93 protein-coding genes and 1 tRNA gene (2 of these 94 cut by a window edge) are annotated in these 115343 nt (G+C 65.5%); 53 read left to right on the top strand and 41 right to left on the bottom strand.

Annotated features, from left to right (window positions below):
• The 9 genes from BLU29_RS15920 to BLU29_RS15880 form a co-directional block, all read left to right on the top strand.
• On the top strand, nucleotides 1-479 hold the 3' portion of the coding sequence (locus BLU29_RS15920) for a ketose-bisphosphate aldolase (protein WP_091059984.1). It extends 472 nt beyond the left edge of the window; 479 of the gene's 951 nt are visible here — the last part of the coding sequence; its start codon lies beyond the left edge, outside the window; the stop codon is at nucleotides 477-479.
• Between the two features lie 63 nt (nucleotides 480-542).
• Nucleotides 543-1061: a hypothetical protein gene (locus tag BLU29_RS15915; protein ID WP_157693938.1), complete on the top strand. Its 519-nt coding sequence runs from the start codon at nucleotides 543-545 to the stop codon at nucleotides 1059-1061.
• A 96-nt stretch (nucleotides 1062-1157) separates the two neighbouring features.
• On the top strand, nucleotides 1158-2279 hold the full coding sequence (locus BLU29_RS15910; protein WP_157693937.1) for a C1 family peptidase: 1122 nt from the start codon (nucleotides 1158-1160) through the stop codon (nucleotides 2277-2279).
• Nucleotides 2276-2821, top strand: coding sequence for a hypothetical protein (locus BLU29_RS15905; protein ID WP_091059980.1), 546 nt, complete (start codon nucleotides 2276-2278; stop codon nucleotides 2819-2821). Before BLU29_RS15910 ends, BLU29_RS15905 begins: the two co-directional genes overlap by 4 nt.
• Nucleotides 2822-2863: 42 nt before the next feature.
• A complete protein-coding gene (locus BLU29_RS15900; RefSeq protein WP_091059978.1) occupies nucleotides 2864-4039 on the top strand; it encodes an aminopeptidase in 1176 nt (391 codons plus the stop codon).
• A gap of 24 nt (nucleotides 4040-4063) precedes the next feature.
• Nucleotides 4064-4651, top strand: a complete 588-nt coding sequence (locus BLU29_RS15895) for a sigma-70 family RNA polymerase sigma factor (protein ID WP_157693936.1) — start codon at nucleotides 4064-4066, stop codon at nucleotides 4649-4651.
• On the top strand, nucleotides 4648-5076 hold the full coding sequence (locus tag BLU29_RS15890) for a hypothetical protein (protein ID WP_091059973.1): 429 nt from the start codon (nucleotides 4648-4650) through the stop codon (nucleotides 5074-5076). The genes BLU29_RS15895 and BLU29_RS15890 overlap by 4 nt, the downstream gene beginning before the upstream one ends.
• 95 nt (nucleotides 5077-5171) lie before the next feature.
• The gene (locus BLU29_RS15885; RefSeq protein ID WP_091059971.1) at nucleotides 5172-5633 is read left to right on the top strand and encodes a hypothetical protein; all 462 of its coding nucleotides are present in this window, start codon (nucleotides 5172-5174) and stop codon (nucleotides 5631-5633) included.
• Between the two features lie 20 nt (nucleotides 5634-5653).
• Entirely contained in the window at nucleotides 5654-6130 is a 477-nt protein-coding gene (locus BLU29_RS15880) for a zf-HC2 domain-containing protein (RefSeq protein WP_091059968.1), read from the top strand.
• A 14-nt stretch (nucleotides 6131-6144) separates the two neighbouring features.
• On the opposite strand, the gene menB is transcribed toward BLU29_RS15880, so the two are convergent.
• On the bottom strand, nucleotides 6145-6978 hold the full coding sequence (gene menB / locus BLU29_RS15875; protein WP_091061213.1) for a 1,4-dihydroxy-2-naphthoyl-CoA synthase: 834 nt from the start codon (nucleotides 6976-6978) through the stop codon (nucleotides 6145-6147).
• Between the two features lie 142 nt (nucleotides 6979-7120).
• On the opposite strand from menB, the gene BLU29_RS15870 reads away from it, so the two are divergent.
• Both BLU29_RS15870 and BLU29_RS15865 read left to right on the top strand, forming a co-directional pair.
• Entirely contained in the window at nucleotides 7121-9016 is a 1896-nt protein-coding gene (locus BLU29_RS15870; RefSeq protein WP_091059965.1) for a KUP/HAK/KT family potassium transporter, read from the top strand.
• Nucleotides 9017-9062: 46 nt separating this feature from the next.
• A complete protein-coding gene (locus BLU29_RS15865) occupies nucleotides 9063-10151 on the top strand; it encodes an ATP-binding protein (protein WP_172830285.1) in 1089 nt (362 codons plus the stop codon).
• Here the strand turns inward: BLU29_RS15865 and menD are convergent.
• The 3 genes from menD to metG all read right to left on the bottom strand — a co-directional run bounded on the left by menD (nucleotide 10148) and on the right by metG (nucleotide 15031).
• Complete coding sequence (gene menD / locus BLU29_RS15860) at nucleotides 10148-11866, bottom strand: 2-succinyl-5-enolpyruvyl-6-hydroxy-3-cyclohexene-1-carboxylic-acid synthase (protein ID WP_091059961.1); 1719 nt, start codon at nucleotides 11864-11866, stop codon at nucleotides 10148-10150. The genes BLU29_RS15865 and menD overlap by 4 nt on opposite strands.
• A gap of 127 nt (nucleotides 11867-11993) precedes the next feature.
• Nucleotides 11994-13418 (bottom strand): isochorismate synthase, encoded by a 1425-nt coding sequence (locus BLU29_RS15855; protein ID WP_091059958.1) that lies wholly within the window; start codon nucleotides 13416-13418, stop codon nucleotides 11994-11996.
• A 77-nt stretch (nucleotides 13419-13495) separates the two neighbouring features.
• Complete coding sequence (gene metG, locus BLU29_RS15850) at nucleotides 13496-15031, bottom strand: methionine--tRNA ligase (protein WP_091059956.1); 1536 nt, start codon at nucleotides 15029-15031, stop codon at nucleotides 13496-13498.
• A gap of 95 nt (nucleotides 15032-15126) precedes the next feature.
• Here metG and BLU29_RS15845 point away from each other — a divergent pair, with 95 nt between their 5' ends.
• The 5 genes from BLU29_RS15845 (at nucleotide 15127) to BLU29_RS15825 (ending at nucleotide 21640) form a co-directional block, all read left to right on the top strand.
• Nucleotides 15127-16380 carry an ATP-binding protein gene (locus BLU29_RS15845; RefSeq protein ID WP_091059954.1) on the top strand — a complete coding sequence of 418 codons (1254 nt, stop codon included), beginning with the start codon at nucleotides 15127-15129 and terminating at the stop codon, nucleotides 16378-16380.
• The gene (locus BLU29_RS15840) at nucleotides 16377-17048 is read left to right on the top strand and encodes a response regulator transcription factor (protein ID WP_091059951.1); all 672 of its coding nucleotides are present in this window, start codon (nucleotides 16377-16379) and stop codon (nucleotides 17046-17048) included. The genes BLU29_RS15845 and BLU29_RS15840 overlap by 4 nt, the downstream gene beginning before the upstream one ends.
• A gap of 225 nt (nucleotides 17049-17273) precedes the next feature.
• Nucleotides 17274-17879 (top strand): hypothetical protein, encoded by a 606-nt coding sequence (locus tag BLU29_RS15835; protein WP_091059950.1) that lies wholly within the window; start codon nucleotides 17274-17276, stop codon nucleotides 17877-17879.
• Nucleotides 17880-17890: 11 nt separating this feature from the next.
• Nucleotides 17891-18703 (top strand): prepilin-type N-terminal cleavage/methylation domain-containing protein, encoded by an 813-nt coding sequence (locus BLU29_RS15830; protein ID WP_091059946.1) that lies wholly within the window; start codon nucleotides 17891-17893, stop codon nucleotides 18701-18703.
• Nucleotides 18704-18715: 12 nt separating this feature from the next.
• Complete coding sequence (locus BLU29_RS15825; RefSeq protein ID WP_091059943.1) at nucleotides 18716-21640, top strand: hypothetical protein; 2925 nt, start codon at nucleotides 18716-18718, stop codon at nucleotides 21638-21640.
• Here BLU29_RS15825 and rdgB read toward each other — a convergent pair.
• The 8 genes from rdgB to BLU29_RS15785 all read right to left on the bottom strand — a co-directional run bounded on the left by rdgB (nucleotide 21622) and on the right by BLU29_RS15785 (nucleotide 34199).
• Complete coding sequence (gene rdgB, locus BLU29_RS15820) at nucleotides 21622-22239, bottom strand: RdgB/HAM1 family non-canonical purine NTP pyrophosphatase (protein ID WP_091059941.1); 618 nt, start codon at nucleotides 22237-22239, stop codon at nucleotides 21622-21624. The genes BLU29_RS15825 and rdgB overlap by 19 nt on opposite strands.
• Nucleotides 22236-23399, bottom strand: a complete 1164-nt coding sequence (gene ribD, locus BLU29_RS15815) for a bifunctional diaminohydroxyphosphoribosylaminopyrimidine deaminase/5-amino-6-(5-phosphoribosylamino)uracil reductase RibD (protein WP_091059938.1) — start codon at nucleotides 23397-23399, stop codon at nucleotides 22236-22238. The genes rdgB and ribD overlap by 4 nt, the downstream gene beginning before the upstream one ends.
• A gap of 88 nt (nucleotides 23400-23487) precedes the next feature.
• The gene (locus tag BLU29_RS15810; RefSeq protein WP_091059937.1) at nucleotides 23488-24135 is read right to left on the bottom strand and encodes an MBL fold metallo-hydrolase; all 648 of its coding nucleotides are present in this window, start codon (nucleotides 24133-24135) and stop codon (nucleotides 23488-23490) included.
• A 47-nt stretch (nucleotides 24136-24182) separates the two neighbouring features.
• Complete coding sequence (locus BLU29_RS15805) at nucleotides 24183-27233, bottom strand: PAS domain S-box protein (RefSeq protein ID WP_091059934.1); 3051 nt, start codon at nucleotides 27231-27233, stop codon at nucleotides 24183-24185.
• A 1-nt stretch (nucleotide 27234) separates the two neighbouring features.
• Nucleotides 27235-27687, bottom strand: a complete 453-nt coding sequence (locus tag BLU29_RS15800) for a response regulator (RefSeq protein ID WP_091059933.1) — start codon at nucleotides 27685-27687, stop codon at nucleotides 27235-27237.
• The gene (locus BLU29_RS15795) at nucleotides 27680-30352 is read right to left on the bottom strand and encodes a PAS domain S-box protein (RefSeq protein ID WP_091059931.1); all 2673 of its coding nucleotides are present in this window, start codon (nucleotides 30350-30352) and stop codon (nucleotides 27680-27682) included. The genes BLU29_RS15800 and BLU29_RS15795 overlap by 8 nt, the downstream gene beginning before the upstream one ends.
• A gap of 243 nt (nucleotides 30353-30595) precedes the next feature.
• On the bottom strand, nucleotides 30596-31324 hold the full coding sequence (locus tag BLU29_RS15790) for a response regulator (protein WP_091059929.1): 729 nt from the start codon (nucleotides 31322-31324) through the stop codon (nucleotides 30596-30598).
• 460 nt (nucleotides 31325-31784) lie between these two features.
• Complete coding sequence (locus BLU29_RS15785) at nucleotides 31785-34199, bottom strand: transporter substrate-binding domain-containing protein (protein WP_091059926.1); 2415 nt, start codon at nucleotides 34197-34199, stop codon at nucleotides 31785-31787.
• Nucleotides 34200-34638: 439 nt separating this feature from the next.
• Here BLU29_RS15785 and alaS point away from each other — a divergent pair, with 439 nt between their 5' ends.
• Together alaS and BLU29_RS15775 are read left to right on the top strand one after the other, a co-directional pair.
• Entirely contained in the window at nucleotides 34639-37323 is a 2685-nt protein-coding gene (gene alaS / locus BLU29_RS15780; protein WP_091059922.1) for an alanine--tRNA ligase, read from the top strand.
• Nucleotides 37324-37452: 129 nt separating this feature from the next.
• Nucleotides 37453-37668 (top strand): hypothetical protein, encoded by a 216-nt coding sequence (locus BLU29_RS15775; RefSeq protein WP_091059920.1) that lies wholly within the window; start codon nucleotides 37453-37455, stop codon nucleotides 37666-37668.
• A 14-nt stretch (nucleotides 37669-37682) separates the two neighbouring features.
• On the opposite strand, the gene BLU29_RS15770 is transcribed toward BLU29_RS15775, so the two are convergent.
• A complete protein-coding gene (locus tag BLU29_RS15770; RefSeq protein WP_091059917.1) occupies nucleotides 37683-40241 on the bottom strand; it encodes a PAS domain S-box protein in 2559 nt (852 codons plus the stop codon).
• A 143-nt stretch (nucleotides 40242-40384) separates the two neighbouring features.
• Between BLU29_RS15770 and ispH the strand changes: the two genes are divergently transcribed.
• Nucleotides 40385-42133 carry a 4-hydroxy-3-methylbut-2-enyl diphosphate reductase gene (gene ispH, locus BLU29_RS15765; protein WP_091059915.1) on the top strand — a complete coding sequence of 583 codons (1749 nt, stop codon included), beginning with the start codon at nucleotides 40385-40387 and terminating at the stop codon, nucleotides 42131-42133.
• Here the strand turns inward: ispH and BLU29_RS15760 are convergent.
• The 4 genes from BLU29_RS15760 to BLU29_RS15745 all read right to left on the bottom strand — a co-directional run bounded on the left by BLU29_RS15760 (nucleotide 42123) and on the right by BLU29_RS15745 (nucleotide 46191).
• On the bottom strand, nucleotides 42123-43436 hold the full coding sequence (locus tag BLU29_RS15760; RefSeq protein WP_157693935.1) for a hypothetical protein: 1314 nt from the start codon (nucleotides 43434-43436) through the stop codon (nucleotides 42123-42125). The genes ispH and BLU29_RS15760 overlap by 11 nt on opposite strands.
• A 69-nt stretch (nucleotides 43437-43505) precedes the next feature.
• The gene (locus tag BLU29_RS15755; protein ID WP_091059910.1) at nucleotides 43506-44216 is read right to left on the bottom strand and encodes a hypothetical protein; all 711 of its coding nucleotides are present in this window, start codon (nucleotides 44214-44216) and stop codon (nucleotides 43506-43508) included.
• Between the two features lie 87 nt (nucleotides 44217-44303).
• Nucleotides 44304-45272, bottom strand: coding sequence for a hypothetical protein (locus BLU29_RS15750; protein WP_091059907.1), 969 nt, complete (start codon nucleotides 45270-45272; stop codon nucleotides 44304-44306).
• A 25-nt stretch (nucleotides 45273-45297) separates the two neighbouring features.
• Nucleotides 45298-46191 (bottom strand): AAA family ATPase, encoded by an 894-nt coding sequence (locus tag BLU29_RS15745; RefSeq protein WP_091059906.1) that lies wholly within the window; start codon nucleotides 46189-46191, stop codon nucleotides 45298-45300.
• A gap of 113 nt (nucleotides 46192-46304) precedes the next feature.
• Between BLU29_RS15745 and BLU29_RS15740 the strand changes: the two genes are divergently transcribed.
• Both BLU29_RS15740 and BLU29_RS15735 read left to right on the top strand, forming a co-directional pair.
• Complete coding sequence (locus BLU29_RS15740; protein WP_091059903.1) at nucleotides 46305-46769, top strand: PaaI family thioesterase; 465 nt, start codon at nucleotides 46305-46307, stop codon at nucleotides 46767-46769.
• 71 nt (nucleotides 46770-46840) lie between these two features.
• Nucleotides 46841-47224 (top strand): response regulator, encoded by a 384-nt coding sequence (locus tag BLU29_RS15735; RefSeq protein ID WP_091059901.1) that lies wholly within the window; start codon nucleotides 46841-46843, stop codon nucleotides 47222-47224.
• A 4-nt stretch (nucleotides 47225-47228) separates the two neighbouring features.
• Here BLU29_RS15735 and BLU29_RS15730 read toward each other — a convergent pair whose 3' ends face one another.
• Complete coding sequence (locus BLU29_RS15730; RefSeq protein WP_091059899.1) at nucleotides 47229-47903, bottom strand: energy transducer TonB; 675 nt, start codon at nucleotides 47901-47903, stop codon at nucleotides 47229-47231.
• Nucleotides 47904-48175: 272 nt separating this feature from the next.
• Between BLU29_RS15730 and BLU29_RS15725 the strand changes: the two genes are divergently transcribed.
• From BLU29_RS15725 to BLU29_RS15710, 4 genes are all read left to right on the top strand, one after another.
• Nucleotides 48176-48871: a hypothetical protein gene (locus tag BLU29_RS15725; protein ID WP_091059896.1), complete on the top strand. Its 696-nt coding sequence runs from the start codon at nucleotides 48176-48178 to the stop codon at nucleotides 48869-48871.
• Between the two features lie 81 nt (nucleotides 48872-48952).
• The gene (locus tag BLU29_RS15720) at nucleotides 48953-51313 is read left to right on the top strand and encodes a response regulator (protein ID WP_091059894.1); all 2361 of its coding nucleotides are present in this window, start codon (nucleotides 48953-48955) and stop codon (nucleotides 51311-51313) included.
• Nucleotides 51314-51338: 25 nt separating this feature from the next.
• Entirely contained in the window at nucleotides 51339-51719 is a 381-nt protein-coding gene (locus tag BLU29_RS15715; RefSeq protein ID WP_091059891.1) for a response regulator, read from the top strand.
• Entirely contained in the window at nucleotides 51716-53353 is a 1638-nt protein-coding gene (locus BLU29_RS15710) for an adenylate/guanylate cyclase domain-containing protein (protein ID WP_091059890.1), read from the top strand. Before BLU29_RS15715 ends, BLU29_RS15710 begins: the two co-directional genes overlap by 4 nt.
• 299 nt (nucleotides 53354-53652) lie before the next feature.
• Here BLU29_RS15710 and glgB read toward each other — a convergent pair whose 3' ends face one another.
• Complete coding sequence (gene glgB / locus BLU29_RS15705; RefSeq protein ID WP_197677733.1) at nucleotides 53653-55869, bottom strand: 1,4-alpha-glucan branching protein GlgB; 2217 nt, start codon at nucleotides 55867-55869, stop codon at nucleotides 53653-53655.
• A gap of 213 nt (nucleotides 55870-56082) precedes the next feature.
• Between glgB and lptD the strand changes: the two genes are divergently transcribed.
• The 8 genes from lptD (at nucleotide 56083) to BLU29_RS15665 (ending at nucleotide 68427) form a co-directional block, all read left to right on the top strand.
• Nucleotides 56083-58173 carry an LPS assembly protein LptD gene (lptD, locus tag BLU29_RS15700; protein ID WP_091059887.1) on the top strand — a complete coding sequence of 697 codons (2091 nt, stop codon included), beginning with the start codon at nucleotides 56083-56085 and terminating at the stop codon, nucleotides 58171-58173.
• A 71-nt stretch (nucleotides 58174-58244) separates the two neighbouring features.
• Nucleotides 58245-59537, top strand: coding sequence for an RsmB/NOP family class I SAM-dependent RNA methyltransferase (locus tag BLU29_RS15695; RefSeq protein WP_091059885.1), 1293 nt, complete (start codon nucleotides 58245-58247; stop codon nucleotides 59535-59537).
• A 305-nt stretch (nucleotides 59538-59842) separates the two neighbouring features.
• A complete protein-coding gene (locus BLU29_RS15690) occupies nucleotides 59843-61129 on the top strand; it encodes a TolC family protein (RefSeq protein ID WP_091059883.1) in 1287 nt (428 codons plus the stop codon).
• A gap of 13 nt (nucleotides 61130-61142) precedes the next feature.
• Complete coding sequence (locus tag BLU29_RS15685; RefSeq protein ID WP_091059881.1) at nucleotides 61143-62303, top strand: efflux RND transporter periplasmic adaptor subunit; 1161 nt, start codon at nucleotides 61143-61145, stop codon at nucleotides 62301-62303.
• The gene (locus tag BLU29_RS15680; protein ID WP_091059878.1) at nucleotides 62300-65386 is read left to right on the top strand and encodes a CusA/CzcA family heavy metal efflux RND transporter; all 3087 of its coding nucleotides are present in this window, start codon (nucleotides 62300-62302) and stop codon (nucleotides 65384-65386) included. The genes BLU29_RS15685 and BLU29_RS15680 overlap by 4 nt, the downstream gene beginning before the upstream one ends.
• A 55-nt stretch (nucleotides 65387-65441) precedes the next feature.
• Nucleotides 65442-66614 carry a DUF535 family protein gene (locus tag BLU29_RS15675; RefSeq protein ID WP_091059876.1) on the top strand — a complete coding sequence of 391 codons (1173 nt, stop codon included), beginning with the start codon at nucleotides 65442-65444 and terminating at the stop codon, nucleotides 66612-66614.
• A gap of 107 nt (nucleotides 66615-66721) precedes the next feature.
• Nucleotides 66722-67732, top strand: a complete 1011-nt coding sequence (locus BLU29_RS15670; RefSeq protein WP_172830284.1) for a sensor histidine kinase — start codon at nucleotides 66722-66724, stop codon at nucleotides 67730-67732.
• Complete coding sequence (locus BLU29_RS15665; protein WP_091059872.1) at nucleotides 67729-68427, top strand: response regulator transcription factor; 699 nt, start codon at nucleotides 67729-67731, stop codon at nucleotides 68425-68427. Before BLU29_RS15670 ends, BLU29_RS15665 begins: the two co-directional genes overlap by 4 nt.
• Nucleotides 68428-68641: 214 nt before the next feature.
• Here BLU29_RS15665 and BLU29_RS15660 read toward each other — a convergent pair whose 3' ends face one another.
• Nucleotides 68642-70813 carry a TonB-dependent receptor gene (locus BLU29_RS15660; protein WP_157693934.1) on the bottom strand — a complete coding sequence of 724 codons (2172 nt, stop codon included), beginning with the start codon at nucleotides 70811-70813 and terminating at the stop codon, nucleotides 68642-68644.
• Between the two features lie 108 nt (nucleotides 70814-70921).
• Here BLU29_RS15660 and BLU29_RS15655 point away from each other — a divergent pair, with 108 nt between their 5' ends.
• The gene (locus BLU29_RS15655) at nucleotides 70922-71581 is read left to right on the top strand and encodes a metal-dependent transcriptional regulator (RefSeq protein ID WP_091059868.1); all 660 of its coding nucleotides are present in this window, start codon (nucleotides 70922-70924) and stop codon (nucleotides 71579-71581) included.
• 309 nt (nucleotides 71582-71890) lie between these two features.
• Here BLU29_RS15655 and BLU29_RS15650 read toward each other — a convergent pair whose 3' ends face one another.
• The 8 genes from BLU29_RS15650 to trpD form a co-directional block, all read right to left on the bottom strand.
• The gene (locus tag BLU29_RS15650; protein WP_157693933.1) at nucleotides 71891-73207 is read right to left on the bottom strand and encodes a carbohydrate porin; all 1317 of its coding nucleotides are present in this window, start codon (nucleotides 73205-73207) and stop codon (nucleotides 71891-71893) included.
• Nucleotides 73204-75900: a magnesium-translocating P-type ATPase gene (gene mgtA, locus BLU29_RS15645; protein WP_231962250.1), complete on the bottom strand. Its 2697-nt coding sequence runs from the start codon at nucleotides 75898-75900 to the stop codon at nucleotides 73204-73206. The genes BLU29_RS15650 and mgtA overlap by 4 nt, the downstream gene beginning before the upstream one ends.
• Before the next feature lie 73 nt (nucleotides 75901-75973).
• Entirely contained in the window at nucleotides 75974-76996 is a 1023-nt protein-coding gene (locus BLU29_RS15640) for an ATP-binding protein (protein WP_091059862.1), read from the bottom strand.
• The gene (locus BLU29_RS15635) at nucleotides 76993-77685 is read right to left on the bottom strand and encodes a response regulator transcription factor (protein ID WP_091059860.1); all 693 of its coding nucleotides are present in this window, start codon (nucleotides 77683-77685) and stop codon (nucleotides 76993-76995) included. The genes BLU29_RS15640 and BLU29_RS15635 overlap by 4 nt, the downstream gene beginning before the upstream one ends.
• 117 nt (nucleotides 77686-77802) lie before the next feature.
• Nucleotides 77803-77958, bottom strand: coding sequence for a hypothetical protein (locus BLU29_RS18210; RefSeq protein ID WP_157693932.1), 156 nt, complete (start codon nucleotides 77956-77958; stop codon nucleotides 77803-77805).
• A gap of 644 nt (nucleotides 77959-78602) precedes the next feature.
• Complete coding sequence (locus tag BLU29_RS15630; protein WP_091059858.1) at nucleotides 78603-79247, bottom strand: tetratricopeptide repeat protein; 645 nt, start codon at nucleotides 79245-79247, stop codon at nucleotides 78603-78605.
• A gap of 168 nt (nucleotides 79248-79415) precedes the next feature.
• Nucleotides 79416-80753, bottom strand: a complete 1338-nt coding sequence (gene glmM, locus BLU29_RS15625; protein ID WP_091059855.1) for a phosphoglucosamine mutase — start codon at nucleotides 80751-80753, stop codon at nucleotides 79416-79418.
• Between the two features lie 88 nt (nucleotides 80754-80841).
• Nucleotides 80842-81888, bottom strand: a complete 1047-nt coding sequence (gene trpD / locus BLU29_RS15620) for an anthranilate phosphoribosyltransferase (RefSeq protein WP_091061206.1) — start codon at nucleotides 81886-81888, stop codon at nucleotides 80842-80844.
• Nucleotides 81889-82044: 156 nt separating this feature from the next.
• Between trpD and BLU29_RS15615 the strand changes: the two genes are divergently transcribed.
• From BLU29_RS15615 to BLU29_RS15580, 8 genes are all read left to right on the top strand, one after another.
• On the top strand, nucleotides 82045-83043 hold the full coding sequence (locus BLU29_RS15615) for an undecaprenyl-diphosphate phosphatase (RefSeq protein ID WP_157693931.1): 999 nt from the start codon (nucleotides 82045-82047) through the stop codon (nucleotides 83041-83043).
• Between the two features lie 123 nt (nucleotides 83044-83166).
• Nucleotides 83167-83343, top strand: coding sequence for a 50S ribosomal protein L32 (gene rpmF, locus BLU29_RS15610; RefSeq protein WP_091059850.1), 177 nt, complete (start codon nucleotides 83167-83169; stop codon nucleotides 83341-83343).
• Nucleotides 83344-83419: 76 nt separating this feature from the next.
• The gene (gene plsX / locus BLU29_RS15605; protein WP_255401096.1) at nucleotides 83420-84454 is read left to right on the top strand and encodes a phosphate acyltransferase PlsX; all 1035 of its coding nucleotides are present in this window, start codon (nucleotides 83420-83422) and stop codon (nucleotides 84452-84454) included.
• A 12-nt stretch (nucleotides 84455-84466) separates the two neighbouring features.
• Entirely contained in the window at nucleotides 84467-85453 is a 987-nt protein-coding gene (locus BLU29_RS15600; RefSeq protein WP_091059845.1) for a beta-ketoacyl-ACP synthase III, read from the top strand.
• A gap of 11 nt (nucleotides 85454-85464) precedes the next feature.
• Complete coding sequence (locus BLU29_RS15595) at nucleotides 85465-86526, top strand: tetratricopeptide repeat protein (RefSeq protein WP_091059843.1); 1062 nt, start codon at nucleotides 85465-85467, stop codon at nucleotides 86524-86526.
• A gap of 129 nt (nucleotides 86527-86655) precedes the next feature.
• Entirely contained in the window at nucleotides 86656-87177 is a 522-nt protein-coding gene (gene lptE / locus BLU29_RS15590) for an LPS assembly lipoprotein LptE (protein ID WP_091059840.1), read from the top strand.
• 122 nt (nucleotides 87178-87299) lie between these two features.
• Nucleotides 87300-87959, top strand: a complete 660-nt coding sequence (gene rpe / locus BLU29_RS15585; protein WP_091061205.1) for a ribulose-phosphate 3-epimerase — start codon at nucleotides 87300-87302, stop codon at nucleotides 87957-87959.
• 70 nt (nucleotides 87960-88029) lie between these two features.
• Entirely contained in the window at nucleotides 88030-88494 is a 465-nt protein-coding gene (locus BLU29_RS15580; RefSeq protein WP_091059837.1) for a GNAT family N-acetyltransferase, read from the top strand.
• A 101-nt stretch (nucleotides 88495-88595) separates the two neighbouring features.
• On the opposite strand, the gene BLU29_RS15575 is transcribed toward BLU29_RS15580, so the two are convergent.
• Together BLU29_RS15575 and BLU29_RS15570 are read right to left on the bottom strand one after the other, a co-directional pair.
• Nucleotides 88596-90224: an extracellular solute-binding protein gene (locus BLU29_RS15575; protein ID WP_091059834.1), complete on the bottom strand. Its 1629-nt coding sequence runs from the start codon at nucleotides 90222-90224 to the stop codon at nucleotides 88596-88598.
• A gap of 119 nt (nucleotides 90225-90343) precedes the next feature.
• The gene (locus tag BLU29_RS15570; RefSeq protein ID WP_091059831.1) at nucleotides 90344-91417 is read right to left on the bottom strand and encodes an ABC transporter ATP-binding protein; all 1074 of its coding nucleotides are present in this window, start codon (nucleotides 91415-91417) and stop codon (nucleotides 90344-90346) included.
• A 151-nt stretch (nucleotides 91418-91568) separates the two neighbouring features.
• Here BLU29_RS15570 and hpt point away from each other — a divergent pair, with 151 nt between their 5' ends.
• The 3 genes from hpt (at nucleotide 91569) to BLU29_RS15555 (ending at nucleotide 93166) form a co-directional block, all read left to right on the top strand.
• The gene (gene hpt, locus BLU29_RS15565; protein ID WP_091061202.1) at nucleotides 91569-92132 is read left to right on the top strand and encodes a hypoxanthine phosphoribosyltransferase; all 564 of its coding nucleotides are present in this window, start codon (nucleotides 91569-91571) and stop codon (nucleotides 92130-92132) included.
• A gap of 49 nt (nucleotides 92133-92181) precedes the next feature.
• Nucleotides 92182-92271, top strand: a tRNA-Ser gene (locus BLU29_RS15560).
• Between the two features lie 82 nt (nucleotides 92272-92353).
• On the top strand, nucleotides 92354-93166 hold the full coding sequence (locus BLU29_RS15555) for an ATP-binding cassette domain-containing protein (protein WP_091059829.1): 813 nt from the start codon (nucleotides 92354-92356) through the stop codon (nucleotides 93164-93166).
• A 9-nt stretch (nucleotides 93167-93175) separates the two neighbouring features.
• Here the strand turns inward: BLU29_RS15555 and BLU29_RS15550 are convergent, their stop codons facing one another.
• From BLU29_RS15550 to metK, 4 genes are all read right to left on the bottom strand, one after another.
• Complete coding sequence (locus BLU29_RS15550) at nucleotides 93176-94387, bottom strand: amidohydrolase family protein (RefSeq protein WP_091059826.1); 1212 nt, start codon at nucleotides 94385-94387, stop codon at nucleotides 93176-93178.
• Nucleotides 94388-94438: 51 nt separating this feature from the next.
• Nucleotides 94439-94801 carry a cupin gene (locus BLU29_RS15545; RefSeq protein WP_091059823.1) on the bottom strand — a complete coding sequence of 121 codons (363 nt, stop codon included), beginning with the start codon at nucleotides 94799-94801 and terminating at the stop codon, nucleotides 94439-94441.
• 129 nt (nucleotides 94802-94930) lie between these two features.
• Complete coding sequence (gene ahcY, locus BLU29_RS15540; RefSeq protein ID WP_091059821.1) at nucleotides 94931-96355, bottom strand: adenosylhomocysteinase; 1425 nt, start codon at nucleotides 96353-96355, stop codon at nucleotides 94931-94933.
• Nucleotides 96356-96374: 19 nt separating this feature from the next.
• A complete protein-coding gene (gene metK / locus BLU29_RS15535; protein ID WP_091059818.1) occupies nucleotides 96375-97541 on the bottom strand; it encodes a methionine adenosyltransferase in 1167 nt (388 codons plus the stop codon).
• 147 nt (nucleotides 97542-97688) lie between these two features.
• On the opposite strand from metK, the gene BLU29_RS15530 reads away from it, so the two are divergent.
• Both BLU29_RS15530 and BLU29_RS15525 read left to right on the top strand, forming a co-directional pair.
• Nucleotides 97689-98048, top strand: a complete 360-nt coding sequence (locus BLU29_RS15530) for an Hpt domain-containing protein (protein WP_091059815.1) — start codon at nucleotides 97689-97691, stop codon at nucleotides 98046-98048.
• Nucleotides 98049-98072: 24 nt separating this feature from the next.
• Nucleotides 98073-98723 carry a DUF1573 domain-containing protein gene (locus tag BLU29_RS15525; protein ID WP_091059813.1) on the top strand — a complete coding sequence of 217 codons (651 nt, stop codon included), beginning with the start codon at nucleotides 98073-98075 and terminating at the stop codon, nucleotides 98721-98723.
• 45 nt (nucleotides 98724-98768) lie between these two features.
• On the opposite strand, the gene mdoH is transcribed toward BLU29_RS15525, so the two are convergent.
• The 7 genes from mdoH to BLU29_RS15490 form a co-directional block, all read right to left on the bottom strand.
• Nucleotides 98769-100919, bottom strand: a complete 2151-nt coding sequence (gene mdoH / locus BLU29_RS15520; protein WP_091059810.1) for a glucans biosynthesis glucosyltransferase MdoH — start codon at nucleotides 100917-100919, stop codon at nucleotides 98769-98771.
• Nucleotides 100920-100921: 2 nt separating this feature from the next.
• On the bottom strand, nucleotides 100922-101509 hold the full coding sequence (locus BLU29_RS15515; protein ID WP_091059807.1) for a hypothetical protein: 588 nt from the start codon (nucleotides 101507-101509) through the stop codon (nucleotides 100922-100924).
• Nucleotides 101485-102987, bottom strand: coding sequence for a glucan biosynthesis protein (locus BLU29_RS15510; RefSeq protein ID WP_197677732.1), 1503 nt, complete (start codon nucleotides 102985-102987; stop codon nucleotides 101485-101487). The genes BLU29_RS15515 and BLU29_RS15510 overlap by 25 nt, the downstream gene beginning before the upstream one ends.
• 8 nt (nucleotides 102988-102995) lie before the next feature.
• Complete coding sequence (locus tag BLU29_RS15505; RefSeq protein WP_091059803.1) at nucleotides 102996-103922, bottom strand: uracil-DNA glycosylase; 927 nt, start codon at nucleotides 103920-103922, stop codon at nucleotides 102996-102998.
• Between the two features lies 1 nt (nucleotide 103923).
• Nucleotides 103924-104520, bottom strand: coding sequence for a riboflavin synthase (locus BLU29_RS15500; RefSeq protein ID WP_091059800.1), 597 nt, complete (start codon nucleotides 104518-104520; stop codon nucleotides 103924-103926).
• Between the two features lie 120 nt (nucleotides 104521-104640).
• The gene (locus tag BLU29_RS15495) at nucleotides 104641-106023 is read right to left on the bottom strand and encodes a PDZ domain-containing protein (RefSeq protein ID WP_091059797.1); all 1383 of its coding nucleotides are present in this window, start codon (nucleotides 106021-106023) and stop codon (nucleotides 104641-104643) included.
• Nucleotides 106020-107375, bottom strand: a complete 1356-nt coding sequence (locus tag BLU29_RS15490; RefSeq protein ID WP_231962249.1) for a trypsin-like peptidase domain-containing protein — start codon at nucleotides 107373-107375, stop codon at nucleotides 106020-106022. The genes BLU29_RS15495 and BLU29_RS15490 overlap by 4 nt, the downstream gene beginning before the upstream one ends.
• A 21-nt stretch (nucleotides 107376-107396) precedes the next feature.
• Here BLU29_RS15490 and leuS point away from each other — a divergent pair, with 21 nt between their 5' ends.
• The 6 genes from leuS to lpxI form a co-directional block, all read left to right on the top strand.
• Nucleotides 107397-109961, top strand: a complete 2565-nt coding sequence (gene leuS, locus BLU29_RS15485; protein ID WP_091059795.1) for a leucine--tRNA ligase — start codon at nucleotides 107397-107399, stop codon at nucleotides 109959-109961.
• 134 nt (nucleotides 109962-110095) lie between these two features.
• Entirely contained in the window at nucleotides 110096-111031 is a 936-nt protein-coding gene (locus BLU29_RS15480) for a FecR domain-containing protein (protein WP_091059792.1), read from the top strand.
• 17 nt (nucleotides 111032-111048) lie between these two features.
• Entirely contained in the window at nucleotides 111049-112191 is a 1143-nt protein-coding gene (locus BLU29_RS15475; protein WP_091059789.1) for an outer membrane beta-barrel protein, read from the top strand.
• Nucleotides 112192-112200: 9 nt separating this feature from the next.
• Nucleotides 112201-112827 (top strand): polysaccharide biosynthesis/export family protein, encoded by a 627-nt coding sequence (locus tag BLU29_RS15470; protein WP_091059787.1) that lies wholly within the window; start codon nucleotides 112201-112203, stop codon nucleotides 112825-112827.
• A gap of 6 nt (nucleotides 112828-112833) precedes the next feature.
• Nucleotides 112834-115017 carry a polysaccharide biosynthesis tyrosine autokinase gene (locus tag BLU29_RS15465; protein WP_091059785.1) on the top strand — a complete coding sequence of 728 codons (2184 nt, stop codon included), beginning with the start codon at nucleotides 112834-112836 and terminating at the stop codon, nucleotides 115015-115017.
• Between the two features lie 132 nt (nucleotides 115018-115149).
• Nucleotides 115150-115343: the beginning of a UDP-2,3-diacylglucosamine diphosphatase LpxI gene (gene lpxI / locus BLU29_RS15460; RefSeq protein ID WP_091059783.1), read on the top strand. The gene runs 640 nt beyond the window's last position; 194 of the gene's 834 nt are visible here — the first part of the coding sequence; it begins with the start codon at nucleotides 115150-115152; the stop codon falls past the right edge of the window.

Here is a 115343-nt window from a genome sequence, read left to right as displayed (position 1 = left end):
AGGCCAAGGACTTCGTCACCCAGACCGGTTGCGACTCTCTCGCCTGCGCCATCGGCACCTCGCACGGCGCCTTCAAGTTCAAGGGCAAGCAGTCGCTCCACTTCGACGTGCTCACCAAGATCAAGGCCCTCCTGCCCGGCTTCCCGCTGGTCATGCACGGCTCGTCCTCCGTCCCGCAGGACGAGGTCGCCCGCATCAACGCCGCCGGCGGTCAGATCGCCGGCTCGATGGGCGTCGACGTGAACGAATACCTTCCCGCCGCCAAGCTCGGCGTCACCAAAATCAACATCGACACCGACGGCCGCCTCGTCTGGACCCGCGTCCACCGCGAGTTCTTCCGCGACAATCCCAAGGAATTCGACTTCCGCCCGCCGGGCAAGATCTTCATCGAGGAATACGCGAAGTTCATCGCCAGCCGCAACGTCCTGCTCGGTTCCGCCAACCAGCTGGATGCCCTGCGCCAGAGCCTGGGCAAGTAGGCCGCCGGCTCCGCCCGGTCTCCGGGCTTGGCAAGCATCCCCCCGTGTGATTGCTTTCCGCCCATGAAACGCAACCGGCATTGGGTCGGATTGATTTGCACGCTCGGGCTGCTGTGGGCCGGACCCATCCGCGCCGAGATTATTGTCGACAACCCCGGGCGGTTTACCGTGGACCTTCCGTCCCCGGTCAAACGCTCCGACTCGACCACCGAGTCCAAGCTCGGGAAAACCGTCCTGCACATGCTGACGCATGAGTCGGCGGATGGCGCCCAGGCCTGCATCCTGAGTTACAACGATTACGACCCCGCCCAGAAGCTGGATCTGGCGAAAAGTTATGAGGGCATCATCCAGAACGTGGTGAGCAGCATGAACGGCGTCATCCGCTCCAAGGTGGAACACAAGCTGGGCGATGTATCGGGCTGGGAATACATCCTGGACAACTCGAAGGACAAACTCAGCGCCCGGGTGCGCTGCTACCTGGTCGACCACCGGCTTTACCAGATCATGTATCTATCCTCGTCGGGCACCGAGAGCAGCCCGGAAGCCCTCCACTTCCTCGATTCGTTCCACCTCCTGCGCTAGCGTGGTTCTGCTCTTCCGTTCCGGGCCGCATATTTCCCGCACGGTCGTCCCACTCTTGCGCGCCCGGGCCGGTTGCCCAACGTGAATCTGTCCCGCATGCCCTGCTTAAACCGATTTGTCCCGCTGTATCTGGCCGGTGCCTTCCTGCTGACCATCTTGGACAGTCTTGCGGCCGACGAGATCCTCGCCCCAGGCACGCGGCTCGGCGACCTGCCAGTCGGCAACACGACCTACCATCAGGTCGTCATCCGTTCAGTCAACGCCCGCACGCTCGTCATCACCCACACCGGCGGCATGGTGTCCATCGGGCTGCGCGATCTCGCGCCCGAGTGGCAGGCGCGGTTTCACTACAATCCCTCCGCCGCGGCGCCGGAGGAGACCGCGGCACCCTCCAAGCCGGCGGTCGTGGCCCATGCCACGGCGAAAAAGTCTTCTTCCCGTTTCGAATGGCTCCTGCAGCAATTCGGGCATCCGACGGAACCGCAGACCGAGGTCGATTTGCGGCCAAAATTCCTGCAGCTCGACCTGGGGGTGAAAGACCAGGGTCATCGCCCGAGCTGCGCGATTTTCGCCGTGGTCAGCGCGCTGGAGTTCCAAAACGCCGAGCTTACCGGCCGCGTGGACCGGTTCTCGGAGGAATACCTTATCTGGGCCGCGCGGCAGACCGTGCAGCACATCCCGCCGCCCAGCGGCACGACCGGAGGCGAGGCGGCCGAGGACGCCGATGAAGGTTTCGCCCTGAGCGAAGTCGTCGAGGCGCTGCGCGCCTACGGCATACCCCTGCAAACCACCATGCCGAACAAGTTCGGCTCGAAGATCAACGCCATCGAGAACCCGCCGCCCGCCGTGATCGAGGAAGCGAAACGTCACCAGCGCGTCTTCGTGCACCGCCTGCCAGGCCGCGATTCCGCGACACTCATCAACAACCTCGTCCAGGCCTTGAACGCCGGCGTGCCGATCCCGGTCGGCATGGCCTGGCCCAATTACCGGTCCATCCGCACCGGTTACCTGAGCGGCCAGAAGCCCCAGTCGGGCGGCGGCCATGCCGTCACCATCGTCGGCTACAAATGCCCGACGGGACGGATCGAGGACGCGGTGTTTCTCTTCAAGAATTCCTGGGGGCCGCAGTGGGGCCAGGGCGGTTACGGCACGGTGACCTACGGCTATCTGCGAAATTACCTGAACGACGCCATCCTGCTGGAAGTGCAATCCGGATGAGCCTGCACCTCGTCTTCCTGCACGGCCCGGTGGCCGCCGGCAAATATACGGTGGCCGGGGAGCTCGCTGCGCTCACCGGCTTCGAGCTCTACCACAACCACCTGGTGGTGGACGAGGTGCTCCGGCAGCACCCGTTCGGCACACCGGAATTCGTGGCGCGGCGCGACCGGCTCTGGCGGGACTTCTTCGCGCAGTTCCCCCGGCCGGACCGGGCGCGCCTCATCTTCACCTTCAATCCCGAGAACACCGTCCCGCAGGCGTTCATCGACTGGCTGTTCACCGAACTGCCGTGCCGCGGGGTGCAGCTGCTGTCCATCGGCCTGACGGCGAGTGAAACCGCCATTGAGGAGCGGATCGGCTCGAAGCAACGCCGGCGGTTCAAGAAGCTCACCGACGTCGCCCTCTACCGGCGGCTGCGCGACCGCGGCACCTTTGCCTCGCCGCTCATCCCGCGCACCGACCTGCTCATCGACACCGGAACCGCCCCTCCCGGTGCAGCCGCCCGGCAGATCGCCGCACATTTCCAACTCACCGGGCCGTGATTCGCCCTTCCGTGATTTCGCGATTTCTGTCTCAGTCTCGGCATGCTGCCTGATTTTGAGCCGCGCCTGCATGCCTTCGCCGAGGTCATTGTGCGGGTGGGCCTAAACCTCCAGCGCGGCCAGCGCCTGCTCATTGCCGAGCCCTACGAACTGCAGGGCGTGGCGCGCAGCACGGAGGTGATTGTCGAAACCGTGATCAAGACGGCCGCCGCCGATGCCGAGGTGATCTGGGGCGATGGCCCGCGGCTGCGCGAATTTGCCGAGAAGGCCGACTGGCGCGGCTTCGCGCAGCTGGCCGGCAACAATGCGCGGCGCCTGGCGGACGGTGTGCGGCGGGGCGACGCCCTGCTCTTCCTCCAAAGCAGCCAACCGCGGCTGCTCGACGGCCTGCCGGCCGGGCGCGTCGCCGAGTTGCGCCGCATCGGCTGGGAACACTTCGGGCCGGTCGCCCAGCAGCTGGTGCAGGGTGCGACCAACTGGACTGTCGCCCCTGCCCCAAGCCCGGCCTGGGCCCAGGCGGTTTATGCGGACTTGCCGTCGGAGCAGCGGCTCGCGGCGCTCTGGCAGGAGGTCTTCACCGCAACCCGGGTGAACGAACCGGCTCCGTTCGCCGCCTGGCAGGTTCATTTGCGCCTGCTCCGCCAGCGCCGCGACGCGCTGAACGCACGGCAATTGACGTCATTGCGCTACAAGGGCGAAGGCACCGACCTCACGGTCACGCTGCCCCCCGGACACATCTGGCGAACCGCCCAGCTCACCACCCAATCCGGCACATCATTCGTCGCGAACCTGCCCACCGAAGAGGTCTTCACGGCCCCGCACCGGGACTCCGCCGAAGGCACGGTGCGCATTTCGCGCCCGATCAGTTACGGTGGAGCCGTGATCAGCGGCATCGAACTTGAGTTCAAACGCGGCCGGGTCACGGCCGCGCAGGCCCGCACCGGGGCGGACCTGTTGAAGCAGCTGCTTGATACTGACGAAGGCGCCCGCCGGCTGGGCGAAGTCGCCATTGTCGCCGAGGATACCTCGCTCGCCCGGGCGGGCCGGCTTTTCTACCACCCGCTGTTGGACGAAAACGCCCAGAGCCACGTCGCGCTCGGCGACGGTTATGGATTCTGCCTGCGCCGGCCCGATCCCACCGTGCTCAACCGCAGCCTCATCCATGTGGACCTGCCGTTCGACGCCAGCCTCATCCTGCCCGGGACGGAACCGTCCTGACCATTCACCTGTCTGTCCGCCCCCGTGCCCAACACGCAGCCGCCCCAGCCCGATCCCGATCCCGAGTTGCTGCGGCGCGCGCAAACGGGCGACGAGCCGGCCTTCGGCGTCATCATGCGCAGCCACTATGAACGGACCTTTCGCCTCGTCTACGCCATCGTCCGCCACGATGCGGACGCGCGGGACGTCTGTCAGGAAATCTGGCTTACCGTCTGGCGCGAACTGCCGAAATTCCGCGGCGAAGCCCGCTTCAGCACCTGGCTGCATCCCATCGCCACCCGGCGGGCACTCGACCATCTGCGCAAGCGGCGCCGCTGGTTTGACCGTTTCCTGCCGTTCGATCTCGGCGACGAAACTGCGGAGGCCGCCCCCGAGCCCGCGACAACCGATGACGCCGGCAAACAGGCGGAAAGCCGCGAGCGCCAGGCCGTGCTCCAAGCCGCCATCGAGGCCCTGCCGCCGAAGCTGCGCGCCGTGCTTGCCTTGCGCGAGGTCGAGGGCCTTTCTTACGAGGAGATCGCCCAAGCCACCTCCATCCCGACCGGCACGGTCATGTCCCGACTTTATCACGCGCGCCGCTTGCTGGCGCAAAAACCAGGAGCCAAACCATGAAGACCATCCGCCTCATTCTCATGCTCGCCAGTCTTGCCGGACTGTTCTCCGTCGCTCGCTCGGCCGAATCGGTCGCCGTGCGCGGCATCCTCATTTCCGCGTCCAATGAAAGCGGCGAATCCGATCGCCGCCTCGCCGCCTATGAGCCAAACCTCCGGCGCATCCTGCGTTTTGAAAGTTTCCGGTTTCTCGGCGAGGATTCCGTCTCCTTGGCTGTGCCGGCAAAGGGCGCCCTGTCTTTGGGCGAAGGCCAGCAGGTGGAACTCGCGACTGCGAGTTCTGATGGGAAAACCGTGTTGCTCAAGGTGCGTTGGGGTTCAGTCCGGCACGAGTATGTGCTGCAGCGCGGCGGCATCACCGTGCTCGGCGGCTCCTCCACCGGCAAAAAGGGAGAAGTTTACGCCGTGATATTAGTCGGCAAATAAAGCTGACGACCAATAACTTACGATTTCTCTCACAACGATTGAATAAACGCCCGGTGAGTTTCGTCCCAAGGAATGAACCCAACCTTGGAGGACTTATGAAAACCAAAATCACCGCTCTCGCTCTCATCGCCGTTACCGCTCTCTCCCTCGCGCCCAAGCCGGCCCAAGCCAGTGACAAGGGTCTCGCCGTTTTCGGCGGGCTCATCGGTGGACTCATCATCGGCGCCGCCCTCAACGAAAACAACCACTACGACGGCTATCCGGCCCGCTCCACGACCGTGATCGTCAACGACCGCGACGATCGTTGCGCCGATGGCTATTGGAAGGAAGTCAGCGTGAAAGTCTGGGTACCCGGCTGCTGGATCATCGAACGCAGCTACTCTGGCTGCGAGTTCCGCCGCTATGTTGACGGCCACTACGCCTACCGCACCGACCGAGTCTGGGTCGCCTACGAACGCGATGTCCGCTACGAACGCCACGACCGCTATGATCGTGATGACCGCCGCGACCGTTATGACCGCGACGACCGGCGCATGGGCTACGGCCGGGGCCGCTGAACTTTGCCGGGACCTGTGTCATGAACTGCCGCGACATCGAATCCCTGATTCTCGCCGAACGGGACGGCGTGCTGCCCCCGGCGCAGCACGCCACCCTCTCGGTGCATGTCGCCGCCTGTCCTGCTTGCCAGCAATTGCGCGCCAACCTTGGGGAAGCCGCGGCTTTTCTGAAAACTGACGCCGCCAATGTCGCCGTGCCCGATGTCGACACAGAATGGCGTACCCTGCGGGCCCAGCTGTCCGGTGCAGCCGCCAAACCCACCCGGAAACGGCCGTTGGCCCCGATCATCTGGTTCAGCGCACCGTTCGCCGCCGCGGCCGCCCTGGCCATTGCCTTCTTTGTGAATCGGCCGGCTGCGCCGCAGTCCGGGCCCGCCCAAGTCGCTGAACATGCCGACGCCTCCGGCGCCACCGCTTCCACCATCGCCTACGTCGACAAGGACAGCGGTTGGCTGGTCGTGTGGTCGACGGATGCTGCTACGAAGGGCAGCGGCTGATCAGCCAGCCGCACTTACGGTAGCCACGGGAATTGCCCGGCCTTCGGCTTCCGTTTTTCCTGCTGGGCCGTCATGAACTCCTTCGCCTCCTCGGTCATGTAGTAAAGCATGGTGGCGTTGCCCGCGAGTTCCTGGATGCCGCTCTGGCCGTCGAGTTCGGCGTTGAACGCGGCCTTGAGACACCGGATGGCCAGCGGGCTGCGCTGCAGGATTTCCTGCGCCCACGCCACACCCTCGGCCTCGAGGTCCTGCACTGGCACAACCTTGTTCACGAGACCCATCTCGAGCGCCTCGGTCGCGTTGTATTGGCGGCAGAGGAACCAGATTTCCCGGGCTTTCTTCTGGCCGACCATGCGCGCCAGGTAACTGGAACCAAAGCCGCCGTCGAAGCTGCCCATCTTGGGACCGACCTGGCCGAAAATGGCGTTCTCGGCCGCGATGGTGAGGTCGCACATGACATGCAACACGTGGCCGCCGCCGATCGCGTAGCCGGCGACAAGCGCAATCACGACCTTGGGCATCGAGCGGATGAGCTTCTGCACCTCGAGCACATTGAGGCGTGGCACGCCTTTGCCGTCGATGTAACCGCCGTGGCCGCGCACGGATTGGTCGCCGCCGGCGCAAAACGCATACTTGCCGTCCTTGGCCGGACCGGCGCCGGTCAGGAAAACCACGCCGATCGTCTGGTCCTCGCGAGCGTCGAGCAGCGCCTCGTGCATCTCGGCCACGGTTTGCGGGCGGAAGGCGTTGCGTTTGTCGGGCCGGTTGATCGTGATCCGGGCCATGCCGGCTGCCTTGTGGTAAAGAATATCGTCGTATTTCTTGGCGGTTTTCCACGCGATGGACATGCCGACAGGCTGCGCCAAAAGCCTTGGGCGGCAACCGTTTTTGCGGGCCGCGTCCTTTTTACCAAAAGAGGTCAAGCAATATGCCTGCCCCGCCTGAAACTGCTGGCTCAGCCGGCCCCCCGGCCCAACATTCTCCCACTTTATGCAAGTCACGGGCACAGCAGGAAAAGCCACCGCGACCGCCGGCCTGACGCTCGGCGCCCTCGGCGTCGTTTTCGGCGACATCGGCACCAGCCCCCTTTACGCATTGCGCGAATGCCTGAATTATTTGCCCTCGGTCGAGCGTTCGGCCGGCGTGCTGGGCGCGTTGTCCTTGGTTTTCTGGGCCATGCTCCTGGTCGTGGTGGGGAAATACCTGGTCTTTGTCACCCGGGCCGACAATCGCGGCGAAGGCGGAATCTTTGCCCTGCTGGCCTTGAGCCACGGCGACCGGACCCGGACCGCCCAAGGCATCGGCACGATGACGCTGCTCATCCTGTTTGGCGCCGCCCTGCTCTATGGTGACGGCATCATCACACCGGCCATCTCGGTGCTGGGCGCCGTGGAAGGCCTGAACACCTTCGACCCCAGCTTCGCCCACAAGGTGCCTTTCATCTCGGCGGTGGTCTTGGCCGGGCTTTTCGCGTTCCAGTTCAAGGGCACCAAGGCCATCGGCGGCATCTTCGGGCCCACGATGCTCGTCTGGTTTCTCGTCATCGGCGGATTGGGTGCATGGCACATCAAGGATGCGCCTCAAGTCGTCGAAGCCCTCAATCCTCTGTTCGGTCTGCGCTTGCTGGCCGATCACCCGGGCCAGGCAACGGCACTGCTCGGCTCGGTCGTGCTCGCCATCACCGGCGCCGAGGCGCTCTACGCCGACATGGGCCACTTCGGCCGGAAGCACATTGCCCGGGCCTGGTATTTCTGTGCGTGGCCCGCGCTCATCCTGAACTACTTTGGCCAGGGCGCCCGGGTGCTCGCCCATCCGGGTGACACCACCTCGCACACTTTCTTTGCGCTCGTGCCCGAAGGGGCGCCCCGGCTGGCGTTGACCCTGCTCTCGATCGTGGCCGCCATCATCGCCAGCCAGGCGATGATCACCGGCACCTATTCGCTCACCCGCCAGGCGATCCAACTCGGCTATTTCCCGCGCCTGAAGATCACCTACACCAACCCCGACCAGTCCGGCCAGATTTACCTGCCCCTGGTCAACGGCCTGCTGGCCTTCGGTTCGATCTATGTCGTGCTGACCTTCGGCTCCAGCGACCGGCTCGCCGCCGCCTACGGTATCGCCGTCACCGGCACCATGGTGGTCACGACCCTCGCGTTCTACACGGTGCTGCGCAAGCACTGGCGCTGGCCGGCGTGGACCGCCGCGCTGCTCTGCGGGTCGTTCCTGCTCGTGGACGTGCCCCTCTTCGCCTCGAACATCCACAAGTTCACCGACGGCGGCTGGTTCCCCATCTTCGTCGCCCTCGGCATCATCGCGATCATGCACACGTGGAAGAGAGGCAAGGACGAGATCTTCCGTCGCATTTACGCCAACGAGATCACGGAGGACGAGCTCTCCAGCGTGGCCAGTTCGGACCGCATCGCCCGCGTGCGCGGCACCGCGGTGTTCATGGCGGGCAACCCGACCGGCACGCCTCTGGTGTTGCTCCACCACGTCAAGGCCAACAAGGTGCTGCACGAGACCGTCGTCCTGCTCAGCGTCGTGACCGACGAGGTGCCGGCTGTGCCCGCGGACGAGCGGCTGGAGGTGCGTGAGATCGGCTCCGGCAACGGGGTCTGGCGCGCCATCGCCCGCTACGGCTACATGGAATCGCCGGACGTCGAACACCTCATGGAACAGGTGCGCGCGGCCGGCGTGCCAGTGAAGCTCAACGAGGCCACCTACTATTTCAACCGCGAGATGATCATCACCGACGGCGATACGAAGATGTGGCAGTGGCAGAAACGCCTCTATGCGCTGCTCAGCCGCAACGCCCGCCCCGTGCGCGACTACTACCGCCTGCCGCCAATGCAGATCATCGAGGTCGGCCTGCCCATCCAGCTCTAGCAGCTTGCCCATCGCGCCGCGGCCTGCCTTGCTGTGTCCCATTGCCATGGATGTCCGCTCGCATCGCTTCATCAGCCATTTCCCGGCCGCGCAGGGAGCCCTGCTCGCCAAGGAAGTGCGCCACGTCCGTTTTCCGCACCAGGCCGTCATCTTCCAGGAGGACAGTCCCTCCAACTGTATTTATCTCGTGCTCAGCGGCCGCGTCGCGCTGACCAAGCTCGCTCCCGGCGGCGCCAGCCAGGTCATCGCTTACAAGGGCCCGGATGACTACTTCGGCGAGCTCGGCGTCCTGGATGGCTCCGCCCGCAGCACCGCCGCCGTCGCCGATGGCCCCGTCCAGCTCGGACGGATCGCGCAGAAGCCATTCCTGCGCCTGCTTTCCCAAACTTCCTGGCACACCGTCCTGCGCCTCTTCAGCCATGTCAGTGAAAACCTGCGCGCGACCAACGAACGCTATGTCACCGAGGTGGTGCGCAAGGAAAAGATCACCCTGATTGGCGAGATGGCCAACAGCATGGTCCATGATTTCCGCGGGCCGTTCTCCACCATCAAGCTCGCCACCGAGCTGCTGGCCAAGCGCGATCGCAAGCCGGAGACCCAGGAACTCTGCGCCATGATCCTCCGCCAGGTCGCCCGCCTGGGCGGCATGGTCGAGGAGGTGCTCGACTTCGCCCGCGGCGAGACCCGCCTGCGCCTCCGCGTCACGCGACTCGCGGACGTTTTCTCCCACCTGCAGGAAATCAATGTCGCCCCGCTCGGCCGGGCCGGGTTGAAGCTCCAGGTCAAGCCCACCGCGCTCGAGCTGCCGCTCGACGCCGACCGGGTCCTGCGCGTCCTCCAGAACCTCGTCAACAATGCCCGCGAGGCGATTGGCCCGCGCCCGGGCGGCCGCATCACCGTGGCCGCGCGCAGACTCAGGCACCAGTGCCACATCACCGTCACCGACAACGGGCCGGGCGTGCCGCGGGAGATCCGCTCCACCCTTTTCGAGCCCTTTGTCAGTCATGGCAAGACCGGCGGGACCGGCCTTGGCCTCGCGATCGCCAAGGCGGTCATCGAGGCCCACCACGGCGCGATCGATTTCACCAGCACAAGGGCCGGCACGACCTTCAACATCCACCTGCCCCTGCCCTAGCCGGCCAGCTGCGCGAAGATCCGCCGCCGCGTGGCCGCATCACGCTTCCGATCAGTCCGGACCTCGAGCACGCGCACCCCGCGGGCCGGCCGCCTCGCCAGCAGTTGCGCGAAATGCTTCCAGTCCCGCACGGCGCTGTGGCTGCAGCCATAGGCCGCGCAAAGCTTCCGGAAATCAGCCTGCTGGGGCGTGGCGAAGAACTCCTCGAACGGCGGGTTGAACTGGGCGACGGGCAGGTGCCCGAAAATTCCGCCCCCGTCGTTGTTGATGAGCACGACCGTCAGGCTGCCCTTGAACTTGGGCCCGGTGAGAAACCCGTTCGTGTCATGCAGCAGCGCCAGGTCGCCGGTCAGCAGCACCGCCGGCCTGTTGCCGTGCGCGAGCCCGAGCGCGGTGGAGAGCGTGCCGTCGATGCCGTTGGCCCCGCGGTTGCAATGCACGGTCAAACCGCGGTTGTTGGCCGGGCAGAAATACTCGAGATCGCGCACCGGCATGCTGTTCGCCACGAACAGCGGCGTGCCCTTGGGCAGCAGGCCGGGGAGCAACCCACTCGCCCGCCCTTCGAAGAGTCCCTCCGTCGCGGCCAGCTCGCGGGCCAAACCGCGGGCCAGACGCCGGTCGGTTTTCAGCCAGGCGTCCAGCCAGCCGCGCGGCTTGCGCCCGGGCCGGATGGCGGCCGCCAGTGACTCGACCGAGGCCCGGACCAGCGTTGTGCGGCTGTGGAGCGCATCGGGATTCTGGCCGTCCCTCCGCACAAGGGTGACTTCCGCGTCGCCCGCCTGCAGCCATTGCCGCAGCGCCTTGCTGGTCGGCCAGTCGTGCAGGCAAAGCACACGGTCCGGGCGCAGTTGCCCCGCCAGCGCTTCCGAGCGCGCGATGCAATCGTAGGTCGTCACCAAACCCGGCACGAGGCGCGCGTGGTGCCGGAGCGGCGACAGGGCGTCGGCCAGCACTGGCCAGCCGAGCTTGCGCGCCAGTTTCCCGACCGTGCGGGCATACGCGGCCGGATTGCCCGTGCGCACTTGCCCGGCGACGATGACACCGCGGCCGCCCAAACGGATCGACTCAGTCAGGCGCGATTCCTGCTTCCGCCGGGGCTTGAGTGCGACGAAGAATTTCTGCTCATCGAGTTCGTCGCGCAGTCCGCCGGTCTGGCCGTCCTCGATCGGCGGCAACGGGTCGCGAAACGGGGCATTCAAGTGCACCGGACCGGAAGACGGCCACTGGGTCCGCTCCCAGGCGTGCGCCGTGGTCTGCCGCAGATAGCGCAGCATGGGTAGGGACGCCTGCGGCACGGCGAATTCGTGGTAGAAGTTCACGTGGCTGCCGTAGAGCTTCTGCTGGTCGATCGTCTGACCCGAGCGGCACTCGCGCATCTCGGGCGGACGGTCGGCGGTGAGGACGAGCAGCGGCACGCCGCTCTCCTGCGCCTCGATGACCGCCGGAAAATAATTGGCCCCCGCCGTGCCGCTGGTGCACAGCAGCGCCACCGGACGCTGATGCTGCCGGGCGAGTCCCAGCGCGAAGAACGCCGCGGAACGCTCATCGAGCACCGGGATCGCCTCGATGCCCGGATGCCGGGCAAACGCCATGGTCAGCGGCGTCGAGCGCGAGCCGGGCGAGATCACCACCTCGCGCAAGCCCAGCCGGTGCAGCGTCTCGACCAGCACGCTGCCCCAGAGGCTGTTCGGGTTGCGGTAATCGAGAGCGTGCATGACCAAGACAGGGAAACCACTAATGGACACTAATGAACACTAATTTCTGGAAGGAATCCCATCCGAGCACCCTCTTCTCATTCTCCACTTCGCGTCCATTCATGTTCATTCGTGGTTTTTGAATCGGTCAGCTGTTGGTCAGGGCTTCGATGAGAGCTTTGAACTTCAACTCGGTTTCGGCAAATTCCTTCTCCGGGGACGATCCGGCCACAATGCCGGCCCCGGCGTAGACCGTCGCCGACCGGCCGTCCACCAGCGCCGACCTGATGCCGACAAAGAACTCGCCGCCGCCGCGGTGGTCCACCCAACCCTGCGGTCCGGCGTAAAGCCCGCGCGCAAACGGCTCGAGCCGTGCAATGGCCGCAACCGCCGGTTCCCGCGGCGTGCCGCCCACGGCCGGGGTCGGATGCAACCGGGCCACCAGATCGAGGATGTGCACACCCGCCGGCAGCGTGGCGCTGATCGGCAGGTGCAGGTGCTGCACGTTGGCGAGACCGAGCACGCGCGGCTGGCCGGCATGCTCCAGCTTCAGGTCCAAGTCGGCCACGCGCCGCGCGATCGACTCGAGGACCAGCCGGTGCTCCCGCTGGTCCTTTTCACTCAGCAGCAGCGCCCGGGCAAAGGCGGCGTCCTCGCTGGCCGAGTCGCCGCGCGGGGCCGAGCCCGCGAGCGCCTCGGTGTGCATCCGCCCTCCGGCCACGCGCACCAGCCGCTCGGGACTGGCGCCGATGAAGCTCTGGCCGCGGCCGTTCGCGATCGAGAAGGCGTAGCAGGCGGGATAGTGCTGCCGCAGGTGGTTGAGCACACCCAGCGGATGAAATTCCTCGGTGGTCGTGAGCCGCCGGGCCCGGGCCAACACGACCTTCTGGTAGGCTCCGCGCGCGATCTCCTGCAGGGCCTGCGCCACCCCTTGCTGATAGCTGCCCTCCCCGCCGATCTCCTCGGCATGCTTGGGCGCGGACGGCCGGTCATTGCGTTGGGCACCACGGTAATCGAAGGCCCGGAACTTGGCATGCGCCTTCCAGACCTTCGCCGCGATCAGGTCGACCGGGGCGTCGGCCGTGATGAGCAGGTTGGCGACAGCCACGGTGCTGTCGCCCATGCGAGCCACCTGCCAGCGGGGCACGAACAGCCGCAGGGCCGGAAAGGAGGCGCCCGCCGGCGACTCGTGGGCGAAGCTGTTGGCAAAGAAGAAATGCGGGCCGGCGAACGGCTCGTCGAGGGGGCCGACGGCGATAGTGTCAGCCAGCACCCGGGCGATGTGGTCGCGCGCAGTCGTGAAGCGGTCCGGTCCCGTCGCCGTGAACTCCAGCACCGCCTCCGCCCCGGCCACCGCAAAACCCTGCGCGGGACGCTCGGCGTAGAAGTGCAGCTCCGACGGCTCGAAGATGGATTCCAGCACCGCCAGCGGGTCGAGGTGGTCGACGGCGAGGCTGATGCTGACGAGTTGCGGCCGGCCGGCCTCCCGGGCGAGCGCGCCACACTGCGTCAGGAACGCCCGCAAAGATTCGGGCGACTGGTTTTCGGTCGGGTTGAGCGGGAGGGTTTTCATCTCAATCGTTCTCGCTCTCCTGATCCTTCTCGTTCTCTCGGAAAAGCGAACGATCAAGATTACGAGAAAGAGAATGATTACGCCGGCTTCGCCGGAGGCTGCGGACGGGGAAACAGCACGAGGGCCGGCGCGACCTTGGCGCCGCTGAGCTTCGTGCCCCAGTTCAGCTCGTCGCGCCACGCGGCCCCGGGCTGGTAGCCGAGCACCGCATTGATCTTCTCGGTGGTAGCGGGCGTGATGTGCTGGATGATCGCCACGGCCAGCCGCAGCGCCTCGGCCATCGTGGCGAGGGAGGTGCGGAGCAGCGCCTGGTCCTTTGGCTCGGCGGACTTGCCGAGCTTCCACGGGGCGCGCTTCTCAATGTAGGCGTTGGTCTCGGTGAGGAAGACCATGGCCCGCTCCAGCGCGGTGTGAAACTGGTAGCCTTCGCAAAGCGGGATGAACTCGTCGCGGGTCTTGGCCCAAAGATCGTGCAGGTGTTTCTCCAGGTCCTCCGCGACCTCGGCCGCGGGCAGGACGCCGCCGGCGAAGCGCGTCGTCATGTTGAGCGTGCGGTTGACCAGGTTGCCAAGGTTGTTCGCGAGCTCGCTGTTGTAGCGGACCATGAACTGCTCAAGAGTGAAGTCGCTGTCCTGGCCGACGTTCATCTCGCGGATGAGGAAGTAGCGGAACGCGTCCACGCCGAACTCGGTGACGAGGTCGAGCGGGTTGAGGGCGTTGCCGGTGCTCTTCGACATCTTGGCGCCGCGCTGCAGCCACCAACCGTGGGCGATGATGCCCTTCGGCTGCGGGATGCCCGCCGCGTGCAGCATGATCGGCCAGTAGACCGCGTGCGGCGGCACGAGGATGTCCTTGCCGATAACGTGGTGCGCCTCGCGCCAGATCTCCGGCCGGTCCACGACCGCGGAGTAGTAGTTGAGGAGCGCGTCGAACCACACGTAGGTGACGTAGCCCTCGTCGAACGGCAGCGGAATGCCCCACTCCAGGCGCTCCTTCGGCCGCGAGATGCAGAGGTCGTTGAGCGGCTCCTTGAGGAACTCGACGACCTGCTTCTGGCGATACGCCGGGAAGATGAAGTTGGGATTGTCGGTGAGAAACTTCACCAACCACTCCTGATACTGCGCGAGCTTGAAGAAGTAGTTCGCCTCCACGATCTCGGTTACTTCGCCGAAAATCTCCGGCCAGGTGCCGTCTTCATTGCGGTCCTTGTTCTGCAGGAACTGCTCCTGACGCGTCGAGTAGAAGCCCTGGTATTCCGCCTTATAGATCTCGCCTTTGTCGAAGAGCTGTTGGAGGACGGCGCGCACAACCTGCTGGTGGCGCGGCTCGGTGGTGCGGATGAAATCGTCGTTCGAGATGTTGAGCTTCGGCAGCAGCGCGCGGAACTCCGCGCTGACCTCGTCGACGAACTGTTGGGGTGCGATGCCGCGCTTCTTTGCGCTCGCCTGCACCTTCTGCCCGTGCTCGTCGACGCCGGTGAGGAAATGCACCTTGTCTCCCATCTGCCGCCGGAAGCGCGCGATGACGTCCGTCAGCACCTTTTCGTAGGCATGGCCCAGGTGCGGCGACCCGTTCACATAGTCGATGGCGGTCGTGATGTAGAAAGACTGCATAAAAGGGTCAAAAACCTACCTACCGGGCGGCGTTTGTCGAAGGTTTTGACGCGCTCGCCTCCGCCGGTCTAATCTGCACCCTGAAAGTCACCGCCATGAACCTCAACACCCGCTCGCTGGGCCTGGCCCTGCTCCTGCTTTTGCTCTTCCTCGGCGCGACGGTGACCCTGCAGTGGTGGCTGCGCCGGGAGACCCGGCAGCTGCAAGGCGTGGCCGTGGAGGAGACGCGCGACCGGCTCGCCCGGGCCGTGGCCGTGAGCGGCCGGTTGCCAAACAAATGGGACGCCGCCTTTCAACGCGAACTGGGCGCCATGCTCGGCGGCACCGTGGAGCTGTTCCGGACCGATACGCCGCCCGCTGCACTGCCCGCTGGTTCGACGCTGTCCTTCACGCAAGAGCTGGCGGGCGCGCCGGGCTGGCAGGTCCGGGTGGCCTTCGCCCCGCCCGCCTTGCTCAAGGTGCAGGTGCTCCAGCAACGGGTGCTGGCCACGATGGTGATGCTCTCCTTGCTGCTGGCCCTCGTGCCGCTCCTGATCGTCATCCTGTCGACCCGCCGGGGTCTCCCCGGCGACACAGGCACGCGCTCCCCTTGGGCCGCCGACCGCGCCCAGGCGGTCGGATTCGAGCATTTTGCCAAAATCTCCAACGAACGCGGCGCCGCCCTCGAACAGGAACACGGGGCCCGGCTGCGCGCCGAGGAAGACCTGCAGGTCAACCGCACGCTGCTCGGCCACTCGGTGGCGGAGCGCGTCCGGCTGGGCCGCGAGCTGCATGACAACATTTGCCAGACCCTTTATGCCGTCTGCCTCACCTTGGAGAGCGTGCAGAAGAAATCCACCCTCGTCCCCGAGCTGCAGCAACGCTTCGACCAATGCATGGTGGAGCTGCGCCGGCTCAACCGCGAGGTGCGGGCCTACCTGGAGGATCTGGAACCGGCGCGGGTTTCGGGCCAGTCTTTTGCCGGCGCGTTGAACGACCTGATCGGATCGTTTGCCGCCGGGCAGGACGTCCGGATCGAACACCGGCTCGACAACGAAGCCGTCGCCCAGATCGCCCCGATGCACATCGCCGAAATCATGAACATCCTGCGCGAAGCCATGAGCAACAGCCTGCGACACGGCCGGGCCCGCCACATCACCCTGCTGGCCGGACGGAGCGACCAGGCGGTGGCGCTGGCCGTGCAGGATGATGGCCAGGGTTTCACGCCAGCGGCGTCAGGCCAGGCCGGGCATGGCCTCGGCAACATGCAGGCACGCGCCGCCGCCCTCGGCGGCAACCTGCGCATCGAATCCGCCGCGGGAAAAGGGACTCGCGTTTTGCTGACCCTGCCCGTTGCGTCGCCCGCATGAACGCCCAGGCCGAACCCAAGCCCATCAAGGTGCTGTTGATTGATGACAGCCCCATTATCCGGCTCGGCCTGCGGAGTGCGCTGGAGGATTGCGCCGACATCGTCATCGCCGGGGAAGCCGGCTCGGCCACCGAAGGCCTGGCCGCCGCCGCCAAGCTCAAACCCGATGTCGTGCTGCTCGACCTGCACCTGCCCGACAAGTCCGGGCTGATCGCCTGCCGGGAATTGCTGAAGATGCGCCCCCAGCCCAAGGTCCTGGTCCTCACGTCCAGCAGCAATGAACGGAACGTGCAGGAGGCGCTGAGCGCGGGGGCCCGGGGCTATCTGCTCAAGGACAATGACGGGGGGGCCCTGGCCCGGGCGCTGCGCCTGGTCGCCAGCGGACAGCCCGTGATCGACCCCTCGATGGCTGGACAGATGCTCAATCTCGTGAAGCACCGCGGGGAAATGACCGCCGCCGGAAGACTCAGCCAGCTTTCCCCCCAGGAGCGCCGCGTCGTGGCCTTTCTGGCGGAAGGGCTGACGAACAAGGAAATCGGCGACCGCCTGGGTCTGACCGAGAAGACGATCAAGAACTACCTCGCGACGGTCTTCACCAAGATGAATATCGCCCGACGCTCGCAGGCCGCTGCGCTCTTCGTCGAGGCGGGCAAGTCGGGCAATCCTTGAGGTTTTGCCGAAATAGAGGCAACCGCCTCTAGTGTAGATAGAGGCTTTTGCGCAAGTCTTAGGGCTGTTACACCTAGGGACAATAGCTGGCATACTGGTGCCGCCATGCTGCTCAATCCATTCACTCTACGCGGGCCCGGACTGCCATCCCCTGCCCGCCCTTCGCCCGGAGCCGAAACCCGGGACCTCAGGCCAGCCGGCGGACGCCGCCAGTGCAATCACGCGATGTCGCTCGTGGAGGTGATGTTCGCCTCCGGCATTCTCTCAATGGTGCTGCTGGGTGTACTGCAAGGCATGCTGCAGAGCCGCCGCCTGACCGAGGGTAGCATCCGACAGGGGACCTGCGCCAGCTTGGTGCAGGGCTACATGGAGCAGATCAAGAGTCTGAAATATGCGACCACGCTGAACGACCTCCCTTCCTCCCCTTCCGTCACACCGGGCGCCGGGACCCTGGCCGACTGGCAGGCCTACGTGGGCACGCCGGGCACCGATGACAACAACCCCACCTTGGATCTCAAGGATTCCAACCAGGCCGCCGTGACTTTCTGCCTGGCTGCAGGTGCCGCGCCCACGAGCCTGCCCGACGTCAGCACCCTGCCCACCAACGCGGCGATGCATACCGAGTCGGTCGACATCGATAACATCAATTCGAACACCGACAATTGCATGCTGAATATGTGGGTTTGGATCAACAACCTGACCGGCACCAACGTGGCCAACTGCAAGTCGATCGTGATCGTCTACCAATACACGGTCAAAGACGGCGGGCGCACCCGCAGTTTTGTCGAGATGACGCGCCAGATCCGCTCCATCGTCCCGACCGACGGCTGATTTTCTCACTCATGAAAACCATCGCCAAACAAAAGGGCATGACCTTGGTCGAGATCCTGGTGGCCGCCTCGATCAGCCTGATCGTGGTGACGGTCGGACTGAGCTTCGTCATCCAGACCCTGAAGGCCTACCAATACGAGACGGGAAAGCTGCTCATCAACCGGGATATCCGGAAATTCACGATCCAGATGATTGATGACGCCACTTACGCCAACAACTTCCAGATTTACGACCAGATCAGCAACCTGAGCCGCACCGGCTACACCGCCGCCGGCTCATCCACCGATCCGACCAATCCGGGTTACCAAGGTTACACCGCCGATCTCGCCGTCACCCTCCCGGCCAATCCGGTGTCCACCGCGACCCCCGGCACCGCCAAGCTGGACAGCGGCATGCCCGGGGACGTGCTCGTGTTGGTTTACTACGTCAACGGCGATAACACGAAAATCTGGCAGCTGATCGTCTATTACCGCGTAAACTCCACGCCCGCCGGCGGCACCACCGGCACCAACAGCACGACCGTCTCCAACCGGACGGTCGCGCTCAAGCGGCTGGTCGTCGCCATCCCGGCGGCCGTGCAATCCGCCGGCATCATGAAGCTGCTGCCCGAGCTTACCGCCGCCACCAACGGGACCAGCATTTTCCCCTATGTGGACGGCCAGGCCAGCGACCTGGTCCCGACCGCGTCGGTCAACCGCGGCAACAAGATGTTCTACAACTTCAACGACACGAGCATCCTGGTGCGCGGGCGCATCTACGAAAACTACACCGCCCAGCGCATCGTCAAGAGCACCTACAACTTCACGGTCACGCCCCGTGGCTGATCCTTTCCTCCCATGAAAACAAACTTCTCCTCCGCCCGGCGCGGCAGCGCGTTCATCACGGTGATGATGTTCTGTACCATCCTGCTGCTGCTCATCGCCAGCGTGCTGAAATACTCCACCTACGAGCGCCGGCTCAACAACCGCGCCAAGCTGCTGATGGAGGCCCGTGGCGCGGGCGAGGGCATCTCGGAATACGGCATCGCCCAGGTGAAGAAAATCCTCGAGTCCAACCGGCAGTTCACGGACAGCGTCTGGTCGGCCAGCGATCAAGCGCTCTTCGTCCCGGGCGGCGCCTATGCCGGGGCGGTCACCATGCCCCCCGACAGCTTCTGGGGCGGCGGGCACATCGTCAACTCCACCGGGAGTTCGACGGAGGTGCCCCTGATGCATATCGGTAAGATTCTCGATACCTCGGCCGGCGGCCTGTATTATGTCGATCCGACCAACCCGGACAACGACAACGATCCCCTCAAGGGCAAGCGCGTCTTCCGCTACGACCTCGACATCCTGTCCCGGGCCACAGCCGTCGACTCCTTCGGCAGCGGCAACGTCACGAAATACATGCAGCAGACGTTCTCCATCCGGGCGTGTCCCCTCTTCGCCAATGCCGTCTACTACAACATGGACCTGGAAGTTCAGCCTGGCCCGAACTTCATCCTCACCGGGTCCACGCATACCAACCAAAGGCTTTTCGCCCGCAGCGCCAGCGCCTCTCCCACGGCCATCACATTTGCCGGGCCCGTTACGGCCGTGAAAGGGTTTTGGACCAACTTCCAAAACACAAACCTCATGCCCTTTTTCCAATCGATCAATGATTCGGGCGCTTTGCAGACGAACGCAACCACCGGGATAGTTCAGATCCTGCAAGCCGGCACCACAACACTGGTGCCGATGCAACTGGCCGCCGCGACGACGGGCTTTTCGCCCAACCTGCCGGCCAACACCTGGGTCGAGTCGACCTGGAATCTGGCCCCGGCCGGCGAGACTTGGCAGCAGCACATCGGCGACGGCGGCATCACCCCGACGGCGACGATCGCCTCGAAGGCCAATTTCGCCAACTGGATCAAGCAAAACATCAAGGGCAACCTCCTGACCGAGGTGAATGGACTCACCGCCGTCAACCTGCAGGGCATCCCCGATTACAGCTACACCTACGGCTCGGTCTACCCCGACCCCGCCACCGGTACCACGGATGCCGCCTACACTTATATCTCCGGCGGAAACGACATCAACAACAGCGCACACGGGCTCATTGAGCCCCCCCGCCTCACCACGGCGCCAAGCTACATCAAGGCCGTCGAGGACATCAAGTATTCCCGCAACGCCGCCCTCTACATCGTGGCCAACACCACCCAGGCCACCGCGGTGGGCCACATGCCCGACGGCACGACCATCAACGTCGGTGCCCGCAGCTACCGGGCGTTCATCAACGACACGACCACCCCCTCCGCCCCGGTCATCACGGAGGTCATCCTCCCCGGCCAGAAGACCTACGGCGACTCCAACACCACGGTCGATGCCACGACGAATCCGACCCACTCGGCCCATTCGCTGGCCATGCCGATCGTCCAGATGCTGAACATCAACTACACCACCGGCGTGGAGTCGGCCAACAGCGCGGCCAATCAACGCCGCATGACCGACATGCGCCGCGTGGAAGGCGGCGACCTCACCTCCCCCGCCACGAATGCCGACACCACCTTCATCCACTCGACGGCCCGGAGCACGACCAACCAGTATGTGCCGAAAAACCTCTACATGATCGACCTCGACATGATGGAGCTGAAAAAGGCCGTCCAGACCATGTCCGTCACCACCGGCACCGCCTTCACCACCACGGCCAGCGATTTCTTTGCAACCGGCCTCCCCACGACGGCCAATGTTGTCACCACCCCGACCCACATCTATGCGGCCACGCCCGCGGGCATCAACGTGACTCTGAACGACACCACGCGCATCATCACCACGGCCTCGGCCATCACCAACGGATGCACCACGGCCATTTGGAACGGCGCGGTATATGTGGAGTCCATCGCGGCGCAGCAGTTTGACACCACGGGATCCACGGTGGCCATCCGCAAAGCCCGGACGCATGAGCTGCACAACTCGGGTGTTCGCCTCGTCAACGGTCGCGGCCATGTGGCGTCCACCACCCTCACGCCGGGCTTCACCCTCGCGACCAACGATGTCGTCTACGTCTTGGGCACGTTCAACGCCGACGGCCTCCCCTCCACCCCGGCGACGGTGGCTGTCACCGTCCCCGCCGTCCCGGGCGATTCCACCGGCCATAACTACGAGCCCGGCGAAGTGCCTGCCTCCATCGCGGCCGACGCCGTAGTTTTGCTGTCCCAACCCGTCTTTACCAGTGCAACCGTCCAGGCCAACGGATGGAATGATGCGCTCAGCGGAAATCGGAAGAGCGCCTCCAATTGGAACACCAACTGGGCCACCACGGCGCCGAGCAGCACCAACAGAACCGACGGGATCAATACATCCACCGCCCTTTACACCGTTCCTTATGATGCCAGCAACGGAACCTTGGCGACGACCAGCCAGCAGAAGCTGGTGCCCAGTTTTTCCGAGTATTCGGTCGCCATTCTCTGCGGGTTGGTTCCCACGGGCAAGAACGGAGTAAACCAGACCAGTGGCGGTCTCCACAATTTTCCCCGATTCCTGGAAACCTGGAGCGGGGTGGAATGCCGCATCCGCGGTTCGATGGTGGCCCTGTTCGAATGCCGTGTGGGCAACGATCCCTGGAACCTTCGCACCTATGATCCGCCGAACCGTGTCTGGGGCTTCAACCTGCTCTTCAACACCGGCGTGATGCCCCCCCTCACGCCCAAGACGATCGCCTTCCGCCGCTCCATGGCCAACGACATCACGAAGACCGTCTACAACACCAAGCTCACTTCCTGGGGCTATACGCCGCTGCCCTGAACCGGGGAATTCTCCTTCAGCCATCGGGCCAGGGCCGCAAAGGCCCGCGCCCGGTGGCTGATTTTGTTTTTCTCGGCCTCGGCGAACTCGGCAAAGGTGCGGTTGAATCCGTCGGGAACAAAGATCGGGTCGTAGCCGAAACCGCCGCCGCCCGCCGGCTCCCGGCGCAGCGTGCCGTCACAGCGTCCTTCAAACCGCTGCTCCCCACCCGCCGGAGTGAGCAGCACGAGGACACACACGAAACGGGCCGCGCGTTTGTCGTCCGGCACCGGTCGCATCACCTCCACCAGCTTGGCCAGGTTGGCCGCACTGTCCCCGGCCGGGCCGGCGTAGTAGGCCGACTCCACGCCCGGCGCACCATCCAGCGCCTCCACCCCAAGCCCGCTGTCGTCGGCCAGCACCCAGGCGCCGGGCGGCAGCGCGGCCTTCAAGGCGGCGGCCTTCTTGCGGGCATTGCCGGCGAAGGTGCCCGTGTCCTCCACCACGGCGGGCATGGTCGCGGCCGCCACAATCTTTACCGGCAGGCCGGAGGCGTCCGCCAGCGCCTGCATCTCGCGCGCCTTGTGCGCGTTGCCCGTAGCCAGGTGGATGAGGTTCACTCGCCGTAAAGCTTCCGGGAGAAGGTGGCCTCGTCGACGAACATCTTCTCCGGGTATTGCACGAAGCCGCGCATCAGGGTGTCGTCGCCATGGACCTCGTGGCGCACGTGCGCGAGCCGGATCGCGTTCTCCAGGGTCTCGGTGCGCAACCCGCGCAGGATGCTCTTGCCCTTGTCGTCGGCGAACAGCACCGGCGCATGGTAGGTGAACAGGTAGTCCAGTTCGCGGGCCTGGAGCAGCTCGCTCAGCAGCTGGGCTCCGCCCTCGAAGAACACCGCGGAGATCCCCTCCCCGGTGCAGCGCTGGCGGAAATCCGCGAAGTTCACCTTCGGCGACTGCGCCGGCAGCACCCAGGTCTTGACGCCCATGCTGCCCAGCTTGCGCACGTAGCCCATGCCCCCGTGGGGCGTCGTCACCACGATGGTGCGCTCGCGGAATTCGTCGGTGTAGACGTTGGGCATCGCCTTGTCCGTCACCGTGCGCAGCAGTCCGTCGAAGACGAAGCGCCACGGGCACCACTCCTTGCCGTCCACACGCGCTGTCAGCCGCGGGTTGTCCGCCCGCACCGTGCCGGCGCCAACCGCGATGGCCGGGAAAAGCCGGCGCCAGCGGTGACCGTCGGCCCGCGCTTGTGCGCCGGTGATCCACTTGGAGTCGCCGGTGCGCGTCGCCACCTTGCCATCGAGCGTCACGCCGGACTTCGCGGCGAACAACGACCGACCCGTGGTGATCCAATGGTTGAAAATCAGGTTCAGGTCGGCGCAGTCGTCGGCCAGCACCCCGGTGACGACCTCGATGCCGGCGGCGCGCAGGATATCAAACCCCTTGCCGGCGTGCGCCGGATTCGGGTCGGTCGCACCGATGACCACGCGGCGGAGCCCGGCCTCCACGATGGCGGTGCAACACGGCGGCGTGCGGCCGTGCGTGGAACAGGGCTCGAGGGTCACATAGAGCGTGGCGCCCGACGCCGGCCTGCGGCCGAGGGCCTGCAGGGCGTTGATCTCGGCGTGCGCCTCGCCGGCCCGGGCGTGGTGGCCCTCGGCCACCACCTCGCCGTTCTCAACAATCAACGCGCCAACCAGCGGGTTCGGGTGCGTGTCACCCCAACCGTGCTTCGCCACCTCGAGTGCGCGCCGCATGAAAGGTTCGTGCGGGTTCATTTCCTATAGCGGCGGTCTATGACCGCCGTCTTGCCGCATCGGCGGTCATAGACCGCCGCTACAGGCGCGCTCATGGGCTTCGGATCCATCAGGTGCGCGCCACCGCGGCGACATACGGGTTGCCGGCCTTCTCCGCGCCGACCGTCGTGCGCGGGCCGTGGCCGGGGAAGACGACGGTGGCATCGGGCAGCGTGTAGATCTGCTCGCGGATGGACTTTTCGAGGAGCTCGAAGTTGCCGCCCGGCAGGTCCCATCGCCCCACCCCGTCCTTGAACAGTGCATCGCCGACGAATGCCGCCTGCGTCCCGGCCTGATAAAAGAGAATGTTGCCGGGGCAGTGTCCGGGCACGTGGCGCACGGCAAACTCGCGGCCCAGGGCCGCCAGACGGTCACCCTGCTCCGCCCACGAGTCGATCTTCACCGGCTCCAGGCCGAGCTTGCGCCCCATCCGTTCCTCCATGATCGCCGGGGTCTCGAACAGCACCTGGTCGTCGGCATGGCCCCGGACCAGGGCACCGGTCTCCCGCACGACCTTGGCCGCATCCTGGGTATGGTCCCAATGGCCATGGGTCAGCCAGAGTTCCTTGAGGGTGCAGCCGTCCTTGGCCAGCAAGGGCCGGACCTTGTCCAGAATGCCGCCGGGTGCGTCCACCAACACCGCCTCGCCCAGCTTGGGCTCGGTCAGCAGGTAACCGATGGTCTGGATCGGGCCGGACGGGAGAACATGGATTTTCACTGCGCCTAGATGCGCGCAGCCGGCCCCGGCCGCAAATGCAAACTGGTTTACGGGCTAGCCTGTGGCGGGACTGGCGGGGCTAGGCTGCTGGCGACAGCCTGCAGCAACTGGGTCGGGGTAACTGGCTTGGCGAGCATTTTCCTGACCCCGAGCGCGGAGAATTCGGCGGCGTTCTGGTTCTGATCCAATCCGCTGGTGGCAATGATGGGGATGGTGGGCGCAAGAACCCGGAGCGCCCGGATCAGGGCCAGCCCGTCCATGCCCGGCATCATGATATCGGTCAGGACCAGGCGCACCGTGCCCTGGTGCTCGAGGAACACCTTGACCGCTTCTTCCCCCGTCGCCGCTAGCAGCACCTGGTAGCCCTGCTTGTCGAGAAAGCTGCGCGTCGCTTCGCGGATGAATTCCTCGTCATCCACCACCAGGATCTGCTCCTTGTGCCCGCGGGCCAGCGGCGGGACGGTGTCGCTGCGCCGGGAGCTGCCCGTCCCCTCCGTGGCAGGCAGGTAGACATGAAAGGCAGAGCCATGACCTGGCTCGCTGTAAACCCTGACATAACCGCCATGTCCCTTGATGATTCCGATCACGGTTGACAAGCCCAGGCCGGTGCCCTTGGCGGCGCCCTTGGTCGTGAAAAAGGGATCGAATATCCGGTTGATGATCTCCGGCGGGATGCCGGTCCCGGTGTCCTTGACCTGCAACAGCACGTAGGGACCCGGCTTGGCCGCCGGATCGATCGCGGCCGTCCCGGCCCCCTCTCCCACCGTGACGTTGCCCGCTTCCACTGTCAGCGTTCCGCCCGCCGGCATGGCGTCACGAGCATTCACGCACAGATTCAGGATGACCTGGTGCAATTGCGTCGCGTCGGCCTCGACCGTCCACAGGCCGGACGGCACGGACTCGACGATGGCGATGTTGCGGGGAAAGGTTTCCCTCATGATCTTGGTCATCTCGTGGATCAGGTGCTTGGGCTGCAGGGTGACCCGTTCGCCGGAAAAGCTCCCGCTGAAAGACAGCAGCTGCCGGATGATGCCGGCCCCGCGCAATGCACTGCTCTCGATGATCGAGAGGAGTTCGATGTCCTTGGGGGAGGCATTGCGGCGCAACTTGAGAATGCCGGCCACCATCAACATCGGGGCCAGGATGTTGTTCAGGTCATGGGCGACGCCGCTGGCCAGAGTGCCGATGGCCTCCATGCGCTGGGCGTGCAGGAACTGCTCCTCCAGTTTCTTCTGCTCGGTGATGTCGCGGGAATTCACCACGATCTGTGCGTTGCCGGCGACCTCGGCCATACGCTGGCCGAAGGACTGGAAGATACGCCAGCTGCCATCATGGTGCCGGATGCGAAACTCCACCGGGATGGGTTTTCGCTCCCCCGCCAGCGCGCGCCGGACGGACTCGCCGACCTTGTCGTGATCGTCGGGATGGATGAATTCGCCCGCCGGCCGGTCCACCATTTCGTCCGCGACGTAACCGAGCAGGCGCTGGGTGGAAGGCCCCTGGAACCGAACGACCCCGGCCTCGTCGATCACGGTGATCATGTCCGAGGCGTTCTCGATCAGCCTGCGGAAGTGCTCCTCGCTCGCCTTGAGCGCCCGCTCGCTCTCGTGCTGTGCAGTCACATCCTGCGCCAGCACCAGCTCGGCCGGCCGGTCCTGAAAGCTGATCGGATGGGAGGTGATATGGACCAAAATGATTTTCCCGGTCTTCTGCCGGTGCCGCCAGACGCCGGACACATCAACCCCCTGCGGCCGCCGCTCCATCGAGCGCAATAACGTGGGCATGTCCCCGGCGGGCCGGATGTCCTTGATCGTCATGGCGAGGAATTCCTCGCGGGTGTAGCCGTAGTGCAGCACGGCCGCGTCATTCACCGCCAGGAAGCGGAGGGTGTCCAGTTCGTAGACCCACATCGCCATCGGGTTGCTGGCGAACAGCACCCGGAAATCGGCCTCGCGTTGCTGGAGCGCGGCCTCCGCCAGCTGGCGCGCGGTGATGTCCCGGATCATCCCCAGCAGGTTGCCATCGGGCATCTTGGTGGCCATGACTTCCGCGGAGAAGGTCGACCCATCCTTGCGCCGGAACTGCCACTCGCGATGGTAGTCTGAGGTGGCCTTGATCCCTGCCAACGCCGGCGCGATATGGGGGACTTCCGCCGCCACCACGATGTCGGAGGCGTGCAGCCCGATGAATTCTTTGCGACTGTAACCGAACATGCGGCAGGCGCTCGCATTGGCATCGAGGTAACGGCTCTCGGCATCGGCGATGACGATGCCGTCGGGCGCATACTCGAACAAGGTGCGATAGCGCGCTTCGCTCGCCTGCACTGATTCCTCCGCCCGCTTCCGCTCCGTGATGTCGGTGATGACCACGACCACCAGCGACACCTCCCCGCCCCCCTTGGTCGGCTCATACCTGACCGCATAGTGGTGGAGGCCATCCGGGGTCGGCCGGCTCAGCTCGTAGGCGACGCGTTCCCCCGCAAAGGCCCGGTCAAGGCGGGGCCGGATCTGCTGCTCATAAAGCGGGGCGAGCACATCCGCCACGCGCTGCCCGACGATGTCCGGCGAAGGCAGGGCGAGAATCTCGGCGTAAGCGGCGTTGGCAAAGGTATAGCGTCGTTCGCGGTTGACCATCACCAGCCCGACCCGGGCATTGGCGGTCACGATCCGCAGCCGCTCCTCACTGTTCCGGAGCGCCTCTTCGTTTTGCCGGCGCTCCCGCCGTAGCCGGGCCTGGTCGATGGCCTGCGCCACCGCCGGGCCGAGCCGGCCCAACCGGTCCTTGAGCAGGTAATCGGTCGCGCCCAGTCGCATCGCCTCCACGGCCGTTTCCTCTCCGATGGTGCCGGACACGATGATGAAGGGAGTTTCGGGACGACGCGCCTTGATCAACTCGAGCGCGCGCAGCGCGGAGAACCGCGGCATGCTGTAATCCGAGATTACCAGGTCCGGATCGTCCTGCAGCGCGCCAAGGAAATCCGCCTCGGTCTCGACCCGCCGCCAGTCGGACTTGTAGCCGGCCTGGCGCAGCGTGATCAGCACCAGCTCGGCGTCGGCGGGGTTGTCCTCGGCCATCAGCAGTTTCAGCGGCGTTCCCATGTCATTCCTCGACCTTCGGCGGCTGGTTGAGGAGCAACCAGTAGAGGCCGAGGTCGCGCACGGCCTCGGCGAAACGCTCGAAGTTCACCGGCTTCACGATGTAGCTGTTCACCCCCAGTTGGTAACTCTCGACCACGTCGCGCTGTTCCTTCGACGACGTGAGTACGACGATGGGGATGACCTTGGTGCGCGGATCGCCCTTGACGCGGCGCAGCACCGCCAGCCCGTCGACCTTCGGCAGTTTCAGATCGAGCAGGATCATCTTGGGGCCGTCGGTGATGTTCCGGCCGGCAAAGGGCCCCGTGCCGAAGATGAAGTCCAGGGCTTCGGCCCCGTCGCGGGCGACCTGGATGCGGTTGGCGAGATTGGCTTTGCGGAGGGCCCGCAACGCCAGCTCGAGATCCTGGGGGTTGTCCTCGACCAGCAGGAGTTCTACGGCGTGGGTGTCATTCATGGTTGGAATTTCCTCCTCCGAGGCTGAAAAAAAAGGTGGCGCCGCGATCCTCGACCGCCTCCGCCCACACCTGGCCGCCATGGCGGTGGATGATGCGCTGCACGGTGGCGAGTCCGACCCCGGTGCCTTCGTAGTCCTCCATGCGGTGCAAACGTTGGAAGACACCGAAGAGCTTCCCCGCATACTGCATGTCGAAGCCCGTGCCGTTGTCCTGGACGTAGAACGCCGGACCTTCCGGCCGCTCGACGCAGCCGATCTCGACGACGGCGGGATCGCGCTTGCGGGTGTATTTCAGCGCGTTGGCCAGCAGGTTCAGCCAGACCTGCTTGAGCAGGGCGGCATCGCCCTCGCTCGACGGCAGGTCGGCGGTGCGGATCTCGACGCGCCGGCCCGGCCACGGGGCCCCCAGCTCCTGCAGCGCACCGCGCACCAGGCTGCCGGTGTCCACCGTCCGCTTGGCCAGCGCCTGCCGGCTCAGCCGCGAGAATGCCAGCAGATCATCGATCAGCGCACCCATGCGCTGCGCCGAATGACGGATGGTCTGCAACTGGCGCCGGCCCTCCTCCGGCAATAGCGCCCCAAAGTCCTCGATGACGGCCTGGGAGAATCCGTCCACCGCGCGCAAGGGCGCCCGCAAGTCGTGCGAAACCGAGTAGGAAAACGCCTCCAGCTCCCGGTTGGCGCTCTCCAGCTGGGCCGTGCGCTCCGCCACCCGCTGTTCCAGTTCCGTGTTCATCTGCCGCACCGCATCCTCGGCCTTCTTCCGCTCGGTGATGTCCGCGCGGATGGCGATGTATTGGCGGGGTTTGCCGTCGCCCCCCAGGAACGGCACGATGGTGGTGTCCACCCAGTAGAACGTCCCGTCCTTCGCCCGGTTCTTGATCTCGCCATGCCAGACCTTGCCATGGCCGATCGTGGTCCAGAGGCCGCGGATGAACTCCTTCGGATGAAAAGTGGAGTTGATGATGCGGTGATCCTGCCCGAGCAGCTCCTCCCGCGCATACTGCGAGATCGCGCAAAACTTGTCGTTGACGAACGTGATCTTCCCGCGGGCGTCCGTGATCGCGACAATGGCGTGCTCGTCCAGCGCCGCCTTCAGGTCGAGCACCTCCTTGGTCGAAGCCTTCAGGTTTTCCTCCGTCAGTTTGCGCGCGGTGATGTCGGCGCGAATGGCGATGTATTGCCGCGGTTTGCCGTCGGCGTCGAGGAACGGCACGATGGTCGTGTCCACCCAGTAGAAGGTGCCGTCTTTCGCCCGGTTCTTGATCTCGCCGTGCCAGACGCGCCCGTGGCCGATGGTGGTCCACAGGTCGCGGATGAACTCCTTCGGGTGATGGCCGGAGTTGATGATCCGGTGGTCCTGGCCGAGCAGTTCCTCCCGCGCATACTTCGAGATCGCGCAGAACTTGTCGTTGACGTAGGTGATTCTCCCCTGCGGGTTGGTGATCGCCACGATCGCGTGCTCGTCCAGCGCCGCCTTCAGATCGATCACTTCCTTGGTCGAGGTCCGGAGTCTTCCCTCGGCCCGTTTGCGCTCGGTGATGTCGCGCGCCACCTTGGAGGCGCCGATGACGTTGCCCGTCGCATCCTTGATGGGTGAAACCGTGATCGCGACATCCAGCGCCCGGCCGTCTTTCGCGATGCGGACCGCGTCGTAATTTCTGACGCTTTCGCCGCGCTTGATCTGCCGTAAAATTTCCTCCTCCGGTTGGAGGTCGTTCGGCGGAATCAGGCGCGCGATCGGCTGGCCCAGCATCTCGCCCGCCGCATAGCCGAAGAGCTTTTCCGCTCCGGCATTCCAGCTCGTGATGATGCCGCGCAGGTCTTTGCCCATGATCGCATCGTCCGAAAACTCGACGATCGCCGCCAGTTGCCGCGCGGCTTCCTCCACCCGTTTGCGTTCAGTGATGTCCGCGCGGATGGCGACATACTGGCGGGGTTTCCCGTTCTCACCGAGGAACGGGACGATGGTCGTGTCCACCCAGTAGAACGTGCCGTCTTTCGCCCGGTTCTTGATCTCGCCGCGCCACACGCGTCCGTGGGCGATCGTCGTCCACAGGTTACGGATGAACTCCTTCGGATGGTGCCCCGAGTTGATGATGCGGTGGTCCTGCCCGAGCAGCTCCTCGCGCGCATACTTCGAGATCGCACAGAACTTGTCGTTCACATAAATGATTTTTCCCGTCGGGTCGGTGATCGCGACGATGGCGTGCTCGTCCAGCGCCGCTTTCAGGTCGAGCACCTCCTTGGTCGAAGCCCGCAGGTTTTCCTCCGCCAGTCTGCGCGCGGTGATGTCGGCGCGAATGGCCACATATTGCCGCGGTTTGCCGTCGGCACCGAGGAACGGCACGATGGTCGTGTCCACCCAGTAGAAGGTGCCGTCTTTCGCCCGGTTCTTGATCTCGCCGTGCCAGACGCGCCCGTGGCCGATGGTGGTCCAGAGGTCGCGGATGAACTCCTTCGGGTGATGGCCGGAGTTGATGATCCGGTGGTCCTGCCCGAGCAGTTCCTCGCGCGCATACTTCGAGATCGCGCAGAACTTGTCGTTGACGTAGGTGATTCTCCCCTGCGGGTTGGTGATCGCCACGATCGCGTGCTCGTCCAGCGCCGCCTTCAGGTCACCGACCTCCTTCAGCGTCTCCCGCAGCTTTGTGTCCTCGGACATCAGGCGATGGTCTCCGCAAAGCCGCCGGGCTGAAGCAGCCGCGGCCGGATTTCACCAGCACCCCACAGAGGCGGACGACAGACCGTCACCTCCTTCGGGCTATCGGAAATGGAAATGGCACTCATACCAAGTTGACGTGGCAACGAGGATTGGCCCGATGCCGATGATGGCCCGGTGCCGCCCATAGGCAAACACTGCTTTGCAATTTGGTTGGTTGCACCCGCGAGCGGGTGCGGGATGGGGTTAGCCCGGATTGGACGGCACGGAGGCCTCGGGCCGCCGCAAGATCCAGTGGAAATCCATTTGGGAGGTAACACGGGCAAAGCTTTCAAACTCGACGGGCTTGATGATGTAATGGGCGGCCCCCAACCGGCTACACTCCATGATGTTCTCATCCTTGCGCGAATCGGTCAGGATGACCACGGGGATATCGCGGAATGCCCTGCTCGTTTTCATCTGCCGCAACACTTCGGTCCCGGGAATTTTCGGAAGTCCCAAGTCCAACAGCACCAGTTGCGGCATTACGATGGCCCGGTTCGTGTAGCGCCCGCTGCCGAACAGGTATTGCAGCGCTTCCTCGCCGTCCCGCATCACCCTGACGGGATTGGTGATCTTGGCGTGCGCGAAGGCACGCCGGGTCAGTTCGACGTCATCCGGGTTGTCCTCTACCAGCAGGATCTCGCCCAGCGAGCCGTCCGCGTCACGCTGTCCGGGCGATCCTTCGGCCCCGTTCGTGTGGAGAAGCAATCCCTCCACCGAAACCTGCAGCGCCTGGGCCAGATTAGCGACGCTGCGCAGGGTGATATTGCGAGCCCCCCGTTCAATATCGGCCAAGTATGTCCGGTGCATTCCCGCGCGCCAAGCCAGTTCCTCCTGGGTGATGCCCAAACGCTGTCGATAGCTCCTGACCGTAGCCCCCAGCCTGGTCTGTAAGGCTGATTCAGCTTTTTTAACTTTCTGTTTTTTCGCCACTTGCGCAGGTATTATAACAATGGCTTCAATAGACTATGAGTGACAAATTGGGACCGGCACCCTGTTCCCGCTTCTGTGCGGCATCGCCTCACACACGTTGGCAGCCGCAATGAATCAGGGGGGCATTCAGGGTCTTGCTGCCCGATTCTTATATCGTATACGTAGCCGCAGAATAATTCCTCTGTCATCGGTTGGCAAGTAGGTGGTGACCTAGGTTCTTCCGGCCTTAGACACCCCAACCTTTCAATCGCTCAGCCGGACTCTTGCAGTCAAACCGCCTTTCACTCGAAAGTGAACGCACTTAAAGGTCGAGCGCGTTGACCTCAACGCGCTTTCGGGCGGCCGCTCTCAAACCAGCGTGTTGGGGAGCGAACACCCTGAAGCGTGCCGGGGGCCAGCGCACTCCACCTGGCCCTGGGCCGCTGGCGAATGGCGTGAACTTCAACTGCCAGAATCTGGCTCAGCTTTGAAGCGCCTGGTGGATCGTTTGCAGCAGCTTCTCCGCGGTATAGGGCTTTTGCAGGTGATGCTTCACCTTGCCGGGAATGCTCGCGGCGAGATCGCGCATCGAAGTCAGCCCGCTGGTGGCGATCACCGGCGCGTCCGGACGGATGCGATGCATCGCAAGGATCGCCGTCGAACCGTCCATCACGGGCATCATCATGTCGATGAGCACGACCGCGACGTCGCCGTGCTCCGTGAACAGCGCAACCGCCTCGGCGCCATTCTGGGCCAGGAGCACGCGGTAGCCAAAGGCCTCCAGGGTGTTCTTGGTCACCTGGCGGATCGTCTCCTCATCGTCCACGATCAGCACCAGCTCACCGTTGCCGCGCGGCAGCGCGCCGGACGGCGGTTCGCTGGCGGGCGGCGCGGATTCAGCGGTCTCGCCGCCGGCGGCGGGCAGGAGGATCTTGAAGGTCGAACCGCGCCCGGGTTCGCTGTCAACCTGCACAAATCCGCCGTGGCTTTTCACGATGGCCTGCACGGTGGACAAGCCGAGGCCGGTGCCCTGGCCCTGGCCCTTCGTCGTAAAGAAGGGATCGAAAATCCTGGCGCTGATGGCCGGTGGTATACCCCCGCCCGTGTCGGTGACCTGGAGGAGCACGTGCGGGCCGGGCCGGGCCCCGGGATATCGGCCGGCCTGGGACGCGTCCACCGGGACATTGGCCGCGATGAGGGTGAGCCGGCCGCCTCCGGGCATCGCATCGCGCGCATTGACGCAGAGGTTGAGCAAGACCTGCTGCAGTTGCGTGGCGTCGCCCAGAACGGGACTGCAGTCGGCCGCCACGGCGCTCTCGATCACGATGGCGCGGGGAAAAGTGTCCCGGATCATGTGCTCGATCTCCCGCACGAGCTCCGGCGGATTGAGCCGGACCCGGTCGCCGTCGACCCCGCGGACGAACATCAGCACCTGCCGGATCATGCCGGCGCCCCGCTGCGCGCTGCTCTCGAGTGTCTCGAGCAGCCGCGCGCGCCGCTCGGGTGAAAGGTCCATCTGCAGCAGTTGCACCGCGGTGAGGATCGGCGCCAGCACGTTGTTCAGATCGTGGGCGATGCCGCCGGCCAGGGTGCCGATGGCGTCCAGGCGCTGCGCCCGCAGAAATTTTTCCTCCAGTTCCTTCTGTTCCGTGATGTCGTAATTCACCCCGACCATGCGCTGCGGCCGCCCGTCGGGGCCTACAAACACCTCGGCCAGCGCCTTGATCGTGCGCACGGCTCCGTCGGCCCGGATGATCCGGAATTCGGTGTGGAATGGTTTCCGGCTGCGCAAGGCATCCTGGACCTCCGCCTGCGCCCGCTCCTGGTCGGCGGGGTGCAGGGCGCGCACCCACGCCTCGTAGGCCCCGTTGAAATTCTCCCGCTTCGAGCCAAAAAGGCGATGCATCTCATCGTCCCAGATGAGAACGTTGGTCGGCACCTCCCAATCCCAGATGCCGATGCCCGCCGCCCGGGTCGCAAGGGACAGACGCTGGTTGAGGGTGTTGATGCGGTTCTCGGCCGCGCGATGGGCCGCCACCTTCCGCCTCAAATCGATCACCCGGGTCACCACCACACCCAGCAGCAGGAGCAGAAGGCCGAAAGCCGCGACGGCGCCCCAGCGGTTCACTTGCTCGCGGGTCAGGAAGAGGACCTCCTTCGGCTGCCAGTCCTGGATGATGCGGGCGAGCGTGCCGTCGGCCCGTATTTGCCGGAGCGCGGCATTGATGGCCGCCAGTTCTGCGGCCCGGCCGCGCTTCACCGCCACGGCCCCCTGCAGGTTCGCCACCGGCTCGGGGCTGATCTTGACGCCATCGATGCCGCGTTCCGCCAGTTCGTAGGTGCCGACCCAGCGGTCGGCGACGACCGCATCGAGCCTGCCGTCCTTGAGCATTTGGAATCCCGCGGAATACTCCTCGACGATGACCAGCCGGATGCGCGGGTCCGGCTGCAGGAGTTGCCGGGGCAAGCCGCCGCTGGTGACACCCACCCGCAGGCCAGGCAGATCCGCCATGCCGGCGATGCCGGCCCGTGAAGCCCGGGTGAAAATGGCGAACTGCAGGTCCAGCAGCGGTTCGCTGAAGTCATAGGTCTGCCGGCGGGCTTCCGTGATGCTCATCGGGAACAACGCGTCCGCCTCGCCGCGCAGGACCATGTCCTGCGCTTCCTGCCATGGCATCATCCGGATCTCGATCGGGCGGTGCATCCGCCGGCCGAGCGCCTGCACGATGTCCACGGCCACTCCCCTGGGCGTCCCTCTGTCCAGATAGGTGATGGGCGGATAGCTGGCGTCGCTCACGAACAGCAACGGGTGCCCGGTCTCGCTTGCGGCTGACACGGCCAAAACCAGCGCGCTCAGGCCAAGGAGCAGCATCACCGGCCGTCGTCGCGCTTTCATGTCCCTCCTCCAGCGAGATGGGCATTGGCGGGGAACCGCCGCGGTGACTGGAGGAAATTTTTCACGGGCAAAACGCAGGAGCTGGCCATGTCTGCGTCGCGCAGGATGACGGATAGCGGGCAGCCCCGGCCAACGCAAGCATCCACGCCCGCCGGTAGTGGGTCAGTTTGGTTTCTTCGGTGTTGTAGGCGGGGTTTATCCCCGACAGGTCGCGTGGAATGTCGGCATAAAGCCCGACCCACATCAAACTGACCCACTACCGGCCCGCATCCCGGGCTGCCTGGTGGCTCACCACCCCGGCCGGGAATCCCATCCTTCCAACTTGCCTTCCCGCACCCCGTCCTCTGTCTTCAGTTCTCCCTGCCCTCCGACTTGTCCGCCATGGCTTCAGCGAAGGCAGAAGCCTTGGCGAAGGAGGGTGTCCTCAGTCCTCCGCTTCATGACCTCCGCCCAGATCCGTTCGTCGTTCCTCGATTTCTTCAAGTCGAAGCAGCACGCCATCGTGCCGTCGTCCTCGCTCATGCCGACGGCCCCCAACCTGCTGTTCACGAACGCCGGCATGAACCAGTTCGTGCCCTACTTCCTCGGTGACCAGACCGCCCCGTGGAAACGCGTGGCCGACACCCAGAAATGCATCCGCGCCGGCGGCAAGCACAACGACCTCGAGGACGTCGGCTTCGATACCTACCACCACACGATGTTCGAGATGCTCGGCAACTGGTCCTTCGGCGATTACTTCAAGCAGGACTCGCTCACCTGGGGCTGGGAGCTGCTGACCAAGGCCTGGGGCATCCCGCCGAAGCGTCTTTTCGCCACCGTCTACTCGCCCGACAAGCAGAAGGGCGACCCGTCCGACTTCGACCAGGAGGCCTACGACATCTGGGCGGACATCTTCAAGGCGGCCGGCCTCGACCCCGCCGTGCACATCGTCAACGGCAACAAGAAGGACAATTTCTGGATGATGGGCGACACCGGCCCCTGCGGCCCGTGCTCCGAGATCCATTTCAACCTCCTGCCCTCCGACGACGAGAAGGCCGGCCGCGCGCTCGTGAACAGCTCGTCGCCGCGCTGCATCGAGATCTGGAACCACGTCTTCATCCAGTTCAACGCGAACGCCGACGGCACTTTCGCGCCCCTCGCGGCCAAGCACGTCGATACCGGCATGGGCTTCGAGCGCGTCGCCGGCATCCACGCCACGACGAAGGGCTTCAAGGACTTCTCCGCCGAACCGTCGAACTACAACGCCGACGTCTTCAAGCCGACCTTCGACGAAATCGAGCAGCTCACCGCGCAGGCCGGCAGCCCGAAACGCTACACAGGCAGCGTCCCTACTGAGCGCACCAGTCTGAGCGAACAGCAACAGGTCGACGTCGCATTCCGCGTTCTCGCCGACCATGCCCGCTGCGTAAGCTGCGCCATTGCCGACGGCATTCTGCCCGGCAACGCCGATCGAAACTACGTCATCCGCCGCATCCTTCGCCGCGGCATCATGTATGGTCGAAAAAACCTCGGCCTTAAAATCGGCTTCCTCGAGCAGCTCGTCGCGCCCGTCGTCGTGTCCCTCGGCGGCGTTTTCCACGAACTCAAGACCCAGCGCGTCATGATCGAGAAGGCCATCCGCGCGGAGGAGGAATCCTTCGGCCGCACCCTCGATAAAGGCCTCCAGATCTTCAACAAGGCCGCCACTGACGGCGAAATCTCCGGCGAAGCGGCCTTTGAACTCTACGACACCTACGGCTTCCCGCTCGACATGACCCAGTTGCTCGCCGCGGAACGCGGCCTGTCGACTGACCTCGATGGTTTCGAGGAACTGATGGAAGAACAGCGCAATCGCGGCCGTGCAGCGCGGAAGACCGATGTCATCGTCGCTTCCACCGAGGGCGATGCCGTGGTCGATGCGACCAAGTTCGTCGGCTACGAGATCGATGCCACCCACGCGACGCACGCCAGGCTCGTGGACGTGGTGAAGACCGAGAAGGACACCTATCTCGTCTTCGACCAGACGCCTTTCTACGGCGAGATGGGCGGCCAGGTCGGCGATACCGGCCATGCGCTGATCAATGGCGTGAAGATCGACATCCTCGACACGATCAAGGACAAGTCCGGCCGTCATCTGCACAAAATTGGAGGGCCGGCCTCCGTGCCGGCCGTTGGGACATCAGCCACATTGCACGTCGATTTCAACCGCCGTCGTGCCATCAACCGCCACCACTCCGCCGCCCACCTGATCCATTGGGCCCTGCGCAAGATGCTCGGCACGCACGTCCGCCAGTTTGGCACGCACAAGACGCCCGACCGGATGCGCTTCGATTTCACCCACTTCGAGCAGCTCACCCAGGCCCAGCTCAAGGAGTGCGAACAGCTCATCAACGAGAAGGTCATCGACAACTCCCCCGTCGTCTCGGCGGAGATCGACTACGACAAGAAGCCGGCCGACGTCCTCGCCTTCTTCGGCGACAAATACGGCAAGCGCGTCCGCCTCGTCGACATCGGCGGCTTCTCCAAGGAACTTTGCGGTGGCACGCACGTGACCACCACCGGCGAGATCGGGGTCATCAAGATCGTCGCCGAGATGGCCATTGCCGCCGGCACCCGCCGCATCGAGGCCGTCGCCGGCCAGGCCGCGCTCGACTTCATCGCCCACGAGGAGGCGGCCCTCAAGGCCGTCAACGCGCGGCTCAGCTCCGGCCCGCACGACGTCGCGGCCAAGCTGGAATCGGTTCTCAATCACCAGAAGGAACTCGAGAAGAAGCTGAAGGCTTTCGAGGCCAAGGCTTCCGCCGGCCTCGCCGGGGAGCTCGCGACCACCGCTGTGACCAAGGACGGCCTCAAGTGGGTCTCCGCCATCGTCACCGCCGAAAACACCGAAGCCCTCCGCTCGCTCGGCAGCCAGGTGCTGCACAAGGTGGGCGCCGGTGCCGTGGTGCAACTCGGCGCGCTCATGGACGGCAAGGTCAGCCTGGTCGCCTATTGCTCGCCCGAGGCCATCACGGCCGGGCAGTCGGCCGGCAAACTTATCGGCGGCCTCGCCGGCAAGCTCGGCGGTAAGGGCGGCGGCAAGCCCGACTATGCCCAGGGTGGCGGCGGCGACGCCACGAAGCTCGCCGACGCGCTGAAACTGTAGCTCGGGATCGCTGATCCCGCTTGGATCGGTGGAGGGCTCAGCTCCAGCTGAGCCGCGGCTCGTCGGGACGACTTGCCCTACCCTATTCCCGGCTGGAACCTGGACGGTCCGTGCCGGTATAATGGGGGCATGGATTTGCAAGGCATAGTCGCCTCAATCTGTGACCAAGCCGACGATTTTCTCGCCGGAGTCACCAAGCGTGACGAGGCCAAGGCGGGGATCGCCGAGTTCCTGACCATGAACCATGCCGGCCTGGTCCCCGCAGACCGCAAGGCCGCCACGGAGCAGGCCATGCGCATCCTCGAGCGGGAGGGATTTTTCGAGCGTGATGCCGGCGGCGACTGAGCCGCGGCGGCCCGTCACTTTTTCGGCCCCAGCGCGCCCTGGATGGCGCCGGCCAGGTTTCCCATCGTGAAGGGCTTGTTGATGGTCTCGCGGATGTTGAGCCCGACCGCGGCCCGCGAATCGATCGGGCGGCCATAGCCGGTGAGCAGCACCGCGGGCAGGCCCGGCCTGATCTGCGCCGCCGCGCGGATCAGGTCGATGCCGTTCATGTCGGGCATGCTGAAGTCGGTCATGAGCAGGTCGATATCCGCCGCATTTTCGCGCACGTAATCCAGGGCATCGCGCGGGTTGTTGAAAACCGACACCCGGTAGCCCAGCCGCGGCAACATGACCTTGGCCACCTCCGCGATCGGCATCTCGTCGTCCACAAAAACGATGTGCTGATTCCGGCCGGAAGCCGTCGCTATCGCGGGTTTGACCGGCTGGGCCGGCTGGTCGTCGTGGACCGGGAAAAAAAGCCGGAACGTGGTGCCCTGGCCGGGATGACTGTTCACCGCGATGGCGCCGCGGTGCGACTCGACGATGCCATGCACGACGGCCAGGCCCAGGCCCGTGCCGTCGCCCACGGCCTTGGTCGTGAAAAAGGGCTCGTAGATCCGCTGGAGCGTGGCGCCATCCATGCCGTGACCGTTGTCGGCCACGCGCAGACAGACATAGCGCCCGGCCGGCAAGCTGGGCTTGGACTCGCTCCCCTCCTCCGGCAGCGCCACCACCGCCAGGGCCACCTCCAGCAGGCCGCCGTGCTCGCGCATGGCGTGCTGGGCGTTGGTGCAGAGATTGACGACCACCTGGTGGATCTGCGTCGGGTCGGCCAGGACCACCGGCAGGTCGCGCGGGATGGCGAGTTCCAGCCGGACGGCGGGCGGCAGCGTGACCTCGATCAGCCGGGTCGCCTCGGAGACGATGGCGGCCAGATCCAGCACGCGGCGCTCCTGCTCGCGCTGGCGGCTGAACATCAGGATCTGCTGCACGAGATCCTTGGCCCGGTTGCTGGCGACCAGGATCTGCGAAACCCGGCGCTGACCCTCGTGCTCGGGGGCGAGCTGGATCTTCAACAGCTGGGCGTTGCCGAGAATGGCGGCGAGAATGTTGTTGAAGTCGTGCGCAATGCCGCCGGCCAGCGTGCCGATCGCCTGCAATTTCTGCGCCTGCCGCAACTCTTCCTCGAGCTTGCGCTTCTGCTCCTCGACCTGGCGCCGCTCGGTGATATCGCGGACCATCGCGAGCAGGCGGCCGTCCGCCAGGAGCTTGGTGCTGGTCTCGCCGAAAAAGATGGAGCCGTCCTTGCGGCGGAAACGGTAGGTGCTGAACCGCATGCCCTGCCGCGCCAGTTCGTCGAGGCAGTGGCGCAGGTAGTCGTGATCCTCCGGCGCGATGATATCAACCGCGCTCATGGCCAGCAGCTCCTCGCGGCTGAACCCGCTGATGCTGACCGTGTGCCGGTTGACGTCCACCAGCCGGCCGTCGGCCGAGCAGAGTAAAATGGCGTCGTTGGCCTGTTCGAACAGCTGGCGGTAATTCTCCTGGCTGCGGGCCAAGGCCTCGGCCGTGCGCCGCCGCTCGGTGATGTCGGTGAGGCTGCCGCGCACCAGCGTGCGGCCGTGCGCCGGCAGGCGCACCAGCCGGATCTCGCAGGGAATCTCCCGGCCGGTGAGGCTGCGGTGGATCCATTCAAAGGCGGGCGTTTCTCCGGCCACCGCCCGCTCCAGATAGGCCTTGGAGACTTCATCCGACCGGCGGCCGTCGGGTTGGAATTTGGGGCTCAGGTCCGCCGAGCCATAACGATTCAACTGGTCGGGCGGCATGTCGAAGAACAGCTCGGCCTGGTGGTTGTAGTCGACAAAGCGCCCCTGCTCCACGTCCAGCACCACGATGGCCTCGGGCGCAGTCTGAATCAGCAGACGGTAGCGTGCCTCACTTTCGCGCAACGCCGCCTCGGCTTCCTGCCGGTCGGTCACATCCAGCAAGGTGCCGATGATCGCCGGCCGGCCCAGATAGTCGATGCGGCTGCCAAAGACCTCGAGCTGCAACGGCCAGCCGAAGGCGTGCAGCCCCCGGAAGGAATAGTTCAGCCCGGCAACCTCCCCGGTCAGTCGCCGGGTGAGATTCTCCGCCACGAGGGCGCGGTCCGAGGCCGCGACCAGGTCCGGCACCGTCAGCTTGCTGATGATGTCGTCGGCCGGATAGCCGAAAATTTCCGCGAGGCGGGGATTCACATAGACGAACCGGTTGTCCTGGATGAGATAGACGCCCACCAGCGACTGCTCCACGAGCGAACGGAACTGCGGCTCACCCGCCCAGCGCAGGCTTTCGGCCTGCTGCAAGGAGCGCAGATAATGCCGCACCAGCAGCACCAGCAGGGCGGCGGTCACCCAGACGAAACCCAGGCCTTGGGCGGTCTGCGGCCAATCGGTTTCCGGCGCCATCCCGCCCCGCCCGGCCACCGCCAGGTTGGAGAAAACAAGCCAGGCCGAGCCGAGCACGGCGTAGATGCCCGCCACCTTGAAGGACATCGACCAGAGGGAGGCGGGCCGCCTGGGCGGCGGCAGGTTGGAAGCCGGAAGGGAGTGCATGCGGAGTGGCGGACGGGCGGATACGGGGCGGAAAGGCCCACGGACAGCTAGGCAATGGGCGCCCGAGGCGCAAGTGCAGAGCGCCTCACGCGCCCGCCGACTTGACGCCGGGGCCGCGCTGGCGATGGTGGAACCGTCCCAGGATGACCGCCCCCCTGCTCTCCGCTCCGCCCGCCAAGTGCGTGTTGCTCGCCTTCAACGTCAGCAACCAGCTCGCCGTGCGCGCCGCCGGAACCCGGCTCGACCACGCCTTCGTCGGCGCCGATGAAGCCGTGGCTCTTGCCCGCCTCCGGGCCTGTTTCCCGGTCGCCACGCCGCCCGCCGAGCATTTCACCAGCACGACCGGCGGGCCGGCCTGCCGGGTCTTTTTCACCCAGGTGCAGGGGCCGCCGGCCGACGGCGAAGTGGTCTTCCGCACCCTGGATGAACTGCAGGCGCTGCAGGCCACGCTGACCCCGGCCCTCGCCGCGGTGCTCGACCAGCTGGAACCGCACCTCATCGAAATACCTTACCTGCACCTCGGCGAGAACGACTACATCTACAAGTTCCGCGTCGAGCGGGACCGCAACCGCGACATCTACCAGCAGGACGACGCCGCCCGCGCCCTCTACCAGAGCCGGCTGTGCGAGGCCATCAAGGCCCTCGCCCGCACGAACGAACGCTCCGCCACCGGTCCGGCGCGCCTCGATTTCGGCGCCGTGCGCTATGTCATTCCCAGCCACTTCGGCTTCTGCCTCGGCGTGAAGAACGCCATCGAGCGTGCCTACGAGACGCTGGCCGAGAACCCCGGCAAGCGCGTCTTCATGCTGAGCGAGCTGATTCACAATCCGTTCGTCAACGAGGACCTCCTGCGCCGCGGGCTCCGTTTCCTCCAGACCGACAAGAGCCAGCCTTTCGATACCCGCGGCCAGGTCGCCGCGCCCGGCGGCGGCGCCCCGTTGCTGTGGGACACGCTGACGGGCGAGGACATCGTCATCATCCCCGCTTTTGGCGCGACCGACGAGGACAAGAAACGGCTGGTCCGGAAAGGCATCCGTGTCGCCCAGTTCGACGCCACCTGCATGCTCGTGGAAAAAGTCTGGAAAGCCGCGCGGACCTTCGGGCGCGAAGGCTACACCGTCGTCATCCACGGCAAGAGCGAACATGAGGAGACCAAGGCCACCTTCTCCAACACGCGGCGCCATGCCCCCTCGATCATCATCCGCGACCTCGACGAGGCCCGGCTGCTCGGCGACTACATCGCCGTCCCCACCGGGGAGAAACGCCAGGCGCTGCTCGCCCGGTTTGCCGGCCTACACACCCCGGGGCTGGATCCGGCCCGGCACCTCGACCGCATCGCCGTGGTGAACCAGACCACGCTGCTGATGAACGAGACCTCCGCGATCATCGACTATTTCAAGTCGGTCTTTGTGGCGAAATACGGCGAAGCCGAGGGGCCGGCGCATGTCGGCGGGGCCGGCAAGAAGGACACGCTGTGCTATGCGACTCAGGTCAACCAGGACGCGCTGCAGCGCGCGCTCGCCGAGCCGCTCGACGCCGCCTTCATCCTCGGGGGCAAGAACAGCTCGAACACCTACCAGCTCTACCGCCTGTGCGAGCAGAAGCTGGCTCAGCGCGCCTTCTTCATCCAGTCCGAGGCCAACATCCGCTCACGGGACCAGATCGAGCACTATGTCTTCCCCGCCGCCGGCCATGGCAAGGGCGGGCACACTGAAATCCATCCGCTCTGGCCGCGGGACGACACGCCCAAGCGGGTGCTGATCACGGGCGGCGCCTCCTGCCCCGACGGACTGATCCAGCAGGTCGTGACCCGCATCAATTCCTTCTTCCCGCCCTCGCAGCTGCACGGCATCGAGGCCGTGCTGGCCGCGCTGCCGGCGCTCAAAACCTGATGCTGATGCCGCCGCGGAGGCCGACCGAACTGCCTAGGTCGATGCGCGCCGTGCGGCTGCCGACCGCCTGGTCATAACCACCGAACCTCTGCGCGGTGAATCCGCCGAACAGCCCGGTATGCTCATTGGCCATCCAATCCAGGTTGAGATCGGCGTAATAGCCGCCAAGGAACTTGCTCTCGGTGGTCTGCTCGGTGCCCACCACGCTGCCGACGGTCACGGTCGGCACGTCGGGCACCTGAAACGTCTCGGTCACGCTGTAGGTGGTGCCGGCATAGGCTCCGGCCAGTCCCAGACTGGCACTTAGCCCCAGCCGGGGCGTGAGCTGGGTGCGCAGGCTGGGCCCGAGGCGGAGCATGTAGTAGGCGCCCTTGATCTGCCACTTGCCGTTGACCGTGGCGCCGCCCGGCGTGGCGGTTTCAGTCTGTTGATCGGGCAACGCGGCGAGCGGCACGGTCGTCTCCTGGCCGCTGGTATAAACCGTGCCGTCGGCCCCGGTGTAATCTACAAACGAGGGGGCCGTGTATGGCGCCGTCGGAGCGGTCTGGCCGTTCAGCGAATAGTAGTCGGTCTTGGTGTGCAGGGTCGACGTGACCGAGCCGGCGGTCTTGCTGCTGATGCCGTTCAGGGCGATGCCGGCCATCAGGCCCCATTGCAGGCGATTGGCGGGCTTCGAAAAAGTGTAGACGTATTGGAACTCGACGCCCGCCGAGGCGCCGGACTTCTTCAGGAAACCGGCACCTTCGCTCGTGGTGCTGTAGGTGCTCATCGCCACGTGGCCGTCGCTGGTCAATTGTGAGGCCGCGTCGTAGTTCCAGCTGCGGGTCTGTCCCGGGGTGTAAGCGAGAAAGTCGCCGCTTTGCTGGGTAACCTGCTGGGTGACGGGGTTGCCACTGGCATCCAGGACGTTGTTGCCGTTGGCATCCTTCACATTGACCGTGACCGTGGTGAAGCCCGGATAACGTCCGCCCGGCGTGGTGGTGACATTGCCGTTGGCGTCCTTCTCGGCGGGGCGCGGCGCGTCGGCGCGCACGGCGCCGTTGTCATAGAGCCGGTCGGCGCCGGTGGCGAAGGGTGTGTAGGCCACGGAGCCCAGGTTGCCAAACTGCACCTTGCCGCCGGAGCTGAGAACCCGGAAACCGACGGAAACGGTCGTGCGGGGCACGTACCATTGGGCGGAGTCCGCCATGAGCTTTTCGAGCCGCACCTCCTCGCTGCTGCTGCTGGCGGTCTGGGCCGGGAGCAAAACCGGGAGAGCTAGGAAGAGGAGCGCTGCGAGTGATTTGAGCGGACGAAGAGTCATGAAGCGTAAGGGCATAGGGTCGGGCTGGGCCCTTGGAAAGGCCAAATTGATCGAGGTTCCATCGGACCGTCAGGCCTTTTCCTTGGCCTCCGCCTTGATCAAACCTGCCTTGATCATGCCCTTCTTGAGGTCCTCGGCCTGCTGCTCGAGCTCGGTTTCCTTTTCCTGCTGGGCCTGCATCTTCTCGAAGAGGGAGGTCTCGCTCTGGTTGAGGAATTCCTCCCGCTCCTGCTGGGCGGCGCGCTGCTCCTTGATGGACGCCTCCTGGCGGTCGAGTTCCTCCTTGAGCTTGGTCAGCGCCGCGAGTTCCTCGGCGTTGCCCGTGCCGCCCCCGCCCTGGGCCGGCTTCTCCTTGCGCATGGCGTCGATGACTTTCTCGCGGGCTTGTAACAGCGCCTCGGTCTCAGCGAGTGCGCGATCGCGCTCGGCCAGCTTGTTCTCGGCCTCGGCGAGGGCCATCTCGCGCTCGGCGGCCTTGGATTCCAGGGCGCGCAGGGCCTTTTCCAGCGACTCAACCTGTGTGCCGCTCAAAGTCGGCGTGCCACCCCAAGGCGGACGCGATTGCGACATGATCGTGTTGATCGACCTGCGCGCCTCCGCGGTGGCCTGGGTGGCCTCCTGGGCCCGTTGCAGGGGGCTCGGCCGGCGCGGCAGGACCAGCGGCTTGATGCCGCCGGGCCTGGCGGGAAACTTGATGTCACCCGGCGGGGGGAACGCGGGGCCCGGCGTCGCGGACTTCGGCGGCGGGGGAAAGGTGGGGGCCGGTGCCGGGCCCGGCACCGGGGAAGGCGACGAAGGCGCCGGTGCCGGAAAAGGCGCCCCGGGAGGAGTTGGCGTCTGCGGATCCAAGAAAAAAATGTAGCCGGATCAACCCTTGCCGAACAGTCGCCCAAAGAGCCCGCCCTTCTTGGCTTCCGCCGGGGAGGACGCGGCGGCCGCGGGCTTGGCCGAAACCTTCACGGCGGCCGCGGTCAGCTTCACCGCGATGGCTTCACGGGCAGGATCGTTGATCACGACAAAATAGCGTTCATAGGTGCCGCCGTCCGCCAGATGCTTCTCGAGCGCGGGCCGCTGGTCCTTGAACCAGTCCAAGGTCGCCGTGAAGTTGATCCGCAGGCCGGACTCGATCTTTTCCACCTGCTCCTTGGTCAGCGCCTTGGCGGCGGCGGTGTCCGTGGGATTGAGCTTGGCGCCATAGGCCCTGGCGAGCCCCAGCTGCTCCGGCCGGGACAGGCCGGCGGAAACGAGGCCGATGGCCTCGGCGAGGTGCAGGCCGGTGGAGCCCTTGCGGAAAGGCAGGAACTGGCCGATGCCCTCCTCGTCGCCATGGGTCAGGGCGTTGAGCGCGTTGCGGAAATCGCCGCCGAGCACCACCCGGGTGGACATCTGCTGGCCGAGATTGGCGAACTCACCGATGGTCTTGACCCCCTCGGAGGCGCAAACCACGCGTGTGCCCTCGCTGAAATTCGCCAGGCTGAGCGGATAGGTCGCGGGGATGCTGAGCCGGGCCAGTGTCTTGAGGATGGGGTTGTCCTTCGCCGCCGTCTTCTCCACCTCGGTCACCATGTCACCGAAGGGATCGTCGAAGGCCAGCGTCTCCTTGAGAATGCCGATCAGATGATCCGCCTTGTCGGCATTGCCCGCGATCTCGGGCAGCATCAGCAGCTCGTCATAACCGAACTCGATGTATTTGGACGGCTTCTCGTCCTCGGCCTTGTGCGGCCACTCCTTGGTGTCGAGGTTCTGGGCTAGGCTGACCAGGGAGGTGTCCGCCATGATGGAGTGGCGGAACTTTTTGCGGATCTCATCCCATTCGGTGCTGTTGAACTTGGCCATGGTGACAGTGTAGGTTGCGGTGAAATCAGACGGGCGGGGCGTTCTCAATGATCTCGGTGGCGAGTTTCATGTAGTCGTTGGCGACGCTGTCCTCCTCGTTGCCCTCCGTGCCGACGAGGAAGACCGGCAGGCCGAGCGTGACGGCGCGACGCACGATCATGGCGTCGCGGATCTGCGTGGTGCAGATCTTCGCGGCCGCGGCGCAGCCGCGCTTCTGGGTCTTGAATTGATTCAGGCGAAGCTGCATGCGCATCTTCGGCACCTCGATGTCGGTGTTCGTCTTGATTGAGTTGAAGACGATGCCGTAGATCTGCGCGGCCGGGCCCATGGCCGTGGTGCGGAAGCTCGCCGAGGTCTGCTGGAAGCGCAGCATCTTCTCCACCAGCAGCGTGAAACCGATGAGGCTCAGCGCGTCGGGGTTGGAGGGCACGTAGATCTCGCCGGCGCAATAGACGCCGTTCTGCGAGGCGCGCAGGACGTTCGGCGGGCAGTCGAACACGATGAAGTCGTACTGGCTCTCGATCTCGGCGAGCTGCTCCTGGAAGATGACGTAGGAAGGACGCTTCGGGTCGGGCTTATACTCGCCCTCGAGATCCACGAGGTTGAAGGTGGTCGGCACCAGATCGAGGCCGGGCAGCAGTTTCTCGCCGTCCTTGCCCTCGACCACGTCCTTGATCACGCAGTCCTTCAGCCGCGCCGTGCCGGGATCGAAGATTGAATACACCGAGCCCGTGCCCGTGGCGTTGATCTTGTTCCAGCGTTCGAGCTTCATGAGCCAGATGCTCGCGTTGGATTGCGTGTCGAAATCCATCAGCAAAACACGCATGCCGCGTTTCGCCAGACTGGCAGCGGTATTTACGATCAGCGAGGTCTTGCCGACACCGCCCTTGTAGTTGAGGAAGGCTATCTTGCGTGCCATTAGTGTGGTGGTATGATCCGGGGCTACCATGGCACATGACGCAACGGGCGCGAGTTAAAAATCTTACGAACATTTAGTTTCCTGCGGAACCTGTTTTTCGCCTCAATCGCGTCATGAACGAACCGAGCCTCCAGGAGCAATTTTCCCCCGCCAGCAGCTGTTTCGGCTGCGGCCCGGCCAATGCAAAAGGGCTGCGCATCCGCAGTTTTGTGCGCGGCGCCGAGGTCGTCGCGAGCTGGCAGCCCGAGCCGCATCACGAGGCTTTTCCGGGCATGCTCAACGGCGGCATCATCGGCTCTCTGCTCGACTGCCACGGCAACTGGACCGCCGCCTGGCATCTCATGCAACAGGGCGGGTTGCCGAAGCCCCCGTGCACCGTCACGGCCGACTACGCCATCAAGCTGCTCCGCCCCACTCCGACCGATGGCCCGGTCGAACTGGTCGCCCGGGTCGTCGCATCGTCGGCCGACCGCGCCACGATCGAGGGCACGCTCACTGCCGCCGGCAAGCCGCGGGCCACCTGCCGCGGCACCTTCGTGGCGGTGTCGCCCGGCCACCCCGCCTACCACCGCTGGTGAAAGGACCGGTCGTTGCCCAATCGTCACCTGGGCCTCACCGGACTGTCACCCGGGGCTGGCAAGGTTCGGCGATGTCAGCCGTTGCCAAAATTCTCGCCGTCGACGACGAACCCGAATTGACGGACCTCATGCACTACCACTTGGTGCGGGCCGGGCATGAGGTCACGACCGCCGCCAACGGCTGGGAGGCCATCCATGCCATCCGCGCCAACCGGCCGGACATTATCCTGCTCGATCTCATGCTGCCGGACCTCGACGGCTTCGGGGTCTGCGAGATCCTGCGCCGCGACCCGGCGACCGCCACCATCCCGATCATCATCGTGTCGGCGTGGGCCTCGACCGATTCGCGCAACCTCGGCCTCGAACTCGGCGCCCTGGACTACATCACCAAGCCCTTCAGTCCGCAGGAGCTGGTCGCGCGCGTGAACCACCTGCTCCACGCGCGCGCCAGCTGACCCCTCAGCTGCTCTCCAGGCCGAACTCGATCGGCACGGCCATCCGGAACGGCACGGCCTGGTTGTGGCGCCGGCCGGGCTCGAACTGCCACTGCCGGACCGCCCGCACCGCCGGCTCGACAAATTCGCGGTCGGAGTAGCGGATCGCCTCGGCGCGCACCACGCGGCCCTCGGCGTTGACGTCGAACTCCACCAGCACGGAGCCACTCCTGCCGTCGTGCCGCATCGTCGCCGGGTATTCCGGCGGCAACTGCACCTTGGCGCGGGGCGCATGATCGAGCGACGTGAGGTCGAAGATCGATGGCTCCGCGCGGAATTTGCCCAGCGGATCGCCGTTGGGATCGCCGATCACGGAAGGAATGGTGTTCAGGCCGACCACCACGTCGCTGCGCACGGTCTCCACCGGAATACTGAACGTCGGAGCGATCGGCCGGACGGGCGGCTCATCGAGCGAAATCGGCGCCAGGGCGCCCAGCAGCGACTTCACCGGCTCGATTGCCGGGCTTTTCTCCTCGTCCGGCGGCACCGGCTGGTCCTGGGCCGGGGGATCGACCGGTCCCGGCGGCGTGAGCGGAACGGCCATGACCCGGATATAATCTTCCGTCGGCAGGAACCAGAGCAACGCGACGTGGATTGTCGCGGCGAGCGAAACAGGGAGCAGGTATTTGTGGATGTTCATGGGTGCCTCCAACCCTTACGACGACCGCCGCACGCGTTTATTAGAACGCCGTTGCCTTCCACCGCCGCCGGCCGGCGCGACCCACCTGCTCGAGCTGCCACTCACGCCGGCCTCGCACAACCACCGCGGCACGATGCATGCCGCGGCACTTCGGCAACACGCTCGGCCGGGTGTTCGCCGCGCGGCCGGTTCAGTGCCGTGATCCTGGTTGATCTACAAGGATCGCGCCGGCACACTGACGTTTCATGGCAAGTTCGACCGGTTCATCTCCCGTGTGCCGCCTCCTGCGCCCCAGGGCCGGCTGGCTGGGGCTGGCCGCCGTCCTGGCCGCGGCCATTTGCCCGGCGGCGATGCCGGACTACGTGCGCGAGGCGTTGGGAAAATTCAGCACCGAGGTGCCCGCGGGCTGGGCCTACACCCTGACCACGGCGCGCAACGCCGAGCTGCGGACCACGGCGCGCTTCGACCCGGCCAAGCCGCCCGCCGAGCGGTGGACCCTGCTGGAATTGAACGGCCGCACTCCCACCGCGAAGGAAGCCGCCCAATACGCACAGGCGGCCACCGGCGGCAACGCCTCCACGCCGCAAGGCGCCTTCCAGAAGTCCGATATCGAGCCCGGGAGCGTGGAGCTCGTGCGCGAGGACGCCGACCGGGGTGAATTCCGGTGCAGCTTTCGCGCGGCAGCCACCGGTGCCGACAAGATGCTCGGGCATCTCGGCCTGCGCCTGATCATCAGCAAGCGCCAGCCGCACGTCGAGAAATCCGCCCTCGAACTGACCGCCCCCTACTCGCCCATCCTTGGGGTGCAGATGCGCGAATTACTGGTGCAGATGAGCTTCACCGCGCCCGGACCCGACCGGCCCAGCCTGCCACTGGCCCAGTCCTCTCATTTCCTCGGCCGGATTTTCTTTATCGGCACGGAGGAAAACCTTGAGTTCACCTACACAGATTTCGTGCGGGCCCCCTGACCGGCTCCGGCCCGGCCCGGGAGCTATCCCGTTGACTTTGTGCCGTAATCCTTTGGCTTGGGGTCTGTTGCAATCTCACACGTGAAAAGCCTCCCGTTTCGCTGGCAACTGATCCTGTTCATCCTGCTGACCTGCGGCGTGACGCTGTCTCTGGCTTTTGTCGGGTTCTACCTTTACGACGTCCGCCAGTTCAACAACGAGGGCGAATCGCGCCTGGAGAAGACCCAGCAGCTGATGCTCGACAACATCACGCCGCTGCTGGAGCAAAACTCGCACGCCCCGGACCTGCAGCTCAACCTCATGGGGGTGGACGGCCAGATCGCCGCCGCCGCCGTCTACTCCACCGACGGCAAGCTCCTCGCCCGTTACGTCCGCGGCGGGCTCACCGAGGTCATCCCGCCGCTGCCCAGCGTCACTCTCCTGCTGGGGGTCAGCCCGCGCGGCGCCCACTGGATCCCCATCCGTTCCGGCAACCGGCCGCTGGGCACGCTTTACCTCAAGACCGAGCTCAGCGCCGCCGACGAAGACCGGCTGTCGAACCTGCTGCGCGGCTCCGCCATCGTGTTCCTCGTTTCCGCCCTGCTGGCCGTGGCCATGGCCTACCGCTTCCAAGGCCGCATCACCGGGCCGATCACCGAACTCGCCCGCGTGTCCGGCTCGGTGCAGCGCAACCGCGACTATAACGTGCGCGTGCAGACCTCCGCCAGCGGCGAGATCGGCGAGTTGATCGACTCGTTCAACGCCATGCTGGAGACCATCCAGTCCAACACCTCCGAGCTCGAGCGCGCCCGCGTCGCCGCCGAGGACGCCCACGAGAAGATCATCCAGGCCCACGACCAGCTCGAGGAGGCCAACCGCACGCTCGAGGCCCGCGTCGACGACCGCACCCGCCTGCTGGCCAAGGCCGTGAAGGACGCCGAGGAGGCCAGCAAGGCCAAGAGCAGCTTCCTCGCGAAGATGAGCCACGAGCTCCGCACCCCCCTCAACGCCATCATCGGCTACAGCGAGATCATGAAGGAGGACGCCGAGGACGACGGCGACACCCGCCGCGCCGAGGACCTCGACAAGGTGCTCAACGCCGCCCGCCACCTCCTCGGCCTCATCAATGACGTGCTCGACATCTCCAAGATCGAGGCCGGCAAGATGGAGCTCTTCATCGAGACCTTCGACCTGACGAAGCTCATCAATGAGGTCATCGCCACTGCCTCGCCCCTCGTGTCCAAGAAGGGCAACACCCTCGCCATCGACTGCCCGGCCGACATCGGTGCCATGCACGCCGACGCCACGAAGCTCCGGCAGATGCTCCTCAACCTCCTCAGCAACGCCAGCAAGTTCACCGAGAAGGGCACCGTCACCCTCAAGGCCGTCCGCCACATCGAGGAAGACGCGGATTACATGGAGCTTTCCGTCATCGACACCGGCATCGGCATGACGCCCGAGCAGCTCACCCGCCTGTTCCAAGCCTTCAGCCAGGCCGATGCGTCGACCACCAGCAAGTATGGCGGCACGGGCCTCGGCCTCGCGATCTCCAAGCAGTTCGCGCAGATGATGCAGGGCGACATCACCGTGACCAGCACGCCCGGCGTCGGCTCCACCTTCACCATCCGCATGCCCGCGAAGGTGCTCACCAAGCAGCCGAAGGTCGTCAACAACGTCACCAACAAGCTCACCCGCTCTCCCTTCCCCAGCCAGAACCGCCCCAAGATCCTCGTCATCGACGACGACAAGGAGATCCGCACCGTGATCGCCGAGTTGCTCAGCATGAGCGGTTACGATGTCGTCGAGGCGGCCTCCGGCCAGCAGGGACTCGACCACGCCGCGCGCATGGTGCCGGACCTCATCCTCCTCGACATCATGATGCCGGGCATCGACGGCTGGACCGTGCTCTCCAAGCTCCAGGGCAACCCGAAGCTCGCCGAGGTCCCCGTCATCGTCCTCAGCGCCGTGGGCGACGTGGAGATGGCCATGTCCCTCGGCGCCGCCAGCGTGCTGCTCAAGCCGGTCGACGCCAGCCGCCTCACGGCCGAGATCGCCGCCCAGCTCAGTCCCCTGCCCAAGTGCTACGTCCTGCTCGTCGAGGACGACGCCGATTCCCGCACCCTCATCGGCCGCATGCTCGAGCGCGAAGGCTGGCAGTTCCGCGCCGCGATCAACGGCAACGCGGCCATCCGTGTGCTCCGGAAGAGCCGGCCGGCCATGATCGTGCTCGACCTCAAGATGCCGGGCATGAGCGGCCTGGAGCTGCTCGATGTGATGGGCAAGAACCCGGCCTGGGCCAGGATCCCCGTCGTCATCGTCACCTCCATGGACATCACCCAGGAGATGCGTGACGTGCTGGCCGCCCGCACCCTCGGCATCCTGCGCAAGGGCCAGTTCACCCGCGAGCAGCTGGCCGACCACATCCGGCCGGCCCTCCAATCCTGCGCGCTTGCTGAAGCGTGATATTTATTTATTAATCCCGCCTGCCATGCCCAAGATCCTGCTGGTTGAAGACAACGAGATGAACCGCGACATGCTCTCCCGTCGGCTGGAGAAGCGCGGTTACACGGTGGCCCTCGCCGTCGACGGGGGCCAGGGCGTCGCCCTGGCGAAGAGTGAGCTGCCCGACCTCATCCTGATGGACATGAGCCTGCCCGTCCTCGACGGCTGGGAGGCCACGCAGCAGGTCAAGGCCGACCCCGCCACCAAGGGCATCCCGATCATCGCCCTCACCGCCCATGCCATGGAGAGCGACCGCCAGAAGGCCCTCGACGCCGGCTGCGACGACTTTGACACCAAGCCCGTCGAGCTCCCCCGCCTGCTCACCAAGATCGAGGAACTGCTGAAAAAATTCCCGCCCAAGGCATGAGCGTCCCCACTGCCAGTTCCCCGGGGTCCGGCCCGACGCCGAGTTCGCTCACCCCCTTTCTCAAGGCGCTCCAATCGGGCGACCTCGAGACGCTGTCCAAGCTGCGCCATGCCCTGCGCACGCCGCTCAACCAAATCATCGGCTACAGCGAGATGCTCATGGAGTCGGCCCAGGAGAACAACGCCCAGGCCATCCTCCCCGATCTCAAGCGCATCCATTCGTCCGGCGGCCAGCTGCTGGCCGTGATCAACGACGCCCTCGCTCCCTGGAAGATCGACACCGGCAAGATCGACTTCCCCGCCATGCGCCAGGCCATGCGCGCCCCGCTGGCCGCCGCCGTCACCCAGGCCGGCCTCAGCCTCGACCAGGCGCGCGCCAGCGGGCACGTCGAGCTCGTCAAGGATCTCGAGAAGATCCTCACCGCCGCCCGGAATCTCGAAAAGCTTTTCGAGAGCGACGCCTATTCCGAGGAAGTGATCGTTGGCCGTCCGGCCGGGGAGGGCAACACGGAGAGCCCCCTCGGCGCCATTGTCTCCCCGGTCGCGGGGGACGATGATTTCGGCATTTCCGCCCAACCCATGCCCAGCGCCAAGTTGCTCGCGGTCGACGACGACCCGATGAACCGCGACATGCTCTCGCGCCGCCTCGAGAAGCTCGGCTACGAGGTCACCGACGCCGCCACGGGCCGCGAGGCGCTGCAGAAGCTCAAGGACGGCAACTTCGACCTGGTCCTGCTCGACATCCTCATGCCCGACCTCGACGGCTTCCAGACCCTCGAGTTCATGAAGGCCGACCCGCGCCTCCGCCACGTGCCCGTCATCATGCTCACCGCCCTCGACGACGTCGCCAGCACCGTGCGCTGCATCGAGGCGGGCGCCGAGGACTACGTGCCGAAGCCCTTCAATCCGACCGTGCTCCGCGCCCGCATCACGGCCTCGCTGGAAAAGAAGCGCCTCCGCGACCAGGAACAGGCCTTCCTTGCCCAGCTGCAGATCGAGCGCTCCAAGTCCGAGCGGCTCCTCCTCAACGTGCTGCCCAAGGCCATCGCTGAGCGCCTCAAGGCCGGCCAGCGCACCATTGTCGACAGCTTCATCGATTCCACGGTGCTGTTCGCCGACATCGTCGGCTTCACCCGCATCGCCGCCCGCCAGTCGCCGCACCGCACCGTCCAGCTGCTCAACGAGCTCTTCTCCGGCTTCGACCGCATCGCCGAGCAGCGCGAGCTCGAGAAGGTGAAGACCATCGGCGACGCCTACATGCTGGCCAGCGGCGTGCCTGTCATCCGCGCCGACCACGCCGAGGCCTGCGCCGAGGCCGCATTCGAGTTCGTCGAGGCTGTCCGCACCTTCAACCGCCGCCACCAGCTCGACTGGGCCATCCGCGTCGGCATGAACAGCGGCCCGGTCGTCGCCGGCATCATCGGCACCAAGAAGTTCTCCTACGACCTGTGGGGCGACACGGTGAACATCGCCAGCCGCATGGAATCGCACGGCCAGCCGGGCAAGATCCAGGTTTCCGAGGCGACCAAGAAGCTTCTCGACCGCAAATACGATTTCACGCCCGTCGGCGTCATCGAGATCAAGAACTCCTCCCCCATGCCGACCTACCTGCTGGCGAGGAAGGGCGGGAAGTAGTTTTGGAGGGCCCGTCCCTGCGGGCCGGAATTATTGTAGCGGCGCTCGATGAGCGCCGTTTCCTTTGTCGGTCGGGCTTTATACCAATCGCCTCAAGCGACTACACTCTACACCAAGGTCGCCAAGACCGCGAAGCAGATCCTGCGAGGGGAAATATCTCTGCGTTCTTTGCGGCCTTCGTGTAAAAGCTTTGGGTGTTTGGTATTAGGCCCGACATCGGGTGTGGCGTGTCGGGCCTAAAGAGCCCGACCTACCTTCAATGCGTTTTCACCGCCGCGGCGCGGAACGGAGTCCGCGCCCTACCCTTTCGCCGTCCACTTGAAGACCAGCGTGGACAGGCCGGGCAGCGTCAGGCTCAGCGAGTTCTCGTAGCCGTCGGCCATCGCCGTCGAGGACTGCTTGCCGCCGTGGTTGCCGAAGCCCGTGCCGCCGTAATAGGTCGAGTTCGTGTTCAGCACTTCCTTCCAGTAGCCGGCGTAGGGCACGCCGACGGTGTAGCGGGTGCGGGTCATCGGCGTGAAGTTGCCCATGACGAGATAGGCGCACTTCTGCGCCTCGTCCATGCGGAGGAAACTGATGACGCTGTGGTCGCCGTCGTTGCAGTTCACCCAGCGAAACCCGCTCGGGCGGAAATCATTCGCGCTCAGCACCGGGTCGCCGGTGTAGAGCTTGTTCAGGTCGCGCACCAGCGCGCGCAGCCCCTCGTGCTCCGGCTGCTGCAGCAGGTGCCAGTCGAGGCTGGCGTCGTGGTTCCACTCCGCGAGCTGGCCGAACTCGCTGCCCATGAAGAGCAGCTTCTTCCCGGGATACAGCCAGATGTAGCCGTAGAGCGAGCGGAGGTTGGCCGCCTTCTCCGCGATGCTGCCGGCCGCCATCTTGCCGAGCATCGACGCCTTGAGGTGCACGACCTCGTCGTGCGAGTAGACGGAGATGAAGTTCTCCGAATACTGGTAGATCATCCCGAAGGTCAGCTTGTCGTGCGACCACTTGCGGTGGATCGGGTCCTTTTGGAAATAGGCCAGCGTGTCGTGCATCATGCCCATGTTCCACTTGTAGTCGAAGCCCAGGCCGCCGTCCTTCGTCGGCCGGCTGACCATCGAGAACGCCGTGGACTCCTCGGCGATCGTGACCGCGCCGGGATAGTAGTGGTGCACGAGGTCGTTCACCTGCCGCAGGAAGTTGATGGCCTCGATGTTCTCGCGGCCGCCGTATTGGTTGGGGATCCACTCCCCGGCCTTGCGCGAGTAGTCGAGGTAGAGCATCGAGGCGACCGCGTCCACCCGCAGGCCGTCGATGTGGTAGCGCTCGAGCCAGGACAGCGCGCTGGCGATGAGGAAGCACCGCACCTCGTGCCGGCCGTAGTTGAAGATGAGCGTGCCCCAGTCCATGTGCGCCCCGAGGCGCGGGTCGGCGTGTTCGTAGAGGTGCGAGCCGTCGAACTGGGCCAGGGCGAACGCGTCGCGCGGGAAGTGCGCCGGCACCCAGTCCACGATGAGGCCGATGCCGCGCTGGTGGAGATGGTCCACGAAGAACTGGAAGTCCGCCGGCGTGCCCCAGCGGTGGGTCGGCGCGAAGAAGCCCGTCACCTGATAACCCCACGAACCGGTGAACGGAAACTCGGTCACGGGCAGCACCTCGATGTGCGTGAAGCCCATGTCGCTCACGTAGTCCGCCAGCAGCGGCGCCAGCTCGCGGTAGTTGAACGGCCGGTTGGCCTCCGCCATGTTCCGCTTCCACGAGCCGAGGTGCAGTTCGTAGATCGACATCGGCCGGTCGGGCTGCCCGGCCGACGTCTTGCGCCGCGCGATCCACGCGGCGTCCCCCCACTGGTATTTGGTCGTGTCACAGACGATGGCGGCGTTGTTGGGCGGCGCCTCGAAGGACGTGCCGTAGGGATCAGTCTTCAGCCGCATGTGGCCGGACTGGTCCCAGATGGCGAACTTGTAGAGCTCGCCCTGCCCCACGCCGGGCACGAACAGCTCCCACACGCCCGAGCCGCCGAGCGGCCGCATCGGGTGATAACGCGCATCCCAGCCGTTGAAGTTGCCGACCAGCGATACGCGCGAGGCCGCCGGTGCCCACACCGCGAACGCCACGCCCGGCACGTCGCCCATCAGCCGCTCGTGCGCCCCGAGCTTTTCGTAGATGCGGTGCTCGTTGCCCTCGTTGAAGAGGTAGAGGTCCTGCTCCGACAGGGACGGCAGGAACGAGTAGGCGTTGTGGACCTGATGGATGTCGCCCCACGAGGTCGTGTAGCGCAGCTGATAGCGGAAAACCTGCTGGCCGGGCAGGAACAGCTCGAAGAATCCCTCCGGCGCGATCATCGTCATCGCGTGCGCCGGCGTGCCGGGCGCGTCCAGCTCGATCACGGCACAATTCACCGCCGCGCGCACGAACGCCCGCACCACCACGCCGGTTTTGCCTTCGTGCGTCAGCGGGTGCATCCCCAGCCAGCCGTGGGGATTGGCCTGGTGGTTGCCGAGAAACGCATTCAGCTCGTTGGCAGGTATGATCACGGCGGGTGCCTCTACAGTGCCGGCCTCGTCTGCCGCGTCTAGCCGAAACCAGCAGTCAATCCATGAGGTCACCACGGAACACACGGAATACACAGAACACTCAATCCAATGCCTTTTTCTCCTTTCCGTGTATTCCGTGTGTTCCGTGGTTAACCCGAATTCCCCACCGAAATCTCATTGCACCCGTCCGCCCCGCCCGCCACTTCAAGCATCATGTCTTTCGTCCGCCGTCTTCCCGCTTTGCTCGGCACCGTGGGCCTGCTCGCCGGGCTCGCTCATGCCCAGCCAACCGTCCCGGACCAGCTTCACGTCAGCAGCGACAAGAATGCGGTCTACGATGACGTGACCAAGGAAACGTTGCTCACCGGCAACGCCCGCATGGTCAACGGCGACACCACCCTCACCGCCGACGCCATCCGCTACAACAGCACCACCGGCGTCGCGACCGCCACCGGCCATTTCGTGCTGACCTCCGGCCGCCGCCGGCTCGTGGCCGACGAGGGCACCTACAACCTTGCCACCCGCGAGATCAACGTCCGCAACCTCCGCATCGGCGAGTTCCCCATCTACATCTCCGGTGACACCGTCACCGGCACGCCCGACAACCTGGTCTTCACCAACGCCCTCGTCTTCTTCCGCGAGAACGCCGGCTACACGCCCTCCATCCGGGCGGAACACCTCACCTACGCCCGCGGCCGGATCGTCAGCGCCGAGGGCCTGAGCCTCGGCCTGCTCGGCGGCCACTTCATCTCGTTGCCGCACTTCGAGCAGGCGCTCGACACGGACTTCGTGTCCTTCATCAGCGCGCACCTCGGCTACCGCGGCAACCTCGGCCTCTTTGCCGAGCTCGGGCTGCACGTGCCCGTCGCCCCCGGCCTCCAGGCCGGCGCCGACATCGGTCTCTATTCCTCGCGCGGTGTCCTGCTCGGGCCGTCCGGCACCTACGGCTCCGCCAACAGTGACATCAACGGCTTCTTCCGGTCCGGCTACATCAGCGACAGCGGCGACCGGAAAACCGATGTGCTCGGCCAGCCCGTCCCGCGCGACCGGAGCTACGTCACTTGGGAACACCGCCAGCGAGCCGGCGATCACTTCACGCTCGACGGCGAGTTCAACTACTGGAGCGACTCCGAGGTTCTGCGCGACTTCCGCTACCGGGAATTTGAAACCGTGCAGCAGCCCGATTCATTCCTCGAGGCGGCCTACACCGGCGACAACTACTCGCTCAGCGCCTTCACCCGCGTCCGCCCCAATTCCTGGGAGCACCTGCCGGAACGCCTGCCCGAAGTGCGCTTCGACCTCTTCCCGTCGGCCGTCCCGCTCGGCTTCTACCAGCGCGGCAGTGCCAGCGCCGCTGTCCTTGAAGCCGACGCCTTCGGCTCCTCGCCCGGGCTCCGCACCAACCGCCTCGACGCCTACTACGGCCTCGAGCGCCCATACACGCCGACGCCGTGGTTCACCTTCACCCCCGTCGCCGGCGGCCGCGTGACCTACTACACCGACGCCCTCGGCGGCAAAAGCACCTACACCCGCACGCTCGGAGAGATCGGGTTCGATGCGCACCTCCTCGCCAGCGGCACGTTCGGCTACAAGAACCCGATCTGGGAGATCGACGGCCTGCGCCACCTCATCGAGCCAAAACTCTCCTATCGTTACGCCCCCGAGGCGGCCAGGGGAACGGCCTACATCCCGCCGATCGATGCGCGCGTCTTCTCGACCTACCTCCAGCCGCTCTCCATCGCGGATTCGCGCAATCTCGACGACCTCGGCGCGCTCAACACCTTCCGCCTCTCGCTCGACAACACCTTCCAGACCCGCGACCCATCCTACGGCTCGCGCAACCTCGCTTCGCTCAACTTCGCCGCCGACTACCGCCTCAACAACGTGGCCGGTCAGAAAAATCTCTCCGACATCTACACCGAGTTCGCCCTCACCCCCGCCCCGTGGCTGAAGTGGGAGGTTTTCCACCGCTTCGATCCGCACGCCACCAGCCAGCAGGAACTCAACACCGGCCTCGAGATTCACGACCAGGAGTGGTGGTCGGTCCGCCTCGCCACCAACTACCTGCGCCAGAACTACGAGCAATACTTCCTCCAATATCGCCAGCGGCTCAACGAGATCTACGATGTCACCGCCCTCTGGCGCTACGACGCGCGCAACCACCGTTTCAACGAACAGAGATACGGCATCTGGCAGCGCCTCGGCCAGACCTGGGCGATCAAATACGAAATCGCCTGGTTCAGCGGCGACACCCGCACCAGCTCCTTCGCCCTCAACATCGAGGTGGAGTTGTTGAAGTTTTAACCACGACGACACAACGGCACGACGATTCCTTGCTGTGCCTTGCGTTGTGCCGTTGTGGTAAAGCTCCCCGTATGAATCCCAACATCGCCGCCAACCAGCAGCGCCTGTTCCTGGAGTTCGTCGCCCAGCTGCGCCCGCATGTCCGGCGCGACAGTTCCCTGCCCCGTCGCATCAAGGAACTCTTCGCCCGCCACCGCGCCATCGGCTCCCGCGACCGCAAGCTCTACCGCGAACTCGTCTACACCTACCTGCGGTTTTTCCCATGGATAGATCCTCTCCTGGATCTTGGCTCGGACTGTAGGGTCGCCGCTGGTCGGCGGACCGATCCCGGCCCGGCGACCAGCACCGGCCCTACAGAGAATCTGGCCGCCAAAGTCACGGCCTGGCTGGCGCCCGAACTGAAACCCACTTCCGCCTATCGCGCCACCCACGCCGGCGACTGGCCCGTGGTCCCCGAAACCCTGGCCGCGAAGTTTGAAATCCTCAGGTCTCAGGTCTCAGGTTTCAGGTCTCCGCCAACGGACCTCCTCCCCGCCTGGTTTCAAGAACATTGTCCGGCGGCGTTCCAGTCCCCCCACCTCGACGCCCTCAACAGCCGCGCCAACGTCTGGGTGCGCATCCAGGCCAACGATCGCAACCTCGTGCTCGACGAATTCAAGGCGCAGGGCTGGACCTTCGAGTCGCCCGCCGGCTTCCCCGACGCCCTCTGTCTGCCGCCCAACGCCGAGGTCGCCGCGTCCGACGCCTACCGCCGCGGCTTCGTCGAGATCCAGGACCTCGGCTCGCAGCTCGTCCTCGCCCATGCCCCGCTGCCGCTGAGCGGCCGCTGGCTCGATGCCTGCGCCGGCGCCGGCGGCAAGACGCTCCAGCTCGCTCGCCTGCTCGGCGCGGCCGGCCACGTGGACGCCACCGACATCCGCGTCGAGATCCTCGACGAGCTCGACGACCGCGCCAAGCGCGCCCGGCTCGACAACATCACCATCGTCCAGAAACCCGGCGACCTATATGATGGCATCCTCGTCGACGCCCCCTGCTCCGGGTCCGGCACGTGGCGCCGCCAGCCGCACCTCAAGTGGTATGTGAAGCCCGAGACGATCACCGCCTTCACGCAGACCCAGCTCGAGATACTCACGGCCAACGCTCCCCGCGTGAAAGCCGGCGGCCTGTTGATCTACGCCACGTGTTCTCTGAGTCACCACGAGAACCAGGACGTCGCCGCCGCGTTCCTCAAAGCTCACCCGAACTTCACCGCCGAGAAACCCGTGCAAAACCACGGCGGCACCTTCGACGGTCTCGGCACTTCATTGCTACCCGGCACCCTCAACACGGACGGCTTCTACGTCGCTGTGCTTCGGCGACAGTAAGCGCCCGGGAAAGCGAGACCCTGATTCTTGCACGATCGCCTGGACTAGCACTACTCCGTCAGGTTCAGACACACTCCGTCGCTCCGCGCCATCAGCCGTCGCCGGGCCTATGGCCGACAGGCCCCGCTCCAGTGAGGATTATCGCCGGCGTTGGTTTGGGTCCCCTCTGGAGAGGGGTGCCCGGCAGGGCGGGGTGTGTCGCCCGGGGCATCATATACCTGACGGAGTGGTGCTAGGGCGTGGCCCTAGTCCGGAAATAGCCCGGGCCTTATATCCTTTGTAAAGACAGGGTGTTATGATGGGCAATGCGCCGGCTGCTTTTCACTTGTCTCATTCTCCTTTCCGCGGGCCGCTGTGCCGCCTCCGCGGACGCCGGGCAGGTTGACACCCTGTCGCTGACGCAGGCGCAGCAACGCGCGCTGCGCAGCAATGCCGACTTCCGCATCGCCCAGGCGCAGGCCGACACCGCCCTCGCCCAACTGCGGGCCGTCCGGGAGTTCCCCAACCCGGTCGCCGGGTATTCCGTCAGCAAGATAAACACCGACGGCCGCAGCAACGCGACCGCCGAGGGCCGGGGCTATTGGGGCCGGAGCTATGATTCGATCTTTTCCCTCAGCCAGCTGGTCGAACTCGGCAAACGCGGCGTCCGCCGTGTCTCGGCCGAGGCCGGGGCCCGCTCGGCGGAGGCCCTGCGCGATGACGCCCGCCGCCTGCTGCTCCAGTCGGTCGCCCAGCTTTATCTCGCCGCCTGGGAGGCGCGCGAGGAGGTGCGCGTGCTCACCGCTTCGGCGGCCTCGTTGCGTCGCGAGGCGGAAATCGCCGCGACCCGCTATCACGCGGGTGACATCGCCTCCACCGACCTGGCGCAGATCGAGATCGCGGCCGCCCAGCTGGACCTGTCCGCCGCCTCGACCCGGGCCGGCGCCCAGGCCGCCCTGATCGCGCTGGAAACACTGCTCGGCGTCGCCGAGCCCCGCGGGCAGACCGTGCTCTCCGACGCCCTGGATGACACCGCCCCGGCGGTGAACGTCCAGGCCCCGGCGGGGCCCAGGCCCGATGTCGTGGCGGCCGAGGCCAACCTGGCCAAAAGCGAAGCGGATCTGACCCTGCAGCGCCATGGTCCCATTCCGGACCTCACGGTCACGCTGCAATACGAGCACCAGCCGCCCGACCAGCCGAATACCGCGGGCCTCGGCCTTTCGTTTCCTCTGCCGATCTGGAACCGCAACACCGGCAACATCCTCGCCGCCCGTGCCGCCCGCGAGGGCGCCCAGGCCCAGCTCGAAAAAGTCCGCATGCAGGCCACGGCGGACGCCGCCGCCGCTCGGGTGGCCTTCGACGAAGCCCGCGCCCGCGCCGATGCCTACCGGCACGAACTCCAGCCGAAGTCGGCTGCCATCATCCAGTCGGTGGCCTATGCCTACGAAAAAGGCGGCGCCGCGCTCGTCGAGCTGCTGGCCGCCGAGCGGAACGACAACGACATCCGCATCGCGACAGCCCGGGCGCAGGCCGACGCGGCGACCGCGGCCTTTGTCCTCGCCGCCGCCCTCAACCAGATCGAGCCCCCGGCCGATCGCCCCACCCTCCCCTGACCCCCGGCCCACCATGACCACCCATCCTGTCCGTCTTGTTCCGATCGTCGCGATTCTCCTGCTGGCCGCCTGCGCCAAGGCGCCGGACCTGGCGGACATCGCCGCTCCCACCGTCGCGGGCGATCGCGTGACGTTCCCGGCCAACGCCCCGCAACGCTCCACGCTCACGGTCGCCGCCGTGGAACCGCAGGCCCGGGAAGTCCACCATGTGACCGGCCGGCTGACCTGGGACGAGGATGCCACGGTCCGGATCTACACGCCGGTGGCGGGCCGGGTGGTGTCGGTCGACGCCGCCCTCGGCGACCGGCTGGCCGCGGGCGCACCGCTCGCCCGGCTCGATTCGCCCGATTTCGGCCAGGCGCAGGCCGACGCGCACAAGGCCGCGGCCGACCTGCTGCTGGCCGAGCGCACCCTCACGCGCACCAAGGATTTGTTCGAACACGGCGCCGCGCCGCGCAAGGATCTCGAGGCGGCGGAAAACGCCCAGGCCGGGGCGCAATCGGAGCAGCAGCGCGCCCTGGCACGGCTCGCCCAATACGGCGCCCCGGCCGAGGGTCCGGTGGACGGGCTGTTCACCCTGCGCACGCCGCTGGCCGGCGTGGTGGTCGAGAAAAACCTCAATCCCGGCCAGGAGGTCCGGGCCGACATGCAGCTGGCCAACGCGCCCCAGCTGTTTGTCCCCCAGTTTGTGATCTCCGAACCGCGCCGGCTCTGGGTGCTGCTGGACATCACGGAAATGGACATGAACCTGCTGCAACCCGGCCAGGCGCTGCGCATTCGCACCCGGGCGTTTCCCGGGCGCACGTTCGACGGCCGCCTCGAAAGCGTCGGCCCGTCGCTCGACCCGGCCACCCGCACCGTCCGGGCCCGCGGCGCGGTGGACAACCCCGGGCTGCTGCTCAAGGCCGAGATGTATGTCGACGTCGAGATCGACGCTCCGGACACGGGCGGCGCGGCCGTCGCGATCGCCAACACCGCGGTCTTCACGAAGGAAGGGAAGCATTACATGTTCGTCGAGACGGCGCCCGGCAGTTTCGAGCGGCGCGAGGTCGAGCCCGGTCCCGAGTCGGGCGGACGCATCCTCGTGCTGCGCGGGCTGAAGGCGGATGACCGGGTGCTGATCGAGGGCGGCCTGTTGCTCGAGGCGCTGCTCGAAGCCGGAGGCAAGTCGTGATCCGCGCCCTCATCGCCTACGCGCTCCGCCACCGGCCCATCGTGCTGGCCCTGCTGGCGATTTTTGTCTTCGCGGGCATCAACGCCTACCGGAACCTGCCGATCGAGGCCTACCCGGACGTCACCAACGTCTCGGTGCAGATCATCACGCTCTTTCCCGGTCACGCCGCCGAGGAGGTCGAGCGCCTCGTCACCATCCCGCTGGAGAACGAGATGAACGGCATCCCGAAGCGGGTCTCGATGCGCTCGGTCTCCCTCTTCGGCCTCTCCCAGATCACGCTCGTGTTCGAGGATGACGCCCAGACCGACTATGTGCGGAACCAGGCCTTCCAGCACCTTGCCGCCGTCAACCTGCCCGCCGGCGCCCAGGCGAGCCTCTCGCCCGACGCCACGCCCGTCGGCGAAATCTACCGCTATTCGCTCCAGGCGCCCGCCGGCTATCCGCTGGTCGAGTTGAAGGCGCTGCAGGACTGGGTCGTGGAGCGACAGCTGCGCACCGTGCCCGGCGTGGTGGACATTGTCGGCTTCGGCGGCCCGACCAAGCAATACCAGGTGCTCATCGAGCCGGCGAAACTCAAGTCCTACGGGATCTCGCTGGCGCAGGTCTTCACCGCCCTCAGCAACGGCAACCGCAACGCCGGCGGCTCCTACATCGAGCACGGCGCCGAGATGTATGTCGTGCGCGGCCTCGGCTTCGTGCGCAACGTCGATGACATCGCCAGCATCGCGGTCGACACCCGCAACGGCACGCCCATCCGCATCCGCGACGTCGGCTCCGTCGTCATCGGCAACCAGCTCCGTCTCGGCCGGGTGGGCAAGGCGGCGCCGGGCCAACCCGACGAGGACGACATCGTGCAGGGCATCGTGCTGCTGCGCAAGGGCGAGAACGCCCTGCAGGTCCTCGAGCGCGTCCGGGCGAAGGTGGCCGAGATCAACGCACGTTACCTGCCGTCCGGCGTCCGCATGGTGCCGCACTATGACCGCACGGAGCTCATCGCCCGGACGCTGCACAACGTGCGCGGGAACATGATCGAGGGCATCGCGCTGGTCCTGGGCGTGCTGGTGCTTTTCCTCGGGCTGGGGCATGTCCGCTCCGCGCTGGTGGTGGCCGCGGTCGTGCCGCTGGCGCTGCTCGGGGCGTTCCTGCTGCTGGACCTGCGCGGCATCCCGGCCAACCTGATCTCGATGGGCGCGATCGATTTCGGCATCATCGTCGATTCCGCCGTCGTCATCATCGAGAACATCCTGCGGCTGCGGGCCGAGGCCCGCGACCGGAAGCCGAAGCTCACGGAGCTCATCATTCAGGGCGGCGGCCAGATGGGCCGGCCGATCCTCTTTTCCAAGGCGATCCTGCTCACGGCCTTCATCCCGCTCTACACCCTCCAGCGGGTGGAGGGGAAGATCTTCCAGCCGATGGCGCTGACGCTCACCTTTGCGCTCATCGCCGGCACCCTGCTGGCGCTCACGGCCGTGCCCGTGCTGGCCAGCCTTGTCCTGCGCCATGCCGGTGGCACGGAGCACGAATCGTGGTTGGTGCACCGGCTGCGCGCCCTCTACCTCCCGCTGCTGGAACGCGCGCTGGCCGCCAAGCGCCTGCTGCTGGTGCTCGCGCTGGCGGCCCTGGCCGGGGCCGGCGCGCTGCTGTTCTTCCTCGGGTCCGAATTCCTGCCCAAGCTGGACGAAGGCTCGCTGTGGGTGCGGATCTTCATGCCGCAGTCGATCTCGCCGAGCGAGGCGGCGCGCATCACCCGCCAGGCCCGGGGGCTGATGGCGTCGTTTCCCGAGGTGAAGACCGTCATCAGCCAGCTCGGCCGGCCCGACGACGGCACGGACGTCAACGGCTTCGATGTCGCCGAGTTCAGCGTCAACCTCAAGCCCCGGGAGGAGTGGACCACCGCCGCCGACCGGGACGGATTGATCCATGCCATGGACCGCCGGCTGGCCGAAATCCCCGGGATCGAGACCCAGTTCAGCCAATACATCGAGGACAACGTCAACGAGGCCATTTCCGGCATCAAGGCCGAGCTGAGCGTCAAGATCTACGGCGAGGATCCCGAGAAACTGCAGGCCGCGGCCGACCAGATCGCCGGCCTGATCAAGACCGTGCCCGGCGCGACCGATGTCGGCACCGAGGAGCTGCTCGGGCAGCCGCAGGTGCAGATCGTGGTGGACCGCGCGGCCATCGCCCGGGCGGGACTCACCGTGTCCGACGTGCAGTCGGTGGTGGAGACGGCCCTCGGCGGCAGCGTGGCCACGCAGGTGCTGGAAGGCGAGCGGACCTTCGACCTCGTGGTCAAGCTCGCGCCCCGCGCCGTGCTCGACCTCGACTCGATCCGCAAGATCCCGGTCTTCGGCGCCAACGGCGAGCGGCTGACGCTCGAGGCGCTGACGACCGTGGACGTGCGGCCGGGCTTCGCCCGCATCTACCGCGAGGAAAACGCGCGGCGGATCGCGGTGAAATATTCCCAGCGGGACCGCGACCTCGGCTCGCTGGTGGCCGAGGCCCTACGCAAGGTCGACGCGACGGTGCAGCTGCCCCCGGGTTACCGGATGGAGTGGACCGGTTCGTTCGAGAACCAGCAACGGGCGCAAAAGCGCCTGCTGGTGATCGTCCCCTTCACCCTCGCCGCCATTTTCTTCCTGCTGTTCACCGCGTTCGACTCGGGCTGGCTGGCCGCGTTGATCCTGAGCGTGGTGCCGTTCGCCGCCATCGGCGGCATCGTGGCGCTGCCGCTGGCGGGCCTGACGCTCTCGGTTTCCGCGCTCGTGGGCTTCATCGCCCTGTTCGGCGTCTCGGTGCAGAACGCCGTGCTGCTCGTGGAGCGCATCCGCGAGCTGCGCCGGGAGGGCCGCCCGATGGATGACGCGGTGCGCGAAGGGGCCGCCTCACGCATGCGGCCCGTCGTCATGACCGCCGCGATGGCCTCGCTCGGGCTCCTGCCGGCCGCGCTGTCGCACGCCGTCGGCGCGGAAACCTCCCGCCCCTTCGCCGTGGTGATCGTCGGCGGGTTGGTGACGGCGACGGCGCTGACCCTTTTCCTGTTGCCGGCGCTCTACCCGTATTTCGAGCGTCGGACGGAATAACGCAGTTGCCGTTCTGCTCCCGGGGCTTCAAGCCAGCATTCGCAATCAGATTGCCATGACGCCGCCTTACCTGCGCTCCCTTTTCCGCGTGGCACGCACGGTTTATCCCGAGCCCACCTGGGCTCATCGCGGGCAACGGCTGCTCTTCGTTTTCCGGCTTCTGCGGAACCACCCGCATTCCCGCCGGTGGCTGGAGTATCTGGCCACCGAGCGGATGGCTCCGCTGGCGGCGGCCAACCCCAGCCTCTACCGGAAGCCGATCCGGCCGTATGTCTCCACCCACTGGCCCGGCCGCATGAAGGTGGCAGCCATGATGCATCATTATGATTTTCTCGCCCGGCGGCTGCCGCCACCGGCCTTCCGGCAGGTCGTCAGCCGCGAAGGGCTGCGGTGGCTGGCTTTTCCCGCGAGGAATGGCGATCACCTTGCGGTCATCCTACGCTTCGACGGCAAGTTCCGGAAGGAAGGCGAAACCACGCTGGATCTCGAATCGACCAGATACGGCTGCCGGATCGCCAGCATGACGTTTGTGGTGGCGGCGAGCACGACCGGCGCGCCCTGCCTGATCATCGGCGCCGTGTCCGGGCTCCCGCCCGGCGCCGACAAGGACATCATCAAGGACACCGCCAAGGCGTTGTTCGGACTGCGGCCCAAGGTCCTGCTGCTGCTGCTGCTGCAGGAGCTGGCACGGAGTTGGAACGTGCCGGTGCTGCTCGGTGCAGGCAACCGGATCCACACTTCCCGGGACATGGACTACTGGTTGAACCACACCCGGCGCTTCCCGATAACTTATGACTCTTTCTGGGAGGAAGCCGGCGGCCACCGGCGCAGCGACGGCTTCTTTGTCCTTCCGCTGCAGCCCTCCCCCCGGAACTTTCACGACATCCCGCCACAGAAGCGCGCGCACTACCGCCACCGCTACGCCCTGATCGACGGAATCCTGGAACGTTTCCGCGCCGGCCCGGAGCCGGCGCCAACGGACCCCGCGGCCGCCGCGAGGACCGATGGCGAGCCCGCTGCTAGCCGCGGAACGCGCGGGGCGCTGCCAACATCCCTCGCGGGCTTGGTCCTGTGCGGCCTGACCGCCCTGCATGGCTATCGCAGCCTCGGTCACTCCACCTTTTCCGTGCCACTGGATGTGTTGCCAGAGCACACGATTCGCATTCAAATCCGGGCCTACGACGACCCCACGCCCAGTCCCCCGCCGGCCGGCCGTTCTCGACCATGAGCACCGCCACCCGCGCGAGGTCCGCGAATTTCCCGATGAAACGCCCCGCCTTTTTTAGCCGGTCCGAATGGGCGATAGGGCTCCTGGCTTCCCGGGCTGATCCCCGGTTGCGGCGGCAGCTCACCCTCGCGACCGGTGTCCTGGTGGCCTTGATCGGGCTCGCCGATTTCAGGCAGGGCACGGATCTGTCGATGCAGGTGTTCTATTTTCTGCCCGTGGCACTCGCCGTGGTCGCGCGCGGCCCGGGGTTCGGCCTCGGTGTCTCCGTGGCCTGTGTGGCCATCTCGCTGGGCGGGGACATCGCCGCCGGGGCGAGTTTCCCCTCCCTCGTCGTGCCGGCGTGGAACGCGGCCATCGCCCTGATCATCTACCTCGTGCTGGTCTGGCTGCTTTCCAGCCTGCTCCACCTGCAGCACGAACTGGAACGGCGGGTCGAACAACGCACCGCCGCCCTGGCCGGCGAAATCGCCGAGCGGGAACGCCTGGAGAAAAGCATCCTGGAAATCAGCGAACGGGAACGGCGGAGCATCGGCCATGATCTGCATGACGGACTCGGCCAGCATCTCACCGGCACCGCCATCACGGGCCAGTTGCTGGCGGAACGGCTGCAGGAACGCGCGGCCGAGGAAACCCCCGACGCCTTCCGGGTGGTCGATCTGGTCAAGACCGCGATCGCCCAGACCCGGCACATGGCCAAGGGATTGTTGCTCGCCGACATCGACCCCGAGGGTCTGCCCCCGGCCTTGGCCGAGTTTTGCGCCGTGACCACCGCGCAATTTCGAGTGGCGTGCATTTTCATCACGGAGGAACCGACCGTGCCCCTCCCGCCCGGAAACGGGGTGGCCAGCCACTTGCTGCGCATCGCGCAGGAGGCGGTCCGCAACGCCGTCCGCCACGGCGGGGCCAAGCGCGTTGAGGTGCGGCTGCACAACCGGGATCACCGCCTCACCCTGATGGTGCGGGACGACGGCTCCGGCCTGCCGCCGGCCGCCCAGCGGTCCGGGGGACTGGGATTGCGGATCATGGCGCACCGCGCCGAAATGATCGGGGCCACCTTCGCCATCGAGCGCGCCCCGGCCGGTGGCACCATCGTCCAATGCAGCCTGCCCCTCCCATGAATGAAACGGCCTTGAATCCGGCGGCGACGGACGAACGGTTCCGCGTGTTCGTGGTGGACGACCATCCGCTGGTCCGGGAGTCCCTCGTGACCCTGATCGGCCGCCAGCCCGACCTCTGCGTCCGTGGCCAGGCCGGCGACAGTGCCGCGGCCTTCGCCGTGATGTCGCGCGAGCCGGTTGATGTCGTCGTGATCGACATCTCGTTGCCGGGCGAGTCCGGCCTGGAGCTGATCAAGCGCCTGCAGACGCTGTCGCCGGCCCCGCGCATCCTGGTGCTTTCGATGCACGACGAGGCCTTCTATGCGGAACGGGCGCTGCGGGCCGGTGCCATGGGTTATGTGATGAAACAGGAAACGACGGACAAGGTCATCGTGGCCATCCGCCACATCCTGCAGGGGAAGCTTTACGTCAGCAACGGCCTGGCCGCCGAGCTGGCCCGGAAATACGTCGGCAGCCGGGCGCCCGCCGATCCCTCACTCACCGCCCGGCTCAGCGACCGCGAACTGGAGGTTTTCCGGCTGCTCGGGCTCGGCCACGAGACGAAGCGCATCGCCCAGGAATTGAAGATCAGCGTCAAGACCGTCCAGGCCCATTGCGCCAGCATCAAGGAAACGCTGGGCCTGGCCAATCTCCACGAGCTGATCCGGGAGGCGGTGCGCTGGATGGAAAGCACCGGGAGCGGAAAAGGCGGCTGAGCCGCCCCACCGTGCGGAACCGCGACTGGACCGGCGGTTATCGTCTGATTACGCGCTGAAAATGGCAGCTCTCTAGGGCTAACCAAGCATAAACCAAACCTACTCCAGAACCACTTATTTGAACCATTTGGTGTTCGTTTTGGTGTCCGCCTTAACAGGTCCCTATGCCCTTTCGGGTTTCGGGCTTCACCCTTCGAGCCACCTTCAGATCAAACTAGAACCCGACCGACAGGCCGGCGTAAAAGGCTCGGCGCGGACCGTAGGCCGGAGCGGCAATGCCAAGGCCCGAGCCGTTGCGCAATTCGTAGACCTGGTCGAAGATATTCAGGCCATCGAAGCGCAGCTTCAGCTCCTTGATGCGACCTGAGCGCAAATGGAAAACTTGCTCCACACCCACACTTACCGTGGTGTAGGCGGGTAATTTCCCGAGATTCGCAAATCCTGCCCTCAGTCCGTTCCCATAAAGAAAATCTGCGTAAAGGTGGGTGTTCGCGGCTACCCTACACGCAACCCCTCCTGACCCGGTGAAGCGTCCTTGGTGATCCAGTTGGATGGAGTGAACCGCGACATAAGCCAGCTGATCGCCCGGAAATTGGAACTGAACGGAATTGATGTTCTGCGCGGAAGTCTGGACAAATGAAAAATTTCCATAGGCGGTAAACGGCCCCTGGTTATAGGTGCTGCTAATCTCGAGTCCGTAAATGGTCGCCTTGGTATAATTGAAATCGTCGAGGATAACGGCTTTGCCAAACTGGCCGACATCGATCAGGTTTTTGGCCCATTTGAAGAATGAGTCCACCGTGACCTGCCAGGCGGGTGTGATCTGCCGCGAGAGCCCGGCGTCGAAATAATGGTCCCGTTCAACTTTCTGCGGGTCGTCCTGTCCGTTCAACGGGGCGTTGGTGGTGCCGTCGAATTTCTTGCCACCCGCCGGCGGGACATATTGCAGGGTAGGCGGCACGAAATAGCGGGCATAGCCCGCATGGACGGAGGTTGTGTCGTCAATCCGCCAGACAAAGTTCACCCTGGGGCTGAGCTGGCTTTCCCGATCGAACGGGCCGCCGAACAGATCGTAGCGGACGCCATAGTTCAAGGTGAGCCGGTCACTCAACCGCCATTCATCCTGCAGATAGAGGCCGACGCCGGGGCCGCGATTGCCACTGTTGTCGATGATTCGCACCGGCTCGTCGGTCGTCTGATTTCCAAGTGAGTCAACCGGGAACACCGTGGTGTCGGTATTCAGCTTCTCGTCTTCGTAGGTCGCGAGCAGGCCACCCCGCAGGGTATGCCGGTCGCTCAGGAAAAAGGAAGCATCCGCCTGCAAGCCGTAGATGAAAGAGCTGTTTCCGATCCGACCCGCGACTCCTCCGAAAAGCAAATCCTGCTCCGAATCCGGACGGAACTCCAAGTCGGTGTAACGGGCAAACGCGGACACCTGGAGCGAAGCGGCCCTAGTGGACTTCTGGTATGAAATCACGCCATAGTAATTTTGTTCGTTTTGGTTCTCGTTGACCGTTGACGAATTGGCTGCGGGATTCCCTGCCAACTGATAGTTGGGCAAAAGTCCCGGAGTGTCCGGAATCTGAAAATCGGCATACGAAGCCCACGTCAGCAGGGTCAGGCGGCTGGTTTCGTCGAGCCGGTAGGAAAAGTAGCCAAAGGTTTTTTCCTGGTTGGTGACATCATGAAGCGGGTTGGCGCTCGAGGTCGTATTGTCGATGCCGAGATTGTCGTGTTTGTCGGAGACAATGATGAAATACTCCAGTTTTCCGTGAGTGCCGCCCAGTTGCAGGGACGACTGCCGGGTGGCGTACCCGCCAGCGTAAAGCGAAAGTTCCCCCCCGTGGAGCTGAGAGCCCGTCTTTGCGGTAACATCGATAATGCCAGCCGTGCGGTCGCCGAACTGCGCCGGCAAAGTGCCCGTCATAACTGTCACCGCCTGGATCATTCGGGTGTCAATCTCCTGGCCGAAGCCGTTGAGTCCTTCCGGCAGGAGCACGCCGTTGATGCGATATTGCAGGTCGCCATGGTCGCCACGGAGATGCACTTCCCCGAATTCGTCCTGCACCATACCCGGCACCTGCAGCAGCACTTGCTGAAAGGGGGAGTTCTCGCCCTGACCCATCAACTGTATCTGGGCCGCACCGATTGAATAGCTCACCGCCCCCAAGCCGGGCGCGATCTCTTCGCGAGAAGCATCAAGATCGGCCGTGACACTGACGGTAGCAAGTTGGAGACGAGCGCTCTCGGCGCCATCGCTGGAAGACGCTATAATTTGAATGGCGATGGCGGCGAGAATGACGGCCTTGGGTCGAATCCATTCAGCGGCCGGCAAACGCGCCCCGCCCGCCCGGCCCCGCTCTCCGCCGGGTCGCCCGGTAAACATTCGCCATCTTGAAAATAACATTAGCGAAGAGCACAAAGTTATATTTTGAATAGTCAAAATATTATTGTGGTTGCCTCAAATGAGGTTGCGACGTTGGCTCGCTCCCTCATGCCCACCAGCACGGTCGAGGATTACCTGAAACAGATTCTCCTGCTCGCCAAGGATGGCGACGAGTTGGTGCCGATGGGCGGGATCGCCGAAGGCTTGCACGTCGTGCCGGGCACCGTGACCACCATGGTGAAGTCACTCGCCGGGCAGGAATTGGTCGAACACCATCCGCACCAGGGGGTGCGTCTGACGAGCAAGGGACGGAAGCTCGCGCTTAACGTGCTCCGCAAGCACCGGTTGGTGGAAACCTTTCTCGTCACGACCTTGAAGATGGATTGGACCGAGGTGCATGTCGAAGCCGAGCGGCTGGAGCACGCCCTGTCGGAACGCGTCTTGGAACGAATCGATGCCTTGCTGGGGCATCCCAAGGTCGACCCTCATGGCGACCCGATTCCCAGTGCGCAGGGCAAACTCGACACCCGGGCTTATGGCACGCTGGCCACCTGTGCGGTGCAGGCCCCCCTGCGCCTGGTGCGCATCACCGACCAAAGTGCGGAATTTCTCCAGTTCGCCGACCGTCAACGACTGGTGCCTGACGCGTTGCTGACTGTCACCGCGCGGACGGAAGCGGCGGGGATCGTCACCGTGCGCTTGAAATCAGGGAAAAGCATGACTTTGGGTTTTGAACAAGCCGGGAAAATTCTCATTGAGCGGATATAAAAGGGACGAGGATAAGCAAAACCCGATGTCGAAGGCCGAACAATCGTCGAAAACGAATCACGCCTGGGCCGGACTCATGCAGTCAGAGCAGGTGGAACCGGGCCTCCGGACCGGTTTTCTATACCGTGCGCCGAAGCAACCCGTCCGGAGGCCGGGTTCCACCTTTCAGTCCATCTCTCTTCGGGGGATTTTAGTTCAACTGCATGAGTCCGGCTGGGGCCTGAGCGGTTAACCGTAAACGTCTAGCCAGACGTAGTGGCCATAGAGGCGGACTCGGCCAATGACCGCCGCCTGGACGAAGGGGGCCGGTTAGAGTTGCAGATGGGCGCGGACGGCGAAGATGGAGACCGGGCCGCGTGCCGAATTGTAGCCGGGATTCTTGATCCACTGGTAATCGGGAGAAATCTGCAGCCACTTCCGGTATTGGAAGGCGTAGTAGAGCTCGACCCCCTCCTCCGCGGCATACGAAAGGCCCCCATCGCCCAGGAGTAGTCCGGTGCCTCCCTGTGCGAGATAGTGCCGGTGATCGGAGGTCAGGCCGTTGACGAAAACAGCCGCGCCCAAAACGTCGTCCGGGCGGCTCCACCGGCGCCCTTTCGCACTCAAGCCCGCCGCCAGGGAGCGGTCGATCTCGGCAAAGGCGAAACTCTCCGTCCGACCGTCATTCCAGCTCAGGCGGGCGAAAGCACCCACGTCGTCGCTCAACTCCTGGTCCCAGCTGATCCCCGCCCCCTCCTTTGAACGGTAGGCGCGGGTTGGGACAATGTCCTCGGGATACTGCTGGGCCGCCGCGGCCCGATACAGGCCCATGTGCGCCTGGTTCCAATAGACAAAAGGCCGCACCGTGCCATGGCGGCCGTTCCATTCGTAGCGGTAGTCGAACTGCAAGATCTGGCCGTAGGCGCGGCCGATGTGGGGATCGAGCTGGTCACCGTTGGCGACGGCCGGCTCCATCAGGAGCCCGTAGCGGAGTGTCGTGTTCGCGGTGTTCCATTCGACGACCGCCCCGGCGGTGAAACCCACGACGTCGGCGGGATAGTCCCAGGCGGCGCTTTCCCAGAGCGCCCAGTTCATGAACTGCGTCCGCGGATCGTGGCTGTAGCGGTTGTCGTCGAAAAAGTCGTTGGCGGAGAATTTTCCGACCGACACGGTGATCCGGTTGACGTCGATTTTGCCCGCGATCTGGTTGAGGTCGTCCTCCACCGCTTCCTTTTCCCCACCCAGGCCGAAGACCTGACGCAGGAAAAGCCGCGAGGTGTTGTAGTGCAGGTTGGGGAAACCCGACTTGACGGCTTCGCCGTTGGGGAAGCCGCCGGCGCCGAACGTCTGGCTCAAGCCGTGCCCCTGGAAAATCTCCGGGTTGTAGACCAGTTCCGCGCCCGGCCAAAGTTTCCGGTCCAGATAGAGGGAGAAGGAAAAGGTGCGCTCGGCTTCGTATGCATGCGTCAGGCTGTTGACGCCCTCATAGGCGGACGGAAAACTGTAGTGCCACTGCTCGACGCTGGTCACCTGGGTATGCAGGCTCCAGTCCGAGGTCGCCGGGGCGGCCGGTTCGGCGCGGGCGGCCGGGGTCAGGCGCAGGAACGCGAGACAAAAGAAAATCGGTAGCAGTCGGTATTTTTTCATAACCATTCCTTGAACTTGCGGATGTAGAGTTGCTTGAGAAACTGGGTCAAGCCGCAGTAGGCGAGAAGCGTGAGGGCCAGGAATGGCCAGAAGCCTGGGGGCAGCGGCGTCATGCCAGTCCCGCGGCCCAGTGGCGTGAAGGGTATGGCACAGCCGATGGCCATGACGGCGCCGGTGAGGAGCAGCACCGGGGTGGCCGCGGTGCTTTGCACGAACGGGATCTTTTCCGTGCGGATCATGTGCACGATCAGGGTCTGCGTGAGCAGGCTTTCCACGAACCAAGCGGTTTGAAAGAGACTCTGACTGTGCGGCTCCATCGAGTTGGCCCCGAAAATGAACCACATCCCGAGGAAGGTCGTGATGTCGAAGATCGAGGAGATCGGCCCGATCAGGACCATGAAACGCGCGAGGCTGCCGATGCCCCATTGGCGCGGTTTTTTCAGCCAGTCCTCGTCCATGCGGTCCCAAGGCAGGGAAATCTGCGAGATATCGTAGAGCAGGTTGTTGATCAGGATCTGCACCGCCAGCATCGGCAGGAACGGCAGGAAGGCGCTGGCCGCCAGCACGCTGAACATGTTCCCGAAGTTGGAACTGGCCGTCATGTTGATGTATTTGACGATGTTGCCGAAGGTGCGCCGGCCCCACACCACCCCGCGTTCCAAGACCAGCAGGCTCTTTTCCAGGAGAATGATGTCCGCCGCCTCCTTGGCGATGTCCACGGCGGAATCGACCGAGATCCCCACGTCGGCTTCGCGCAGGGCCATCGCATCATTGATGCCGTCGCCCAGGAAGCCGACCGTGTGCCCGTTGGCCTTGAGCGCCTTGATGACCCGCGCCTTTTGCGCCGGGGTCAGCTTGGCGAAGACCGTGACCATTTCCACCTTCTCGCGCAGCGCATCGTCCTCCAGCCGCTCCATTTCGCTGCCCAACATCACCTCGGAGACCTCCAGGCCCACGTCCCGGCAGACTTTGCGGGCCACCAGGGCGTTGTCGCCCGTGAGGATTTTCACCGCCACCCCGTGCTGGTGCAGGAGGCGCAACGCCTCGGCGGTGCTCTCCTTCGGCGGATCGAGAAAGGCGATGAATCCCGAAAAAATGAGGCCTTGCTCGTCCGTCACGGAAAACTCCCCGGCGGCTTTCTCGATCGCCTTGTAGGCCACGCCCACCAGGCGCAAACCATCCTGGTTGTTTTCGTCCCGCAACTGGTGGAGCCGCTTCCGCAGCTGGTCGTCGAGAGGGGCGATGGTCCCCTCGTCGTCCACCTTCGTGCAGATATCGAGCATTTCGTCCACGGCGCCCTTGCAGACCAGCAGCGGCGGGCCGCCGCCGGCCGGCCGGAGCACGACGGACATGCGTCGGCGGGAGAAATCAAAGGGCAGCTCGTCGATCTTGGTGTAGGAATTCGCCGCTTCCCGCAGCGCATGGTCCGTGTGGGCGTGCTTGATCACGGCGCGGTCAATCAGGTTCTTGAGGCCCGACTGGAAGAAGCTGTTGAGATAGGCCCGCTCCAGCACCCGGTCGTTTTCCTGCCCGTGGATATCGAGGTGCCTGATCAGAACCACCCGGTCCTGGGTCAGGGTCCCGGTCTTGTCGGTGCAGAGGACATCCATGGCGCCGAAGTTCTGGATGGAGTTGATGTGCTTCACCACGACCTTCTCCTTCGCCATCGCCGCCGCGCCCCGCGCGAGGTTGGTGTTCACGATCATCGGCAGCATCTCCGGGGTCAGCCCCACGGCCACCGCGACCCCGAAGAAGAACGCCTCGAGCCAGTTGCCCTTGGTCAGGCCGTTGAGCAGAAACACCACCGGCACCATCACCAGCATGAACTTGATCAGCAGCCAGCTCACCTGGTTCACGCCGCGGTCGAACGAAGTCATCGGACGTTGCAGCACCAGATGGGCGGCCAGGGCGCCCATCTGGGTCTGCGGCCCGGTGGCGAGCACGACCGCCCTGGCCGTTCCGCTCACCACGCTGCTGCCCATGAAGCAAAGGTTGGGCGCTTCCTGGACGGAGGACCGGCCTTCCCTGGCACTCGCGCGGGCATCCTTCTCCACCGGCATGGCTTCGCCGGTCAGCGCCGACTGGCTGACAAACAGGTCGCGCGACTCCAGCAGGCGCACGTCGGCCGGAATCATGTCTCCGGCGGAAAGCCGGACGATATCCCCCGGGGCGAGGTCCTCCATCAGGATCTCCGAGGCCCGATGATCGAGCGAGTGCGGCGCGCGCTCGACGCCGTCGTTTCCCGTCCGATAGACCGTGGCCTGGTTGCGCACCATCCGGCGGAGGGACTCGGCCTTCACCTGGGATCTGAATTCCTGCCAGAAGCGCAGGGTGGTCGCGACCGCGACCATGATCGACATGACCACGCCCCCCACGAGGTCGTCGGTGAGGTAGGAGACCACCCCCAGGAAAACGAGGATATAGTTGAAGGGATTGCGAAACGAATGCCAGAGGACGGCATACCATGGCGCGATCCGGCGCGGCACGGCGACATTCGGCCCGAAACGTTCCAGCCGTTCGCACGCAGCGGTCCAGGTCAGCCCTTCGGCCGAGGTTTGCAATCCCCCCAAGACTTCCACGGCTCCCGTTTGGGCGGCCATCTGCAGCCAGCTGTCCTCCGGCTTGGTCCCCGGAGACAGGAGTTCAAACCTTTTGCCGTTCAGCAGGGATGGAGTGGCGGGATCGGCGCGCATCGTTGATCTTGGATTGGGCCCAACCCTGCCACAGAAGCGCCGGGCGCAACAGCGTCCCAACCTGAAGATTTGGTCAGGTCGGCGCGCCGGAGGGCAACGCCGGCAGCGTGATCCGGAACATCGCCCCGCCGCCGGGCCCGCTGTCGGCCACGATGCGGCCGTCCAGTCGCTCGATGGCCGTTTTCGCAATGCACAGCCCGAGTCCGGCACCTCCGTCCGGCCGCAACCGGGAAGGTTCCAGCCGATAGAATCGCTCAAAGATCCGTTCCCGATGTTCGGCCGGAATGCCCGGCCCCTGGTCAATGACCGTGATGTTCACCACGTCGTTTTCCCGGTCCACACCCAGCCGGATGGTGCTGCCGGGAGGACTGTGCCGGATCGCGTTGTCCAACAGATTGACGACGGCATGCAACAGCAGGGTGACATCCGCAGTCGCCTGCAACCCCGCCGGACATTCCAGGTCCAGCTGGATCTGTTTTTCCTCGGCCAGCACCGCCACGCTGTCGCAGGCCGCCGCGAGGTGCTGCCGCAGTTCCACTGTCCGTCGCTGGATGGGCAGTTCATCGCTTTCCAGGCGGGCCAGCCGGAGCAACTGCCCGACCAGGGTATTCATCCGTTGCGCCTCCTCCAGCATGCTGCCGATCGCCTCACGCAGCACGGCGGGATCCGAGGACTGGCGCAAAGCGACCTCCCCCACCGTGCGCAGTGCGGTCAGAGGCGTGCGCAACTCATGCGAAGCGTCAGCCGTGAACCGGCGCAGCTCGGCCAGAAGGCGGTCGTGCTTCTGGGCTTCGCGCCGCAGCAAGGCCGCCAGGCCCTCCAATTCCGCCGGCAGGGGCTGCCGCGTCTTTGCGGAAATGCGCGTGCCCAGGCGGCCGATTTCATCCAAACACCAGCCCGCCACAAACCACCCGCCAATGAAGAAGACGGCCAGCACCGCCAGCAGGGCGGGCACGATCTTCCCCTCTTCCAGCCGCTCCACGCCGATGGTGCGCGCGACCACGGCCAGCAAAAAAATCAGCGCCCCGGCGGCCATCGCGCCGAAGGCCGCCGCCAGACGGGTGCGCAGAGAGAGTCTGCCCCACCACGCTTTCATGCCTTCGCTCCCTCGTCGCGCAGCACCAGGCCGAGGCCGCGCACGACATGCAGCAATTTGGACTGGCGTCCTTCGTCGATCTTGCGCCGCAGCCGCGCGACATGCACATCGATCACATTGTCCAGGGGGGTCGCACGGTTCGATTCGCGCCAGACCTCCCGCGCCAGCCGGTCGCGATCCACCACCTGGCCCGGGTGGCGGATCAGATAGGCAATGAGATCATACTCGCGCGGAGTCAGCCCGATTACCTGGCCGTCCCGGGTCACGCGGCGGGTTTCGAGGTCAACCGAGAGATCGGCGAGGGTCCGGCGGAGCGGTTCGGCCGGCACGGCACGACGCAACAATGCGCGAACGCGGGCCAGCAATTCTTCAAAGGCAAACGGCTTGGTCAGGTAATCGTCCGCTCCCGCCTCCAGGCCTTTCACCCGATCGGTGATCGAGTCGCGCGCCGTCAGCAGCAGCACCGGCGGACGCTGCCCGCGGTCCCGCAGCGCCTGCAACACCTGCAGGCCGTCCCGGCCCGGCAGCATCCAGTCCAAAATGAGCAGATCCGCCGCCTGCGCCGACAAGGACAACAGCGCGTCTTCGCCCGAAGCTACTGTCCGCACCTCGAAGCCTTCGCCCTTGAGGCCGGCTGCCAGGCCCGATGCCGTCTTCCCATCGTCTTCGACAATCAAAACACGAGTCACGGGCGGAAGCTATTTCACCGGCCGCGGAGATGGCGAGCCTGTCGTTGAAGGCGTCACCAGGTATGCGGCTTTTTGCAGCAGCCATGCTGCGGACTAAATTGATGGCGTTTCGCGCCTTTAGGTGGCCCTGAAGCCGAAGCGGGCCCGGATTACGAGGTCATGCAGGGCCGCGGCCTTGTCTTCGCGGTCGTTCATGAGGCCGGAGAGTTCCGTCCTCCTGATCTCGACCGTGGCATCAGCCAGCACGCCGTCGGGTGGGTATTTCGTTGGCATGTCTTTTTCCTTTGTTCGACCCGTGGGTTGGTAGATCCTGCCCTCGCTTTCGTAGTCAGGAGATGATGAGGAATTGGTTTTGGGCCTACTGACCCAAAGGGCACGCGCCTTTAAATCCGGATATCGTATGTCCCTTTGAGGGAAGCACGTCTCCCTCTTCGGGTCGTGCGTTATCTCCTTCGGGTATCGCGTCTCCCTCTTTGGGTATCGCTTTACCCGGTTCAGGTATCGCGTCTCACGCTTTGGGTATCGCGTTACCTCCTTTGGGTCGCGCGTCTCCCTTTTTAGGTCACACGTTACTCCCTTTGGGTATTGCATTACTTTCTTTGGGTCACGCGTTACCCGGTTCGGGTATTGCATTACCTTCTTCGGATATTGCGTCTCCCGAATGTCGGCCTGCGGGCCGGAAAACCCGGAAAGAGATACCCAAGCCATTTCGCGCCCGAAAGTATCGCCGGAGGACCACTGTAGCTCATTCATCTGAAGCCTAGGGACAAACCGGCTCGCTCGGGATCGCCGAATCTGGCTTTTTTACCGATTATCGGCCAATCTGCCTTCGGCCTGCCTTACAGGATCTCTACAGGCTCTCTACAGGATCCTTACAGAGGCTGACTGCCGTGTCAGAATGGCCCTGCGGTCTGCGATCAACCCTTGGGCGGCTCGGCGAGTTTGCCGCGGAAGTCGCCGCCTTGCTCCCATTTGCCCTGGGCCATTGTGACGGACACTGATGCTGTGCGCTGCAACGCAAGAGCGTCGGCGTTGCCGGGATGGAGGCGCAGTGCCTCGTCCGCCGCCTGCACGGCATCTTTCGCGCGGCCGGCGATGAGGTAGGCCCCGCCAAGCGCAATCCACAGGTCGGCCCGGTCGGGCTCGTCGTCGCTCGCCGCCTCATAGGCAAACACCGCCGTCTCGGGCCAGTTGAGCGCCATGGCGGCCTGACCCATCAGACCGAGCGCCGCCGTGTTGTGCGGGTCGCGGCGCAGCAGGCGCTCCGCGCTGGCAAACGCCGCGCGGGGCTCGTCCTTCAGCTTCATGCTGCCGCCGAGCAGAAACGGCGCGGTCGACACGGCCCGCACCAGCTTGGACAGCCCGCTCTGGCGCATGGCCGCGACCTTGAGCAGCGCGGCCCGCTCCAGCTTGCGCACACTCAGGCAGGCCGGCTGCTCGTCGAGGATTTTGGCGCAGAGGTCCGCCGCCTGCTCGGCCCTGCCGCGGTCAAAGGCCGAGCGCGCACTCTCCGCCTGCTTTTGCAGGGCGAAACTCAGGGCGCTGATCAGGACCTCGGGCATAAGGCAGGTTTAACCACGGATTACACGGATTGGCACGGATAGATTTTGTGTCGGAGCCTGCTTGCAGGCGATCAGGAATGATCGCGGCTGAATCGTCCGAAAATCGCCTGCAAGCAGGCTCCGACAGGTTTGATCCGTGATCATCCGTTTAATCCGTGGTCAAAAATGCTACATCACTTCCAGCTCCGCTCGCGCGGCGGCAACCAGTTTATCGAGGGCGGCCTGGACGATGGCTGCGGTCGGGCCCTCGACGAGCAGCCGCAGCTTGGCCTCGGTACCGGAGTAGCGGACCAGCACCCGGCCCTGCGCCCCGAGCTCCGTCTCGACCGCCTTGATGGCGGCCGGCAGCGTGGGCAGTGCCTCCAACGGTTTCTTTTCTCGCACCTTCAGCGCGACCGACTGCTGTGGAAATTTCACCAGCACCTTGCGCAATTCGGACAGCGGCCGGCCGGTGGCGAGCATGACCGCAATCACCTTGAGCGCGGCGACCAGGCCGTCGCCGGTTGGCGACACATCCGCGCAAATCACATGGCCCGAGGATTCGCCGCCGAGCGTGGCGCCCTCGGCCAGCATGCGCTCGATGACATAGCGGTCACCTACCGCAGTGCGCAGCACCCGGCCGCCGGCGGCGGTGACCGCGGCCTCGACCCCGAGGTTGCTCTGCACCGTCACGACCAGGATCTTTTTCACCAGCTGGCCCTGCTTGAGTGCCTGCAGGGCGAGGATCGTCAGGATTTCATCGCCATCGAGCACGTCGCCATGCTCGTCGCACAGGACACACCGGTCGCCGTCGCCGTCGTGCGCGATGCCCAGTCGGGCCCCGTGCTGGCGCACCGCCGCGCACATGGCCTCCGGGTGCTCGCTGCCCACGCCGGCGTTGATGTTCAAACCGTCCGGCTCGGCGCCGATCGCAATGACCTTGGCCTGGTGATCGCGCAGAACCGCGCTACTGGTGTGGACGGTGGCGCCATTGGCGGTATCGAGCACGATCTTCCAGCCGGTCAGCTTGCCGTGCAGGACGCCCTCCATCGCATAAAGGTAGTCGGAGATGCCATCGGCGGCCTTGAGCCGGTGGACCGTGGGGTCGGTGCGCTTGGCGGGCAGCAATGCCTCGATCGCGGCCTCCTCGTCGTCGGTCAGCTTCATGCCGGCCGGCCCGAAGAACTTGATGCCGTTGTCGGTGGCGGGATTGTGCGAGGCGGTGACGACCACGCCGAGCGCCGCCTGCCGGGTGCGCACGGCGCGGGACACGGCTGGCGTCGGCAGGATCTCGAGCGAGGCCGGCGCGCAGCCCCCGTGGGCCAAGCCGTCGGCCAGCGCCTGGGCCAGCGAAGCCCCCGAGGCGCGGGTGTCGCGGCCGATCAGGACCAATCCGCCCGGCGCCTGTCCCTTGGCGCGCAACCAGGCCGCCGCCGCCGCGCCGAGCCGCCACGCAAAGTCCTCGTTCATCGTCACGCTGCCGTAGAGGCCGCGCACCCCGTCGGTGCCGAAGTAGAGGCGTTTCATTGTAGCGGCGGTCTGTGACCGCCGAGAGAACGTGATCGGCGGTCACAGACCGCCGCTACAGATGCTGCGCCAACCGTCGAAAGATGCTTCATGCGCGGTAGAATTCCTTGGTGGCGGCGATCTTTTTCGCCACGGCGCCGCCGAGCAGGAGCTCGCGCGCCGGCGCGAGTCCTTCGCGGACCGTGGCCACGCGGCCGGTCACGTGCAGCGCCACCGCGCTGTTGAGCACGATGGTATCGACCAGTCCGGCGGGGCCGCGTCCGGCGAGGATGGCCCCGACCGTGGCCAGGTTGGTCGGGAGATCGCCGCCCTGCAGCTCGGCGAACGGCGCGGGGCTGAGCCCGAAATCCTCCGCCCGCCACATGGCGTGCACCCCGCGCAACCGGCCGACGCCGCTCACGTGGTTGACAGTCGCCGTGGTGAGTTCGTCGATGCCCTGCCCCGGCGCGATGACGCCGTGGCCGACGAGGCCCGCCTCCTGGCCGAGCTCGTCGAGGGTGCGGGAGAGTTTCTCGACCAGCGGCAGGGAGTAGACGCCGAGAAGGATGTGCGCCGGCCGGCCGGGATTCATGAGCGGGCCGAGGATGTTGAAGACCGAGCGCTGTCCCTGCGCCGCGAGCGACTTGCGGGCGGCGCCGATGTGCTTGAAGGCCGGGTGATAGTTCGGCGCGAAGAAAAACGCGTAGCCCAGCTGGTCGAGCGCCTGGCGCAGCTTCTGCGGCGCGGCGGCGAGATCGACCCCCAGCGCCGCCAGCAGGTCGGCGCTGCCGCACTTCGAGGTGATGCCGCGGTTGCCGTGTTTCATCACCGGTACGCCCGCGCTGGCGACGACGAGCACGACCAGGCTGGAAATGTTGAACCCACCCGCGTGGTCGCCACCGGTGCCGACAATATCAATGGCGCGCGGCGCCCAGGTTCCGACCCCGGGGTTGACCGCCAGGGCGAGAAACGCCCGGGCGAATCCGGCAATCTCCGCGGGCGTCTCGCCTTTCGCGGCCAGCGCGGCCAGGAAAGCGGCCTTGGCCTCGTCGGTCGCCTCGGAGGAACCCAGCGCGGCGGCGGCCGACGCGACTTCGGCGGGGCCAAGATCAAGCCGGTTGGTCAGCTTGGAGGTGAGCTCGGTCAATGCGGCCATCAAGGCGCCGAGGAGAAGCCATTCCTCCCGGTGGCGCAAAGCATAAAACCACGGTAGCGTCGGTCTATGATCGACGGACGGCGCTCATCGAGCGCCGCTACAGTTCCATCCTCCATAAAACTCGACAGCGACGGACGTTTTCGCGGACACTATCGCGTGCCTTTTTCGCCCCGCTTCCTCTGCGCCGGCCTCTTGCTGGCCGCCACCCTTACCGCCTCCGCCGCCGATCAGGCGGCCCCGCCCGTCGCCGAGCTCAGCGCGGGCGATGCCGTCGTGCTCGGCGTGGTGGAGGGCGTGACGGAATTCCTGCCCATCTCGTCCACCGGACACCTGATCATCGCCAACCGCCTGCTCGGGCTCGAATCCGAGAAGCAGCTGGCGGACAAAGCCGGCCAGCTGCTGTGGTATAAGGCGCCATCGCCGAAATACCCCGCGGGCGTGCCCCTCACACTCAAGCTGGCCGCCGACACCTACACCGTGATCATCCAGGTCGGGGCCATCTGCGCCGTGATGCTGCTTTATTGGCGGCAGATGCTGTCGATGTTCCTCGGCCTGCTGGGTCGCAGCAGCGCGGGCTTCCGGCTGGTGCGAAACGTCATTTGGGCGACCCTGCCCGTCGCGGTGATCGGGCTGCTGGCGCATGACTGGATCGACGAGCACCTTTTCTCGGTGCCCGCCGTGATCGGCGCGCAGGTGGTCGGCGCGCTGCTCATGCTCTGGGCGGAACGCTGGCGGCGGGCGAACAGCGGCATCGGCTTCTCCAAGGGCGACCCGTCCGACCTGACCCCGCGCAAGTCGGTGGGCATCGGCTTCGCCCAATGCCTCGCGCTGTGGCCCGGCACCAGCCGCTCCATGGTGACCATCGTGGGCGGTTACCTGGCCGGCCTGAACGCCGCCAAGGCCGCCGAGTTCAGCTTCCTGGTCGGCCTGCCGACCCTGGCCGGCGCGGCTTTGCTCAAGGCCCTCAAATCCGGCCCGGCCATGATCGAGGTCTTCGGCTGGGGCGACGTCCTGCTCGGCGCCGGCGTGGCCGCGATTACAGCGATGATCGCGGTCAAATTCCTCGTCCATTTCATCTCCCGGCACGGCCTCACCCTTTTTGCCTATTACCGCCTGCTGGTGGCATTTGCGCTGATTTTGTTTTACCTGATTTGATCCGCGGCCGCGGGGGCGACATAACTCTTGACGGCCCCCGGTGCGAACCCTACGAACCTCGTCTTTATATAGCAAAAAAGCACCGGGTTTCACGACCCACCGCGCTCCTCAACTCCCTTCTTTATGGCCAATCCGAAACGCAAACAATCCAAGCGCCGTAGCGCCAACCGCCGCGCCGCCAACGCCCTCAAGGCCCCCCAATTTGCCAAGGACACCGACGGCGGCTCCTTCCGCCCCCACCGCGTGAATCCCAAGACGGGCATCTATCGCGGTCGCCAGGTCCTCAACGTCGAGGTCTAAAGAGTCCGCCGGGTTCAGTCTTCCCGCCATTAACCCCGAGACGGCCAGTCCCTCGACCGCTCACGCCCGGATTGCGGTGGACGCGATGGGGGGCGACCTCGGGCCTTCCGAAGTCATCGAGGCCGTCAAACTCGCGCTGGCCGATCCGGACATCGACCCGATCACGCTCATCGGCGATCAGGCCGTGCTGGAGCCCCTGCTCGCCGCCGCCGGCCTGAGCGGCCACGCCAGGCTCTCCGTCGTCCACGCCAGCGAGGCGATCACGATGGAGGACAAGCCGCTGCGGGCCATCGCGAAGAAGAAGGATTCCTCGATGGTCCGGGGCTTCAATCTCGTCAAGGAAGGCAAGGCCGGCGCGCTCGTGAGCTCCGGCAACACCGGCGCGCTCATGGCCGGCAGCAAGCTGATCGTCGGCTCGATCACCGGCGTGGACCGGCCCGTGCTGGCCGCCGTCATCCCCCGCGAAAACGGCCATTTCATCCTGATCGACGCCGGCGCCAACCCGGAGGCCAAGCCCGAGCACCTCGTGCACAACGCCATCCTGGGCGCCGACTACGCGCGCGTCATCCTCGGCATCGACAACCCGCGCGTCGGGCTGCTCACCATCGGCACCGAGGAGGGCAAGGGCACCGCGCTGACCACCGAGGCGAACACCCTGCTGAAGAAGGTCAACGGGATCATCAATTACGCCGGCCCCATCGAGGGCTTCCAGGTGTTCAAGGACACCGTCGATGTCGTCGTGTGCGACGGCTTCGTCGGCAACACGCTGCTGAAGACCTGGGAGTCGCTGGCCAAGTTCATCAGCGGCATGCTGCGGGACGAGATCCAGCGCAATCCCATGCGCCTGCTCGGCGGTGCGCTCGCCAAGGGCGCGTTCGACGTGCTCAAGGCCCGCATGAACCCCGACCGCTATGGCGGCGCCCCGCTGCTGGGCGTGAAGGGCAACGTGCTCAAGGCCCACGGCTCCTCCAACCGCCACGCCTGGAACAGCGCCATCCACGCCGCCGCCCAGATCATTCACCAGGACCTTTACCACCGCATCGAAACCGACGTCGCCCGGGCCAACGTGCTCATGGCGACTCCCCCGGCCGCCGACGCGGCCGCCGGTTAACCGCTTTCCCTTATGGCCTCAGTCATCATCGCGGGCGTCGGCTCCTACGCTCCGCCGAAAATCCTCACCAACCACGACCTCTCCAAGATGGTCGACACCTCCGACGAGTGGATCTTCACCCGCTCCGGCATCCGCGAGCGCCGCATCGCCGGCGCGGACGAGGCCTGCTCCGACCTGGCCGTCAAGGCCGCCAACGCCGCCTTGGCCGACGCCAAGATCAAGGCCGGCGACATCGACCTGCTGATCGTCGCCACCGCCTCGCCCGACACTCCCCTGCCCTCCACCGCCTGCTACGTGCAGCACAAACTCGGCGTCCCGGGCCACGCCACCTGCTTCGACATCGCGGCCGCCTGCTCGGGCTTCCTCTACGCGCTCGAGATCGCCTACGGCCAGCTCCTGACCAACCGCTACAAGCGCGCGCTCATCATCGGCGCCGAGAAGCTCTCCACGGTCACCGACTGGACCGACCGCACCACCTGCGTGCTGTTCGGCGATGCCGCCGGCGCGGCGGTGCTGATCAAGGTCGACCAGCCGGGCATCGGCATCCTCGGCTCCGACCTCGGCGCCGACGGCGAGTTCGCCGACAACCTTTACATCCCCGCCGGCGGCAGCAAGCGCCCCGCCGACGCCCAGTCGGTCGCGGAGCACGCCCATTGCATCCGCATGAACGGCCGCGAGGTCTTCAAGAGCGCCGTCCGCGTCATGGAGACCGTCGCCCGGGAAATGATGGAACAACATAACCTTTCGCCTGACCAAATCGACCTCGTGATCCCCCACCAGGCCAACATTCGCATTATCGAGGCGCTGGCCGGCAACCTGAAGGTGCCGATGGAGCGCGTTTACGTGAATCTCGACCGTTACGGCAACACCTCCTCCGCCTCCATCCCGCTCGCCCTGGACGAGGCCCGCCGCGCCGGCCGCATCAAACCCGGCAACCTGACCCTGCTGGTCGCCTTTGGCGCTGGCTTGACCTACGGCGCCACTCTTATTCGCTGGTAAGCACCATTTTCATGCGCCGTCTCCCCCTCCTTTCCGCCCTGGCCGCCCTCCTCACGCTGCTGCTCGCCCCTGCCCGCCTCGCCGCCGACCTTGTCTGGACCCCGCAGGACGGCTGGAAGGTCGAGGGTGGCGCGCTCGCCCAGTTTGCCGGCGAAGAGGGCCGCAACGGCCTGGACGCGATGAACAAGGCGCGCGCCGCCGAGGAGGCCCATAGCAACCGGGCGGCCCTGAAGCTCTATAACAGCGTCTACAAGAAATACCCCAATTCCGTCTTCGCGGCCGAGGCGCTCTTCCGCGCCGGCCGGATCTACCAGCAGAACCAGGAATACTACAAGGCCTTCACCACCTTCCAGCAGATGGTGGCCCGGTATCCGAACTCCGAGAAATTCACCCAGGTCATCGGCGAGCAATACCGCATCGCGGCCGACCTGTTTGCCGGCAAGCGGGCCCGCCTCTGGGGCTGGCTGCCGGGCTTCAAGAACCGCGAGCGCGCCCTCGAATACTTCGAGACCATCGTCGCCACCGCGCCCTACAGCGACTACGCCCCGCTCTCCCTCATGAACGCCGCGCGCGGCTACAAGGACGTCGGCGAGACCGAGGCGGCCGTCGACGCCCTCGACCGCATGATCAACACCTATCCGCGCAGCGTCCTCACGCCCGACGCCTACCTCAAGATCGCCGAGACGCACTCCTCGCTGGTCGACGGCCCCGCCTACGACCAGGCCTCCACGAAGCAGGCCATCACCTACTATGAGGACTACATGATCCTTTTCCCCGGCGACGCCGGCATGGTCCAGGCCGAGACCGGCCTCGCCAAGATGAAAACCGTGCTCGCCCAGAGCAAGCTGACCATCGCCGATTACTACTACAAGTATCGCAAGAATTACCAGGCCGCGAAGGTGTTCTACAACGAAGCCATCACCGTCTACCCGGATTCGGACGTGGCCAAGGTGGCCCGCGAGAAGCTGGTCGATGTCAACGCCAAGCTGGATGGCCAGGCGGCCGCGGCGGCCGGCCAGCCCGCCCCCAAGGCGCCTGAACCGAAGAAGAAAAAGAGGCTCTGGCTGTTCTAAGGGATATCATTCCCGGCATCTGTCATTCTGAGCGTAGCGAAGAATCCAGTGCCATCGAATGCCATGTTCGCCCACGCTGGATCCTTCGCTACGCTTCCACCTTCGCCAAGGCTCCGGGGGACAAGCACGATGACACGTATCGGCATTCTGTCCTCCGTCCTCTGTCTTCTGTCCTCCGTCCTCTGCTGCACGGGCTGTGCCGGTTACAGGCTCGGCACCGGAACGCAGCCGAAGTTCGCCACGCTGTTCATCGCGCCGGTCACGACCGAGACGCTGCTTCCGCAGGCCCGCGAACTCGCGACCACCCAGCTGCGCGAAGCCTTCATCAAGGACGGCCGTGTCACCCTGGTCGACTCGCCGGCCGCGGCCGACGCCGTGCTGCGGGTCTCGCTCACCGGCTACGACCGGACCGTGGCGGTCTCGCGGCAGGACGACACCGGGCTGGCCCGGCGCTTCGATGTTTCGTTGCGCGCCTCGGCCACCCTGACCGACCAGCGCACCCAGCAGGTGCTGTTTGCCAAGCGGCCGCTGACCGCCAAACGCGGCATCTTCACCGACAGCGGACTTGTGCCGGCGGAATACCAAGGCCTGCCCCTGCTCGCCGAGCAGCTCGCCAGCGAGACGGTCCACGCGGTCCTAGATACCTGGTAGCCTGTAGCGGCGGTCTATGACCGCCGTTTGGTTTAAACTCCGGCGGTCATAGACCGCCGCTACAGAAACAAATGATTGAGCCTTTTCCGTCCTCGGTCATCTGTCTTCTGTCCTCTGACGCCATGCCTCTTCCCTCTCTCATCGCCCCCTCCCTGCTCGCCGGCGACCATGCCAACCTCGCGGCCAGCGCGCGGGTCGTGGCCGACAGCGGTGCCACCTGGCTGCACTGCGACATCATGGACGGGCATTTCGTGCCCAACCTGACCTTCGGCCCCGAGACCCTTGCCGCCGTCCGCCGCGCCGGCTCCAAGCTGTTTTTCGATACGCACCTGATGCTGGCGGAGCCGCAGAAGTATATCGAACCCTTCGCCAAGGCCGGCTCGAACAACATCAGCATCCACATCGAGCCCGGCTACGACCACCGCGGCACGCTCGCCCGCATCCGCCAGCTCGGCTGCCAGTGCGGCATCGTGCTGAATCCCGGCACCTCCGCGGCCGGCATCGAGACGCTCATCGGCGAGGTGGACCTGGTGCTCGTGATGACCGTGCAGCCCGGCTTCGGCGGCCAGCCCTTCCGGCGCGACATGCTGCCGAAGCTCCGGACAATCGACGGCTGGCGGAAGACCCGCGGCCTGAAATTCCGCCTCGAGGTCGACGGGGGCATCGACCTGGCGACCGCCGCCGAGTGCCGCCAGGCCGGCGCCGACACGTTCGTGGCCGGCACGTCGTTCTTCAAGGCCGCGGATAAAACGGCGTTCACCGCCGGTATCTCCGCCCTGTAGCGGCGGTCTATGACCGCCGTGGGCATTATCCATGACATCGATCGGCGCTCATAGAGCGCCGCTACCGAAGATGAGCACCCATCTGGAACACCGCCACGGCTCCTACCTGATTTCCGACGACCCCGCGCGGCTCGATGCCGCGGCCATCCACGGTTACCTGACCCGGTCGTATTGGAGCGAGAATATCCCCCTCGATACCGTCCGGCGCGCGCTGCACGGGTCGCTTTGCATCGGGGCTTACACGGAGGCCGGCGAGCAGGTCGGGCTCGTGCGCATCATCTCGGACCACGCCACCTACGCCTACCTCTGCGACGTCTACGTGCTGGAGGAGCACCGCCGCCACGGACTGTCCAAGGCCATGCTCGCCCTGACGATGCGCCACCCGAAGCTGCAGGGCCTGCGCTCCTGGAGCCTCCGCACCCGCGATGCCCACGGCATATACGCCCGATTCGGCTTCAAGCCGGTGGACCATCCCGAGAGCTACATGGCGTTGCGCTTCCCCGACGTCTACCGGCAGCCGGACAACGACGAATGATCAGAGATTGCTGCCTCTTGTAGGAGCCTGCTTGCAGGCGATGTCGCTCGACCCGCTGGACACATTTTGAATCGCCTGCAAGCAGGCTCCTACAAAGGAATCTAACGCTTGGCGGCCCGTGCGAGCTCCGCGGCCTTCTGGTATTGGGCGCGAAACTGCGCGGCGAGTTCCTTGGCGAGCAGGATTTCGTCGACCTTGTTCTTGGAGTTGAGCGCTTGCTTGATTTCCTTGAGGGCCCGGTCGTAGGTGACGAAGGAGATGTCCTGCAGCACGGCCAGGGCGCGCGCCTTCTGCGCCGGATCGATCCCCTCCGCGTTGATGGCGCGCCAGGCTCCGGCCAGCTCCTCGTGGGTGTCCTGGCACATGATGCGGATGACGAACGACATCTCGCGGAACAGCGCGCCCGTCCATTCCGGGCGGTAGATCAGGGGATCATGCTGGTCGTAGGGATCGTCCGCCGGGTCGCTACGGAATGCGCGCCACTCCTCGTGGGCGTAATAATCCTTGCGCACCGGCAGCCGGCGCAGGGCGTAGCGCTCGGGCCCGTCGGGCGTGCCGGGCTTCTGGTTCCAGAGCCGCTGGCCCTCCGGGGACAGCACAAACTCGATGAAGGCTTCCGCCACGGCCCGGTGCGGCGCGCCGCGCAGCAAACCGATGGGATCGACCGAGCTCACGGTGCCACCGCGGGGCGAGACATAGCCGAGCCGGTCGGACCGGCCGCGCCGGAGCACCGCCTCGGCCTGGGCCCGGCCGTAAAAATCGATGCACATCCCCGCCGCGCAGTTACCGACCGCGACATCGATCGGGGGCTTCATCGAACTGTCCGTGAAGTAACGGGAATTGGCCCCGACCAGCTGGAGCAGGCGCAGCCCCTCCAGCCAGCCCTCGCGCACGGCCTGGGCCTCGAGCTCGCGGGCCGCCCCGCCGGGCCGGGCCGCCTGCAGCGATTTGAGCCGGTTTTGCATGCACTGCTGGATCACGTTCTCAAAGGCCTTGGCGATGGATCCGCTCTTCGTCGGGTCGCAGAGCGCCACCTCGCCGTGGTAGCGCCATCCGGTGAGGTCGGCCCACCGGCTGGGCGCGGCCGCGAGACCGAGGCGGGCCAGCGAATCGCGGTTGTAGATTATCCCGTAGGAGCTCAACACGCAGCCGATCCACAGCCCGTCCTTGTCCCGGTATTCCTCGCCGGCATAGGCGCGCGGGATCACCCCGGGGGTGAACCACTCGGGATGCTGCTGGAGAATCCGGGTGGGCACGAGCCGGCCCGCCGTCGCCTGCTTGGCAAAATCATAGGTGCCGCCGCCGAAAAAGAGGTCGATGCCGCAGCCGACCTCGGAGGCGAGGAAGGCGGCGCGCGCCTCCCGCACGATGGCGGGAGCGTCGGGCGGCAGCCGGCCGTTCTGCGACCCGGCCTGGATCTCCGCGCTCCACGGCTTGCCGAGCCGGTTGACCCAGAGGTTCTCGAAGGCGGTGATGTATTCCCCATCGAGAAACCGGGCGATCTCACTCGTGCCGCCCAGCACCCGCCAGTCGATGCCCGCCGTGCGCCCGGTGCGCGCCTGATACCAATGCTGGAAAGCCTGGCCAAACTCGAAGCGGATGGCCTCGTTGTGCGGCGTCACGATCACCAGCGTGTCGTCCGCGCTGGCCGCCGTCGCCTGCCGCGAACGCAGCAGGAACGGCAGGCCGACCACGGCCACCAGCGCGATGAGCAGGAGCGCCCGCTTCATGAGTGGATGTGAAGGTGGAACCCGGCCTCCGGACGGGTTGGTTCGACATGCGTCCAGGCAAACCCGTCCAGAGGCCGGGTTCCACCTTCGAGCCGCGCGATGCCGTTCATGATCAAGGCTCAGCCGACCAGCACGACCACGTCGTCCGGCTCCACCGTGGCGTAAAGCTCGCCGCGCGCGGCCCCGTCCACGAAGCGCGGGTTGCGCTCGAAGATCTTCAGCTGCGTGCCGTTGCCGGTGACGAACTCGTATTGGGCGACCTCGCCGAGGTAGATCGACTGGCCGATGCGGCCCTTGACGACGTTGCGCGACTCGGCGTCCCGGTGCAGTTCCCAGCATTCCGGGCGGATGGACACGGTGACCTCGTCGCCCACCTTGGGCACGTTCACCGTGTCGCCGAAAATGCCGTCGAACTTGCCGACCGCCGTCTCCACCGTCACGTAGTTGCCGGCCATGCCGAGCACCTTGCCCGGCAGGAAATCGGTCTCGCCGATGAAATTGGCCACGGTCTTGCGGGTCGGGCGCTTGTAGACCTCGCGCGGCGTGCCGACCTGCAGGATGTGGCCGCTCTCGAGGATCGCCATGCGGTCGGCGATGGAGAGCGCCTCCTTCTGGTCGTGGGTGACATAGACGGTCGTGAGCTTGAATTCCTTGCAGACGCGGCGGATCTCCGTGCGCATCTCCAGCCGGAGCTTGGCGTCGAGGTTGGACAGCGGCTCGTCGAGCAGGAGGCAGCGCGGGCGGATGACCAGCGCACGGGCCAGGGCGACACGCTGCTGCTGGCCGCCGGAAAGCTGGTTGGGCTTGCGGTCGGCGTATTTTTCCATGCGCACCGAGGCCAGGGCGTCACCGACCCGCGTCCTGATCTCGGCCGCCGGCACGCGGCGTTCCTCGAGGCCGAAGGCCACGTTCTCCGCCACCGTCATGTGGGGCCACAGGGCGTAACTCTGGAACATCATGCCGGTATTCCGCTTGTGCGGTTCGAGGCGCGTCACGTCCTCGTCGCCGAACAGGATCTGGCCTTTCTCCGGGATGTAGAAGCCCGCCAAGCTGCGCAGCAGCGTGGTCTTGCCGCAGCCGCTGGGGCCCAGGAGGAAGAACAGCTCGCCCGGGTTGATGGTCAGGTCGAGGCCGTGCAGCGCGACGATGCTCCCGAATTGCTTGGTCAGTTGCTTAACCTGGATGGAAATCATCGTCCGTGGCGTGTGGTGTGACCGGCCGGATCGGGCAGGCGCGCGTCCCGGCGAGGCAACCGGCCGGCCCGGGGTAAGTCAAAAAAATAAACCCCGCCGGGCGGGTTGTAACAGTTTGCCTTGGCCCGGCGGCCCGCCTTTCCTCCCCGCCATGCCCTCCCCGAAAGGCCCGCCCGAGCTCAAACACCTCGACCACATCCTCGTCAGCCCGCTGGCCATCAAGCGCCGCATCGCCCAACTCGGCTCCCAGCTGAACCAGGACTACGCCAAGAAGGACCTGATGGTCGTGGCCATCGTCAACGGCGCGCTGATCTTCACCGCCGACCTGCTGCGCCAGATGCGGAGCCCGCTGCGCCTCGACTGCCTGCGGGCCTCCAGCTATCACACCGGCACGCGGGCCGTCGGCGAACCCCGCATCGTCGACCAGATGAAGCTGGATGTGAAGGGCCAGCACGTGTTGCTGGTGGATGACATCCTCGACACCGGCAAAACCCTCGCCGCTGTCGCCGGACTGATCAAAGCCAAGGGCGCCGCTTCCGTGAAGACCTGCGTGCTCCTCGACAAGAAGGCCCGCCGCGCCGTGCCGTTCGAGGCGGACTACGTGGGTTTCGGGATTCCCAACGAATTTGTCGTCGGCTACGGGCTCGATTTCAACGAGCGCTACCGAAACCTGCCCTGCATCGGGGTCTTGAAGCCGAAATTCTACGGCGGCTAAAATACCTTGCACTCGGCAAAGCCGCGCCTTTGCTTGCCTTTTAATTCTTGGAGGGGTGGCCGAGTGGTTTAAGGCACATCTTTGCTAAAGATGCGAAGCCGAAAGGTTTCCGGAGGTTCGAATCCTCTCCCCTCCGCCATTTTTCTTTCCGTGCTGATGTAGGGCCGGCGCTGGTCGCCGGGCCGCGGTCCGCCGGCAAGCGGCGACCCTACATTTCCGGAATGCCCTCCTCCGCCCCGCTCCTGATCGATTTCCAAAACCTCACCGTCGCCCGCGGCGACCGGCGGGTGTTGCGCGGCTTCAACCTGCAGGTGCGCCGTGGCGACCATATCGCCCTCCTCGGCCCGAATGGTTCGGGCAAGTCCACCCTCGTCAAGCTGATCACCTGCGAGCTCTATCCCGAAACCGGTTTCCGCGGGATGCGCTTCCAGCTTTTCGGCCAGGACAATTGGGCGCTGGAAGACGTCCGCCGGCGCATCGGCATCGTTGTCTTGGACATGCTCCAGAATCTATCGCACGAGGTGATGTCCCGGCAGGTGACGGCCCGGGAAATGGTGCTCTCCGGCTTCTTCAACAGCCTGGGACTGTGGCCGCACCACCGGCCGACGCCCGCCCATGAGCGCCGCGCCCGCGAGCTGCTGCGCTTCCTGGAGATCAGCCACCTGGCCGCGCGACCGCTTTCCGCCATGTCCTCCGGCGAGCAGCGCCGGGCGATGATTGGCCGGGCCTTGGTGCACGACCCCGAGGCCCTGATCCTCGACGAACCGACCACCAGTCTCGACCCCGGCGCGGTGCGGGAATTCCGCACCGTGCTGCGCAAGCTGGCGCGGGCCGGCAAGAGCCTGATCCTCGTCACGCATCACATCGCCGACCTGATTCCCGAGATCGAGCGTGTCATCCTGATGAAGGACGGCCGCATCGTGGCCGACGGGCCGAAAGCCCGCATCCTGACTTCGGTGGCGCTGTCCCGGCTCTTCGGCGCGAAGCTGCGGGTCGTCCGGCGCGGTGCCGACTACGATGTGGTGAGCCGCTGAAGCGCCCGCTCACGGCGTCGGCTTGTAAACCACCCCGCCCTTCATCACGAAGGCGACGCGGTGCAGAGCGGAGATGTCCTGGGCCGGATCGCCCTCAACCGCGATGAGATCGGCGAGCAATCCCGGGGCAATGCGGCCGATCTTGTCCTCCAGGTGCAGGATTCGCGCGTTGACCGAGGTGGCGGCACGGAGGGCGTCAAGCGGCGGCAGGCCGAACCGCACCATGGCGTCCAGTTCAAGGGCGTTCTCGCCGTGGGCGAACACGCCGACGTCGCTGCCGTTGCCGATCGTGACCCCGGCCGCCAAAGCGGCTTGAAACGCCTCCTTGGCCCCCGGCCGGGCGCCCGTGGCGGCGAGCGTCGGGATGAGGGCGACGCCATGCTCCTTCATCAGCTTGAAAGTCTCCGGCATGCCGTTGCTGCCGTGCTCGATGGTCTCGACGCCCGCCAGCACCGCCCGGCGCATGCCTTCGGGTGTCGTGGAATGGGCCGCCACCGGCCGGCCGCTGCTCCGCGCGGTCTCGACGATCAGTTTCAATTCCTCCAGCGAGAAAGTCGGCGCCGCCTGATTCGACGGGCCCCAGCGGTAGTCGGCATAGACCTTGACCCAGTCCGCCCCATGGCCGATCTGGTCACGCACGACGCGGATGAGGTTGTCCCCATCGGCCTCCTCGGCTCCCTGCGAGACGTGCCATTTGGCCGCGTAACCCTTGGGCCCGTAGCTGCCGGTGGCGACAATGGCCTTGGTCACGACCAGCATGCGCGGCCCGGGAATGATCCCCTGCTCCACCGCCTGCTTGAGCCCGACATCCGCGTAGCCTGCGCCCTCGGTGCCAAGGTCGCGGATCGTCGTGAAGCCGGCGAGCAGCGTGCGGCGAAGATGATTCGTCGCCCGGGCGACACGCAGGGCCTCGGACTCGTGCGCCACCTGGTCATTCCACGGCGTCTCGTTGTAGGGGTGAAGCAGCACATGCGAGTGAGCGTCGATCAGCCCGGGCAGCAGGGTTTGCCCGGATAGCGCCACCACCTTGGCGTCGGCCGGAACCTTGAGATCGGCCAGGGGGCCGACCGCCGCGATTTTGTCCCCACTCACCAACACCGCCCAGCCCAGGTGCAGGGTCTCGCCGTCAAAGACCCGGGCGGGCTTCAGCAGGGAGACGGAATCAGCGGCATGAATCAGCCCGCCGGCCGCGAAGGCGAACAGAGCGAATAAGGGGCGCATGCCGGCAGTCTCCCTTCAGCCCGGAACGAGGAAAGCAAAAACCGCCCGGCCCTACGAATCGCGATGCACCGTGCCCGGCGCGAAGGCCGGCAGGCAGACTGCGATGTATTCGGCGCCGTCGGGATTGGGCGTGCTGTATTGCACCCACTTGCCCGACGGCGCGTGGATGGCCTGGCCGGCCTTGACCGTAAACGTGGCGGCCTTGGTCTTCACCTGCAGCTCGCCGCGCAGCACGACGGTGTATTCGTCGAACTCGGGCGTCTGGCCGGGCTCGACCCAGCCGCCTGGGCTGCGCATCCGGGCGATGCTGGTGGCGACCGTGCCGCTGTTCACGCGGCCGAAGAATTCCTCGATGAGCTTGGGCTTGTTGCCGGCGGCTTCGATGACGGTGGGTTTGGGGATGAGTCGGGCCATGGAGTTGGGTGTAGGGCGGGATCTCCGCATCCCGCCTTGAACATGATGTCATTTTCGCCCGCAGGCGGGATGCGGAGATCCCGCCCTACATAAAAAACGCCGCGGATTACTCCGCGGCGTTGAAAGGATTCAATAACGATAATGTTCCGGCTTGTAAGGACCCTCGACCGGCACGCCCAGGTATTCGGCCTGGGCCTTGGTGAGCTTCGTCAGCACGACGCCGATCTTCTCGAGGTGCAGGCGGGCGACCTCCTCGTCGAGGTGCTTCGGCAGGCGGTAGACGTTCACCTTGTAGGTGGCGCGGTTCTTCCACAGGTCGAGCTGCGCCAGCGTCTGGTTGGTGAAGCTGTTCGACATGACGAACGACGGGTGGCCGGTGGCGCAACCGAGGTTCACCAGGCGGCCCTCGGCGAGCAGGTAGATGCTGTTCCCCTGCGGGAACGTATACATGTCGTATTGGGGCTTGATGTTCGTGCGCCTGGCATCGGAGGCGTTGAGCTTGTCGACCTGGATCTCGTTGTCGAAATGGCCGATGTTGCAAACGATGGCCTGGTCCTTCATCGCGCGCATGTGCTCGAGCGTGATGATGTCCTTGTTGCCCGTCGTGGTGACGTAGATGTCGGCCGTGCCGAGCGTGGACTCGATCGTGTTGACCTCAAAGCCCTCCATCGCGGCCTGCAGGGCGTTGATAGGGTCGATCTCGGTGACGATGACGCGGGCGCCGAAGCCCTTGAGCGAAAACGCCGAGCCCTTGCCGACGTCGCCGTAGCCGCAAACGCAGGCGACCTTGCCGGCGATCATGACGTCGGTGGCGCGCTTCAGACCGTCGCCGAGCGACTCGCGGCAGCCGTAGAGGTTGTCGAACTTCGACTTGGTGACCGAGTCGTTGACGTTGATGGCCGGGACGCGGAGTTTGCCCTTCTCGAGCATCTGGTAGAGGCGGTGCACGCCGGTGGTCGTCTCCTCGGAGACGCCCTTCCACTCCTTCGCGATGGTCGTCCAGCGAAGCGGGTCCTCCTTGTGGACCTTCTTGAGCACGTTCTTGATGACCTGCTCCTCGTGGGAGGTGGACGGGGTGTTGACCCAATCGCTGCCCTCTTCGAGTTCGCATCCCTTGTGGATGAGCAGGGTAACGTCGCCGCCGTCGTCGACGACAAGCTGCGGACCCTTGCCGCCGGGAAACGAAATGGCGTGGAGCGTCAGGTCCCAGTATTCCTCGAGCGTCTCGCCCTTCCAGGCGAAGACGGGCGTGCCGGATTTGGCGATGGCCGAGGCCGCATGGTCCTGCGTCGAGAAAATATTGCACGAGCACCAGCGCACGTCGGCGCCGAGCTCCTTGAGCGTCTCGATGAGGACGGCCGTCTGGATCGTCATGTGCAGCGAGCCGGTGATACGGACGCCGGCGAGCGGCTTCGACGGGCCGAACTTCTTGCGAACGGAGATCAGGCCGGGCATCTCGTGCTCGGCGACGGAGATTTCCTTGCGACCCCAATCGGCCAGGGTGATGTCCTTGACCTTGAAATCGGTGGCGCCGGCGGTGGTGGTGGTAGCCATAATGGTGGAGGGATAAGGGTTATTTGATGGCGGCGCGGAGGGCGGCGACCTTGTTGGTCTGCTCCCACGGGAGGCCGGCCTTGCCGAAATGGCCGTAGTTGGTGGTCGAGCGGTAAATCGGGCGCAGCAGGTTGAGCTGGCGGGTGATGTCGGCGGGCTTGAAGCCGAAGACCTTGGTGACGGCCTTGGCGATCTTCTCGTCGCGCACCTTGCCCGTGCCCATGGTGTCCACATAGACGCTGACCGGCTCGGGATGGCCGATGGCGTAGGCGACCTGCAGCTCGGCGATGTCGGCGAGGCCCGAGGCCACGATATTCTTGGCGACCCAGCGGCACATGTAGGCGGCGGAACGGTCGACCTTGGACGGATCCTTGCCGGAGAAGGCGCCGCCACCGTGGCGGCCCCAGCCGCCATAGGTGTCGACGATGATCTTGCGGCCGGTGAGGCCGGAGTCGCCTTGCGGGCCGCCGATGACGAAGCGGCCGGTCGGGTTGATCAGGAAGTGGGTCTTCTTCGTCAGCATGCGGGCCGGAATGACCTTCTTGATGACGTTCTCGATCAGGTAGGACTCGATCTGCCTGTGCGAGACATCGGCGGTGTGTTGGGTGGAGATGACGACGTTTTCCACGGCGACCGGCTTGTCGTTCTCATAGCGGATGGAGACCTGGGATTTCGCGTCCGGGCGGAGCCACTCGACCTTGCCGCTCTTGCGGAGCTGCGTGAGTTTGCGGCCCAGACGGTGGGCGAACATCACCGGCGTCGGCATGAGCTCCGGGGTCTCATTGCAGGCGTAGCCAAACATCAGGCCCTGGTCGCCGGCGCCCTGCTCGGCGGTCTTCTTGCCCTTGGCCTTCTTGGCGTCGACGCCCTGCGCAATATCGGGCGACTGGGCGGTCAGGTAATTGTTGATGAAAACGGAGTCGGCGTGAAACACGTCGTCCTTGTTCACATAGCCGATCTCGCGGATGGCCGCGCGGACGATGGCCTCGTAATTCAGTTTGGCCTTCGTGGTGATTTCGCCGGCGAGGATCACCATGTTCGACTTGACCATGGTCTCGCAGGCCACGCGGCTGTTACGGTCCTGCGCCAGGCAGGCGTCCAGCACGCTGTCGGAGATGAGATCCGCGACTTTGTCGGGATGCCCTTCGCCCACGGACTCAGAGGAGAAAACAAAGGATTTTGCCATAAGCGGGTAAGAAAGAGCGCGGCGCCCTCTCGTGCAAGGAGATTATCAACGTATACGGATTGCATGATGCATCATAAAATGAGCTACTTGCCCTAGGCGCAGACAGTTGCCATAAATGGCTAATGCGTTGTTAATTCCAGCACTCTTATGACGACCAGTCCGACACTTAATCCGGACGCCATCCAGGCGCTGCGCGACCTCAGTCCGGAGGGTGACTCGGAATTCCTGCGTGAGCTCATCGCCATCTACCTGGCGGACACGCCAAGGCAGCTGGCGCAAATGGAGGAAGCGCTGGCCAAAGCGGATGCTTCGCTGGTCATTCGCGCCGCGCATAGCATCAAGGGCAGCTCGGGGAATTTCGGGGCCCAGGAATTTGCCCGGATCGCCCAAGAGATAGAAAGTCACGCCAAGGCCAACAACCTGGCGGCCGCCAGTGCCGCCTTGCCCGAGCTCAAACTCCACTTTGCCCGGGTGGTCGAGGCCCTGAAGCAACTGGCCGGCACATAAACCTCCTGCCCCTGTCCTGTCGCCATGATCCTGCGCCGCCCCTTGCTCTGCTGTTTGTTCGCCGCTGCCGTGCTGCCCGGGGCGGCACTGGAATGGAAGGCGCAGACCCTCGACTTCACCACCGCGCCCTTCCAAGCCACCCAGGACGCCGTCTTCCAATTCACCAACACCGGCCACAAGCCGGTCACCATTCTCGAGGTGGAAAGCAACTGCGACTGCCTGGACGCCGCGGCTGACCGGCAGGTCTACGCGCCGGGGGCGAGCGGCGTCATCAAGACGAACTTCCATGTGGGCGACCGGCTGGGACTGTATGAGCGGCGCATCAAGGTGGTGACCGATGAAAGCCCCGAGCCCGTGCGCCTGCTGGTGCGGATCGAGGTGCCGGAACTCGTGGTCCTCTCGCCGCGCAGCGTGGCGTGGAAACTCCACGAGCCGGCGGTGGAAAAGTCCGTCGACCTGGCGGTCATCCCGGGCCTGCAGATCAACTTCACCCGCGTGCAGCCCACCAGCGGCGACTTTGCCGCCCGCCTCGAGACCGTCGAGGCCGGCCGGCGTTACCGCGTTTACCTGAAACCGCCGGAGACCGTGCAGCCGGCCAATGCCGCCTTCCGCATCCTGGGCCAGGCGGCGTCGGGCCAGGAGATCGTTGTCAGCGCCTACGGCAACGTCCGCTAGCGATATCCGTCTCCGCCAAGGCTCCGACCCGACAAGCCGGCGCGGCTAGCGGTAGAGCGCCGTCACCGGCGTCGCGGTGAGCACGTTGTATTGGCGCATCGCCAGCCGCCACCATTCCGAGAGCTGCTCGGCGGGCTGCTTCCACAGCTGCTCGTGCAGCCAGATCATCGACTCCGCATCGAGCAGCAGCGCCATCTTCTCGCGGTGCGTGAGGTTGGCCGGCCCCTCGGCCAGCAGCTTCCGCCGCAGCCCCAGAAAGTAGGAGCGCACCGCGAGGCTGCCCTGCCGCTGCCGCAGGAGCGACACATGCGCGGCATTCACGTAGGGGTCGAGCACCGCCTGCAGCAGGCCGTAGTCGTCACGCAGCGGCGGGATCGGCTGCATGTGCCGGTAACATTCCTCCAGGTGCCGCTGCAGACGGATGAGTTCCTGCGGCGGCTGGGTTTCATCGGGCGTGAGGAAAAGCCCGAGTTCCCGGGCGCGGCGGCCAAAGCTGGCCTTGCCGAGGAAGATCGACAGCGGGGCGGACAGCACCAGGCCCGCGAGCACCGGGCTCAGCCACCAGAAGAAGGACGGCATCAGGATGAAAGCCGATACGCCCCACACGATCCCGAAGGCCGTCTGCCCCGCGTGTGTGATGATGGCCTCGCGCCAGTCCGTGTCCTCGCTCGCCTCGCGGCGCTGGGTCACCCACGCGACGCCCTGCCCGAGCAGGATGTAGAGCACGAACTTCGTGTTGAACATCATGTTGATGGGCGCCAGCAGCGTGGACACCGCCACCTCGAGCAGCGTGCTGCCGATCAACCGGAACGGTCCGCCATAGGCCGCGGCGCGGCGGTTTTTGATCTCGATGATCACGCTGATGATCTTCGGCAGGAACAGCAGCAACAAGGTGAAGAGAAACAGCGCAAACGCCTCCGGCACCTCCATGGTGTAACCGAAAAACGACACGTAGGCCTCGGCGTGGTAGATGTGGTAGCTGCCCGCCAGCACTTCGCGGAATGTGTGGATGCTGCTGATCAGCAGGAAGAGCATCCACAGCGGTGAGGCCACGTAGCCCATGATCCCCATCAACAGGTGCACCCGGTTGACCGGATGAAAGCCGCGCGCAAACAGCAGCCAGCTGTGCTGCAGGTTGCCCTGGCACCAGCGGCGATCACGCTTGGCGCTGTCGATCAGGGTCGGCGGGCCCTCCTCGTAGCTGCCCTCCAGGTCGTAAGCCAGCCACACGCGCCAGCCGGCGCGGCGCATCAGCGCCGCCTCGACAAAATCATGGCTGAGAATGCGGCCGCCGAAGGGCTCCCGGCCGGGCAGGTCCGGCAGCGCGGCGTGTTCCATGAAGGGCGCCACGCGGATGACGGCGTTGTGGCCCCAGAAATTGCTCTCCCCCTGGTGCCAGTAGTTCAGGCCGGCGAGAAACAAAGGGCTGTAAAGCCGGTTGGAAAACTGCTGCAGGCGCGAATAGAGCGTGACGCCGTTCACGATGCGCGGTGCGGTCTGCAGGATGCCGACCTTGGGGTTGCGCTCCATCATCGCCACCAGCCGGATCAGCGACTCGCCGGTCATGATGCTGTCGGCGTCGAGCACGGCGGCATAACGATACTTCCGGCCCCAGCGACGCAGGAAGTCGGCGACGTTGCCGCTCTTCTTGTTGATGGAGATACGGCGCTTCCGGTAAAAGATCCGGCCGAAGCCGTTCAGCTGCTTGCAGAGCTCCACCCAGGCCACTTCCTCCTGGATCCAGTTGTTCGGGTTGTTCGAATCGCTGAGGATGAAGAAGTCGAAATTCTCGAGCCGGCCGGACAACTCGAGCGAACGGTAGATGACGCGCAGCCCTTCGAACACGCGGCTCGGGTCCTCGTTGAAGACCGGCATCACGATGGCCGTCGAGGCGAGCGGCAGGCTGGCGAGCGGCTCGCCCTCGATCGAACGCGTAATGCGGTAGGGATCGCCGTTGCGGTTCAGCACGTAGAGGCCGAGCAGCGCCGTGCTGAACCCGACCGCGATGTGTGCGAACAGGATGACGAAAAGGACCAGCACGATCCACTCGATTGGCGTCATGCCATCGCGCCACAGCAGGTCGGCCATGAACCACGTCGCCAGGCTCGTCAGGAGGAAGGTGAGCGTGAAAAAGGTCGCCCGGCGCCGGCCCACCCGGGTGCGGTCAACCTGTTCGACGGTGAATAGCGCGGCCATGGTCAGCGGGTGGCGAAGAACACGGCCGTCAGCACCGCGAGGAAGACCGCCCACAGCAGAACGACGCGCAGGACGGGCAGGCTTTCGATGCGCTCGAGGGTCTGGCCGGCCGCCTCGGTGATCGCGCCGAGGTCGATGTCACGCGGCACCATGCTCGACACCGCCAGGTCGGGCCCGGCCTGGAGCGAACCCTGTTTCATGGCCGACGCGAATTCGGCGGGAATGTTCTGGTCGTCGAGGAAGGCGAACGGCCAGCGCGAGGTGCCGTCCGACACCAGCAGGGCGACACGCCCCTCCGCGGCGATGCGGTCGTGCGGCAGGCCCTTTTCCCCGAGCAGCTCGGCGAACCAGCCGTCCATCACGCGGTCGGTCTCCTCGATCGCCAGCGTGACCGGGTTCAGGGCGGGGTTCTGCTCATGCCGGCCGGCGGCCGCGCTGAGCACGCGCTGGATGAGCCGGCTCTGGTGCAGGCGGTTGTGGATCCGGTGCGCGCGCAGGTAGTCCTCCACGCGGACATAGGCCGCGTTCCACTGCTCCAGCGTGCCCGTCTTCGGGCGGAACGAGTTCAGGGATTCCAGAGATAGCTCCATGTCTCGGTCAGCACATGCTGCCCTTTGCGCAGAAAGCAACGGAGTTCCACGGGACTGCCCGAGGGGTCGGGCCGGATTTCAAAGACCACCCGCCACGCGCCGGTGAAGCGGTTTTTCTGCACCACGGTGCGGTTCTCCTGCCGGGCGCCCCCGCTCACGCTGACCAGCGCCTCGATCTCAGGGTCATCCGGCTGGGCGTTCAGGTAGCTGCTGGCGAACTCGAGCACAAAGCGGCGCAGTTCCGGACGGCCCGGCACGCCCGCCACGTGCGTCGAGATCGTCTGGCCGGCGGGTGGGCGCCGGCCGGGATCGGACATCCAGTGCAGGTCATATTCAAACTCGAACGGCTCGCCGATGGGCGGCAGTTTCGCCGGCACCCAGCACGCCACGATGTTGTCGCTGAACTCGTCCTTGGTCGGCAATTCGAACAGCCGCACCGAGCCCGCGCCCCAATTGCCCACCGGCTCCACCCACAGGCTCGGCCGCTGGTGATAGAAGGCCTCGAGGTCGCCGTAATGCTCGAATTGCCGGTCGCGCTGCAGCAGGCCGAAGCCACGCGGCGCGTTGTCCTGGAAAGACGCCACCCGCACGCCCTTCGGGTTGGTGAGCGGGCGCCAGACCCATTCGCCGGCCCCGGTTTCGAGCAGCAGGCCGTCGGAGTCATGCACCTCGGGCCGGAAATCCGTCTGCGACCAGCCGCTGTTCTCGCCGTGCGCGAACATGCTGGTCAACGGCGCGAGGCCGAACACCGCGGGGGTTTTGCGGCAATACACCGCGCCGCGCACGCGCACGACCGTGTCGGCCCCGGGAGTGATGACGAAGCGGTAGGCGCCGGCCACGCTCGGGCCGTTGAGCAGCGCGTAGACCGTGACGCTGCCACCGCCGAGCGACGGCCGCTCGATCCAGAACTCCTCGAACACGGGGAATTCCTCGCCGCCGGGCTCCGCGGTGTTGAGCGCGAGCCCGCGCGCCGACAGGCCGTAATGCTGGTCCTTGCCCAGCGCCCGGAAGTAACTCGCGCCGAGAAAGGAGATGAGTTCATCCCACTTGCCCGGCTGGTTGAGCTCCTGGAGCACCTTGAAGCCGGCGAAGCCCAGGTCCGAGGGCACGCGGCCGGGCTTGGTCTTGCCGTAGTCGAAAAACCGCGGCGAGAAATCGATGGGCCGCGCCACCCGGTTTATCACCTCGTGCACCTGCACGGGCCGGTTGAAGATGCCGCCGGGATGGAAGAACTGGAGCTGGAATGGCAGCTTGTCGGCGCGCCACCAGGTGAACCGCTCGTCGAAACGGATGTCGTTATACTGGTCGTAGCTCAGTTTCTTCAGCCAATCCGGCACCCGCGGTTTTGTCTCGGCGTAGGGCTGGAACGCCAGCGCCTTCGCCCGGAACTGCAGCACCTCGAAATCAAACAGATCCTCGGCGCGGCCGACAACCACCGCCAGCGCCAGGATCAAGGGGCCGAGGATTGACGGGCTCAATTTCACGTTCACAGGAAGTAATTCCGCTGCTTCTCCGAAACGGGCAGTTCGGCCCGTTCCATCACGGCCAGCATGTCCTCCCAGGCATCGCGCTTGATCTTCTTGGCCGCCGCACTGGTGAGCCCTTCCTGGCGCAACAGGTAGGACGGATGGTAGCTCGCGCGCAGCGGCGTGTCGGCATACGAGTGCCAGCTGCCGCGCGCCGCACCCATGGATTTGAAACGATCCGGCCCGAGCAGCCCGTCCACGGCGGTCTTGCCGAGCGCCACCAGCACCCGCGGCCGGATGATCGCGATCTGCGCGCGGATGAAAGGCAGGCAGTAGGCCATCTCCTGCGCGGTCGGCGGGCGGTTGCCCGTCTGCGAACCGTCGGCGTTGCGGGTGCCCATGTCGGGCCGCCAGTTCAGGATGTTGCCGATGTAAACCTGGCCGCGCTCGAGGCCCATGGCCTTGATCATCTTGTTCAGCAGCTGACCGGCGCGGCCGACGAACGGCTCGCCCTGGTCCTCCTCATCGCCGCCCGGCGCCTCGCCCACGAACATGACCGCCGCATCAAGATTGCCCACGCCAAAGACCACCTGCTTGCCCGGATAGACGCGGGCCTGGCAGGTGGCGTCGTTGAGCACCAGGTTGCGCAGGAAATTCCACCGCGCCGGCTTGTCGCCCTCGGGCAGCTTGATCTCAGGCGTGGCGGGCATCGCGGGAGCGGCCGGACGTGCCGCTGCCAACATCTGCAGGTCGGGCTTTGCGCCCGACACCGTAGCGGCGCTCGCTATTTCGGCCGGCCTGTCGGGCATAAAGCCCGACCTGCTCGCGGTGACCGCCTCGCGCAATTGCGCCAGCCCTTCCTCGCTGACGGACACGGCGCGCTGGCCGCCGGCCTTCAGGCGGCGGAGCTCGTCGTTGAGCGCAAGGAGTTGGTCGCGGGTGGGCATGTCAGGCCGGGCGGGCGGCGTTGAGCTTCTCGACATACTTGGCCAGCAGATCGAATTCCAAGTTGAGCGTGTCCCCGGCCTTCTTCCCCCGCAGATTGGTCACCGCGAGGGTGTGCGGGATGAGCCAGACCGCAAAGGAGTCCCCGGCCGCTTCCGCGACGGTCAGCGAGATGCCGTCGATCGCCACGCTGCCCTTGTAGACGAGGTAGCGCGCAAAGCCGGCCGGCACGCCCACCTTCAGGTAGTGGTCCTTGCCGCGCGCCTCGAACACCTCGACCCGGCCGGGGGCGTCGATGTGGCCGGACACAAAGTGCCCGCCGAGGCGGGTGTCGGCCCGCAGGCTGCGCTCCAGATTCACGAGCGCGCCGGGCGCGAGCTGGGCGAAATTGGTCAGGCGGCGCGTTTCTTCGAGCACATCGAACCAGAGGTGGCCGGCGTCGAACTCTGTCACCGTCAGGCAGCAGCCGTTGACGGCGACACTGTCGCCCAGCCTGACGTCCGACGGCACGAGCCCGGCCGCAATCTGCAGCCGCCAGGAATCCGGTCCCTGGGTGAAGGCGGCTACGCGGCCGGTTTCCTCGATGATGCCGGTGAACATGGGTGGTCAGGTCATTCTGAGCGCAGCGAAGAATCCATGAGGATATCCGTCAGCGTCCGGGCTGATGGATTCTTCACTTCGTTCAGAATGGCAAACAAGCGGGGGTTCATGGGGCGCCGGTCAGTTGAGTTTCACGCGCAGCACCTGTGTCTCGCCGCCGCGGCTGACGAGCAACACGAATTCCGCGCGGTTCTTGTCGGCCTCGATGGCCGCCAGCTTGTCCATGGCCTGCGCATAGGTCTTGATCGCGGTGCCATCGATCTCGCGCACCCAGTCGTCGGGCCGCAGGCCGGCCGTGGCGACCGCGCTGCCCGGCTTGACGAAATGCACCATGACGCCCTCGGTCGTGCCCGGGTTGGCCCGGTGCAGGATGCCGTCGTTGTAGAGGAATTCGCGCACCGTGAAGCCGAGCCGCTCGAAGTAGCGCCGGTCGGCCTCCCGCACGAGCTTGGGCTCATCGCCCAGCTTGACCTTCACCTCGACGCGGGTGGTGCCGCGGAGCACCGCGAGCGTGATCACATCACCGGGCAGGCGGCGCAGTATCTCCTGGCCGAAGTAGCTCACGACCACCCGGTCGGGCTTGAGCCGCGGCAGGGGCTGGCCGTCGACCGCCAGGACAATGTCGCGCTCCTGCAGGCCCGCCCGGTCCGCGGGGCTGGATTTCATGATGTCGCTCACGACCACGCCGGACTGGTTCTCGAGCCGGAGGAGCTTGGCCACCTCCGGGTCCATCGGCTGCAGGCCGTAGGCGCCGAACCACGCGATCGGCCGGCCGGTGACCGACTGCGGGACACGTCCGAGATACGGCAGCACTTCGCTGCCCAGCAGCACGACGCTGCTTTCCTCGACATTCACGAGCACGATGGGATTGCCGCGCTGGTCGCGGGAAAAGAGGAGGAAGTTCTGCCCGAACGAGGTCTGGGCGATGCCGGCGAGTTCGCCCGCGGCATTGAACACCGGCAGGCCCGGGCCCGCGACGTCGCTGCCGAGGATCACCGTCTTCTGGGGCAGCTTCATCGTCACCGCCACGCGTGAGCTCAGGAAATACGGCTGGAAGTCCTCGTCCTTGTTGCGGAGACCGATGCCCCAGAGCTCCTCGCCCATGGCCGGATCGGTTTTGGCGGCCGTCCAGTGGGTGACCGGCACAAGGCCCGCGCGGGACTTTTCGTCGACACGCACAAAATGCCAGCCGGTGAACGCGTCCTGGCCCAGGTAAACGGCCGGGGCCGACTCGATGCTGCCCGGCCGGTAGACCTTGAAGTCCTTCAGCTGGCTGGGCGCGACGCCCGGGAGGATGGCGGCACCGGGCAGGATGACTGTGCCGGCCTCGTCGATGACGGTGCCCAGCACCATGACCGGCTGGCGCTCGGTCTCCGCCTGGATGAAGAACTCGACCGCGACGACGGACTTGAGCCGTTCGTTGAAGAGTTCGGCCACCGGCGTCGCACGGGCGCCGAGCGGCAGGAGCGAAAGGACGGGCAGGCACCAGCGCAGGATTCTCATGGTTTGATGACGTAAAGGGAAATGCGGCGGCTCCGCTGGGCCTCGACGAGCTGCGGCTCGGGTTTGGCCTCGTAGGCCCCGTAGAGCGCCTTCAGCTGCGCAAGTTCCGCGATGGTCTTGCTGCCGACCTTGGTGATGATGTCGCCCCGGGCCAGGCCGGCCTCGGCGGCGGGATAGCCCGGCTGCACGCCGAGCACGACGACGCCGGTCTCGTCGGTCAGCTGGTTCTCGCGCGCGTAGGCCCGCGAGACCTTGCGGACGGTGAGGCCCCACTTTTCGAAGGCCCACTCCTCGCCCACCCGGCTCTCGAGTTTTTCGGTGACGGCGCCCAGTTCCACCACCTGGTCGCCTCGCTTGACGCCCAGCCTGACGGTCGAGCCCACGGGCAGGCTGGCGATGGACTGCTGGATGGGCGGCAGCTGCTCGGGGAAACGCCCGTCCATCTTGCGGCCGTTGAGCGTGAGCACCACGTCGCCCGCGCGCAACCCGGCCTTCGCGGCCGGCGAACCCACGTCGACGTTGGCAACCAGCACGCCGGTATTGGCGCTGAGCGAATAGAAACCCTCGAGGTCCTGCAGCTCCCGGAAACCGATGCCGGCGTAGCTGCGCGTGACGGAACCGCTCTTCACCAGCGTCGCCGCCACCGTGCGGGCCACCTTCGCGGGAATGGCGAAGCCCAGGTTGTCCGCCCCGATGTAGCCGCGGGAATTGATGCCGATGACCTTGCCGTCCTCGGTGACGAGCGGGCCGCCGCTGTTGCCGGGATTGATCGCTGCGTCGGTCTGGAGCCAGGTGTTGAAAGCGCCCGTCTCGTAACCATTCACGCCGCGGCTGTCCTCAAAGTAGCGGTCGTTGTTGGAAATGATGCCGCGCGTCACGGTGCGCGTCAGGCCGTGCGGTGTGCCGACGGCGAAAACCGTCTGGCCGACAAAGAGCTCGTCGGAGTCGCCGAACTCCGCCGCGGCAAAGGTGAGATTGCGGCGCTTGATCGCGTCGAGGTCGATGCGCAGCAATGCCAGGTCGGTCCAGTGGTCCCAGCCCACGAGCTTTGCGTTGACACGCTCCAGGCTGGCCAGGGTGATGGACACCTCCACGGCCTGCGGGCTGACGACATGGGCGTTGGTGAGGACCAGGCCGTCGCTGGAAATAATGACGCCCGAGCCGACCCCACCCGTGATGCGCTTGGCCCCATCGGTGAACTCGATTTCGCGGACATCGATCCGGACGACCGCATCCAGCAAGCGGTTGAAGCCCCGGCTCATGGCCGCCCCGGCGACACCGGCCAGGCTCAGGCTGAGGAGAGTGATCGCGGCCAGACGGCCGGTGATTGACGGTGGAAAGGAATGTCTCAATGTGGCGGGTTTTAACAATCGATGGCTACCAACTCCAAAGACTACGACTTTCTCCAAATCGAGCCGCATTGGCAATCTTTCTGGGAGAAAACCAAGGCATTTAAGGCCGAGAATGGCTCGGCCAAGCCGAAATACTACGTGCTGGACATGTTCCCCTATCCGTCCGGATCCGGGCTGCACATCGGCCACCCCGAGGGTTACACCGCCACCGACATCCTCGCCCGCTACAAGCGCGCGAAGGGCTTCAATGTCCTGCACCCGATCGGCTGGGACGCCTTCGGCCTGCCCGCCGAACAGCATGCGGTGAAGACCGGCACGCATCCCGCCGCCAACACCCAGAACAACATCGTCAACTTTCGCCGTCAGATCAAGTCGCTGGGCTTTTCCTATGACTGGGACCGCGAGATCGACACGACCGACCCGAAATATTTCCGGTGGACGCAGTGGATTTTCCTCCAGCTTTTCAAGAAGGGCCTGGCCTACGTTGACGAGCGTCCCGTCTGGTGGTGCCCGGAGCTCCGCACCGTCCTCGCCAACGAGGAAATCGTCGACGGCAAATCCGAGGTCGGCGGCTTCCCCGTCGAACGCCGCAACCTCCGCCAGTGGGTGCTGCGCATCACGGCCTACGCCGAGCAGCTGATCGACGGCCTGAAGGGCGTCGACTGGCCAGACTCCACCAAGCGCATGCAGGAGGCCTGGATCGGCCGCAGCGAGGGCGCCGAGGTGCATTTCAAACTGGAGGATCCGAAGCTCGGCGACCTGAAGATCTTCACCACGCGGCCCGACACGCTCTTCGGCTGCACCTACATGGTCGTGGCGCCCGAGCATCCGCTCGTGCCCGCGCTCACCATTCCCGCGCAGCGTGATGCCGTCGAAGCCTACCGCAGGAAAGCCGCGAGCAAAAGCGACCTCGAGCGCACCGACCTCGCCAAGGACAAGAGCGGTGTTTTCAGCGGCAGCTACGCCATCAACCCGGTCAACGGCGCCAGGTTGCCCGTCTGGATCGCCGACTACGTGCTCATGGGCTACGGCACCGGCGCCATCATGGCCGTGCCGGCGCATGACGAGCGCGACTGGGAGTTCGCGCAGCTCTACCACCTGCCCACCCCGCGCGTCATCGCCGCGGCCGACGGTTCGGACCAGCTGCCCTACGTGGGCGACGGCCAGGTGGTCAATTCGCCCGGCTACGATGGCTTGAGCTGGCCCGAGGCGAAGAAAAAAATCACCGCCGACCTTGCCGCCCAGGGCGTCGCCAAGGGCACGATCAACTACAAGCTCCGCGACTGGCTGTTCTCGCGCCAGCGCTATTGGGGCGAGCCCTTCCCCATCGTGTGGGTTTCCGAAGCCGGTTATCATGTTGCTAAGAACCTTCGGAAGGATTTGCCAAGTCAGCCCGTCTCCTTCGCCGAGAACGGCGTCACGCACCACGCGCTGCCGCTGCCCGATACGGCGCTGCCGCTCGTGCTGCCCGAGGTGCATTCCTACCTGCCCAGTGGCAACGGCGAGAGCCCGCTGGCCAACGAGACCGCCTGGCTGGAGATCTGGTTCAACGTCACGACCGGCGCCGCGGTGCCCGCCACGCAACCGCAGCCGACCGGCGACGGCTGGGTGCGCGCCCGCCGCGAGACCAACACCATGCCCCAGTGGGCCGGCTCATGCTGGTATTACCTCCGCTTTCTCGACCCCCGGAACGCGAACGCCATCGCGAGCCCGGAAGCGTTGAAGTATTGGGATGTGCCCGATCTCTACGTCGGTGGCGCGGAGCACGCCGTGCTCCACCTGCTCTACGCCCGCTTCTGGCACAAGGTGCTCTTCGACCTCGACGTCGTGCCGCAGGCCGAGCCCTTCAAGAAACTTTTCCACCAGGGCATCATCCTCGGCGAGGACGGCGTGAAGATGTCCAAGAGCCGCGGCAACGTGGTGAACCCCGACGACATCATCCACGCCTACGGCACGGACTCGCTGCGCCTCTACCTCATGTTTCTCGGCCCGCTCGAGGCCATGAAGCCCTGGAACACGAAGGGCATCGAGGGCGTGCACCGCTTCCTGAAGAAAATCTGGCGCGAATGCCTCACGGAGGAAGGGACCGTCAACCCGCGCATTATCGCGACCGGTGCGTTGTCGCCCGACACCGAGAAGCTGCGGCACGAGACCATCAAGAAAGTCGGCGACGACATCGAGGGCCTGCGGTTCAACACGGCCATCTCGCAGATGATGATCCTGATGAATGCGCTGCAGAAGGAGACGGCCGTGCCGCTCGCGGCGATGCTTGACCTGCTGCGCCTGCTCGCCCCGTTCGCCCCGCACATGGCCGAGGAACTCTGGGAGCGGCTCGGGCAGAACGGTTCGATCATGCAGGCGGGCTGGCCCGCCTTCGATGCCGGCAAGCTCGTCGCCAGCACCATCACCATCGTGATCCAAGTGAACGGAAAGCACCGCGGCGACGTCACCGCCGATGTTGGCGCCAGCGAGGCAGAATTGGTGCAGCTCGCCTCGGCCAATCCCAAGGTAGCCCAGCATATTGCCGGAAAGCCCATCAAACGGACCATTCATGTGAAAGGGCGGCTTATTAATCTGCTGGTTTAGAGCGGTATGCAATTTTTGGCTAAAGAACGCATCTTTTGCCCTTGCTCTAGGTGATATACCCTAGTTAAATCCGGGATACAAAAATAAGCTGTTCGCCTCCTGGCGGAAGCCCGCTAACAAAAATCCCACAGGCCATGAAAACCAAACTCAGCCGCATCCTCCTGCTCAGCGTTGCCGCGCTGGTGGTGGTTGCGCCCAGTGCGTTCGCCCAGCGCCAACTCGGCAAAAAGAAAGGCCCGACCAGCAAGATCTACCTGGCCGAGGCGGTTGGCGACAGCGAGATCCAGACCGGGGAAAAGATCTACACCGCCCGCCAGGCGACCGCCTTTGATGCCCCCGGCACCGTGATCGAGACCAAGGCGGGCGCCCACAACGCCTTCGTGTATTCCAACGGCACCGGCATGTTCGTCGACCAGAACACCCGCGTGGAAATCGACCGCTTCGTGCAGGAGCCGTTCAAACCCGACCGCAATTCCACGGCGGATGCCCCCTATGAGCCGTCCATCTCGCAGAGCGCCGTCCATGTGGCCCATGGCGCCGTCGGCGTCTGCACCAGCCAGCTGGTCTCGGGCAGTTCCATGTCCTATTCCACGCCCCAGGCGGCCGTGAACATCCGGGGCGGCAAGGTCTCGATCGAGACCAACGCCAACGAAACGATCATCGATCTGCTCGACGGCGACATCACCGTGCGCGGCGGCAGCAAGGACATCGGCGGCCAGGTCCTTCGGCCCGGCGAGCGCGCCGTCGTGCGGTCCTCGCCGGCGGGCTTGCCGCCGACCGTGACCATCAGCCAGATCCCGCCCGAGGCGCTGCAGGCCTCGGATGAGCGCGTCAGCGTCGCCTGCAACGCCAAGAAGACCGTCACTTTCGAGGCCATTGAGAAGAAAGCCGAGGTCGGGCTCGACGCTCCGCCGGCGCGAACAAGCGCGACAGGCACCCCGACCACTCCCGCGGGCACCACCGGCGCCGGTGGTTCGGACGACAGCCAGGAAATCGTGGCCAAGCCCACCGTCCCCGCGGCTCCGCCGATCAACGTCGTCATCAGCCCCGACCGGCTGTCGGGCAACTGAGCTGCAAGCAACCCGACGTGATTTTCCCCGCCCCAGCCCGAACCTGCCTACTCGGACTTGCCGCGCTCCTGCTGGGCCTGCCGGCCGCCCACGCGCTCATCAACCTCGACGGCACGCGGAACCAGCTGTTCGTCTTCGGCAGCGTGACGCTGGCCTATGACTCCAACGTCTTCTCCGATTCGAGCGGCCGGGGTGACTACACCGTGACGGGCGCGGTGGGCGCCGAGATGAAGCGCCGCGCGGGCATCATCGCGGTCAACGCCACGCTCACCTTCAACTACGCCAGCTACAGCAAGTATTCGCACGAGGATTCCTTCAATCCCAACCTGCACGTGGAGTTCAACAAGACCACCGGACGCACCACCGGGGCCTTCACGATCAGCGCCTTCCGTGAAAGCCGGTCGGACAGCGCGGTCAACCTGCGCACGAATTCCTGGAATTTCCCCCTCGGGCTCAACCTGAAGTATCCGGTGAACGACAGATATTATTTCACCTCCGAGACCACCTACCTGCGCCGCCAATACGTGCAAACCACGGCGCTCGCCAACCTCACCGATTACTCGCAGGCCCTCGACGTGTTCTACGTCTACACCTCCCGGCTCGACCTGGTCGGCGGCTACCGCATCCGGGTGTCCAAGACCTCCCTCGGCAGCGACTCCTACGACCATTGGTTCAACGTCGGGGCCTCCGGCGGCCTGCTGGCCAAGCTGAACGGCACAGTGCGCCTCGGTTACCAGATTCGCGATGTCCGCGGCACCGGCCAACAGAGCTATGCCAACTTCAATGCCCTGGCCGCCATCGGCTGGCCGGTCACCCGGAAACTCAGCCTCAACGGCCAGCTCAGCCGGGACTTCAACACCATCGCCACGGGCGCGTCGGTCGACTCCACCTCCGCCGCGCTCAACGCCAGCTACGCCTTCAGCCGCAAGGTGGAGTTCAACGCCGGGCTGGGCTACGGCCTGAACCGCTTCCTCGGGACGACCCCGCCCCCGCCCCCGCGGCGCGACACTTTCTTCAGTTTCAACGTCGGCGCCCGCTACAAGATGAACGAGCACTTGCAAGTCGGTGCCGCGTATACCTACTTCCGGAACTGGTCCACCTTCGCGCTCTCGGGCTTTGACCGGCAGGGATTTTCCCTCGATGTTTCCAGCCGCTACTGAAAACCACCCATGAAAATCGCCCGCCTCTTTCCCTTCCTTCTGGCCGCCCTCGCGCTGGGCGGCGGTCTGCCGGCATTCGGCCAGGGCACCGGCAAATCTGACAACAAGAAAAACTACGTCCACACCCTGGGCTTGGCGGACCGCGTGCGGGTCGCCGTTTACCAGGAAGAGGACCTGACCAGCCTCACGCGCATCGATGCCCGCGGCCGGATCAACATGCCGCTGCTGGGCGAGATCGCGATTGGCGGCATGACCGTGGTCGAGGCCCAGGCCGCGATCGAGAACGCCTACAAGGAAGGGCGCTTCCTGCGCAATCCGCAGGTCACCGTCAGTGTCGAGGAATACGCCCCGCGCGAGGTTTCCATCCAGGGCGCCATCCGCAGCGCCGGCCGCTACACCCTGCCCATCGAATCCACCCTCACCGTCGTCGAGCTGGTCACCAAGGCCGGCGGCATCACCGACATCGGCAAGGGCACCGCCGTCACGGTCACCCGCATCCTGCCCGACGGCACCAAGAAGGTCTTCACCGTCGACGTCGACAGCGTCATCAAGGGCAAGAAGGACACCCGGACCGACGACAGTTCCATGGTGCTCCTGCCGGGCGACATCGTCTACGTGCCCGAGCGCCTGATCTGATTTTTCATGTCCGCCCCCGACGCTCCTCTCCCGACCGCCCCGGCCCGCGCACCCGGACCCTCCCTGCATGGCAATGACCAGCAGGTCGTCGAGAAGCGTTCCCTGCGCGACTACTACGTCATTCTGCGCGAACGCCTTTGGATCGCGCTGCCGGTGGCCCTGCTCGTCGCCCTGTCGATCGGCTATTACCAGGCGCAGGAGATCCCGATGTATTCCAGCACGGCCACCATGCAGTTCGAGCGGCCGGAGCGCGTGGTGCAGAACGAGCAGGTCGTGGACACCGCGGTCCGGTCCGAGGTCGATCTCGGCACTTACCTCCAGATCCTGCAAAGCGGCCGGCTTCGCACCATGGTCGCCCAATCGCTGACCCCCGACGAGATCCGGCTGCTCCAGCGCCCCTACCTCAAGGACCTCGCGCCCGGCGCCAACCCGCCCGCCGTCGGCGGCCTGCTCGGCAGCATGTCACCGCTTTCGATCCGCAACAGCTTCCTGATCACCATCACCGTCAACAACCGCGACCCCGAGGGCGCCGCGCTGCTGGCGAACCGCTTCGTCGAACAGTTCATGCGCTACCTCATGGAGAATGTCGGCGGCAAGAACGAGTTCGCCGTGGACTACCTGCGCAGCCGCGCCAAGGAGCTCCAGCAGGAATCCGAGGCCGCCGAAGGCAAGCTCCAGGACTACCGCCGCAAGCACAACCTCGTCTCCCTCGACAACAGCATGAACATCGTCGGTGAGCGCCTCCGCACCGTGAACGCCACGCTCACGACCGCCCGGCTCGCGCGCCTCGATATCGAGACCCTGCTCAGCCAGATCGAGAAGATGCAGAAGGAGAACCCGGCCAACCTGCTCGAGATCGGCTACATCTCCGCCTACGGCAACATCCCGGTCCTGAAGAACAACCTCGCCGAACTCAACAAGCAGCAGGCCATCCTCAGCGAGCGCTACCTCGAGCGCCACCCGAAGATGATCGAGCTCGCGAACTCCATCGATGTCGTCACGGCCCAGATCACCCGCAACATCGAGCAGTCCATCTCCGACCTGCGCACCCAATACGTGAAGCTGCAGGACACCGAGGCCTCCTACATCAAGGAATACCAGGCCGCCGAGAAGGACAATCTCCGCCTCGGTGATCTCTCCGTCGACTTCAAGAGCCTCGAGAACCAGGCGCAGGTGGCCAAGAGCAACTACCTCGAGATCCTCAACCGCCTGAACCAGGTCACGACCTCGAAGAACCTGGAGAACATTCCCGTCAAGCCGCTCGACCGCGCCCTGCCCAAGGGGTCGCCGGATACGCCGAACATCCGCAACATCGTCAAGACGAGCATCGGCCTCGGCCTGGTTGTTTTTGCCGGCGTCGCCATCGGCCTCAGCTTCCTCGACGACCGCGTGAAGAGCGCCTGGGACATCGAGGGCTTCATCGGCGCCCACCTGCTCGGCATCATTCCGGAACTCGGCGACGTGCCGGACACCGAGAAACACTCGCTGGTCAACAGCAACCGCACCTCGCCCGGCTCCGAGGCCTTCCTCAGCGTCTACAGCGCGGTCAAGATCCAGTCCAAGCTCGACTTCCCGAAGTCCATCCTCGTCACCAGCACGATCCCCGGCGAGGGCAAGACGATGATCAGCTGCAACCTGGCCGGCTCGTTCGCCCGCCACGGCAAGAAGGTCCTGCTCATCGACTGCGACATGCGCCGCCCGATGCTGCACCGCCACTTCAAGCTGACCAACGAGGCCGGCCTCATCGCGTGGTTTGAGGCCGGGGCCAAGATCCCCGCCGACCCCTTCACCGACGCCTCGCTCGGCTTCACCAAGGTGGACGAGAACCTCTTCCTCCTCCGTTCCGGTGGCCGCTCGAAGAGCCCCACCGAGCTGCTCGAGACCGCCGTCTTCGGCCAGTTTATCGAGGCCATGAAGCAGCACTTCGACCTCATCGTCGTGGACTCGCCGCCCATGGGCGCCGTCACCGACTCGCTGCTCATCGCCGAACGCACCGACGAGGTCATCTACGTGTGCCGCTTCAATCGCGCCTACCGCAAGCACATCCGCCTCTACATCAAGCAGCTCAAGGAGAGCAAAAACGAACTGCTCGGCATCGTGCTCAACGGCCTCTCGCCGCGGCGCATCGAGTATTACAGCAATTACCGCTATTATCGGAGCTACAAGAAATACTACGGCTCGCAGTCGTAGGGAAGAAAGGCGGAAGGGCTGAAGAGCTGAAAGGCTGAACCCTGCCGTATCCACCCTGCGACCGCCTTTTCGGATCGCCCCGCCGTTTGGGATCATCAGCCTTTCAGTCCTTCAGTCATTCAGCCCTTTTTCATGTCCGCCTTCCTGCCCAAGGATTTTGACGCCCAGCGCCCCGTCGCCCTCATCGCCGGCCGCGGCAACTATCCCGTCATCACCGCCGCCGCCATCCGCACCGCCGGCGTGCCGCTGCGGCTCATTGCCATGGACGACGAGACCGAGCCCCCGCTCATCGCGAGCTTCCCGGAAAGCGAACGCGTCACGTTGAA

Source organism: Opitutus sp. GAS368 (assembly GCF_900104925.1).
Classification (GTDB): Bacteria; Verrucomicrobiota; Verrucomicrobiia; order Opitutales; family Opitutaceae; genus Lacunisphaera.
This window is presented reverse-complemented; position numbering and strand designations above follow the sequence as displayed.

Excerpts from the sequence above, each read along its gene's own strand:
- glmM (WP_091059855.1), bottom strand. The coding sequence starts at position 80,753 with ATGAAACGCCTCTACTTCGGCACCGACGGGGTGCGCGGCCTCTACGGC.
- lptE (WP_091059840.1), top strand. The coding sequence starts at position 86,656 with ATGACACGTATCGGCATTCTGTCCTCCGTCCTCTGTCTTCTGTCCTCC.
- rpe (WP_091061205.1), top strand. The coding sequence starts at position 87,300 with ATGCCTCTTCCCTCTCTCATCGCCCCCTCCCTGCTCGCCGGCGACCAT.
- BLU29_RS15710 (WP_091059890.1), top strand. The coding sequence starts at position 51,716 with ATGAGCGTCCCCACTGCCAGTTCCCCGGGGTCCGGCCCGACGCCGAGT.
- BLU29_RS15695 (WP_091059885.1), top strand. The coding sequence starts at position 58,245 with ATGAATCCCAACATCGCCGCCAACCAGCAGCGCCTGTTCCTGGAGTTC.
- BLU29_RS15660 (WP_157693934.1), bottom strand. The coding sequence starts at position 70,813 with ATGTTTACCGGGCGACCCGGCGGAGAGCGGGGCCGGGCGGGCGGGGCG.
- menD (WP_091059961.1), bottom strand. The coding sequence starts at position 11,866 with ATGCACGCTCTCGATTACCGCAACCCGAACAGCCTCTGGGGCAGCGTG.
- BLU29_RS15745 (WP_091059906.1), bottom strand. The coding sequence starts at position 46,191 with ATGGCACGCAAGATAGCCTTCCTCAACTACAAGGGCGGTGTCGGCAAG.
- BLU29_RS15575 (WP_091059834.1), bottom strand. The coding sequence starts at position 90,224 with ATGAAGCGGGCGCTCCTGCTCATCGCGCTGGTGGCCGTGGTCGGCCTG.
- BLU29_RS15730 (WP_091059899.1), bottom strand. The coding sequence starts at position 47,903 with ATGAACATCCACAAATACCTGCTCCCTGTTTCGCTCGCCGCGACAATC.
- BLU29_RS15915 (WP_157693938.1), top strand. The coding sequence starts at position 543 with ATGAAACGCAACCGGCATTGGGTCGGATTGATTTGCACGCTCGGGCTG.
- BLU29_RS15805 (WP_091059934.1), bottom strand. The coding sequence starts at position 27,233 with ATGGGAACGCCGCTGAAACTGCTGATGGCCGAGGACAACCCCGCCGAC.
- BLU29_RS15630 (WP_091059858.1), bottom strand. The coding sequence starts at position 79,247 with ATGCCCGAGGTCCTGATCAGCGCCCTGAGTTTCGCCCTGCAAAAGCAG.
- BLU29_RS15555 (WP_091059829.1), top strand. The coding sequence starts at position 92,354 with ATGCCCTCCTCCGCCCCGCTCCTGATCGATTTCCAAAACCTCACCGTC.
- BLU29_RS15505 (WP_091059803.1), bottom strand. The coding sequence starts at position 103,922 with ATGCCCACCCGCGACCAACTCCTTGCGCTCAACGACGAGCTCCGCCGC.
- BLU29_RS15870 (WP_091059965.1), top strand. The coding sequence starts at position 7,121 with ATGCAAGTCACGGGCACAGCAGGAAAAGCCACCGCGACCGCCGGCCTG.
- BLU29_RS15800 (WP_091059933.1), bottom strand. The coding sequence starts at position 27,687 with ATGAATGACACCCACGCCGTAGAACTCCTGCTGGTCGAGGACAACCCC.
- ispH (WP_091059915.1), top strand. The coding sequence starts at position 40,385 with ATGACCGCCCCCCTGCTCTCCGCTCCGCCCGCCAAGTGCGTGTTGCTC.
- BLU29_RS15785 (WP_091059926.1), bottom strand. The coding sequence starts at position 34,199 with ATGAAAGCGCGACGACGGCCGGTGATGCTGCTCCTTGGCCTGAGCGCG.
- BLU29_RS15795 (WP_091059931.1), bottom strand. The coding sequence starts at position 30,352 with ATGTCCGAGGACACAAAGCTGCGGGAGACGCTGAAGGAGGTCGGTGAC.
- BLU29_RS15770 (WP_091059917.1), bottom strand. The coding sequence starts at position 40,241 with ATGCACTCCCTTCCGGCTTCCAACCTGCCGCCGCCCAGGCGGCCCGCC.
- lptD (WP_091059887.1), top strand. The coding sequence starts at position 56,083 with ATGTCTTTCGTCCGCCGTCTTCCCGCTTTGCTCGGCACCGTGGGCCTG.
- metG (WP_091059956.1), bottom strand. The coding sequence starts at position 15,031 with ATGCAGTCTTTCTACATCACGACCGCCATCGACTATGTGAACGGGTCG.
- BLU29_RS15840 (WP_091059951.1), top strand. The coding sequence starts at position 16,377 with ATGAACGCCCAGGCCGAACCCAAGCCCATCAAGGTGCTGTTGATTGAT.
- ahcY (WP_091059821.1), bottom strand. The coding sequence starts at position 96,355 with ATGGCTACCACCACCACCGCCGGCGCCACCGATTTCAAGGTCAAGGAC.
- BLU29_RS15890 (WP_091059973.1), top strand. The coding sequence starts at position 4,648 with ATGAAGACCATCCGCCTCATTCTCATGCTCGCCAGTCTTGCCGGACTG.
- BLU29_RS15480 (WP_091059792.1), top strand. The coding sequence starts at position 110,096 with ATGAAAACCAAACTCAGCCGCATCCTCCTGCTCAGCGTTGCCGCGCTG.
- BLU29_RS15885 (WP_091059971.1), top strand. The coding sequence starts at position 5,172 with ATGAAAACCAAAATCACCGCTCTCGCTCTCATCGCCGTTACCGCTCTC.
- BLU29_RS18210 (WP_157693932.1), bottom strand. The coding sequence starts at position 77,958 with ATGCCAACGAAATACCCACCCGACGGCGTGCTGGCTGATGCCACGGTC.
- BLU29_RS15495 (WP_091059797.1), bottom strand. The coding sequence starts at position 106,023 with ATGAGAATCCTGCGCTGGTGCCTGCCCGTCCTTTCGCTCCTGCCGCTC.
- BLU29_RS15715 (WP_091059891.1), top strand. The coding sequence starts at position 51,339 with ATGCCCAAGATCCTGCTGGTTGAAGACAACGAGATGAACCGCGACATG.
- BLU29_RS15905 (WP_091059980.1), top strand. The coding sequence starts at position 2,276 with ATGAGCCTGCACCTCGTCTTCCTGCACGGCCCGGTGGCCGCCGGCAAA.
- BLU29_RS15740 (WP_091059903.1), top strand. The coding sequence starts at position 46,305 with ATGAACGAACCGAGCCTCCAGGAGCAATTTTCCCCCGCCAGCAGCTGT.
- BLU29_RS15685 (WP_091059881.1), top strand. The coding sequence starts at position 61,143 with ATGACCACCCATCCTGTCCGTCTTGTTCCGATCGTCGCGATTCTCCTG.
- BLU29_RS15650 (WP_157693933.1), bottom strand. The coding sequence starts at position 73,207 with ATGAAAAAATACCGACTGCTACCGATTTTCTTTTGTCTCGCGTTCCTG.
- BLU29_RS15845 (WP_091059954.1), top strand. The coding sequence starts at position 15,127 with ATGAACCTCAACACCCGCTCGCTGGGCCTGGCCCTGCTCCTGCTTTTG.
- BLU29_RS15690 (WP_091059883.1), top strand. The coding sequence starts at position 59,843 with ATGCGCCGGCTGCTTTTCACTTGTCTCATTCTCCTTTCCGCGGGCCGC.
- trpD (WP_091061206.1), bottom strand. The coding sequence starts at position 81,888 with ATGGCCGCATTGACCGAGCTCACCTCCAAGCTGACCAACCGGCTTGAT.
- metK (WP_091059818.1), bottom strand. The coding sequence starts at position 97,541 with ATGGCAAAATCCTTTGTTTTCTCCTCTGAGTCCGTGGGCGAAGGGCAT.
- hpt (WP_091061202.1), top strand. The coding sequence starts at position 91,569 with ATGCCCTCCCCGAAAGGCCCGCCCGAGCTCAAACACCTCGACCACATC.
- BLU29_RS15855 (WP_091059958.1), bottom strand. The coding sequence starts at position 13,418 with ATGAAAACCCTCCCGCTCAACCCGACCGAAAACCAGTCGCCCGAATCT.
- BLU29_RS15465 (WP_091059785.1), top strand. The coding sequence starts at position 112,834 with ATGTCCGCCCCCGACGCTCCTCTCCCGACCGCCCCGGCCCGCGCACCC.
- BLU29_RS15900 (WP_091059978.1), top strand. The coding sequence starts at position 2,864 with ATGCTGCCTGATTTTGAGCCGCGCCTGCATGCCTTCGCCGAGGTCATT.
- BLU29_RS15775 (WP_091059920.1), top strand. The coding sequence starts at position 37,453 with ATGGATTTGCAAGGCATAGTCGCCTCAATCTGTGACCAAGCCGACGAT.
- BLU29_RS15825 (WP_091059943.1), top strand. The coding sequence starts at position 18,716 with ATGAAAACAAACTTCTCCTCCGCCCGGCGCGGCAGCGCGTTCATCACG.
- BLU29_RS15865 (WP_172830285.1), top strand. The coding sequence starts at position 9,063 with ATGGATGTCCGCTCGCATCGCTTCATCAGCCATTTCCCGGCCGCGCAG.
- BLU29_RS15655 (WP_091059868.1), top strand. The coding sequence starts at position 70,922 with ATGCCCACCAGCACGGTCGAGGATTACCTGAAACAGATTCTCCTGCTC.
- BLU29_RS15640 (WP_091059862.1), bottom strand. The coding sequence starts at position 76,996 with ATGAAAGCGTGGTGGGGCAGACTCTCTCTGCGCACCCGTCTGGCGGCG.
- BLU29_RS15830 (WP_091059946.1), top strand. The coding sequence starts at position 17,891 with ATGAAAACCATCGCCAAACAAAAGGGCATGACCTTGGTCGAGATCCTG.
- mgtA (WP_231962250.1), bottom strand. The coding sequence starts at position 75,900 with ATGCGCGCCGATCCCGCCACTCCATCCCTGCTGAACGGCAAAAGGTTT.
- BLU29_RS15530 (WP_091059815.1), top strand. The coding sequence starts at position 97,689 with ATGACGACCAGTCCGACACTTAATCCGGACGCCATCCAGGCGCTGCGC.
- BLU29_RS15515 (WP_091059807.1), bottom strand. The coding sequence starts at position 101,509 with ATGGAGCTATCTCTGGAATCCCTGAACTCGTTCCGCCCGAAGACGGGC.
- BLU29_RS15500 (WP_091059800.1), bottom strand. The coding sequence starts at position 104,520 with ATGTTCACCGGCATCATCGAGGAAACCGGCCGCGTAGCCGCCTTCACC.
- BLU29_RS15880 (WP_091059968.1), top strand. The coding sequence starts at position 5,654 with ATGAACTGCCGCGACATCGAATCCCTGATTCTCGCCGAACGGGACGGC.
- BLU29_RS15600 (WP_091059845.1), top strand. The coding sequence starts at position 84,467 with ATGGCCTCAGTCATCATCGCGGGCGTCGGCTCCTACGCTCCGCCGAAA.
- BLU29_RS15545 (WP_091059823.1), bottom strand. The coding sequence starts at position 94,801 with ATGGCCCGACTCATCCCCAAACCCACCGTCATCGAAGCCGCCGGCAAC.
- BLU29_RS15525 (WP_091059813.1), top strand. The coding sequence starts at position 98,073 with ATGATCCTGCGCCGCCCCTTGCTCTGCTGTTTGTTCGCCGCTGCCGTG.
- ribD (WP_091059938.1), bottom strand. The coding sequence starts at position 23,399 with ATGAACCCGCACGAACCTTTCATGCGGCGCGCACTCGAGGTGGCGAAG.
- BLU29_RS15570 (WP_091059831.1), bottom strand. The coding sequence starts at position 91,417 with ATGATTTCCATCCAGGTTAAGCAACTGACCAAGCAATTCGGGAGCATC.
- BLU29_RS15750 (WP_091059907.1), bottom strand. The coding sequence starts at position 45,272 with ATGGCCAAGTTCAACAGCACCGAATGGGATGAGATCCGCAAAAAGTTC.
- mdoH (WP_091059810.1), bottom strand. The coding sequence starts at position 100,919 with ATGGCCGCGCTATTCACCGTCGAACAGGTTGACCGCACCCGGGTGGGC.
- BLU29_RS15735 (WP_091059901.1), top strand. The coding sequence starts at position 46,841 with ATGTCAGCCGTTGCCAAAATTCTCGCCGTCGACGACGAACCCGAATTG.
- BLU29_RS15665 (WP_091059872.1), top strand. The coding sequence starts at position 67,729 with ATGAATGAAACGGCCTTGAATCCGGCGGCGACGGACGAACGGTTCCGC.
- leuS (WP_091059795.1), top strand. The coding sequence starts at position 107,397 with ATGGCTACCAACTCCAAAGACTACGACTTTCTCCAAATCGAGCCGCAT.
- alaS (WP_091059922.1), top strand. The coding sequence starts at position 34,639 with ATGACCTCCGCCCAGATCCGTTCGTCGTTCCTCGATTTCTTCAAGTCG.
- BLU29_RS15470 (WP_091059787.1), top strand. The coding sequence starts at position 112,201 with ATGAAAATCGCCCGCCTCTTTCCCTTCCTTCTGGCCGCCCTCGCGCTG.
- BLU29_RS15760 (WP_157693935.1), bottom strand. The coding sequence starts at position 43,436 with ATGACTCTTCGTCCGCTCAAATCACTCGCAGCGCTCCTCTTCCTAGCT.
- BLU29_RS15595 (WP_091059843.1), top strand. The coding sequence starts at position 85,465 with ATGCGCCGTCTCCCCCTCCTTTCCGCCCTGGCCGCCCTCCTCACGCTG.
- BLU29_RS15835 (WP_091059950.1), top strand. The coding sequence starts at position 17,274 with ATGTCGCTCGTGGAGGTGATGTTCGCCTCCGGCATTCTCTCAATGGTG.
- BLU29_RS15550 (WP_091059826.1), bottom strand. The coding sequence starts at position 94,387 with ATGCGCCCCTTATTCGCTCTGTTCGCCTTCGCGGCCGGCGGGCTGATT.
- BLU29_RS15675 (WP_091059876.1), top strand. The coding sequence starts at position 65,442 with ATGACGCCGCCTTACCTGCGCTCCCTTTTCCGCGTGGCACGCACGGTT.
- rpmF (WP_091059850.1), top strand. The coding sequence starts at position 83,167 with ATGGCCAATCCGAAACGCAAACAATCCAAGCGCCGTAGCGCCAACCGC.
- BLU29_RS15910 (WP_157693937.1), top strand. The coding sequence starts at position 1,158 with ATGCCCTGCTTAAACCGATTTGTCCCGCTGTATCTGGCCGGTGCCTTC.
- menB (WP_091061213.1), bottom strand. The coding sequence starts at position 6,978 with ATGTCCATCGCGTGGAAAACCGCCAAGAAATACGACGATATTCTTTAC.
- BLU29_RS15580 (WP_091059837.1), top strand. The coding sequence starts at position 88,030 with ATGAGCACCCATCTGGAACACCGCCACGGCTCCTACCTGATTTCCGAC.